Annotated in this window: 113 protein-coding genes and 2 tRNA genes (1 of these 115 cut by a window edge); 46 read left to right on the forward strand and 69 right to left on the reverse strand. The window is 62.6% G+C overall.

Features of this window, described 5'->3' with window-relative positions; genetic code table 11:
* The 6 genes from DDF70_RS01800 to DDF70_RS01825 all read left to right on the forward strand — a co-directional run.
* Positions 1 to 67 carry the final stretch of an ABC transporter ATP-binding protein gene (locus DDF70_RS01800; protein WP_114943134.1) on the forward strand. Its footprint begins 710 nt before the window's first position, so the window shows 67 of its 777 coding nt (coding positions 711–777); its start codon lies beyond the left edge, outside the window; the stop codon is at positions 65 to 67.
* Positions 64 to 780, forward strand: a complete 717-nt coding sequence (locus DDF70_RS01805) for an ABC transporter ATP-binding protein (protein WP_114943135.1) — start codon at positions 64 to 66, stop codon at positions 778 to 780. The genes DDF70_RS01800 and DDF70_RS01805 overlap by 4 nt, the downstream gene beginning before the upstream one ends.
* 106 nt (positions 781 to 886) lie before the next feature.
* Positions 887 to 1,201 carry a 2Fe-2S iron-sulfur cluster-binding protein gene (locus tag DDF70_RS01810; protein ID WP_114943136.1) on the forward strand — a complete coding sequence of 105 codons (315 nt, stop codon included), beginning with the start codon at positions 887 to 889 and terminating at the stop codon, positions 1,199 to 1,201.
* A 70-nt stretch (positions 1,202 to 1,271) separates the two neighbouring features.
* Positions 1,272 to 2,315, forward strand: coding sequence for an NAD(P)/FAD-dependent oxidoreductase (locus tag DDF70_RS01815; protein ID WP_114943137.1), 1,044 nt, complete (start codon positions 1,272 to 1,274; stop codon positions 2,313 to 2,315).
* A 179-nt stretch (positions 2,316 to 2,494) separates the two neighbouring features.
* Positions 2,495 to 3,733, forward strand: coding sequence for an allantoate amidohydrolase (locus DDF70_RS01820; protein WP_114943138.1), 1,239 nt, complete (start codon positions 2,495 to 2,497; stop codon positions 3,731 to 3,733).
* Positions 3,734 to 3,752: 19 nt separating this feature from the next.
* Positions 3,753 to 4,184, forward strand: coding sequence for a GNAT family N-acetyltransferase (locus DDF70_RS01825; RefSeq protein ID WP_114943139.1), 432 nt, complete (start codon positions 3,753 to 3,755; stop codon positions 4,182 to 4,184).
* A 6-nt stretch (positions 4,185 to 4,190) separates the two neighbouring features.
* Here DDF70_RS01825 and DDF70_RS01830 read toward each other — a convergent pair whose 3' ends face one another.
* Entirely contained in the window at positions 4,191 to 4,706 is a 516-nt protein-coding gene (locus DDF70_RS01830) for a GNAT family N-acetyltransferase (RefSeq protein WP_205772380.1), read from the reverse strand.
* 81 nt (positions 4,707 to 4,787) lie between these two features.
* Between DDF70_RS01830 and DDF70_RS01835 the strand changes: the two genes are divergently transcribed.
* Positions 4,788 to 5,093, forward strand: a complete 306-nt coding sequence (locus DDF70_RS01835; protein WP_114943140.1) for a hypothetical protein — start codon at positions 4,788 to 4,790, stop codon at positions 5,091 to 5,093.
* Between the two features lie 47 nt (positions 5,094 to 5,140).
* On the opposite strand, the gene DDF70_RS01840 is transcribed toward DDF70_RS01835, so the two are convergent.
* The 5 genes from DDF70_RS01840 to ugpB form a co-directional block, all read right to left on the reverse strand.
* Complete coding sequence (locus DDF70_RS01840) at positions 5,141 to 6,772, reverse strand: HAL/PAL/TAL family ammonia-lyase (RefSeq protein WP_114943141.1); 1,632 nt, start codon at positions 6,770 to 6,772, stop codon at positions 5,141 to 5,143.
* 257 nt (positions 6,773 to 7,029) lie between these two features.
* Positions 7,030 to 8,106 carry a sn-glycerol-3-phosphate import ATP-binding protein UgpC gene (locus tag DDF70_RS01845; protein ID WP_114943142.1) on the reverse strand — a complete coding sequence of 359 codons (1,077 nt, stop codon included), beginning with the start codon at positions 8,104 to 8,106 and terminating at the stop codon, positions 7,030 to 7,032.
* Between the two features lie 112 nt (positions 8,107 to 8,218).
* Complete coding sequence (gene ugpE, locus DDF70_RS01850) at positions 8,219 to 9,064, reverse strand: sn-glycerol-3-phosphate ABC transporter permease UgpE (protein WP_114943143.1); 846 nt, start codon at positions 9,062 to 9,064, stop codon at positions 8,219 to 8,221.
* Positions 9,064 to 9,945, reverse strand: coding sequence for a sn-glycerol-3-phosphate ABC transporter permease UgpA (gene ugpA, locus DDF70_RS01855; protein WP_114943144.1), 882 nt, complete (start codon positions 9,943 to 9,945; stop codon positions 9,064 to 9,066). Before ugpA ends, ugpE begins: the two co-directional genes overlap by 1 nt.
* A 124-nt stretch (positions 9,946 to 10,069) precedes the next feature.
* On the reverse strand, positions 10,070 to 11,377 hold the full coding sequence (gene ugpB, locus DDF70_RS01860) for a sn-glycerol-3-phosphate ABC transporter substrate-binding protein UgpB (protein WP_425374040.1): 1,308 nt from the start codon (positions 11,375 to 11,377) through the stop codon (positions 10,070 to 10,072).
* A 207-nt stretch (positions 11,378 to 11,584) separates the two neighbouring features.
* On the opposite strand from ugpB, the gene DDF70_RS01865 reads away from it, so the two are divergent.
* Positions 11,585 to 12,304: a hypothetical protein gene (locus DDF70_RS01865; RefSeq protein WP_114943145.1), complete on the forward strand. Its 720-nt coding sequence runs from the start codon at positions 11,585 to 11,587 to the stop codon at positions 12,302 to 12,304.
* 48 nt (positions 12,305 to 12,352) lie between these two features.
* Here the strand turns inward: DDF70_RS01865 and DDF70_RS01870 are convergent, their stop codons facing one another.
* Positions 12,353 to 13,561: an NAD(P)/FAD-dependent oxidoreductase gene (locus tag DDF70_RS01870; RefSeq protein ID WP_114943146.1), complete on the reverse strand. Its 1,209-nt coding sequence runs from the start codon at positions 13,559 to 13,561 to the stop codon at positions 12,353 to 12,355.
* Positions 13,558 to 13,986 (reverse strand): Lrp/AsnC family transcriptional regulator, encoded by a 429-nt coding sequence (locus DDF70_RS01875; protein ID WP_114943147.1) that lies wholly within the window; start codon positions 13,984 to 13,986, stop codon positions 13,558 to 13,560. The genes DDF70_RS01870 and DDF70_RS01875 overlap by 4 nt, the downstream gene beginning before the upstream one ends.
* Before the next feature lie 114 nt (positions 13,987 to 14,100).
* Here DDF70_RS01875 and DDF70_RS01880 point away from each other — a divergent pair, with 114 nt between their 5' ends.
* The 3 genes from DDF70_RS01880 (at position 14,101) to DDF70_RS01890 (ending at position 18,885) form a co-directional block, all read left to right on the forward strand.
* On the forward strand, positions 14,101 to 15,234 hold the full coding sequence (locus DDF70_RS01880; RefSeq protein WP_114943148.1) for a saccharopine dehydrogenase family protein: 1,134 nt from the start codon (positions 14,101 to 14,103) through the stop codon (positions 15,232 to 15,234).
* A 347-nt stretch (positions 15,235 to 15,581) separates the two neighbouring features.
* Positions 15,582 to 17,132: an L-piperidine-6-carboxylate dehydrogenase gene (gene amaB / locus DDF70_RS01885; RefSeq protein ID WP_114943149.1), complete on the forward strand. Its 1,551-nt coding sequence runs from the start codon at positions 15,582 to 15,584 to the stop codon at positions 17,130 to 17,132.
* 73 nt (positions 17,133 to 17,205) lie between these two features.
* Positions 17,206 to 18,885 (forward strand): thiamine pyrophosphate-binding protein, encoded by a 1,680-nt coding sequence (locus DDF70_RS01890; RefSeq protein ID WP_114943150.1) that lies wholly within the window; start codon positions 17,206 to 17,208, stop codon positions 18,883 to 18,885.
* A gap of 170 nt (positions 18,886 to 19,055) precedes the next feature.
* Here the strand turns inward: DDF70_RS01890 and tal are convergent, their stop codons facing one another.
* On the reverse strand, positions 19,056 to 20,027 hold the full coding sequence (gene tal, locus DDF70_RS01895) for a transaldolase (RefSeq protein WP_114943151.1): 972 nt from the start codon (positions 20,025 to 20,027) through the stop codon (positions 19,056 to 19,058).
* Between the two features lie 241 nt (positions 20,028 to 20,268).
* Entirely contained in the window at positions 20,269 to 21,159 is an 891-nt protein-coding gene (locus tag DDF70_RS01900) for a LysR family transcriptional regulator (protein ID WP_114943152.1), read from the reverse strand.
* Between the two features lie 122 nt (positions 21,160 to 21,281).
* Between DDF70_RS01900 and DDF70_RS01905 the strand changes: the two genes are divergently transcribed.
* The 6 genes from DDF70_RS01905 to DDF70_RS01930 all read left to right on the forward strand — a co-directional run bounded on the left by DDF70_RS01905 (position 21,282) and on the right by DDF70_RS01930 (position 28,173).
* Positions 21,282 to 22,778, forward strand: a complete 1,497-nt coding sequence (locus DDF70_RS01905; protein ID WP_114943153.1) for a CoA-acylating methylmalonate-semialdehyde dehydrogenase — start codon at positions 21,282 to 21,284, stop codon at positions 22,776 to 22,778.
* A 149-nt stretch (positions 22,779 to 22,927) separates the two neighbouring features.
* The gene (locus DDF70_RS01910; protein WP_114943154.1) at positions 22,928 to 24,079 is read left to right on the forward strand and encodes an isobutyryl-CoA dehydrogenase; all 1,152 of its coding nucleotides are present in this window, start codon (positions 22,928 to 22,930) and stop codon (positions 24,077 to 24,079) included.
* Positions 24,080 to 24,221: 142 nt separating this feature from the next.
* The gene (locus tag DDF70_RS01915) at positions 24,222 to 24,599 is read left to right on the forward strand and encodes a DUF5367 family protein (RefSeq protein WP_114943155.1); all 378 of its coding nucleotides are present in this window, start codon (positions 24,222 to 24,224) and stop codon (positions 24,597 to 24,599) included.
* A 46-nt stretch (positions 24,600 to 24,645) separates the two neighbouring features.
* Positions 24,646 to 25,536, forward strand: a complete 891-nt coding sequence (gene mmsB, locus DDF70_RS01920; RefSeq protein WP_114943156.1) for a 3-hydroxyisobutyrate dehydrogenase — start codon at positions 24,646 to 24,648, stop codon at positions 25,534 to 25,536.
* A 163-nt stretch (positions 25,537 to 25,699) separates the two neighbouring features.
* Complete coding sequence (locus tag DDF70_RS01925; protein ID WP_114943157.1) at positions 25,700 to 26,911, forward strand: peptide ABC transporter permease; 1,212 nt, start codon at positions 25,700 to 25,702, stop codon at positions 26,909 to 26,911.
* A 92-nt stretch (positions 26,912 to 27,003) separates the two neighbouring features.
* Positions 27,004 to 28,173 (forward strand): M20 aminoacylase family protein, encoded by a 1,170-nt coding sequence (locus DDF70_RS01930; protein WP_114943158.1) that lies wholly within the window; start codon positions 27,004 to 27,006, stop codon positions 28,171 to 28,173.
* 117 nt (positions 28,174 to 28,290) lie between these two features.
* Here the strand turns inward: DDF70_RS01930 and DDF70_RS01935 are convergent, their stop codons facing one another.
* Complete coding sequence (locus DDF70_RS01935) at positions 28,291 to 29,973, reverse strand: L-lactate permease (RefSeq protein ID WP_114943159.1); 1,683 nt, start codon at positions 29,971 to 29,973, stop codon at positions 28,291 to 28,293.
* Between the two features lie 146 nt (positions 29,974 to 30,119).
* Positions 30,120 to 31,232: a GTP cyclohydrolase II RibA gene (gene ribA / locus DDF70_RS01940; RefSeq protein ID WP_114943160.1), complete on the reverse strand. Its 1,113-nt coding sequence runs from the start codon at positions 31,230 to 31,232 to the stop codon at positions 30,120 to 30,122.
* 253 nt (positions 31,233 to 31,485) lie between these two features.
* Between ribA and DDF70_RS01945 the strand changes: the two genes are divergently transcribed.
* Positions 31,486 to 32,448, forward strand: a complete 963-nt coding sequence (locus tag DDF70_RS01945) for a hypothetical protein (protein WP_114943161.1) — start codon at positions 31,486 to 31,488, stop codon at positions 32,446 to 32,448.
* Here DDF70_RS01945 and DDF70_RS01950 read toward each other — a convergent pair.
* Positions 32,411 to 33,370: a DMT family transporter gene (locus DDF70_RS01950; RefSeq protein ID WP_114943294.1), complete on the reverse strand. Its 960-nt coding sequence runs from the start codon at positions 33,368 to 33,370 to the stop codon at positions 32,411 to 32,413. The genes DDF70_RS01945 and DDF70_RS01950 overlap by 38 nt on opposite strands.
* 399 nt (positions 33,371 to 33,769) lie before the next feature.
* Between DDF70_RS01950 and DDF70_RS01955 the strand changes: the two genes are divergently transcribed.
* Positions 33,770 to 34,021, forward strand: a complete 252-nt coding sequence (locus DDF70_RS01955) for a hypothetical protein (RefSeq protein WP_114943162.1) — start codon at positions 33,770 to 33,772, stop codon at positions 34,019 to 34,021.
* 6 nt (positions 34,022 to 34,027) lie between these two features.
* Here DDF70_RS01955 and DDF70_RS01960 read toward each other — a convergent pair whose 3' ends face one another.
* Together DDF70_RS01960 and DDF70_RS01965 are read right to left on the reverse strand one after the other, a co-directional pair.
* On the reverse strand, positions 34,028 to 35,806 hold the full coding sequence (locus DDF70_RS01960; protein ID WP_114943163.1) for an SLC13 family permease: 1,779 nt from the start codon (positions 35,804 to 35,806) through the stop codon (positions 34,028 to 34,030).
* Between the two features lie 142 nt (positions 35,807 to 35,948).
* A complete protein-coding gene (locus DDF70_RS01965) occupies positions 35,949 to 36,416 on the reverse strand; it encodes a CAP domain-containing protein (protein WP_114943295.1) in 468 nt (155 codons plus the stop codon).
* A gap of 152 nt (positions 36,417 to 36,568) precedes the next feature.
* On the opposite strand from DDF70_RS01965, the gene DDF70_RS01970 reads away from it, so the two are divergent.
* Both DDF70_RS01970 and recQ read left to right on the forward strand, forming a co-directional pair.
* A complete protein-coding gene (locus DDF70_RS01970; RefSeq protein WP_114943164.1) occupies positions 36,569 to 37,840 on the forward strand; it encodes a BaiN/RdsA family NAD(P)/FAD-dependent oxidoreductase in 1,272 nt (423 codons plus the stop codon).
* On the forward strand, positions 37,837 to 39,639 hold the full coding sequence (gene recQ, locus DDF70_RS01975) for a DNA helicase RecQ (protein ID WP_114943165.1): 1,803 nt from the start codon (positions 37,837 to 37,839) through the stop codon (positions 39,637 to 39,639). Before DDF70_RS01970 ends, recQ begins: the two co-directional genes overlap by 4 nt.
* Before the next feature lie 187 nt (positions 39,640 to 39,826).
* Here recQ and DDF70_RS01980 read toward each other — a convergent pair whose 3' ends face one another.
* From DDF70_RS01980 to DDF70_RS02000, 5 genes are all read right to left on the reverse strand, one after another.
* Entirely contained in the window at positions 39,827 to 40,267 is a 441-nt protein-coding gene (locus tag DDF70_RS01980; RefSeq protein WP_114943166.1) for an SRPBCC family protein, read from the reverse strand.
* 12 nt (positions 40,268 to 40,279) lie between these two features.
* Positions 40,280 to 41,419 carry a Gfo/Idh/MocA family protein gene (locus DDF70_RS01985; RefSeq protein ID WP_114943167.1) on the reverse strand — a complete coding sequence of 380 codons (1,140 nt, stop codon included), beginning with the start codon at positions 41,417 to 41,419 and terminating at the stop codon, positions 40,280 to 40,282.
* Between the two features lie 159 nt (positions 41,420 to 41,578).
* Positions 41,579 to 42,364 (reverse strand): ATP-binding cassette domain-containing protein, encoded by a 786-nt coding sequence (locus DDF70_RS01990; RefSeq protein WP_114943168.1) that lies wholly within the window; start codon positions 42,362 to 42,364, stop codon positions 41,579 to 41,581.
* The gene (locus DDF70_RS01995; RefSeq protein WP_245435325.1) at positions 42,364 to 43,506 is read right to left on the reverse strand and encodes an ABC transporter permease; all 1,143 of its coding nucleotides are present in this window, start codon (positions 43,504 to 43,506) and stop codon (positions 42,364 to 42,366) included. The genes DDF70_RS01990 and DDF70_RS01995 overlap by 1 nt, the downstream gene beginning before the upstream one ends.
* Positions 43,507 to 43,578: 72 nt before the next feature.
* Positions 43,579 to 44,520, reverse strand: a complete 942-nt coding sequence (locus tag DDF70_RS02000; protein WP_114943169.1) for a sugar ABC transporter substrate-binding protein — start codon at positions 44,518 to 44,520, stop codon at positions 43,579 to 43,581.
* Between the two features lie 269 nt (positions 44,521 to 44,789).
* Between DDF70_RS02000 and DDF70_RS02005 the strand changes: the two genes are divergently transcribed.
* A complete protein-coding gene (locus DDF70_RS02005) occupies positions 44,790 to 45,635 on the forward strand; it encodes a MurR/RpiR family transcriptional regulator (RefSeq protein WP_162820184.1) in 846 nt (281 codons plus the stop codon).
* A 741-nt stretch (positions 45,636 to 46,376) separates the two neighbouring features.
* Here the strand turns inward: DDF70_RS02005 and iolG are convergent.
* Positions 46,377 to 47,366 carry an inositol 2-dehydrogenase gene (iolG, locus tag DDF70_RS02010; RefSeq protein WP_114943171.1) on the reverse strand — a complete coding sequence of 330 codons (990 nt, stop codon included), beginning with the start codon at positions 47,364 to 47,366 and terminating at the stop codon, positions 46,377 to 46,379.
* 144 nt (positions 47,367 to 47,510) lie between these two features.
* Between iolG and DDF70_RS02015 the strand changes: the two genes are divergently transcribed.
* The 5 genes from DDF70_RS02015 (at position 47,511) to DDF70_RS02035 (ending at position 53,345) form a co-directional block, all read left to right on the forward strand.
* Complete coding sequence (locus DDF70_RS02015) at positions 47,511 to 49,424, forward strand: bifunctional 5-dehydro-2-deoxygluconokinase/5-dehydro-2-deoxyphosphogluconate aldolase (protein ID WP_114943172.1); 1,914 nt, start codon at positions 47,511 to 47,513, stop codon at positions 49,422 to 49,424.
* A 101-nt stretch (positions 49,425 to 49,525) separates the two neighbouring features.
* Complete coding sequence (gene iolD / locus DDF70_RS02020; RefSeq protein WP_114943173.1) at positions 49,526 to 51,373, forward strand: 3D-(3,5/4)-trihydroxycyclohexane-1,2-dione acylhydrolase (decyclizing); 1,848 nt, start codon at positions 49,526 to 49,528, stop codon at positions 51,371 to 51,373.
* A gap of 21 nt (positions 51,374 to 51,394) precedes the next feature.
* Positions 51,395 to 52,279 (forward strand): myo-inosose-2 dehydratase, encoded by an 885-nt coding sequence (iolE, locus tag DDF70_RS02025; RefSeq protein WP_114943174.1) that lies wholly within the window; start codon positions 51,395 to 51,397, stop codon positions 52,277 to 52,279.
* Between the two features lie 12 nt (positions 52,280 to 52,291).
* Positions 52,292 to 53,095 carry a 5-deoxy-glucuronate isomerase gene (iolB, locus tag DDF70_RS02030; protein ID WP_114943175.1) on the forward strand — a complete coding sequence of 268 codons (804 nt, stop codon included), beginning with the start codon at positions 52,292 to 52,294 and terminating at the stop codon, positions 53,093 to 53,095.
* 52 nt (positions 53,096 to 53,147) lie between these two features.
* Positions 53,148 to 53,345: a hypothetical protein gene (locus DDF70_RS02035; RefSeq protein WP_114943176.1), complete on the forward strand. Its 198-nt coding sequence runs from the start codon at positions 53,148 to 53,150 to the stop codon at positions 53,343 to 53,345.
* A 17-nt stretch (positions 53,346 to 53,362) separates the two neighbouring features.
* Here the strand turns inward: DDF70_RS02035 and DDF70_RS02040 are convergent, their stop codons facing one another.
* Positions 53,363 to 53,815 carry a host attachment protein gene (locus tag DDF70_RS02040; protein ID WP_245435326.1) on the reverse strand — a complete coding sequence of 151 codons (453 nt, stop codon included), beginning with the start codon at positions 53,813 to 53,815 and terminating at the stop codon, positions 53,363 to 53,365.
* A 191-nt stretch (positions 53,816 to 54,006) separates the two neighbouring features.
* Here DDF70_RS02040 and DDF70_RS02045 point away from each other — a divergent pair, with 191 nt between their 5' ends.
* A complete protein-coding gene (locus tag DDF70_RS02045; RefSeq protein WP_114943178.1) occupies positions 54,007 to 54,174 on the forward strand; it encodes a YqaE/Pmp3 family membrane protein in 168 nt (55 codons plus the stop codon).
* A gap of 40 nt (positions 54,175 to 54,214) precedes the next feature.
* On the opposite strand, the gene DDF70_RS36355 is transcribed toward DDF70_RS02045, so the two are convergent.
* The 7 genes from DDF70_RS36355 to DDF70_RS02075 all read right to left on the reverse strand — a co-directional run bounded on the left by DDF70_RS36355 (position 54,215) and on the right by DDF70_RS02075 (position 61,778).
* Positions 54,215 to 54,616 (reverse strand): hypothetical protein, encoded by a 402-nt coding sequence (locus DDF70_RS36355; RefSeq protein ID WP_162820185.1) that lies wholly within the window; start codon positions 54,614 to 54,616, stop codon positions 54,215 to 54,217.
* A gap of 808 nt (positions 54,617 to 55,424) precedes the next feature.
* Complete coding sequence (locus DDF70_RS02050) at positions 55,425 to 56,672, reverse strand: M24 family metallopeptidase (RefSeq protein WP_114943179.1); 1,248 nt, start codon at positions 56,670 to 56,672, stop codon at positions 55,425 to 55,427.
* 16 nt (positions 56,673 to 56,688) lie between these two features.
* Entirely contained in the window at positions 56,689 to 57,414 is a 726-nt protein-coding gene (locus DDF70_RS02055; RefSeq protein ID WP_114943180.1) for an ABC transporter ATP-binding protein, read from the reverse strand.
* On the reverse strand, positions 57,411 to 58,256 hold the full coding sequence (locus tag DDF70_RS02060) for an ABC transporter ATP-binding protein (protein WP_114943181.1): 846 nt from the start codon (positions 58,254 to 58,256) through the stop codon (positions 57,411 to 57,413). The genes DDF70_RS02055 and DDF70_RS02060 overlap by 4 nt, the downstream gene beginning before the upstream one ends.
* Complete coding sequence (locus DDF70_RS02065) at positions 58,249 to 59,103, reverse strand: ABC transporter permease (RefSeq protein ID WP_114943182.1); 855 nt, start codon at positions 59,101 to 59,103, stop codon at positions 58,249 to 58,251. The genes DDF70_RS02060 and DDF70_RS02065 overlap by 8 nt, the downstream gene beginning before the upstream one ends.
* Positions 59,100 to 60,104: an ABC transporter permease gene (locus tag DDF70_RS02070; RefSeq protein ID WP_245435327.1), complete on the reverse strand. Its 1,005-nt coding sequence runs from the start codon at positions 60,102 to 60,104 to the stop codon at positions 59,100 to 59,102. Before DDF70_RS02070 ends, DDF70_RS02065 begins: the two co-directional genes overlap by 4 nt.
* 75 nt (positions 60,105 to 60,179) lie before the next feature.
* Positions 60,180 to 61,778, reverse strand: coding sequence for an ABC transporter substrate-binding protein (locus tag DDF70_RS02075; protein WP_114943183.1), 1,599 nt, complete (start codon positions 61,776 to 61,778; stop codon positions 60,180 to 60,182).
* 514 nt (positions 61,779 to 62,292) lie between these two features.
* On the opposite strand from DDF70_RS02075, the gene DDF70_RS02080 reads away from it, so the two are divergent.
* A complete protein-coding gene (locus DDF70_RS02080) occupies positions 62,293 to 63,639 on the forward strand; it encodes an LLM class flavin-dependent oxidoreductase (protein WP_114943184.1) in 1,347 nt (448 codons plus the stop codon).
* Positions 63,640 to 63,754: 115 nt separating this feature from the next.
* Here DDF70_RS02080 and DDF70_RS02085 read toward each other — a convergent pair whose 3' ends face one another.
* The 19 genes from DDF70_RS02085 to DDF70_RS02175 form a co-directional block, all read right to left on the reverse strand.
* Positions 63,755 to 64,729 (reverse strand): quinone oxidoreductase family protein, encoded by a 975-nt coding sequence (locus DDF70_RS02085; protein WP_114943185.1) that lies wholly within the window; start codon positions 64,727 to 64,729, stop codon positions 63,755 to 63,757.
* A 272-nt stretch (positions 64,730 to 65,001) separates the two neighbouring features.
* Positions 65,002 to 65,226, reverse strand: a complete 225-nt coding sequence (locus tag DDF70_RS02090) for an alpha/beta fold hydrolase (protein ID WP_114943186.1) — start codon at positions 65,224 to 65,226, stop codon at positions 65,002 to 65,004.
* Between the two features lie 40 nt (positions 65,227 to 65,266).
* The gene (locus DDF70_RS02095) at positions 65,267 to 66,034 is read right to left on the reverse strand and encodes an amino acid ABC transporter permease (protein WP_245435328.1); all 768 of its coding nucleotides are present in this window, start codon (positions 66,032 to 66,034) and stop codon (positions 65,267 to 65,269) included.
* Positions 66,035 to 66,333: 299 nt separating this feature from the next.
* On the reverse strand, positions 66,334 to 67,521 hold the full coding sequence (locus DDF70_RS02100; protein ID WP_114943188.1) for an amino acid ABC transporter permease: 1,188 nt from the start codon (positions 67,519 to 67,521) through the stop codon (positions 66,334 to 66,336).
* A gap of 21 nt (positions 67,522 to 67,542) precedes the next feature.
* A complete protein-coding gene (locus DDF70_RS02105; protein ID WP_114943189.1) occupies positions 67,543 to 68,586 on the reverse strand; it encodes an amino acid ABC transporter substrate-binding protein in 1,044 nt (347 codons plus the stop codon).
* A gap of 647 nt (positions 68,587 to 69,233) precedes the next feature.
* On the reverse strand, positions 69,234 to 70,277 hold the full coding sequence (locus DDF70_RS02110) for an isopenicillin N synthase family dioxygenase (protein ID WP_114943298.1): 1,044 nt from the start codon (positions 70,275 to 70,277) through the stop codon (positions 69,234 to 69,236).
* Positions 70,278 to 70,379: 102 nt separating this feature from the next.
* Positions 70,380 to 71,573, reverse strand: a complete 1,194-nt coding sequence (locus DDF70_RS02115) for a cystathionine beta-lyase (protein WP_114943299.1) — start codon at positions 71,571 to 71,573, stop codon at positions 70,380 to 70,382.
* Positions 71,574 to 71,624: 51 nt separating this feature from the next.
* Positions 71,625 to 72,221, reverse strand: a complete 597-nt coding sequence (locus tag DDF70_RS02120; RefSeq protein WP_114943190.1) for a 2-hydroxychromene-2-carboxylate isomerase — start codon at positions 72,219 to 72,221, stop codon at positions 71,625 to 71,627.
* Between the two features lie 127 nt (positions 72,222 to 72,348).
* Positions 72,349 to 73,386 (reverse strand): LLM class flavin-dependent oxidoreductase, encoded by a 1,038-nt coding sequence (locus DDF70_RS02125; protein WP_114943191.1) that lies wholly within the window; start codon positions 73,384 to 73,386, stop codon positions 72,349 to 72,351.
* Between the two features lie 19 nt (positions 73,387 to 73,405).
* Positions 73,406 to 74,320: an ABC transporter substrate-binding protein gene (locus tag DDF70_RS02130; protein WP_245435329.1), complete on the reverse strand. Its 915-nt coding sequence runs from the start codon at positions 74,318 to 74,320 to the stop codon at positions 73,406 to 73,408.
* Positions 74,321 to 74,396: 76 nt separating this feature from the next.
* Positions 74,397 to 75,311, reverse strand: coding sequence for an ABC transporter substrate-binding protein (locus DDF70_RS02135; protein ID WP_114943193.1), 915 nt, complete (start codon positions 75,309 to 75,311; stop codon positions 74,397 to 74,399).
* Between the two features lie 20 nt (positions 75,312 to 75,331).
* Positions 75,332 to 77,128, reverse strand: a complete 1,797-nt coding sequence (locus DDF70_RS38655; RefSeq protein WP_162820196.1) for an amino acid ABC transporter permease/ATP-binding protein — start codon at positions 77,126 to 77,128, stop codon at positions 75,332 to 75,334.
* 35 nt (positions 77,129 to 77,163) lie between these two features.
* Entirely contained in the window at positions 77,164 to 77,709 is a 546-nt protein-coding gene (locus DDF70_RS02145) for a GNAT family N-acetyltransferase (protein WP_114943195.1), read from the reverse strand.
* A gap of 15 nt (positions 77,710 to 77,724) precedes the next feature.
* Positions 77,725 to 78,870, reverse strand: a complete 1,146-nt coding sequence (locus DDF70_RS02150) for a M20 aminoacylase family protein (RefSeq protein ID WP_245435346.1) — start codon at positions 78,868 to 78,870, stop codon at positions 77,725 to 77,727.
* A gap of 47 nt (positions 78,871 to 78,917) precedes the next feature.
* Positions 78,918 to 80,261 carry an LLM class flavin-dependent oxidoreductase gene (locus DDF70_RS02155; RefSeq protein WP_114943197.1) on the reverse strand — a complete coding sequence of 448 codons (1,344 nt, stop codon included), beginning with the start codon at positions 80,259 to 80,261 and terminating at the stop codon, positions 78,918 to 78,920.
* A gap of 18 nt (positions 80,262 to 80,279) precedes the next feature.
* Positions 80,280 to 81,275, reverse strand: a complete 996-nt coding sequence (locus DDF70_RS02160) for an MsnO8 family LLM class oxidoreductase (RefSeq protein ID WP_114943198.1) — start codon at positions 81,273 to 81,275, stop codon at positions 80,280 to 80,282.
* 49 nt (positions 81,276 to 81,324) lie between these two features.
* Complete coding sequence (locus DDF70_RS02165; protein WP_114943199.1) at positions 81,325 to 81,924, reverse strand: NAD(P)H-dependent oxidoreductase; 600 nt, start codon at positions 81,922 to 81,924, stop codon at positions 81,325 to 81,327.
* A 14-nt stretch (positions 81,925 to 81,938) separates the two neighbouring features.
* Positions 81,939 to 82,226, reverse strand: coding sequence for a hypothetical protein (locus DDF70_RS02170; RefSeq protein ID WP_114943200.1), 288 nt, complete (start codon positions 82,224 to 82,226; stop codon positions 81,939 to 81,941).
* A gap of 577 nt (positions 82,227 to 82,803) precedes the next feature.
* Positions 82,804 to 83,250 (reverse strand): DUF6766 family protein, encoded by a 447-nt coding sequence (locus DDF70_RS02175; RefSeq protein ID WP_114943201.1) that lies wholly within the window; start codon positions 83,248 to 83,250, stop codon positions 82,804 to 82,806.
* A gap of 195 nt (positions 83,251 to 83,445) precedes the next feature.
* Here DDF70_RS02175 and DDF70_RS02180 point away from each other — a divergent pair, with 195 nt between their 5' ends.
* From DDF70_RS02180 to DDF70_RS36360, 3 genes are all read left to right on the forward strand, one after another.
* Entirely contained in the window at positions 83,446 to 84,564 is a 1,119-nt protein-coding gene (locus tag DDF70_RS02180; protein WP_245435330.1) for a DUF3182 family protein, read from the forward strand.
* Positions 84,548 to 85,354 (forward strand): alpha/beta hydrolase family protein, encoded by an 807-nt coding sequence (locus tag DDF70_RS02185; protein ID WP_114943202.1) that lies wholly within the window; start codon positions 84,548 to 84,550, stop codon positions 85,352 to 85,354. Before DDF70_RS02180 ends, DDF70_RS02185 begins: the two co-directional genes overlap by 17 nt.
* Positions 85,355 to 85,648: 294 nt before the next feature.
* Positions 85,649 to 86,053: a hypothetical protein gene (locus DDF70_RS36360; RefSeq protein ID WP_162820186.1), complete on the forward strand. Its 405-nt coding sequence runs from the start codon at positions 85,649 to 85,651 to the stop codon at positions 86,051 to 86,053.
* 72 nt (positions 86,054 to 86,125) lie between these two features.
* Here DDF70_RS36360 and DDF70_RS02195 read toward each other — a convergent pair whose 3' ends face one another.
* Complete coding sequence (locus DDF70_RS02195; RefSeq protein WP_245435331.1) at positions 86,126 to 86,761, reverse strand: helix-turn-helix domain-containing protein; 636 nt, start codon at positions 86,759 to 86,761, stop codon at positions 86,126 to 86,128.
* Between the two features lie 614 nt (positions 86,762 to 87,375).
* Between DDF70_RS02195 and DDF70_RS02205 the strand changes: the two genes are divergently transcribed.
* Positions 87,376 to 87,870, forward strand: a complete 495-nt coding sequence (locus tag DDF70_RS02205; RefSeq protein ID WP_162820187.1) for a M41 family metallopeptidase — start codon at positions 87,376 to 87,378, stop codon at positions 87,868 to 87,870.
* 85 nt (positions 87,871 to 87,955) lie between these two features.
* On the opposite strand, the gene DDF70_RS36365 is transcribed toward DDF70_RS02205, so the two are convergent.
* The 4 genes from DDF70_RS36365 to DDF70_RS37405 all read right to left on the reverse strand — a co-directional run bounded on the left by DDF70_RS36365 (position 87,956) and on the right by DDF70_RS37405 (position 90,129).
* Positions 87,956 to 88,087: transfer RNA gene (locus DDF70_RS36365), tRNA-Arg, on the reverse strand.
* The gene (locus DDF70_RS02215; protein ID WP_114943206.1) at positions 88,082 to 89,272 is read right to left on the reverse strand and encodes a tyrosine-type recombinase/integrase; all 1,191 of its coding nucleotides are present in this window, start codon (positions 89,270 to 89,272) and stop codon (positions 88,082 to 88,084) included. Before DDF70_RS02215 ends, DDF70_RS36365 begins: the two co-directional genes overlap by 6 nt.
* Before the next feature lie 28 nt (positions 89,273 to 89,300).
* Positions 89,301 to 89,615, reverse strand: a complete 315-nt coding sequence (locus DDF70_RS02220) for a helix-turn-helix domain-containing protein (protein WP_114943207.1) — start codon at positions 89,613 to 89,615, stop codon at positions 89,301 to 89,303.
* A 19-nt stretch (positions 89,616 to 89,634) separates the two neighbouring features.
* A complete protein-coding gene (locus tag DDF70_RS37405; protein WP_205772381.1) occupies positions 89,635 to 90,129 on the reverse strand; it encodes a helix-turn-helix domain-containing protein in 495 nt (164 codons plus the stop codon).
* A 212-nt stretch (positions 90,130 to 90,341) separates the two neighbouring features.
* Between DDF70_RS37405 and DDF70_RS02230 the strand changes: the two genes are divergently transcribed.
* From DDF70_RS02230 to DDF70_RS39135, 5 genes are all read left to right on the forward strand, one after another.
* On the forward strand, positions 90,342 to 90,710 hold the full coding sequence (locus DDF70_RS02230) for a hypothetical protein (protein WP_114943208.1): 369 nt from the start codon (positions 90,342 to 90,344) through the stop codon (positions 90,708 to 90,710).
* 395 nt (positions 90,711 to 91,105) lie between these two features.
* Complete coding sequence (locus tag DDF70_RS02240) at positions 91,106 to 91,474, forward strand: hypothetical protein (protein WP_114943210.1); 369 nt, start codon at positions 91,106 to 91,108, stop codon at positions 91,472 to 91,474.
* Positions 91,475 to 91,533: 59 nt separating this feature from the next.
* The gene (locus tag DDF70_RS02245) at positions 91,534 to 91,971 is read left to right on the forward strand and encodes a hypothetical protein (RefSeq protein WP_114943211.1); all 438 of its coding nucleotides are present in this window, start codon (positions 91,534 to 91,536) and stop codon (positions 91,969 to 91,971) included.
* A 166-nt stretch (positions 91,972 to 92,137) separates the two neighbouring features.
* Positions 92,138 to 92,533, forward strand: coding sequence for a hypothetical protein (locus tag DDF70_RS02250; RefSeq protein WP_114943212.1), 396 nt, complete (start codon positions 92,138 to 92,140; stop codon positions 92,531 to 92,533).
* A gap of 16 nt (positions 92,534 to 92,549) precedes the next feature.
* Positions 92,550 to 92,732 (forward strand): YegP family protein, encoded by a 183-nt coding sequence (locus DDF70_RS39135; protein WP_425374044.1) that lies wholly within the window; start codon positions 92,550 to 92,552, stop codon positions 92,730 to 92,732.
* Between the two features lie 28 nt (positions 92,733 to 92,760).
* On the opposite strand, the gene DDF70_RS02260 is transcribed toward DDF70_RS39135, so the two are convergent.
* Both DDF70_RS02260 and DDF70_RS02265 read right to left on the reverse strand, forming a co-directional pair.
* The gene (locus DDF70_RS02260; protein ID WP_245435332.1) at positions 92,761 to 93,177 is read right to left on the reverse strand and encodes a response regulator; all 417 of its coding nucleotides are present in this window, start codon (positions 93,175 to 93,177) and stop codon (positions 92,761 to 92,763) included.
* 184 nt (positions 93,178 to 93,361) lie between these two features.
* Positions 93,362 to 93,913: a recombinase family protein gene (locus tag DDF70_RS02265; protein WP_114943214.1), complete on the reverse strand. Its 552-nt coding sequence runs from the start codon at positions 93,911 to 93,913 to the stop codon at positions 93,362 to 93,364.
* Between the two features lie 209 nt (positions 93,914 to 94,122).
* On the opposite strand from DDF70_RS02265, the gene DDF70_RS02270 reads away from it, so the two are divergent.
* A complete protein-coding gene (locus DDF70_RS02270) occupies positions 94,123 to 95,691 on the forward strand; it encodes an AbiV family abortive infection protein (RefSeq protein ID WP_114943215.1) in 1,569 nt (522 codons plus the stop codon).
* Between the two features lie 73 nt (positions 95,692 to 95,764).
* Here DDF70_RS02270 and DDF70_RS02275 read toward each other — a convergent pair whose 3' ends face one another.
* The 5 genes from DDF70_RS02275 to DDF70_RS02295 all read right to left on the reverse strand — a co-directional run bounded on the left by DDF70_RS02275 (position 95,765) and on the right by DDF70_RS02295 (position 98,384).
* Positions 95,765 to 96,121, reverse strand: a complete 357-nt coding sequence (locus tag DDF70_RS02275; protein ID WP_114943216.1) for a Rap1a/Tai family immunity protein — start codon at positions 96,119 to 96,121, stop codon at positions 95,765 to 95,767.
* A gap of 27 nt (positions 96,122 to 96,148) precedes the next feature.
* The gene (locus DDF70_RS02280; protein WP_114943217.1) at positions 96,149 to 96,385 is read right to left on the reverse strand and encodes a hypothetical protein; all 237 of its coding nucleotides are present in this window, start codon (positions 96,383 to 96,385) and stop codon (positions 96,149 to 96,151) included.
* A gap of 444 nt (positions 96,386 to 96,829) precedes the next feature.
* Positions 96,830 to 96,906, reverse strand: a tRNA-Arg gene (locus DDF70_RS02285).
* A gap of 261 nt (positions 96,907 to 97,167) precedes the next feature.
* Positions 97,168 to 97,848, reverse strand: a complete 681-nt coding sequence (locus tag DDF70_RS02290) for a TerC family protein (protein WP_114943218.1) — start codon at positions 97,846 to 97,848, stop codon at positions 97,168 to 97,170.
* A gap of 191 nt (positions 97,849 to 98,039) precedes the next feature.
* The gene (locus DDF70_RS02295) at positions 98,040 to 98,384 is read right to left on the reverse strand and encodes a hypothetical protein (RefSeq protein WP_162820188.1); all 345 of its coding nucleotides are present in this window, start codon (positions 98,382 to 98,384) and stop codon (positions 98,040 to 98,042) included.
* A gap of 212 nt (positions 98,385 to 98,596) precedes the next feature.
* Here DDF70_RS02295 and DDF70_RS02300 point away from each other — a divergent pair, with 212 nt between their 5' ends.
* Positions 98,597 to 99,016 carry a nuclear transport factor 2 family protein gene (locus DDF70_RS02300; RefSeq protein ID WP_114943220.1) on the forward strand — a complete coding sequence of 140 codons (420 nt, stop codon included), beginning with the start codon at positions 98,597 to 98,599 and terminating at the stop codon, positions 99,014 to 99,016.
* 30 nt (positions 99,017 to 99,046) lie between these two features.
* On the opposite strand, the gene DDF70_RS02305 is transcribed toward DDF70_RS02300, so the two are convergent.
* The 5 genes from DDF70_RS02305 to DDF70_RS02325 form a co-directional block, all read right to left on the reverse strand.
* Positions 99,047 to 99,796: a pseudouridine synthase gene (locus DDF70_RS02305; RefSeq protein WP_114943221.1), complete on the reverse strand. Its 750-nt coding sequence runs from the start codon at positions 99,794 to 99,796 to the stop codon at positions 99,047 to 99,049.
* Positions 99,793 to 100,722: a class I SAM-dependent methyltransferase gene (locus DDF70_RS02310; RefSeq protein ID WP_245435333.1), complete on the reverse strand. Its 930-nt coding sequence runs from the start codon at positions 100,720 to 100,722 to the stop codon at positions 99,793 to 99,795. The genes DDF70_RS02305 and DDF70_RS02310 overlap by 4 nt, the downstream gene beginning before the upstream one ends.
* Positions 100,723 to 100,768: 46 nt before the next feature.
* On the reverse strand, positions 100,769 to 100,987 hold the full coding sequence (locus DDF70_RS02315; RefSeq protein WP_245435334.1) for a hypothetical protein: 219 nt from the start codon (positions 100,985 to 100,987) through the stop codon (positions 100,769 to 100,771).
* 87 nt (positions 100,988 to 101,074) lie between these two features.
* On the reverse strand, positions 101,075 to 101,284 hold the full coding sequence (locus tag DDF70_RS02320) for a cold-shock protein (protein WP_009763033.1): 210 nt from the start codon (positions 101,282 to 101,284) through the stop codon (positions 101,075 to 101,077).
* Between the two features lie 274 nt (positions 101,285 to 101,558).
* The gene (locus DDF70_RS02325; protein WP_114943223.1) at positions 101,559 to 101,897 is read right to left on the reverse strand and encodes a hypothetical protein; all 339 of its coding nucleotides are present in this window, start codon (positions 101,895 to 101,897) and stop codon (positions 101,559 to 101,561) included.
* A 232-nt stretch (positions 101,898 to 102,129) separates the two neighbouring features.
* Between DDF70_RS02325 and DDF70_RS02330 the strand changes: the two genes are divergently transcribed.
* Positions 102,130 to 102,414: a hypothetical protein gene (locus DDF70_RS02330; RefSeq protein WP_114943224.1), complete on the forward strand. Its 285-nt coding sequence runs from the start codon at positions 102,130 to 102,132 to the stop codon at positions 102,412 to 102,414.
* Between the two features lie 6 nt (positions 102,415 to 102,420).
* On the opposite strand, the gene DDF70_RS02335 is transcribed toward DDF70_RS02330, so the two are convergent.
* Positions 102,421 to 103,338: a DMT family transporter gene (locus DDF70_RS02335; protein ID WP_245435335.1), complete on the reverse strand. Its 918-nt coding sequence runs from the start codon at positions 103,336 to 103,338 to the stop codon at positions 102,421 to 102,423.
* A gap of 257 nt (positions 103,339 to 103,595) precedes the next feature.
* On the opposite strand from DDF70_RS02335, the gene DDF70_RS02340 reads away from it, so the two are divergent.
* The 4 genes from DDF70_RS02340 (at position 103,596) to DDF70_RS02355 (ending at position 107,498) form a co-directional block, all read left to right on the forward strand.
* Positions 103,596 to 104,828 (forward strand): MFS transporter, encoded by a 1,233-nt coding sequence (locus tag DDF70_RS02340; RefSeq protein WP_114943226.1) that lies wholly within the window; start codon positions 103,596 to 103,598, stop codon positions 104,826 to 104,828.
* Between the two features lie 268 nt (positions 104,829 to 105,096).
* A complete protein-coding gene (locus tag DDF70_RS02345; RefSeq protein WP_245435347.1) occupies positions 105,097 to 105,429 on the forward strand; it encodes a septal ring lytic transglycosylase RlpA family protein in 333 nt (110 codons plus the stop codon).
* A gap of 160 nt (positions 105,430 to 105,589) precedes the next feature.
* The gene (locus DDF70_RS02350) at positions 105,590 to 106,393 is read left to right on the forward strand and encodes a hypothetical protein (protein WP_162820189.1); all 804 of its coding nucleotides are present in this window, start codon (positions 105,590 to 105,592) and stop codon (positions 106,391 to 106,393) included.
* Positions 106,386 to 107,498 (forward strand): hypothetical protein, encoded by a 1,113-nt coding sequence (locus DDF70_RS02355; protein WP_114943229.1) that lies wholly within the window; start codon positions 106,386 to 106,388, stop codon positions 107,496 to 107,498. Before DDF70_RS02350 ends, DDF70_RS02355 begins: the two co-directional genes overlap by 8 nt.
* Positions 107,499 to 107,599: 101 nt before the next feature.
* Here the strand turns inward: DDF70_RS02355 and minE are convergent, their stop codons facing one another.
* From minE to minC, 3 genes are read right to left on the reverse strand one after another with little or no spacing between them, the layout of a single operon-like run.
* A complete protein-coding gene (minE, locus tag DDF70_RS02360) occupies positions 107,600 to 107,863 on the reverse strand; it encodes a cell division topological specificity factor MinE (RefSeq protein ID WP_114943230.1) in 264 nt (87 codons plus the stop codon).
* A complete protein-coding gene (gene minD / locus DDF70_RS02365; protein ID WP_114943231.1) occupies positions 107,860 to 108,675 on the reverse strand; it encodes a septum site-determining protein MinD in 816 nt (271 codons plus the stop codon). The genes minE and minD overlap by 4 nt, the downstream gene beginning before the upstream one ends.
* A 16-nt stretch (positions 108,676 to 108,691) precedes the next feature.
* Positions 108,692 to 109,360, reverse strand: coding sequence for a septum site-determining protein MinC (gene minC / locus DDF70_RS02370; protein WP_245435336.1), 669 nt, complete (start codon positions 109,358 to 109,360; stop codon positions 108,692 to 108,694).
* Positions 109,361 to 109,801: 441 nt separating this feature from the next.
* On the opposite strand from minC, the gene DDF70_RS02375 reads away from it, so the two are divergent.
* Entirely contained in the window at positions 109,802 to 110,965 is a 1,164-nt protein-coding gene (locus tag DDF70_RS02375) for a TAXI family TRAP transporter solute-binding subunit (RefSeq protein WP_114943233.1), read from the forward strand.
* The last annotated feature ends 13 nt before the right edge of the window (positions 110,966 to 110,978 follow it).

The following is a 110,978-nucleotide window of genomic DNA, read 5'->3' on the forward strand; positions in this document are numbered from 1 at the left end:
GGTGAGACGCGCCTATCTCGGTGACGAGCACGCCTTGGAGCGGCCGAAAGGACTGAGCCCCGCATGAGACGAGAAGCGCTGCTCGACATCCGGAATCTCGACGCCTTCTACGGCCGGGCCCAGGTGCTGTTCGGCCTCTCGCTCCATCTCTATCCGGGCGAGGTGGTGGCGCTGGTCGGCCGCAACGGCGCCGGCAAGACCACGACCCTTAAGGCCATCATGGGCTTGGTTTCCGCCACAGCCACCCATGCGACCTTCAAGGGGCATTCCCTGGGGCGCCTTCCCACCTACAGGATCGCCCGCCTGGGGCTCGGCTACGTGCCGGAAGACCGGCGCATCTTCACCGATCTCACCGTCGAGGAGAACCTGGAGACGGGACGCCGTCCGGCCGGGGACGGGCGCCAGCCCTGGACGCCCGAACGGCTTTTCCGGCTCTTTCCCAACCTGGCCGAGATGCGCGGGCGGCGCGGCAACCAGATGTCGGGGGGCGAGCAGCAGATGCTCTCCATCGCCCGGACCCTCATGGGCAATCCGGACGCGATCCTGCTCGACGAACCGTCCGAGGGCATCGCCCCGGTCATCGTCCAGATGATGGCGGAGGCGATCCGGGCCATGAAGGCCGAAGGGGTGGCCGTGCTCCTCTCGGAGCAGAACTGGGCCTTCGCGGCCGGCATCAGCGACCGGGCCTACGTGATCGAACGGGGGGAGATCCGCTTCCAGGGCACCATGACCGAGCTGATGGCCGACGAGGCGCTGCGGTCGGAAACCCTCGGGATCTGATGCGCTAACCCGTTGACGGACCGGGCCGAAAGGACGATATCAGCCCATCCGGCGCAACCCCTCCGCGCCTCATCCCAGAACGCACGACATAAGGATTTCCCGCTTCATGGGCGTCATCCATGTGACCGACCGGGCCGGCCAGCGCCACACCCTCGAGGCCATCGAGGGCTGGCGGGTGATGGAGATCATCCGCGATTGGGGCCTGCCCATCGAGGGCCTGTGCGGCGGCGCCTGCGAATGCGCGACCTGTCACGTCTTCGTCGCCGAGGACTGGCTGGACAGGCTCTATCCTCCCACGGAGGAAGAGGAGGACCAGCTGGACACCGTGATGACGCGTCCCAATTCCCGCCTGTCCTGCCAGATCCTCTGGACCCCCGAACTCGACGGCCTGGAGGTCACCCTGGCGCCGACCGGGGCCTGATCGCCAGCCTGCCACATTGCCAAAGCTTAAGAGACCGTGTTTCCAAAGGGTCTCTCGAAGGAGCCTGTTCATGACCGACCATATCGAAACGGACGTCGTCATCATCGGTGCCGGGCCCGTGGGCCTGTTCGCCGTGTTCGAACTCGGCCTCCTCGACATCAAATGCCATCTCATCGACATCCTGCCGAAGGTGGGCGGCCAGTGCGCCGAGCTCTACCCGGAAAAGCCGATCTACGACATTCCCGGCTTCCCGATGGTGACCGGCCAGGGCCTCGTCGACAACCTGATGGCGCAGATCGAGCCGTTCCATCCGACCTTCCACCTCAACGAGATGGTGGAGAGCCTGGAATCCATCGGCACGCCGGAAGCGCCCCTGTTCCGGGTCAAGACCTCCGAGAACGACACCACCTTCACCTGCAAGGCCGTGATCATCGCGGCCGGTGGCGGTTCGTTCCAGCCCAAGAAGCCGCCGATCGACAACATCGAGGCCTATGAGGGCACCGGCGTGTTCTACGCCGTGCGCAAGATGGAGATGTTCCGCAACAAGAAGGTGCTCATCGTCGGCGGCGGCGATTCCGCCCTCGACTGGACGGTGAACCTCCAGCCCATCGCCAAGCGCCTGACCCTGCTCCACCGCCGCGACGCCTTCCGGGCCGCGCCCCACACGGTGGAGAAGATGCGCTCGCTGGTCGCCTCCGGCGACATGGACCTGCATCTCGGCCAGGTCAGCACACTCAAGGGCGAGAACCACGTGCTCCACGGTGCCGTGATCCGCAAGGACGACGGCTCGGAGTTCACGGTCGATTGCGACGTGATGCTGCCCTTCTTCGGCCTCACCATGAAGCTCGGCCCCATCGCCGATTGGGGCCTGAACCTGCACGAGAACGTGATCCCGGTCGATACGGAGAAGTTCGAGACCAACGTTCCCGGCATCTTCGCCATCGGCGACATCAACACCTATCCGGGCAAGCTGAAGCTCATCCTCTCCGGCTTCCACGAGGGCGCGCTGGCGGCCCAGAAGGTGCATCGCTACGTCTATCCCGAGAAGAGGCTCCTGTTCCAATACACGACCTCGTCCACGAGCCTGCAGAAGAAGCTCGGCGTGGCGGCTTGAGACGCCTATCACAAGCACCATCCTCATCCTGAGGAGGTCGCGGAAGCGACCGTCTCGAAGGATCCTCCAGCGCTCTCTGGATCCTCCTTCGAGACGCCACTTCGTGGCTCCTCAGGATGAGGTTCTTGGTATGTAATCAGGTCTTGCGAAGCAGGCCGGTTCCTGAAACTCTCCGGCCCATGACGAACGCGACAGATCTCACCCTCGGCCGCCGCGTGATGGCGATGATCGAGGAGCTGGCCCAGCACACGGACGAGCCCGGCCGCCTCACGCGCCTCTATCTCTCCGACGCCCATCGCCGAGCCTCGGATGCGACGCTGCATCTGATGCAGCAGGCAGGGCTCGACGCCCATATCGATGCTCTCGGCTCCGTCGTCGGACGCGTCGAGGGCGCCAATCCGCAAGCCCCCGCGCTCCTCATCGGCTCGCATATCGATTCCGTCGTCGATGCCGGCCGCTACGACGGCAATCTCGGCGTGGTGCTCGGCATCGTCGTGGTCGAGGCGCTGAAGGAACAAGGCATCGAGCCTCCCTGCCCCATCGAGATCGTGGCGTTCGGCGATGAGGAAAATGTGCGCTTCCCCACGAATCTCTCCACGTCCCAGGCCCTGGCCGGCCGCTTCGATCCGGCGTGGCTCGACGGCAGGGACCAGGATGGAGTCACTTTACGCGATGCGCTGATCCGCTTCGGCGGCGATCCGGATGCTGCAGCCACACTGGCCCGCGACCCGGCGCGGTATCGTGGCTATCTCGAGGTGCACATCGAACAGGGGCCGCTGCTCGAGGCCAAGAACCTGCCCGTCGGCATCGTGTCGGCCATCAACGGCATCACCCGCGCCCGCGCCCACGTGATCGGCGAAGCGGGCCATGCGGGCACCGTGCCGATGAATATGCGCCGCGATGCGCTCGCGGCCGTGGCGGAAATGATCGGCATCGTGGAGCGCGCAGGCTCCACGCGCACCGACACCGTAGCGACGGTGGGCGTCGCGCAGGTGCAGCCCGGCGCGATCAACGTCATTCCCGCACGGGTCGACTTCACTCTCGATGCCCGCTCGCCCGACGACGCGGTGCGTTTGGCCATGGTCGAGGACATCGTGACCGAATGCCAGGCTGTCGCTCAAAGGCGCGGTGTGGACTTCACCATCGAGCCGTTCATGGAATCCCCCGCCACACCCATGGACAAGACATTGATCGCACGGCTCGAAGAGTCTGTCAGAAGCCTCGGAATCAAACCGCTGCACCTGTCATCCGGCGCGGGTCACGATGCGGTCGCGATGGCCAATCTCTGCCCTTCCGCCATGCTCTTCGTGCGCTGCAAGGGCGGCATCAGTCACAACCCGGCGGAGTCGATCACCGTCGAGGATGCGGACGTCGCGGCGCGCGTTCTGATCGATGCCGTCAAGCGGATCTCCGTGTGAGTTTCGTCCGATGAGTCAAATGCCCAGGATCACGTTCATCGAGGATGCCGCGGCGCTTCAGCCGGTTCTTCGGAAAGGCTTGCGGGAGTTCAACAAAACTCTTTTCGTCGGCCATCCGCCGGGCCGGGACCTCGCCATCGCGCTTCGCGAACCCGGCAGCGACGAGCCGGTCGGAGGGCTCTGCGGCCGCATGAATGGCGGCTGGCTTGCCATCGAGCTCATCTTCGTGCCCGAGGCCTTTCGCGGCATGGGGCTTGCGACGCAACTGATTGCAATGGCCGAAGAAGAGGCCCGCGACGAGGGTTGCCATTCGGCCTGGATCGACACGCTCAATCCGAAGGCGCTCACGCTCTACCAAAAATTGGGCTACGAGCTCTTCGGCGAGCTGAAGGATTACCCGGTCGGCGGCAGCCGCTTCTTCCTGCAGAAGAAACTCGGGCCTATGACCTGAACTGCGTTAAGCACTCCACTCATCCGCGAGCACGGCCCAGCGCTCGTGGTCGCGCCATTCGCCGCCGATCTTGAGATAACGCGGCGAGTAGCCCTCCTGGCGAAAGCCGAGGCGCTGGACGAGGGCGCGGGAAGGCCCGTTGCCCGGCTGGATATTGGCCTCGATGCGGTGCAATCCGAGTTCGCCGAAGGCGTGCGAGACCACGCGGCTCACCGCTTCGCTCATCAGCCCACGCCCGTTCATGCCGGCCATGCCGTAATAGCCCATATAGGCGCTCTGGAAGAAGCCGCGCACGATCTCGCTCAGGTTGACGATTCCGACGATCCTGCCGCTCTCCCGCTCACGGGCGATGAAGCCGATGGAGCGGTCGCCATCACAGCGGGCGAGATAACCCTGGAAGCTCGCATGATCGCGGCAGGGCGAAACCCAGGGCTCGTGCAGATCGATGCTCGCGAGATTGGCCGCGATCAACTCGGCGGCGTCCGAGGCATGTACGAGACGAATGACAACGCGTGGCAACATGAAGTTCATCCCATCTTCAGGAACCATGGCATAGACATGTCGTTGTCGTCAGCCCCTCCTCAAAACAAAAAGGATTGGACCATGCGAGCCATCATTCTCCCCGCTTTCGCTCTCGCCCTCGGCGCAGGCTTCTTTGCTGCACCGCAAGAAGCTCAGGCCCGTTTCGGCGCCGAGCAGCTGCAGGCGCCCAGCCTTGTGGACGACGTGGCCTGTGTGACGCGGCGTGTGCGCACCGTGCGTCCCAACGGCCGTGTCGTCTATCGCACCGTGCGTGAATGTGGCGTCCCGGCCTGGCAGCGTCGGGCCGATCGCTGCCGCACCGTGCGCGAGCGCGTGGTGCAGCCCAGCGGCCGCGTCGTGTATCGCGAGATTCGCCGCTGCCGCTGATCAAGCTCAGCTGAAAGCAGCAGGGCCCGGGATCACCGGGCCCTTTTTCATTCCAGCTCCCCAATGGCGCTCTCGACCGCTTCGACCACCGCGCCCGAGCGCACGAGGTCGAGGGCCTGCCGCATCTCCGTCGCGTACCAGCGGTCACCGTCGAGCGCCGGCGGAATGACGGCGCGGATCGCGTCCATCGCGGCGCGCGAGCCCTTGCCCAGCGGGTAGTCCTTGGCGAGCGGTTCCACGAGGGTGAGCGCCTGCGCGGCCATCAGCAATTCGCCGGCTACGATCTGCTCCACGTTCTCGACGACGATGCGAGCCTTGCGCCCGCACCAGGTGGAGTTGGAGACGTGGTCCTCGGCATTGGATTTGCCCGGGATGGAATCGACCGAACCGGGCGTCGCCAGTCCCCGGTTTTCCATGACCAGCGCCGACATGGAGCACTGCACCGTGGCAAAGCCCGTGTTGAGGCCGCGCTTGCCGGCCAGCAGGTTGCGCGGCAAGCCGTAGGACATGGTGGGATCGATGAGGCGCGCGAGGCGACGCTCGGAAATCGCTCCGAGATCCGCCATGGCGATGGCGAGAAAATCCATGGCCTGCGCCATGTACTGTCCGTGGAAATGGCCGCCCGAGATCGACACGTAGCCGCCCTGCCCGTCGTCGAAGATCAGCGGGTTGTCGGTGGCGGAGTTCATCTCGGTGCCGATGATGCGCTCCACGTACTCGACAGCCTCGACGGCCGGCCCGTGAACCTGCGGCGTGCAGCGCAGCGAGTAGACATCCTGCACACGGGGAGGCGCGGGCGTTCCCGGCTGGCGCGGCTCGTCGGGGAAGACGATGTCGCGCGCGTCCTGCGAGCAGCGCTTCGTGCCCTCGAGGATGCGCAGCAGGTTGCGTGCCGTGCGCGCCTGGCCCGGATGCGGACGTGCCTTGTGCACGCGCGGGTCGAAGGCCGCGAGTTCGCCGCGCATGGCTTCCAGCGACAGGCACATGGCGATGTCGGCCTGCTTGAGCAGGCGGCGCGCGTCGTGCGTGGCGAGAGCCCCGAGGGCGAGCGACGTGGTCGAGCCGTTGATGAGCGCGGAGGCATCCTTCGCGCCGAGCTCGAAATCGGGATTGAAGCCAGCCTCCCTGATGGCTTCGCGCGCCGGCATCCGGCGGCCGCGATAGATCATCTCGGCCTCTTCGAAACCACAGACGGCGCCGGCCATGTGCGCGAGCGGCGCCAGGTCGCCCGAGGCGCCGACGGAGCCCTTCTGCGGAATGACCGGATGCAGGCCCGCATTGAGGAAGGCGATGAGGCGCTCCACCAGCTCGACGCGCGGCCCCGAATAGTTCGACGCGAAGGCATTGGCGCGCAGGAGCATCATGGCGCGCGTCACGTCCTCGGCGAAAGGCTCGCCGACACCGGTGGCATGGGCGTAAACGGTCTTCTGCTGATAGGCTGCCATATCGGCGATGAGGACACGTTGGTCCTTGAACAGGCCGACGCCGGTGTTGAAGGCGTACATGAGCGGCGCGTCGTCATGCATCCAGGTGCGGTCGATATAGTCGCGCGTGGCGGCGATGCGCTCGCGCGCTTCCGGCGCCAGGGCGGCCGTGGCGAATGTCCCTTCAGCATCGGCGCGCGCGACGCGCACTACATCCTGGATCCCGAGAGTGGCGCCGTCGAGCTTGACCGTCATCGCTGTTCCTCACGTTGAAGACAAAGGGATACCGAGGCTTCGCACGCGGCGCAACCTCGGCCCTATTCCTCACACCACGTCATCACCGGCCTCGTGCCGGTGATCCCGATGGCATGGAACGCCGAGCTTCACCTTAGCGGGATGGCCGGGACAGGCCCGGCCATGACGTGGAGGGTGTGTGAAACGGAGGTCCCAACGAAAAAGGCCCCGGCTGTGCCGAGGCCCTGTGATTTTTCCGTCAGCCGACCGTTCCGCCGTCACACGCGGCCGAGGCGCTTCGTAGTCTGGGGATCGAAGAGGTGGACATTGGCCGGATCGACCGCGAGGGCCAGCTTGCGGGTGTCCGCCGGGATCTGGCCGGTGGAGGCCTGGACGACGAATTCGGCACCGGCGACCTTGCCGTGGAAGAGCTGGGTCGCGCCGAGTTCCTCGACGAAATCCACATCCATGGAGAGGGAGCTTGAGCCCGCGCCGCCGGCCTGCACGTCCTCCGGACGCAGGCCCACTTCGATGGCGGAGCCGGGGGCGAGGCCGTCGCGCATGTCCGAGACGGCGATGACCTGTCCGCCAACCGACACGCGGCCAGGGCCCTCGACCTTGCCGGGCAGGATGTTCATGGGCGGAGAGCCGATGAAGGTGGCGACGAAGCGGGTCTCGGGACGGCGGTAGACCTCGGACGGGCTGCCGACCTGTTCGATCTGGCCGCCGGACATCACCACGAGCTTGTCGGAGAGCGTCATCGCCTCGACCTGGTCGTGCGTCACGTAGATGGAGGTGACGCCGAGGGCCTTCTGGAGGCGCTTGATCTCCACGCGCATCTGCACGCGCAGCTTGGCGTCGAGGTTGGAGAGCGGCTCGTCGAACAGGAAGACCTGCGGCTTGCGCACGATGGCGCGGCCCATGGCGACGCGCTGGCGCTGGCCGCCGGACAGGGCGCGCGGCTTGCGCTCGAGGAACGGCTCGATGGCCAGGATGCGGGCCGCTTCCTTCACGCGCTTCTCGATCTCGTCCTTCGGCGTCTTCCGGTTCTTCAAGCCGTAGGCCATGTTGTCGTAGACGCTCATGTGCGGGTAGAGCGCGTAGTTCTGGAACACCATCGCGATGTCGCGATCGGCGGGCTCCACCTGGTTCACCACGCGATCACCGATCTTCACCTCGCCGCCGGAGATCGTCTCGAGGCCTGCGATCATGCGAAGAAGCGTGGACTTGCCGCAGCCCGACGGGCCGACGAGCACGCAGAAAGAGCCGTCCTCGATGCCGAGCGACACGCCCTTCACGGCCTCCACATTGCCCGCATAGATCTTGCGAACGGTGTCGAGTGTTACCCCTGCCATTGTTTCGTTCCTTTAACCGCTGCCCGCGCCGCATGGGGCACCGGGCGAAAATTCCGTTAAGTGAGAAGGAGCCCTCCCACCATGAAGCCGAGAGGGCCGTGCGCAACCTGCGTCACTTCTCCGTTTCGACGAGACCCTTCACGAAGAGCCGCTGCATGAAGATGACGACCAGAACCGGCGGGATCATCGCGAGCACGGCCGTCGTCATGGCGATGTTCCACTCGGTCAGCGCATCCGTGGTCGTGATCATCTTCTTGATGCCGATCACGATGGTCTGCATCGAGCTTTTCGTGGTGATCAGCAGCGGCCAGAGATACTGGTTCCAGCCATAGATGAACTGAATCACGAAGAGCGCCGCGATCGTCGTCATCGACAGCGGGAGAAGCGTGTCCTTGAAGAAGCGGAACGCGCCTGCGCCGTCGATCTTCGAGGCTTCCAGCAGCTCCTCCGGAATGGTCATGAAGAACTGGCGGAAGAGAAGCGTACCGGTGGCCGACGCGATGAGCGGCAGGATGAGACCGGAATAAGTATCGAGAAGCCCCAGATCGGCGACGATCTTGTAGGTCGGATAGATACGCACTTCGACCGGAAGCATCAGGGTGATGAAGATGACCCAGAATGCCGTCCTGCGGAACGGGAACTTGAAATAGACCACCGCATAGGCCGACAGGATCGAGATCAGGATCTTACCGAAGGCGATGCCCAGCGCCATGATCATGGAATTGAGCATCATGCCCATCACGGGCTCGCGGGCCGTCTTGCCGCCGTAGAAAAGCGCGCGGGAGTAGTTTTCCAGCGCCTGGTTGCCCGGCACCAGCGGCATGTTGCCGTTGATGATGGTGGCGGTGTCGAAGGTCGACGCCATGATGGCGAGATAGACCGGGAAGGCCACCAGGACGACGCCGAGCACCAGCGTCAGGTAGGCCATGAAGTCTCTAAAGGGACGATTCTCGACCATCAGTACTGCACCTTGCGCTCGACGTATTTGAACTGGATGGCGGTCAGCCCGATCACGATGACCATGAGGACCACCGATTGAGCGGCCGAGAGGCCGAGATCGCCGCCGGAGCGGCCGTCCGCATAAACCTTGTAGACGAGAGTTGTCGTCGTTCCGGCAGGACCGCCGCCCGTCACGGCATCGATGATGCCGAAGGTCTCGAAGAACACGTACACGATGGTCACGACGAGAAGAAAGAAGGTCGTGGGCGAGAGCAGCGGGAAGATGATCGTCCAGAAGCGGCGCAGGGGACCGGCACCGTCGATGGCGCCTGCTTCGATCACGCTCTTCGGAATCGCCTGGAGGCCCGCGAGGAAGAACAGGAAGTTGTAGCTGACATGCTTCCACGTGGCGGAGAGCACGAGCAGGGTCATGGCATCCTTGCCGTCAAGCATGGGATTCCAGTTGAACCCCATGACGTTGAGCGGGCGGCCGAGCGTGCCGAGCGTCGGATGGAACATGAACATCCACAAAACGCCCGCGATGGCGGGGGCCACCGCATAAGGCCAGATCAGCAGGGTCTTGAAGCCATGGCCGCCGCGCAGGCTCTTGTCGGCCTGGGTGGCGAAAAGAAGGGCGACGGCGAGCGAGAAGAAGGCCACCAGCGTCGAGAAAATCACGGTCGTGATCATCGCCCGGTAATATTCAGGCTGCTCGAAGACCGCGCTGTAGTTCTCGAAGCCGACGAATTCGGAAGCAAGGCCGAAGGCATCCTCGCGCAGGAAGGACTGCCAGATTGCCTGCGAGGCCGGCAGGTAGAAGAAGATGACGGTGATCGCCATCTGCGGAAGGATCAGCAGCAGAGGCAGCGTCCAGCCTGAAAAATGAGCTCGTTTTTCCATCGCGCTTACGGTTGTCCGGTGACGGTGCAGATGACGGCATCCACCGGTCTGCGAGGTTGTCCTATAAGATCATCCCGGACGGCTTTCGGCCGCCCGGGATGAAAAACTGTCGAGTCGGGCGGAGTTAGCGAACGGTACGCTCGAACTGGCGCAGGATCTGGTTCGAGCGGGTCACCGCGGCGTCCAAGGCATCCTTGGCTGGCTTCTGGCCGGCGAGGGCCGCCTCGATCTCCTCGGAGATCACGTCGCGGATCTGGACCATGTTGCCGAAGCGCAGACCGCGGGAATTCTCGGTCGGCTCCTTGTTGGTCAGCTCCTTCAGGGGCGTCTCGAGGACCGGGTTCTTCTCATAGAAGCCGGAAGCCTTGGTCTTCTCGTAGGCGGCCTTCGTGATCGGGAGGTAGCCCGATTCCTGGTGCAGCTTGGCCTGACGGTCGGTGTCCGACAGGAAGGCGAAGAACTTGGCCACGCCCTTGTATTCCTCAGCCTTCTTGCCACCCATGACCCACAGGGAAGCGCCGCCGATGATCGAGTTCTGCGGAGCGCCCTGGACGTCCGGGTAATACGGCATCGGCACCGAGGTGAAGTCGAACTTCGCGTTGGCCTTCACGTTGCCGTAGAAGCCCGACGAGGTCAGGAAGATCGCGCATTCGCCGGAGGTGAAGCGGCCTTCGCTCTTCGAGTCGCGGCCCGAATAATCGTAGGTCTTGTCCTTCTGCAGGTCGACGAGGTTCTGCAGGTGACGGATGTGAGCCGGGGAGTTGAACTTCATCTCCGTGTCGAAACCGTCGAGGCCGTTGGCCTTCGTCGCCATGGGAATGTTGTGCCAGGCGGAGAACTGCTCGACATTGGCCCAGGAAGCCCAGGCGTTCGAGAAGCCGCAGGTGTCGTGGCCGGCGGCCTTGAGCTTCTTGCCGGCTTCGAAAACCTCAGGCCAGGTCTTCGGAATTTCGTTCACGCCGGCCTTCTTCAGCTCGTCCTTGTTGATCCACATGACCATCGAGGAGGAGTTGAACGGGAAGGAGAGCATCTCGCCCTTGGCCGTGGAATAGTAGCCGGTGATCGCCGGCAGGTAGGCCTTCGGGTCGAACTGTTCGCCGGCCTCGGCCATCATCTGGTAGACGGGCTTCACGGCACCGCGGGCGCCCATCATGGTCGCCGTGCCGACTTCGAACACCTGCAGGATGTGGGGAGCGTTGCCGGCGCGGAAGGCCGCGATGCCGGCGTTCAGCGTGTCGGCATACTGGCCCTTGTAGCTGACGACGACCTTGTAGTCTTTCTGCGAATTGTTGAACTCTTCCGCCAGCCGGTTCACGACCTCGTTGTTGGCGCCCGTCATGGCGTGCCACCACTGGATCTCGGTCTGGGCGAAGGCGGAGGTGCTCGTCGCCAGGCCGATGGCCAGGGCGCCGAGGAGGGACTTCTTCATCATAGTGATCTCTCCCATGTCATCCCGTCGGGGACGTTCTTGTCGTTCATCACCCCTGCATTAAGGCCGGATGACGTTTCTATGACGAAAACATGACAATCATAGCCGGCTTCAAAATGGAAGCCCTTTCCACCAAAAGACTTAACGGCCGGCCCTGGGAACAGGCCGGAACGCCTCTTCGTTGAGGGAGTAACTCAACGGAAGAAATCCATGCCCCAGATGATCGCAGCCCTGTTCAGGGATCCCGCCCAAGCCCGACAAGCCCTTCAATCCCTGCTGGAAATGGGCATCGCCGAGAACCGAATCGTGGCTGCCGGCAACGCCGAGGCGCGCGAGATCTCGTCGATCTCGGGCTTTCGTGCCCTCTCCGCGCGGGACGAGACCCTGGACGCTCTCCAAGATTTGAACCTTCCGGAGGCCGACAAGCGGCTCTTCGAGCAGGGAATCCACAGGCATTGCACCCTCATCGCCGCACAGGTCGACCGGGACAATCTCGAGGAGGCCTTGCGGGTGCTGGAGATGTTCGATCCGGTCGATCTGGACGGCAGCAGCCGCGAATGGCTGGGCGGCCACCCGTCCGACCGGGCCGGAGCCGATGCGGGCGCTCCACTGGGCGCCGGGATCACGGGCGGCTCGGACGGCGGCATGACCAACACGAGCGCCCTGCCCGGAATGGGCCTGATGGCGGAAGGCGCGGACGACCTCGGCACCACGGATCTGAGGACGGACGAGTTCGCTCAAGACAATCAGGGGTCGAGCACGACGACCGGCACCGGCTCGCGCCGGAGCGACGAGCGGGCCGACCGGGAAGGCGTCAACGAGCTTGCCGTCGACACCCGGCCGGATCCCGACCAGCCCGGCCTGATGCAGCGCCACATGAACCGCGGCGGCCGGGTCTGGGCCTACCGCACGTTCGAAGAGGGATTTTAAGGCATCGGGCGTGACGTCGAATTCACGCCCGCTTCTGCGTTCGATGCCCTAGATCACGTTCCGCTCCAGCAGCGGCCGGTTGGCGAGGACGCGCTCGTAACCCAGCTCGGACAGATCGAGCGTGCGGTAGCCGCCATGGACGATCAGTTCGGCCATGCCTCGGCCCACCGCTGGGGCCTGCTGCAGCCCGTGGCCCGAGAAGCCGTTGCAGAGGTAGAAGTTCTTGAACCCGCCGGCCAGGCCGATGATCGCATTGTGGTCGAGGAGGCTCATGTCGTAAGGCCCCGACCAGGCACGGCCCGGCCGGATCGCCTCGAAGGCCGGGACGCGGTGCGCCAGGTTCGGCCAGATGAACTCCTCGAAGAAGGAGTGATCGATCTCCTGGGATGCGGGATCCTCGTCGGACCAGTCGGGGTCGAGATCCGCTTCCGGCGAGGCGCCGCAGATGAAGTGCCCTTCCCCTTCAGGCCGCACATAGGCTCCCGACGTATCGATGAGCAGCGGGCAGTTCTCCACGGGCCCCTTGCATGAGAAGGTGAAGACGTAGCGGCGCTTGGCCTGGACCGGAATGTCGAGCCCGGCCATGGCGGCCAGTGCCCGTCCGCCGGAGCCGGCGCAGTTGATGAGCGTGCCGCAGGCGATCCGCGTGCCGTCCTTCAGATGCACGGCCACGATGGTGCCGCCGTCCCGCTCGACTTGCGAGACCTCGCCCTTCACGTATTCGGCGCCGAGCGATCGCGCCTTCTTGCGGAAGGCCTGGAGCAAGCCCCAGCCGTCGAACCAGCCTTCGCCCGAGCGTCCCCAGGTGCCGGCCGCCAGATCGTCCGTGTTGAGCCAGGGAAAGCGGGCCTTCAAGTCATCGGGCTTCAGGAACAGGATGTCCGCACCTTCTTCCGCCTGAAGCGCCTGGTTCTCCCGGAGGATCTGCTCGCCGGCCTCCGACGCGCAATAGAGATAGCCGCCCTCCTTCAGGCCGATCTCCGGCCGCTCGCCGTCGACGGCGAGACGGTCGCCGATGGAGCGCAGGAAATCGATCCCGTAGAGCGAGATGCGGATGTTCACCGCGCTCGAATATTGCTGGCGGATCGAGGCCGCGGACAGGGCCGAGGCGGAGAGCTGGTAGGTCGGATCCTTCTCGATGACGACGACGCGCCCCTTGAAGCCTGAATCGGCGAGCAGGTGATAGGCCGTGGAGGAACCCATGACGGCGCCGCCGACGATCACGACATCGGCTGAAGAGGAAGCTGCAGAGGTCATCGTTCGAATTTCGTTGAGAGGATGATGGAGGATTGCGTGCGCTCCACCCCTTCGACGGCGCCGATCTTGTCGATGGCCGCGTCGAGGGAGGGAACGTCCTCAGCCTCTACCACCGCCAGAAGATCGAAGACACCCGCGACCGAATGAAGCGCGCGCAATTCTGGCATGCGCTGAAGCGCGGAGACGACCCCGCCCGAGGCCTTGGGCGCCACCACGATGGTTACATGCGCCCGCACCATGCGGCTCGCGATCTCCTCGGCCAGGCGCAACGTATATCCAGCGATCACCCCCCGGCGCTCCAGGCTCTCGACCCGGGCCTGCACCGTCGTGCGGGAGAGCTTGAGCCGCCGGGCGGCTTCCGCATGGCCGATCCGGGCATTCTCCCGCAGCAGCGCAATCAAGGCACGATCCGTAGGGTCGAGCATCAGAATGACCAGTCCTTATGGCAATATGCCGAAAATTACCCGTCTTTCCGTCAACTTGTCCATGGCGTTCTGCGGGGCTTTGCCTTTTTCTGAACTGATCACAGGGAGGACTCCATGCATTCGATTCTCGTCATCGGCGCCGGCAAGATCGGCTCCACCATCGTCGACATGCTCCACGAGACCGGCGACTACGACGTCACCGTCGCGGATTCGTCCGCCGCCGCCCTCGAAGCCGTCGCCAAGGGTGGCATCAAGACGATCCAGCTTGACTTCAATGACGCGGTCGCCCTGCAGAACGCCCTCAAGGGCCGCTACGCGGTGCTCAGCGCGGCGCCCTATCACCTGACCGGCCACGTGGCCCAGGCGGCGCGCCTCGCCGACGTCAACTACTTCGACCTGACCGAGGACGTCGCCACCACCCGCATGGTGAAGGAGCTGGCGGAGGGCGCCACCACGGCCTTCATTCCGCAATGCGGCCTTGCCCCCGGGTTCATCTCCATCGTGGCCCATGACATCGCGAGCCGCTTCGACAAGCTCGACACCGTGCGCCTGCGCGTCGGCGCCCTGCCGCAATATCCCTCGAACGCCCTCTCCTATAACCTCACCTGGAGCACGGACGGCGTCATCAACGAATACATCGAGCGCTGCGAGGCGGTGGTCGACGGCAAGCTCCGCGAAGTGCCCGCCATGGAGGAGCTGGAGGAGTTCTCCCTCGACGGCACCCGTTATGAAGCCTTCAACACCTCGGGCGGCCTCGGCACTTTGTGCGAGACGCTCGAAGGCAAGGTGCGCAACCTGAATTACAAGACCATCCGCTATCCGGGCCATTGCGCCCTGATGCGGGTGCTGCTCAACGACCTTCAGCTGCGCAACCGCCGCGAGGTCCTGAAGGACATTCTGGAAAACGCCGTTCCGGCCACCATGCAGGACATGGTCATCGTCTTCGTCACCGTGACCGGCGAGCGCGGCGGCCGCTACGTGCAGGAAACCTATGCCCGCAGCGTCTACGGTCAGAAGGTCGCCGGCACCCAGCGCACTGCGATCCAGGTGACGACCGCCGCCGGGATCTGCGCCATGCTCGACCTGCTCGTTGCCGGCAAGCTGCCGAAACAGGGTTTCGTGCGCCAGGAGGAGATCGATCTCGGCATCTTCCTGGCCAACCGCTTCGGCCGCGTCTATGCGGGCGAGCGTCTGGACGAGGGCCACGAGCCAGCCGTGAAGAACATCCGCCTCGACGCGGTGGCCTAAGAGCGCCCTCGCTCATCGGTGTCGGAGCGGGGTGGGGCCAGGCGAGACGCCCTCTCCGGCCGCACCACTCTCTCCGTCATGGCCGGCCTTGTGCCGGCCGTCCCGATTGGAAAAGCGCCGCGCCCTTCCGGTCGAGATCACCGGCACAAGGCCGGTGATGACGAGGTGGGGCAGACGAAGCACTCGGGTTCTTGACTAATTGGCATGACCCTATTCGGGAAAAGCAGTTCCCAGGCTTCCCGGTCATGCATTAAGACGGTGGCATGAGAGCCGCCGTCGTTTCGTTTCAACGACAAGCGAGGGTGGTGGGCCTCCATGAGCCCAAGCCCGCATCCAGGGAGACCAACATGACCGCGAGCCTGAAACCCGTATCCTCTGCGCCCGCTTCCGTTGCGGATGAGGCCCGCGCCATTCTCGCGCGCCTCGGAGTGCCCGACAGCGCCTTCGCGTCCGGCGGTCGCCCGGCTCGGTCGCCGATCACCGGAGAGGTGATCGCCCATGTGCGCGAGACCACGACCGAGGAGGCCAAGGCCGCCATCGGCCGGGCCGACGCCGCCTTCAAGGCCTGGCGAAAGGTTCCGGCCCCCAAGCGCGGCGAGTTCATCCGCCTGCTCGGCGAGGAACTGCGCGCCGCCAAGGACGATCTCGGCCGTCTCGTGACGCTGGAGGCCGGCAAGATCGTCTCGGAAGGCCTCGGCGAGGTGCAGGAGATGATCGACATCTGCGATTTCGCCGTCGGTCTCTCCCGGCAGCTCTACGGCCTGACCATCGCGACCGAGCGCGCCGATCACCGCATGATGGAGACCTGGCATCCGCTCGGCGTCTGCGGCGTCATCTCGGCCTTCAACTTCCCCGTGGCCGTGTGGTCCTGGAACGCGGCGCTCGCGCTCGTCTGCGGCGACAGCGTGGTGTGGAAGCCCTCCGAGAAGACCCTGCTGACGGCGCTCGCCACCCACGCGATCGCCGAGCGCGCCGCGAAGCGCTTCGGCGGCGTGCCGGACGGCCTGCTCGGGCTTCTCCTCGGCGGTCGCGAGATCGGCGAGATCCTCGTCGAGGATCACCGCGTGCCGGTTCTCTCCGCCACGGGCTCCACCGCCATGGGCCGCCAGGTCGGCCCGAAGCTCGCCGAGCGTTTCGCCCGCGCGATCCTCGAGCTCGGCGGCAACAACGCCGCCATCGTGGCCCCGTCGGCCGATCTCGATCTGGCGCTGCGCGGCATTGCTTTCGCGGCCATGGGCACTGCAGGCCAGCGCTGCACCACCCTGCGTCGCCTCTTCGTTCATGAGAGCGTCTACGATCAGCTCGTGCCGCGCCTCGTGAAGGTCTATGGCAGCGTGAAGATCGGCGATCCGCGCGCCGAGGGCACGCTGGTCGGTCCGCTGATCGACAAGGCGGCTTTCGACGGCATGGAGCGCGCGCTTGACGAGGCCCGCGCAGCCGGCGGCAAGGTGCATGGCGGTGGACGCTACACGGATGTGGCGAATGAGGGCGTCTATGCGCGTCCGGCCCTCGTCGAGATGCCGAGCCAGACCGGCCCGGTGACGCGCGAGACCTTCGCGCCGATCCTCTACGTGATGCGCTATTCGGATTTCGACGAGGTGATCGAGCTGCACAACGCAGTCGGCGCCGGTCTCTCCTCATCGATCTTCACGCTCAACCTGCGCGAGGCCGAGGCCTTCGTGTCGGCGGCGGGTTCCGATTGCGGCATCGCGAACGTCAATATCGGTCCTTCGGGCGCCGAGATCGGCGGCGCCTTCGGTGGCGAAAAGGAAACCGGCGGCGGACGCGAGTCGGGCTCCGATGCCTGGAAGGCCTACATGCGCCGCGCCACCAACACGATCAATTACGGCTCGACGCTTCCGCTCGCCCAGGGCGTGAAGTTCGACGTCGACGCCTGATCATTGCACGTTAGCTAAACGGAGGGCACTGCCCTCCGTTTCTGTATCTGCCCTCTCACATCGCGAGCCTTCCATGACAGCGCCCTCCCGCACCGGCGGCCAGATTCTTGTCGATCAGCTTCTCATCCATGGAGTCGATCACATCTTCTGCGTACCGGGCGAGAGTTATCTCGCGGCGTTGGATGCTCTGCACGATGCGAACATCAACGTCACGGTCTGCCGCCAGGAAGGCGGCGCCGCCATGATGGCGGAAGCCTACGGCAAGCTCACCGGCCGCCCCGGCATCTGTTTCGTCACCCGCGGTCCGGGTGCGACCAATGCCTCGCCGGGCATTCACATCGCCAAGCAGGATTCGACGCCGATGATCCTGTTCGTCGGCCAGATCGAGCGCGGCATGCGTGAGCGCGAGGCGTTTCAGGAACTCGATTACCGCGCCGCCTTCGGCCCTCTCGCCAAATGGGCCACGGAAGTGGACGATCCGGCGCGCTTCCCCGAGATCGTCTCCCGCGCCTTCCATGTGGCGACATCGGGACGTCCCGGTCCGGTCGTGATCGCGCTGCCGGAGGACGTGCTCACCGAGTTGGCGCAGGTCGCCGACGCGCCGCGCTACCAGATCGTCGAGACGCATCCGGGCCTGACGCAGATGGCTGAGCTGCAGAAGCTCTTACACGGCGCGAAGAAGCCCATCGCGCTCCTCGGCGGCAGCCGCTGGTCCGACGTTGCGGTACAGCGCTTCGTGCGCTTCGCCGAGCGCTTCGAGCTGCCGGTCGCCTGCACGTTCCGCCGCCAGATGCTGTTTCCCGCCGATCACGCGTCCTATATCGGCGATCTCGGCCTTGGCGTGAACCCGAAGCTGCTCGCGCGCATCAAGGAAGCGGACCTCGTCCTGCTCGTCGGCGGACGCCTCTCGGAAATCCCGAGCCAGGCCTACACGCTCCTCGACATTCCGGCGACGCAGCAGATGCTGGTGCACGTCCATCCCGATCCGAGCGAGATCGGCCGGGTCTATTCCCCGCATCTCGCCATCAACGCCTCGCCGGTCGCGTTCACGGCGGCCCTGGAGGGCGTGCATCCTCCGGCCTCGCTGCCCTGGAGCGAGAGCACGAAGACGGCGCATGCCGATTATCTCGCCTGGAGCGATCCGAGCGCCATCCGCACCGCCGGCGGCCTGCAGATGGGCGAGGTGATGGCTCACCTGCGCAAGGTGATGCCGTCTGACACGATCTTCTGCAACGGCGCCGGCAACTTCGCCACCTGGATCCACCGCTTCTGGCCCTTCCGTGAGTACGGCACGCAATTGGCGCCGACTTCCGGCTCCATGGGCTACGGCGTCCCGGCCGCCGTCGGCGCGAAGCGCATTCGGACCGACAGCCCCGTGGTGGTGTTCGCCGGCGATGGCGACTTCCTCATGAACGGACAGGAATTCGCCACCGCCGTGCAGTACGATCTGCCGATCCTGGTGATCCTGCTCGACAACGGCATGTACGGCACGATCCGCATGCACCAGGAGCGCGAGTATCCGGGCCGCGTCTCGGCCACGATGCTGAAGAACCCGGACTTCGCCGCTTACGCGAAGGCGTTCGGTGGTTATGGCGAGCGCGTGGCCATGACGGAGGAATTCGCCCCCGCCCTGCAGCGGGCGCTGACCTCCGGCAAGCCGGCGATCCTCCACTGCATCATCGACCCGGAAGTGATCACGCCGACCATGTCGCTGACGCAGATCCGCGAGAAGGCGCTGGCGGGGAAGAAGTAAGCGCCACCGTCATTCCGGGGCGGCCATAGGCCGAACCCGGAAACCATAAACGCTGACTGAATGGGAAAAGGCGCTGCGGTTTATGCAGCGCCTTTTTCTTTGAATGCTGTGTTCATGGGTTCCGGGTTCGGCTCTGAAGAGCCGCCCCGGAATGACAGGCGGAGGCTGATTTACGCCGCCTTCGCCTCGTCGAGCCGCTGCGCCACGAGCGTGCGCAGGGAGCGCAGGTCCTTCACGAAGGAGCGGATGCCCTCGGCGAGCTTTTCCGTCGCCATGGCGTCCTCGTTCAGGGCGAAGCGGAAGCTCTTCTCGTCCATGCGCGGCAGGGGCTGAACCTTCTCCACATTGTCGGCCGAGAGCTTGCGCGGCAGATCGCCTTGCGCGTTCGCCAGTTCGTCGAGGAGCGCGGGCGAGATCGTGAGGCGGTCGCAGCCGGCGAGCGCTTCGATTTCGCCGATATTGCGGAAGGAGGCGCCCATCACCACGGTCTTGATCCCTTGCGCCTTGTACGAGGCATAGATCTTGCGCACCGACAGCACGCCCGGATCGGTCTCGCCCGTGTAGGGACCGCCCCCCGCCTTCACGTGCCAGTCGAGGATGCGGCCGACGAAGGGCGAGATCAGGAACACGCCTGCTTCCGCGCAGGCCTGGGCCTGGGCCTGCGAGAACAGGAGTGTGAGGTTGCAGTCGATGCCTTCCTTCTGGAGAACTTCCGCCGCGCGGATGCCCTCCCAGGTGGACGCGATCTTGATCAGGACCTTCTCGCGCCCGACGCCGCGCTCGGCATAATCCTTGATGATGCTTCGCGCCGTCTTCACCGTCGCGTCCGTGTCGAAGGAGAGATCGGCATCAACCTCCGTAGAGACGCGGCCCGGCACGATGCCGGCAAGCTCGGCCCCGAAGGCGACGGCGAGCCGGTCGCAGATCGCCGCCACCACGCTCTCACGGCTACCGCCCTGCTTGCGACCCCAGGCCAGAGCCTCTTCGAGGAGATGCTCGTAGGCGGGAATCTCCACCGCCTTCAGGAGGAGGGTCGGGTTGGTGGTGCAGTCCTGGGGCTTCAGGCGGCGCACCGCGTCGAGGTCGCCGGTATCGGCCACGACGACCGTCATGGCGCGCAATTGGTCGAGCTTGGAGGGCATGGAGGTCTCCGTGGGTTGTCCTTTGGCGTCTGACTTAGTCCCTTAAAATGGCGGCGTGAAGCCCTTGAGACCATGACGCGCATTTTCCCTCATCCCGGCGGTGAAACTCCTCACGTCATGGCCGTCCCCGGACTTGATCCGGGTATCAGTCCCGGCCATCCCGCTTAGGAAAGGCTCAGCACTTTTCGGGTCGGGATCACCGGCACAAGGCCGGTGATGACGTGGTGGAGGAAGCGGCCTCTCACACGAAAAGCCCCCGATTGGCCCGCACCCGGCTCAGGATGAAGGAATAAACCTCCTCCACCCGGCGCAGGGACCGCACGTCCGCATGGGTGACGAGCCAGTAGGTGCGAAGATACGACACCTCGGGCAGCACCACCCGCAGCTCGGGAAACTGCCGCACGGCGTAATCGTGCAGAATGCCGATGCCGACGCCCGCGCGGACCGCCTCGGCCTGGGCCACCACGCTGGCGCATTCGAAGCGGCGGGCGGTGTATTTCTCGAGACCCGAGAAGTAATCGAGCACGGGGCTGTAGAGCAGGTCGGCCACGTAGGTGACGAGGGTTTTCCCGGAAAGATCAGCCAGCTCCGTCACCGGCCCGTGGCGGTCGAGATAATCCTGCGAGGCGTAGAGCCTCAGGCGGTAATCGGTGAGCTTGCGCGAGACGAGGCGCCCTTCCGTCGGCTGCTCCAGGGTCACGGCGATGTCGGCCTCGCGCTTCGACAGAGAGAAGGTGCGCGGCAAAGCCACGAGCTGCAGGGTCAGGCCCGGGTGCCGCTCGGCCAGGGCCCCGAGTTCGGGGGCGAGAAAGTAGGTGCCGATCCCGTCCGGCGCGCCGATGCGCACCGTGCCGGAGAGCGCGAGATCCGCCCCGCCAAGTTCACTCGCGACCGCGAGAGCCTGGGTTTCCATGCTCTCCGCGTGCCGCAGGAGCCGCTCGCCCTGCTCGGTCAGGGTGTAACCTTGGGGACTGCGCTCGAACAGCTTGGCTTTGAGGGCCGCTTCCAGGGCCGAGATGCGTCGCGACACGGTGGTGTGGTCGGCCTCCAGCTGACGGGCGGCTGCGGTGAGGCGGCCGGCCCGGGCGACAGCGAGGAAAAAGCGGAGATCGTCCCAATCGAAAGCGCTCATGGCCTCACCTTGACCGTATTGGCATTTTCGCACAACGGTGCTTTGGTTTCACCCATAGTCGTGCGATTTCAACAATGATAGAAGGAGAACACGAAAAACACCCTTGAGGAGGAGACGACGCCATGCGCGAGGTCGGACATTTCATCGGCGGCAAGCAGGTTGCCGGCAAGTCGGGTCGCACCACCGAATTCTTCCAGCCCATGACCGGAGAGGTTCTCGGCCGGGTGGCCCTCGCCTCCAAGGACGAGCTGCGCCAGGCGGTCGAGAACGCGAAGGCCGCACAGCCCGCCTGGGCCGCCACCAACCCGCAGCGCCGCGCCCGCGTGATGATGAAGTTCCTCGAACTCATCGCCAAGGAGACCGACAGCCTCGCCGACATGCTCGCCCGCGAGCACGGCAAGACGATCGCCGACGCGAAGGGCGACATCCAGCGCGGCGTCGAGGTGGCCGAGTTCTGCACCGGCATCCCGCATCTCCTGAAGGGCGAGTTCACCGAAGGCGCCGGTCCGGGCATCGACATGTATTCGATCCGCCAGCCGCTCGGCGTCGTTGCTGGCATCACGCCGTTCAACTTCCCGGCCATGATCCCGCTGTGGAAGCTCTCGCCCGCCATCGCCTGCGGCAATGCCTTCATCCTGAAGCCCTCCGAGCGCGATCCGGGCGTGCCGATGCGGCTTGCCGAGATCATGATGGAGGCGGGCCTTCCGGCCGGCATCCTCAACGTGGTCAACGGCGACAAGGAAGTGGTGGACGCGATCCTCGACGATCCGGACATCAAGGCCGTGGGCTTCGTCGGCTCCTCGCCCATCGCGCAATACGTCTATTCCCGCGCCGCGGCGAACGGCAAGCGCGCGCAATGCTTCGGCGGCGCCAAGAACCACATGATCATCATGCCCGACGCCGATCTCGACCAGGCGGCGGACGCACTCATCGGTGCCGGTTACGGCTCGGCGGGCGAGCGCTGCATGGCCGTGTCGGTGGCGGTTCCCGTCGGCAAGGCGACGGCCGATGCGCTCATGGACAAGCTGATCCCCCGCGTCGAGAGCCTGAAGGTCGGCCCCTCCACAGATCCGTCCGCCGATTTCGGCCCGATGGTCACCCGAGCCCACATGGAGAAGGTGCGCTCCTACGTGGACATCGGCGTCCAGGAAGGCGCCAAGCTCGTGGTCGACGGCCGTGACTTCAAGATGCAGGGCTACGAGAACGGCTTCTACATGGGCGGCTGCCTCTTCGACGAGGTGACCACCGACATGCGCATCTACAAGGAAGAGATCTTCGGGCCCGTCCTGTCGGTCGTGCGCGCCAAGAACTACGACGAGGCCCTACGCCTGCCCTCCGACCACGAATACGGCAACGGCGTCGCGATCTACACCCGCGACGGCGACGCCGCCCGCGACTTCGCCTCCCGGGTGAACGTGGGCATGGTCGGCATCAACGTGCCGATCCCGGTGCCGCTCGCCTATTACACCTTCGGCGGCTGGAAGGCCTCGGGCTTCGGCGACCTCAACCAGCACGGCCCCGACGCGGTGCGCTTCTACACCAAGACCAAGACGGTCACCTCCCGCTGGCCGTCCGGCATCAAGGAAGGCGCGGAATTCTCCATTCCGACGATGAAGTAAGTCATCACAGACATGGCCGGGACCTGGCTCCCGGCCATTTGCTTTCAGGGCCGCATCTTTTTGACGGCACCCCGGACCACTTCGCCGCAGAATGCTCTAGATCCAAAGTCGGGGTGCACGAAGCGCCTCTGTCGTGACGATTTAGGACCATGACCCAGTTCTCTCTCACCGAAGATCAAATCGCCGTCCGCGACATGGCCCTTGCCTTCGCGGCGGACAATCTCGCTCCCCATGCCCTCGAATGGGACGAGAAGAAGCATTTTCCCGTGGACGTGATGCGGGAGGCCGCCTCCCTCGGCATGGCGGCGATCTACACCCGCGACGACGTGGGCGGATCGGGCATGACGCGGCTCGACGCGGCGCTGATTTTCGAGGCGCTCGCCACCGGCTGCCCAGCGGTCTCGGCGTATCTTTCGATCCACAACATGGCGACCTGGATGATCGACCGCTACGGGTCGGAAGAGCAGCGCCAACGCTATATCCCGCGCCTCGTCACCATGGAGCTGATCGCGAGCTATTGCCTGACCGAGCCGGGCTCGGGCTCGGACGCGGCAGCGCTCAAGACCAGGGCCGTGCGCGACGGCGATCATTACGTCGTCAACGGCGTGAAGCAGTTCATCTCGGGTGCCGGCACCTCGGACATCTACGTGACCATGGTGCGCACGGGCGAGGACGGCCCTTCGGGCATCTCGACCCTGGTGATCGAGAAGGACATGCCGGGCGTGTCCTTCGGCGCGCAGGAGAAGAAGATGGGCTGGAACGCGCAGCCCACCGCAGCCGTGATCTTCGAGGACGTGCGCGTGCCGGTCGCAAACCGGCTCTCGGACGAGGGCCAGGGCTTCAAGATCGCCATGTCGGGCCTCGACGGCGGGCGTCTCAATATCGGCGCCTGCTCGCTGGGCGGCGCGCAGGCTGCGCTCGACAAGGCGCTGGCCTACACGAACGACCGCAAGGCCTTCGGCCGGCGCATCGCGGAATTCCAGGCGCTCCAGTTCAAGCTCGCCGACATGGCGACCGAACTCGAAGCCGCACGCACCTTCCTGTGGCGTGCGGCCTCCGCTCTCGACGCCAAGGCGCTCGACGCGACGAAGCTCTGTGCCATGGCGAAGCGCATGGCCACCGACGTGGGCTTCCAGGTGGCGAACGACGCCCTGCAGCTTCATGGCGGCTACGGCTATCTCGCCGATTACGGCATCGAGAAGATCGTGCGCGATCTGCGCGTTCACCAGATTCTGGAGGGCACCAACGAGATCATGCGGCTCATCGTGGCGCGCGATCTGGTGGGACGCGGGAATCGGTGATCTTGAGCAATAGATTGCACCCTCAAGCCCTCATCCTGAGGAGGACCCTCAGGTCCGTCTCGAAGGACGAGGGCGTTTCCAGCGCACACTGGAATCTCCTTCGAGACGCAGACTGCGTCTGCTCCTCAGGATGAGGATTGAAATGAATATTGCTATTCGATCGCTTGGCCTCGGCTTCGGTCTCGCTGCCGTCATCTTCGCGCTGTTCCATGTCGCCGGCCCATGGTTCTTCCTCGAAGGACGCCGGCCGTTCCAGCTCAACTTCACGGTCGGAGGAGCGCTTGGTTTGGTCCTCGGCCTGTCCGCCCCGTCGATCCTGCGCGTCCCGGCGAAAGCAGCGATCCACGCCATGGCTTTGACCGCTGTCCCAGGCATGCTGATCATGGCGGCCGTCGGGTCGCATTTCGCCGTGTTCTTTCCGCAGCTCGATCCGGGACTCGACAAGGTGTTCGGATCGCTGATGCTGTGGTTCTACGGGTTCGCATTGGCGGGATCGCTCTGGAGAGCGCGCAACGCGTGACGGCAGCCCTCATCGCAACATCGCAAAACAAGACGGGAGGAGTCTCATGACCAACATCGCCTTCATCGGCCTCGGCAACATGGGCGGCCCCATGGCGGCCAATCTCGCCAAAGCCGGACATTCCGTCACCGGCTTCGACCTGTCGCCTGCCTCCTGCGATCAGGCGCGGAGCGACGGTGTGAGCGTCGCCGCATCGACCGTCGATGCGGTACGGGACGCCGAAATCATCGTTACCATGCTGCCGGCCGGCAAGCATGTGCTCTCGGTCTGGGCGGACATCCTCCCTTCGGTGAAGGAAGGCACGCTGTTGATCGATTGCTCGACCATCGATGTGGAGAGTGCCCGCAAGGCGCATGTGATGGCGCGCGAGCAGGACCGCAGCCTGTCGAGCCTCGACGCGCCGGTGTCGGGCGGTGTCGGCGGCGCGAAGGGAGCGACGCTCACCTTCATGGCGGGCGGCGCCAGGCAGGCGTTCGACAGGGCTGAGCCGATCCTGTCGAAGATGGGCAAGAAGGTCGTTCATTGCGGCGAGGCGGGCGCCGGTCAGGCGGCGAAGATCTGCAACAACATGATCCTCGGGATCTCGATGATCGGCGTGGCGGAAGCCTTCGTGCTTGGTGAAAAGCTCGGTCTCTCGCATCAGGCGCTCTTCGATGTCGCCTCCACGTCCTCGGGCCAGTGCTGGTCGCTCACCACCTACTGCCCTGTGCCGGGACCGGTGCCGGCTTCCCCGGCCAACAACGGCTACAAGCCGGGTTTCGCCGCGGCCCTGATGCTCAAGGACCTGAAGCTGGCCCAGGAGGCCGCTCTCGCGTCCGGAGCCCCGACGCCCCTGGGCGCGGAGGCGGCGCAGCTCTATGCCCTGTTCAACAATGCCGGGCACGAGGGCGACGATTTCTCGGGGATCATCAACTTCATCCGCGGGCAGAAGGGCTGAACGAACCGGGGATCCGGCATCGGCGGTCACGGCAAAGGAGGGCTATACCCCTCCTGGAGGCGAGACAAAGGAAGGCGTGTGTTGCATCGCACCTACAGCTTTTCACATTCTCGTCCATTAGGCTTTCCGCTCCTGAATGCTCAACCGTCGATTGCCTGACCGCATGATCCGCCCCGTTGCCCAAGCGGCCAATCCCTCAGCCGATGCCGCCGCCATGCTGCGGCGCCTCGGCTTCGCGCTCCTGTTCTTCGCCGTCCCCCTGGCGGCTCTGTTCACGCGGCGTGCCTTGGTCGTCATGGCGCCCCTGGCGGTCATTCTCCTCGTCCTCGCCTCGGTGCTCGAGGGAAGCGCCAGAAACGCCTGGGACAAGCTGATTACCCTTGCCACCTCCCCGGGCGGCATCGCGGGGCTCGTCCTGCTGCTCTGGGCCGGGCTGTCCCTGGTCTGGACACCGTTCCTGCCGCAGGCTTCCGAGCGGCTTTTCAACATCGTCGGCATGGCCCTCATGGGCCTTGGCGGATATCTCGCCATTCCCGAGCGGATGCGCTCGGCCAATCTCTATCTTCTCCCCGTCGGCGTCGGCCTCGCGGCCGTGATCGCCATCGGCCTGACGCTCACCGGCGGCAGCCGCTTCGACCCGGGCGGCCCGAGCCTGGAGCGCGGCATGCTCATGCTCGTCCTGCTGGTCTGGCCCGCCATCGCCTGGCTGCATTCCCGGGGACGCAATCTGGAGGCCCTCGGCCTCGCGCTTGCCGTGGCCGTCTGCTCCCTCCTCACCCGTGACGGCCTGCCCCTCTACGGCTTGGCCGCAGGCGCCATCGTCTTCGTCATCACGGCCTGGAACCCGGTCCTCGGCGCTCGCCTGACGGGGTTCGTCATGGCGGGCCTGCTGCTGTTCGCGCCGGTCCTTCCCTTCATCCTGAAGCCGGTGGCGGCAGGGCTGCTTGGCGCAGGTTCGCCGGCAACGCTCGGCCTTGAGGCTTGGCGCAACGTCATTCTCGACGATCCGCTGCGGCTCCTGACGGGACACGGCCTGGAGACGGCCCTGCGCGGACGCTTCTTCGGGTTGATGCCGCCGAGTGCTCCGTCGACGCTGCTGTTCGAGATCTGGTTCGAACTCGGACTCGTGGGTGCCGTGGCCGGCAGCGTCCTGCTGTACCAGATCGTGGTCGGCGCAGAGAGCCATCGCGCCACCGTGGCGCCGAGCATCATGGCGGCGTTCGCCTGCACCTATGCGCTGGGCTGCCTCGGCATCGGCACCACCCAGGTCTGGTGGTTCACGGCACTCCTGGTCCTGGTCCTGATCTTCGTCGCCATCGAGCGAGGACAGTTCCGCACGAAGCGCCCCAAGGCCGTTCTGCGCCGCACACCATAAAGGCCTCGTTCTTCCTCGTCGTGAAGGATTGACGGAAGGGCATCGCGTCTGCTTGGCTGGCGCCTTCCGGATTCTTGACCCCGAGGAACGACATGCCGATCATCAACCGCGTCGCCGATCTTGCCGATGAAATCACCGCCTGGCGCCGCGACTTCCATGAAAACCCGGAGCTGCTGTTCGACGTGCACCGCACGGCCGGCATCGTGGCCGAGAAGCTGAAGAGCTTCGGCTGCGACGAAGTCGTGACAGGCCTCGGGCGGACCGGGGTCGTCGGCGTGATCCGGGGCCGCTCGAACAATTCCGGTAAGGTGATCGGCCTTCGCGCCGACATGGACGCGCTTCCCATCGAGGAGGCGACGGACGTTCCCCACAAGTCCAAGGTGCCGGGCAAGATGCATGCCTGCGGCCATGACGGCCACACGGCGATGCTGCTCGGGGCGGCGAAGTACCTGGCCGAGACCCGCAACTTCGACGGCACGGCGGTGGTGATCTTCCAGCCGGCCGAGGAAGGCGGCGGCGGCGCCAACGAAATGCTCAAGGACGGCCTGCTGGAGCGCTTCGGCGTGCATGAGGTGTACGGCATGCACAACATGCCGGGCATTCCCGTGGGCCAGTTCGCCATCCGGCCGGGCGCGATGATGGCCGCGGCCGACCGGTTCACGATTCAGATCGAGGGCAAGGGCGGCCATGCGGCGCGTCCGCACGACTGCATCGATCCGGTGGTCATCTCGGCCCACATCATCACGGCCCTCCAGACGATCGCATCGCGCAGCGCCGATCCGCTGGATTCGGTAGTGGTCTCCGTCTGCACCGTGAAGGCGGGCGAAGCCTTCAACGTGATCCCGCAGACCGCGACCCTGCTCGGCACCGTGCGCACCCTCTCTCCGGACGTGCGCGATCTCGCCGAGACCCGCATCCGCGCCATCGTGGAGAACGTCTGCGCGGCCTTCGGCGCGAAGGCCGAGGTCGAGTACGACCGCGGCTATCCGGTGACCATGAACGACCCTGACAAGACGGAATTCATGGCGAACGTCGCGCGTTCCGTCGCGGGCGAGAACGCCGTCGACACCACGGTGCTCCCGCTCATGGGCGCGGAGGATTTCTCCTACATGCTGGAAGAGCGCCCGGGAGCCTACATCTTCCTCGGCAACGGCGACACGGCGGGCGTCCACCACCCGGCCTATGACTTCAACGACGAGGCGAGCGCCTACGGCGTCTCGCTCTGGGCGAAGATCGTCGAAACCGGCATGCCGGCGCGATAGAGCATCGAACGCAAAAGTGGGAACCGGTTTTGCGTGAAAAGATGCGAGAAGCTTAACTCCGCTCAACAAAAAACCGCCGCCGGATCGTCTCCGGCGGCGGTTTCATTTTATCTCGCGTCAGTGCAGGACCATGTTCGTGAACGGCGAGACATAAGCCTGCAGCATGACGAGTCCGCCGACCAGGCAGGCGAGCACGATGGAGTGCCAGAACACGAAGCGCAGGATGCTTCCCTCATGGCCGAACCAGTTCGTCGCCGTGGAGGCCACGACGATGGACTGCGCATCGATCATCTTGCCCATCACGCCGCCGGACGAGTTCGCCGCCGCCATGAGGATGGGCGACAATCCGAGCTGCTCGGACGTGATCTTCTGCAAGCCGCCGAACAGCACGTTGGACGCGGTATCGGACCCCGTGAGCGCCACGCCGAGCCAGCCGAGCAGCGTGCCGAAGAACGGGTAGAGAATGCCGGTCCCGGCAAAGGCGAGGCCGAGCGTCGCGTCGACGCCAGAGAAGCGCGTCAGCGTGCCGATGGCCAGCATGGCCGCGATGGTGATGAGCGAATAGCGCAGCACCCAGATGGTCTCGAACCAGGCCGTGACGAGCCGCAGGGGCGAGAAGCCCATGACGAACCCGGCGATGATCGCGGCGATCAGCACGCCCGTGCCCGTGTAGGACATGTAGGTGAAGGCGAAGACGGCGGGCTCCGCCGTGGGATTGGCCACGATGGGCGCAACCTTCTGCACCATGTTGTGCAGGCCCGGAACCGGGTAGCTCCAGGTGAAGATCGGGTTGACCAGCGCCTTGAACCAGCCCGTGCCCCAGATGGCGACGATCACCGACAGGATGATCCACGGCACCCAGGCCCGGAAGACCTCGTCGCGGCTCGGCTTGGGCGCCACGTTGGCCGTGCCGGCGCCCAACGGAGCCGGACGCGGCATGGTGGTTGCGGAGACGTCGTGCGTGCGAAGCGCCGGGGACGTCCAGATCTCTCTCGGGCGCCAGATGCGCATGAAGCCGACGAGGCAGGCCATCGAGATCAGGGATGCGCCGATATCGACGATCCAAGGGTTGATGTAGTTCGAGATCAGGAATTGCGGAATCGCGAAGGATATGCCGCAGACCAGGATCGCCGGCCACACCTGCATCATGCCGCGGAAGCCTGCGAACACCCAGATCAGCCAGAACGGCACGATCAGCGAGAAGAAAGGCAGCTGCCGACCGACCATTGCACCGAGCACGTAAGGATCGAAACCTGTGACGGAGGCAAGACCTTGGATCGGCGCGCCAAGAGCACCGTAAGCCACGGGAGCCGTGTTGGCGATCAGCGAAAGGCCCGATGCGGCGAGCGGGGAGAACCCGAGCCCGATGAGGATCGCGCCCGTCACGGCGACCGGAGTGCCGAATCCGCCGGCACCTTCGAAGAAGGCACCGAAAGCGAAGGCGACGAGAAGCAGTTGCAGGCGGCGATCGGTCGTGAGGTCGCCGACGGATTGCTGAAGCGTCGCGAACCATCCCCTTTCCACCGTGAGCCGGTAGAGAAAGATGACGTTCAGGATGATCCATCCGATCGGGAACATGCCGGTCGCAACGCCGAACAGGGCGGCGCGCGTGGCAAGCCCCGCCGGCATGGTGAACAGGAAGACCGAAACCGCAATGGCCGCGAGAAGGGCGATGACGGCGGCGATGTGCGCCTTCACCTTGCCCGAGGCGATCATCACCAGAAGCAGAACGACGGGAATCGCCGCTGCTATGGTCGACAATGTTGCATTGCCGAATGGATTATAGACTTGGCTCCACATGAGCTTTCCCCCTAAACCCGCCAGCGCAAGCTGGCATGCATGGCGTAGCGGTCAGGCCAGAGCGGTCTTTCCGCCTCCGGGGAAAAGCTAGAACGTTGTCCTACTGCGACAATATGAACTTGAGTGGTATATGGCGGTTCCGACCGCTAATCCTTGCTCGAGCAGGCGAGCATGCCCTCGAGATCGATGTAATGGCCAGCCCGGTCGCGCTTGGCTGCCAGATAGCTGACGTTCTCCGCCGTCGGACGACCCAGCACCCGGTGATCGGAGATGACTTCGAGACCTGCCTTCGCCAGCGCCCCGATCTTCTCGGGGTTGTTGGTCATGAGGCGGACCTTGCCGACGCCCAGCTCCTTGAGCATCACGGCGGCGAAATCGAAGCGGCGCTGATCGGCCTCGAAACCCAGAACCTCATCGGCGTCGTAGGTGTCGTAGCCTTGCGACTGAAGCTTGTAGGCCCTGATCTTGTTGGCAATGCCGTTACCGCGCCCCTCCTGGTCGAGATAGAGCAGGATCCCGCCCTCGCCCGAGGCCATGAAGCGTACGGTCTCGCGCAGCTGGTCGCCGCAATCGCACTTGAGGCTGCCGAAGAGATCGCCCGTCAGGCAGGCCGAATGCAGCCGCACGGCCACGGGCTTCGAGACATCCGGCTTGCCGACGATGATCGCCACCTGATCGCGCAGGCCTTCGCCGCCGCGGAACACCACGAATTCGCTGGCAGGCGCTCCCTCCAGCGGCACCGGGGCCCGGCTGACGATCTTGAGCTCGGCCGCCCGGACCCGGCGATAGCCCCGGATGGCCTCGCCCGACACGCGCACGAGGGACGGATCGATCTCGATTCCCTTGGCCAGCGGCACGACGATCACGGCGGGCAGGACAAGGGACAGGCGGGCCAGTTCCAGGGCCTCCCCGTCCAGCTCATCGGCGGGACGGACCGGCGCATCGATACGGCTGTCGACCCTGAGCGCCAAGGCTTCCACGCGGCCTCGGTCCACCACCGGCAGGGCGACGCGGCCGGGGACCTCGCGCTCAAGGCCGAGGCGGCGAAGCCTTGCCGCCGGCAGGACGAGATGGGCGCGGCCGTCGGCAATGGCCTCGATCTCGGCGCCCATGGCCTCATCCAGGTCCTCGACGCCAACGGCGAGCACACTTGCGTCGGCCCCGTCGATCACCACGGGCCGGGCGCTGCGAAACTCCATGATGGCCCGTTCGACCGAGGTCGTGGCGGGGTTGTCGGACAGACTCAGGGTCAGGCGCATTCTCGAATACTCGGGCAATCAGTCTCAAATCTGGCAGGAGACGAGGGTCATCAGGGCCGAAAAGCCCCTGAAGCCACGCTTCAGGACGATTTTCACCCTATCACAGGCCTCCCTCGATCCCTAATCCCATACATGCGATGGCAGCCATGCCTAATCAACAGGCTCGCCTGCAAGGGCCTCTTGGCTCGACGGCATAATCGGAGCGCGCTATCTCTGGCCCTTCCCTGCGCTTCAGCTTCCGTAAAGACAATTGATGATGCCCTCTTTCCTGTCCCGGCTTTTCGCCCTTGGATTCCTCGGCCTCGCCTCGACGGCCAACGCCGCCACACTGGATGGCCTGGCCGTGGACGTCACGAACACGAGCGAGCCGGTGCTCTGCGCCGAGAAGGACAATGTGGCGATCAACTTCGCCTCGCCGGAGGTGAAGCATTTCCAGATCGAGGCCGTGCATCCGGCCTATCTGGGTTCCCTGCGCCAGGATCGCTGGGAACCTGACTGGACCGCCTGCGAGGACATCTCGGAGGAAACCTCGGCCAAGCCGCACCCGACCATGTCGACCCTCTATGAGGATGCGGATCTCCGCATCATGGGCCTGTCCTTCACCGAGTTCTGGCGTCCGAGCGACGTCACGGTGACCATCGGCGACAAGGTCATGCACAAGATCCACCTTCTGCAGCTTCTCAAGAAGCGCGGCGACAAGGCGGTGGAAGTGCTCGTGATCTATCCAGGCGATGGCTACTGGCGCATCAAGCCGCTCCCGCCCGAGCATCTGGACTGGACCTCCTACGGCTCCTCCTTCCTCGTCGGCCCGGTGGAGTTCGACCAGCGGCCCGTGGTGAACCTGAAGGACGTCGCCTTCGACCCCAAGACCATGACCTTCACGCTGACCCTGGCGAAGGGCGGCAAGGCGAGCGTCGCCGTGAAGGCTCTCAACGAGGAGCGCATGACCCTCGATGTGGCTTTCGAGCAGGGCATCTCCGGCCTGCCCTTCGCAGGGCTTCGCTCCATGTACGTGACCGAGTTCAACGCCGATGTGGCGCGCATCGCCGTGCGCGAGGAGAAGGCACGCTCCTGGCGCGAGGAGCCGATCATGAACTTTCAAGGATCCAAGGTGACCGATGCGTGGATGGGACGGCTCGTCCCGTCCCGCCACAATACCAGCGCGCCCGACATGATGTTCAACCGTTTCCGCTCGGAGCCGGGCGCCTCGCGCTGAACCACACGCTCAACGCCGAGACGAGGCGGCCGTCGATCAGGATGAGCCCTGCCCCGATCAGGGCCATCCCGGCCATATGCCGGATTGCCAGGGTCTCGCCGAGGACGAGCACGCCGAGCAGGATCGCGCTGACCGGGATGAGGAAGGTCACGAGACCTACATTGGTGGCGCCCGCCCGCGCGAGCAGGCGGAAGAAGATCAGGTAGGCGAAGGCCGTCGAGACGAGGCCGAGAGCCACGAGGGACAGGATCGCCCCCGTGCTCGGGATCGCCAATGTCCAGGGCCGGTCGACGATCAGCGCGGCGGGCAGAAGAAGCACACTCGAGACCGTGACCTGACCGGTCGCCGTGGCGAGCGGCGGGATTCCCATGGTTTTGAAGCGCCGCCCGAAAACTCCGGAAAAACCATAGGACAGGGCCGCGCCGAGAACCGCGAGCTGGGCGAGAATGCTCGTATCCAGGGACGCGAAGGCCGCGGCCCCGATCATCACGGCGACACCGACGAACCCGACGATCACGCCTGCGAGCCGCTGGCCCGTCAGGCGCTCATCGTCCGTGAGGTAATGCGCCACGATGACGGTGAAGAGCGGCGTCGTGGCATTGAGAATGGACGCCAGGCCGCTGGAAATATGGCCCTGCCCCCAGACGATGAGGGTGAACGGGATGACGTTGTTGAGGATCGACATGCCGAGGAAGGCGATCCAGACCTGACGGCCGCGCGGCAGATCCACCCCCATGAATCTCAGAACGAGGAGCAGCGCCGAGGCGGCCGTGACGACCCGCAGGGCCACAATGGTCAGGGGCGGCAGCTCTCGGACGGCTAATCCGATGAAGAGGAATGAGCCGCCCCAAACAACGGAGAGGATCCCCAGCAGCGCCCAATCGGACGCATTCATGGTCTTCTGAATGGATGCTTGTGCCATCATGTCGGTTCCGGAATTCGCGCACCGGGATGACACAAAGCGGATCGCCGGACGACCCGTTTTCTGTGGTCGCGAGACGTCATACCACGTCCCATTGCTTCGGCACGCCAGCATCTCGCCCGGTCCGGCGGCAGTCAGCAGGAAAGAACCGTGTTGCAGGAACGTTTTCCCGGTTCGCAAGCACGAATCCAACCTCCCCGCGGGCACGTGACAATGTGACGATAGGGCATGAGGATTGCAGCGGGAACTCGACCCGCCTCCCGACAATCCACAGCGAAAATCCCGAAACAGGAAAGGTTTGGTTTACGATGGCGGAAAGTGCCTCCTCGCCTTTACCACTCCTTCACGGCTTCGGAGCGAACCTCGCGCTCGCAATCCAGCCCGTGTAGCGCTTAAGCCATGACCCAGCAGCTCTCCCGCGAACCGACCTACAGCGCCCGCCATCAGGCGGTGCGGTCGAGCTTCTGCGTGCTGCCCCATGATCCCCGGCCGGCCCGGAACGCCAGCTTCATCTTCGGCCGCTCCGATTCGCGCTACCGCCCCCTGCTCAACCAGGAGGAGCGGGACCGGCTGCATCTCTGGGCCATGATCGTCGCCCTGTCGTCGTCGGTGGCGGGCACGACCCTGCTGCTGACCGCCATCCTGCGCTGATCGCTTTCACCGCAACGGCCAGACCAGCATGATGAGCGGCACGCCGACCACCACCACCAGGATCGACAGCGGCAGACCCAGCCGCCAGTAATCGCCGAATCGATAGCCGCCCGGCCCCATCACCAGCGTATTGCACTGGTGCCCGATGGGCGTGAGGAAATCGCACGCCGCCCCGATGGCCACCGCCATGAGGAAGGCATCGGGCCTGTAGCCGAGCTGGGTGGCGAAGCTCGCCGCGATGGGCGCCATCACCAGCACGGTCGCGGCATTGTTGAGGAACGGCGTCACGGCCATGGCGGCCACCATGATGAGCACGAGCGCTCCGGTCGGAGGCAGCATGCTTGCGGTCGAGGAGAGCCAGCCGGCGATCAGGTCCGTCCCGCCTGTCGTGCGGATCGATTCGCTGACCGGGATCAGCGCCCCGAGCATGACGATGATGGGCCATTCGACGGTCTCGTAGGCCTCACGCAGGGTCAATGATCCAAACAGCATGAGCAGCACGCCCGCGCCGAAGAACGCGATGGCGACCGGCAGGATGTTGAACGCGACCAGGAGCATGGCGCCGGCGAGAATCGCCGCCGGCAGGAGACTTCTACGAGCGCTTCCCAGACGGATCTCCCGTTCCGCCAGCGGCAGGCAGCCGAGATCGCGCAGGGTGTCGGGGAGCCGCTTGAGGTTGCCCTGCAGCACGATGACGTCGCCGGAGCGCAGCGTGATGGTGCGCAGCCGCTCCTTGAACCGTTCGCCACTGCGGCTGACCGCGATCAAATTGACACCGAAGCGTTCGTAGAGGCCGATCCGTTCGGCTGAAAGGCCACTCAGAGCGGAACTCGGACCGACGATAGCCTCGATGACGCCGATCTCGTCCGTGGCTTCTTCGATCTGCGGCAGCCGGTGTTCGCGGCTGAGCCTCAAGCCGGCCCGCGCGACGGTGCTCTCGAGCGCGTCCGGCTCTCCCTCGAGCATCAGCACATCGTTTGCCTGGATCAGGGCGTCTGGGAGAGGCGAGGAACTGCGGGTCTCATGGCGGATGATGGCCGCGACCTTCACCTCTCCATTGGCAAGCTTGCGAAGATCCGCCACCGTCTGCCCGGCCACTTCGGACTCGGGGATGACGCGTGCCTCGGTCACGTAATCCTTGATATCGAGCGCCGCATCGAGGGATGCGGCTCCCTTGCGGCCCTGCGGCAGCAGGCGGTAGCCGAAGGCCAGGAACACGATGCCGGCCAGCGCAATGCCGATCCCGACGGGCGTGAAGTCGAACATGCCGAAGGGCTGGCCCAGAAGCTCCTGTCGCATGCGCGAGACGATGATGTTGGGCGAAGTGCCGATCAGGGTAACGATGCCGCCGAGAAGCGACCCGAAGGCCATCGGCATGAGAAAGCTCGAAGGCGGCGTATTCGTGCGCCGGGCGATCTGGAACGCGACGGGAATCATCATCGCCAGAGCGCCGATATTCTTCACGAAGGCCGAGAGGACCGTCACCACGCTCACCAGAACGATCACCTGGATCTGCGTGGTGCGCAGATACGGCCCGACCCGGTTGAGCCCGGCCTCGAGGATGCCGGACTTCGCAACCGCAGCGCTCACCAGAAGTGCGCTTGCCACGATGACGACGATATCGTCGCTGAAGCCTTCGAACGCTTTATCGGGCGGAACGATGCCGACGAGCACGGCCACCAGCAGCGACAGAACGGCGACGAGATCGTAGCGGAAACGGCCCCAAACGAAGAGCGCCATCATCCCGGCGACGATGGCGAAGGAGAGCATCTGTTGGTGGGTCATGCGCAACGCGAAGGAGAGGAATGTCTATCCTAACGCGTCACGCCTCCGTTGGTGCCCGACGGCGAACCCGCTCTCGGGAAAACAAGAAGCCGCATTTTCTCCCCTGAACCCGGCGCTCACTTTTCAGGGAAAATGCTCTGGCTTACTGCCCGAGAACGAGTGCCCAGTAGCGGCCATAGCGGTTGTTCGCATCGGCGCGGGCCAGTCCGATCTTGCGGGCCTGGGGCATCAGGAGGTTGCTGTTGTGGCCGGGCGAGGCCTTCCAGCGGCCGATGGCGCCATCGACCGAATCCGAACCGGCCGAGAGGTTCTCTGCGGAATATCCGATGATGCCGTATTCATTCATGCGGCTGGCGAAGCTGCCATGGCTGAGTTGGCCTGCCGCCGCCACAGCCCGGGCCTGATGCTCCGCGGCCTTGTTCAGGGTCGAGTCCACCGTCACCGGGCTCAGCCCCTTCGACACGCGGTAGGCCGAGATCAGCCGGGCGGCCTCGGCGGCATCGCTCGTGGAACTCGCCAGGACGGTATCCTTGGGGGTGAGAGCCAGATCGCCCGCGCAGCCGGCCAACCCCAGGGCGGCGACCAGGCCCGAGATCAAAAGAGCACGCATCGAAAATCCCCTTCGGGCGGCGTTCAGGCGCCGCTCCCCTTGCAAAAACAGCCTGTGGCGTTCATGTGCAGAAGCCATGAACCCGATGACGCTGAATGCCATGTTGAAGCGTGAGGGTCCAGATTCCACACCCTCCCGCGTCAGCTGACCGCATGTCCTCAAGCTCCTCCCCTCCCGAAGTCGCCATTATCGGCGGCGGCCCCGCCGGCCTGATCGCCGCGGAGGCGCTGGCGCAGGCGGGCCTCACGGTCACCGTCTACGACCGGATGCCGTCGGTCGGGCGAAAGCTCCTCATGGCTGGCCGGGGCGGCCTGAACCTGACCCACTCGGAAGAGTTCGAGCGCTTCGTTGCCCGTTACGCCGAGGCCCAGCCCCGCTTGCGCCCTCTCATCGAGGCCTTCCGCCCCGAGGATCTGCGCGCCTGGTGCGAGGGTCTTGGGCAGGAGACCTTCGTGGGCTCCAGCGGACGCGTCTTCCCCAAGGCCTTCAAGGCCTCTCCCCTCCTCCGGGCCTGGCTGGCCCGGCTCGAAAGTCTCGGCGTCCGCTTTGCGCTCCGTCATCGCTGGCAGGGCTGGGACGAGGACGGCCATCTGATCTTCACCGGCCCGGCCGGCCAGACGGTTCGGACCAAGCCTGCTGCCACCATCCTGGCGCTCGGCGGTGCGAGCTGGCCGCGGCTCGGCTCCGACGGAACCTGGGTGGAGCATCTCACTCAACGCGGCATCGCGGTCTCGCCCCTGCGTCCCGCCAATATGGGCTTCACCCTTGCCTGGTCGGAGATCATGCGCAGCCGCTTCGAGGGCGAACCCCTGAAGCGAATCGCCCTGACCTTCGCGGGCCGAACCGTGAAGGGTGAGGCCATCGTGACGGCGGACGGGATCGAGGGCGGGGCAATCTATGCCCTCTCGGCCACTCTTCGCGACGCCATCGAGCGGGCGGGCGGCGCCACGCTGCACCTGGACCTGCGGCCCGACCTGTCCGAGGAGGCCTTGGCCAAGCGCTTGAGCGCACCGCGAAAGGGCCAGTCAGCCTCCACGTTCCTGCGCAAGAATGCTGGTCTCGGTCCCGTCGGGATCGCCCTGATGCGGGAGGCCTCGCCGTCCCTTCCCTCCGAACCCACTGCCCTCGCCCGCCTGATCAAGGCCGTCCCCTTGACGCTGACGGGCACGAAATCCCTGGACCGGGCCATCTCCAGCGCCGGTGGTGTGCCTTTCACCGAGCTGGACGACCACCTGATGCTCAAACGGATGCCGGGCGTCTTCCTGGCCGGCGAGATGCTGGACTGGGAAGCGCCCACCGGAGGCTATCTTCTCCAGGCGGCCTTCGCCACCGGGATCGCCGCCGCAAGAGGGGTGCTGGCTCGCTGGCAGATTCCCGATGACGCATTGACCTTGAATCCGTCATCGGCCACACGGCATTCGTGATCGACCCCGCTAAGATTCTCCACGACGTTTTCGGCTTCCCCTCCTTCCGCGAAGGACAGGAGGAGATCGTGCGCGCGGTGCTGGCCGGCGAGAACGTTCTGGCCGTCATGCCGACCGGCGCCGGCAAGTCCCTCTGCTACCAGCTGCCGACGCTAGCCCGCGAGGGCCTGACCCTCGTGGTCTCGCCGCTCATCGCCCTCATGCGCGATCAGGTGGCGGCCCTGCGCCATTTCGGGGTCGAAGCGGGCAGCCTCAACTCCGCCAACGACCCGGACGAGAACCGCCGCGTGGTGGACGCCGTGCGGGACGGGCGCATGCGCCTCCTCTATGCCTCGCCGGAGCGGCTGGCGAATACCGGCACGACCGAGTGGCTGGGGCGAGCCGGCGTGAACATGCTCGCCATCGACGAGGCCCATTGCGTCTCGCAATGGGGCCACGATTTCCGGCCCGAATACGCCATGCTCGGCGAGGTGCGCCAGCGGCTGGGCAACGTGCAGACCATCGCGCTCACCGCGACCGCCGACGTGGCGACGCGCGGCGACATCATGCATCGCCTCTTCGAGGAAGAGCCACGCCTCTTCATCCACGGCTTCGACCGGCCGAACCTGCGCCTGGCCATGCAGGCCAAGGAGCATTCGAAGCGCCAGCTCTTCTCCTTCCTCGACAAGCACCGGCATGAGAGCGGCATCGTCTATTGCTCGTCCCGCGATGCCACCGAGAGGCTTGCCGATTCCCTGAGCCAGGCCGGCTATCGCGCCCTGCCCTATCACGCGGGCATGCCTCAAGGAGACCGCGCCAAGAACCAGGACATCTTCCTGCAGGAGGACGGAGTGGTGATGGTCGCGACCGTGGCCTTCGGCATGGGCATCGACAAACCTGACGTGCGCTTCGTCGCCCATGCGGCCCTGCCGAAATCCATCGAGGCCTATTACCAGGAGATCGGCCGCGCCGGCCGCGACGGCGCGCCCGCCGACACGCTCACGCTCTACGGCCTCGACGACATGCGCCTGCGCCGCCTGCAGATCGAGGAGAGCGACGCGGCGGACGAGCAGAAGCGTGTGGAGCGCCAGCGGCTCAATGCGCTCGTCGCCCTGTGCGAAGCGCCGCGCTGCCGTCGCCAGACCCTGCTCGCCTATTTCGGCGAGAGCACAGAACCGTGCGGGAACTGCGACCTGTGCATCGACGGCGTCATGTCCTTCGACGGCACCATCGAGGCGCAGAAGATCCTCTCCGCCATCGTGCGCACCGGCGAACGCTTCGGCACGGAGCATCTCATCAGCATCCTCGTGGGCGAGGAGACGGATTCCATCCGCCGCTTCGGCCACGACAAGCTGAAGACCTTCGGAGTCGGCGGCGACCGCTCGAAACCCGAATGGCGCTCACTCCTGCGGCAGATCTATGCGGCCGGCCTCGTCGGCCTGGAGCTGGCGGAATACGGCCGCTGGACGCTCACCGACAAAGGCGTCGCCGTTCTCAAGGGCCAGGAGCGCATCGAGCTGCGCTCCGACGTTCTCATGAAGCCCTCTGAGCGCCGCCGCAGGCGCAGCCGCATGGAAGCGGAATCAGTGGTCCCATCCGACGATCCGCTGCTCCTCGCTCTGAAAGGACTGCGCACGCGCCTCGCCAAGGAAGAGGGCGTGCCGGCCTACGTGATCTTCTCCGACCGCAGCCTCATCGACATGGCGTCCAAGCGCCCGACCACCGTGCGCGCCTTCGGCGAAGTCCATGGCGTGGGGCAGGCCAAGCTGGACCGCTACGCGGATGCCTTTCTCGAGGTGCTGAAGGCGCATGCGGCCTGATCCGCGAGGTCTCAAACCTCTGTCATCACCGGCCTTGCGCCGGTGATCTCGATCTAAGTAATGCAACCGTGTCATTCCCGGCCGGAGCGTCAGCGGAGGGGAAGGGAAACCACGATCAAGCGCAACGCCATGGATCCCCTTCCCGCACTTCGTGCGCCGGGGATGACAGCGTTGATTGCTGACCTTTCTACCGTCCCAGATAAGCCTCGAGATCCCGCAGGTGATGGTGCCAGCCCGCCGCATGCTGCTCGATCAGCCGCTGCCGCCTATCCGCAGGCAATACCGACCAGCCGCGATGCTCCAGGCGAAGGAGCGTTTTCGTCTCGGCAACGGGGTCGAGAACCATGGACACCTGAGTGGATTGAGGCCAATCCTCGTCGGCCCAGGACAGTTCGAGAAATTCCGGCGGCTCGCACCGACTCACGGTTCCGGTGGTGACCACCCGCCGTCCCATCTCGTCGGTCCATTCTTCGCGGAAGGAGCCTCCGGCCTTCGCATCCAGGCTGACGTGTCCGCCCCACCAGGCGGTGATCGCGTCCGGCGCGGTCAACGCGGCCCATATCCGCTGCGGCGCTTGCCTGATATCGTACTCGATGATGATCCGATCCGCTGTTGTCCCGACTTTCATGGTCGAACCTCCTTAAGCGGTCTGCCTGCCCTCATCTGCTGCAACGTCCATCCACGCACCGGAATGCGCACTTCTGGCAATCGCATCGACCGTCCGCTCGATGCGGATGCCGTCCTCGAACTCTATCAGATGCGCGGCTTCACCATTGATGCGGCGGATCAGCTCGCGACACTCGACGATCTTCAGGTCATTGAACCCGAGCCCATGGCCCGGCGCGGGGATGAATTTATCATAAGGCGGGTGCTGCGGGGAGGTAAGAATGGTGCGAAATCCTTGCGTGTCTCCCGCTCCGTCGGCCGTGTAGAGCTGCACCTCGTTCATACGCTCCTGGTCGTAAACGATCGTGCCCTTCGAACCGAAGAGCTGAACGAAGATGCGCCCCTTGCGGCCCCACGCCGAGCGATTGAGCGCGATCACGCCGGAGGCGCCGTTGTCGAGCTCGATGAGCGTGGTGGCGATGTCATAGGTCTCGACGGCCCTGCGGCCGCCATCCTTCACCGGACGATCCGCGTAAGGCTTGGCCATATGCCCGCAGATGCGGCGCACGCCGCCGAAGAGGGTCCAGATCAGGCTCAAGGCATGGACGCCGAAATCGTCGAGCGCCCCATGGCCGGAACTCGCCTCGCTCTTCCAATAGAAGAACGCGTCCGGGTCCGCCATGAAGTCTTCGTCCATCTCGATGCGCACATGGTTGACCGTGCCGATGCGGTCTTCGTCGATCAGGCGGCGGATCAGGCGGACGATGGGGTTCTGGATGTAGTTGTAGCCCAGCGCCGCGACCTTGCCCGAGGCGCGAGCGGCGGCGAGCATGCGCTCCGCATCGGGCAGGCGCGTCGCCATCGGCTTCTCGCACCAGACATGCTTGCCCGCCTCCAGCGCCGCAATCGCCATCTCGGGATGGAATGCATTGGGCGTGGTAATCGACACCACATCGACGTCAGGATCCGCGACGAGGGAGCGCCAGTCGCCGGTGGCGCGCGCAAAGCCGAGTTCCTGCGCTTTTCGTTCCGCGAGTTCCTGGGACGCTTCGGCGAGAACGGCCAGGCGCGGACGAGGAATGTCGCCGAAGACGGCGGCAACGGCATTCCAGGCCAGCGCGTGACACTTGCCCATGTAGCCGGTGCCGATGAGGCCGATGCCGAGTGAGATCATCAATAATGCTCCTGAACCAATGAGCACCCTCCGCCCTCATCCTGAGGAGCAGCCGCGAGGCTGCGTCTCGAAGGAGGATTCAGAGTGTACTGGAGGGATCCTTCGAGACGGTCACTGGCGTGACCTCCTCAGGATGAGGACAGTGTCATTCGAAATCTCTCACACCATCCCACCAAGCTCTTCCGACACCGCCTGCAGTTCCTTGCCGCCGGCCATGAGGTTCTGCAGCTCGTCGATCTGGATCTCGGATTTCCTGTAGGTGCCCAGCGTCTTGCCACGATTGAGAATCGTGAAGCGGTCGCCTACCGCATAGGCATGGCGCACATTGTGCGTGATGAAGATCACGCCGAGGCCCTTCTGGCGGACCTGATGGATGTATTTCAGCACCATGGAGGTCTGCGCCACGCCGAGGGCCGATGTCGGCTCGTCGAGGATCAGCACCTTGGCGCCGAAATAGACCGCGCGGGCGATCGCCACGCATTGCCGTTCGCCGCCGGAGAGCGTGCCGACGGCCTGATGCGGATCGCGTACGTCGATGCCGATCTTGTGCATCTCCTCGCGGGTGACCTCGTCGCAATGGTCGAAATCCACGTTCCGGAACGGCCAGATGCCCTTCACCGGTTCGCGCCCCATGAAGAAGTTGCGCGTGACCGACATGAGCGGGATCATCGCGAGATCCTGGTAGACCGTCGCGATGCCTGCATCGAGTGCATCGCGGGGACTGGTGAAAGCCACCGGCTGGCCTTCGACGAAGAACTCGCCGGAGGTCGGCCTGTGCACGCCGGCCAGCGTCTTGATCAGCGTCGACTTGCCCGCACCGTTGTCACCGAGCAGGCACATGACCTCGCCGCGATGGACGGTGAGCGACACGCCCGAAAGCGCGATCACAGAGCCAAAATGCTTGACGAGATTGCGGATATCGATGAGGGGCGTTTCGGTGTCCATCAGCGTTCTCCCGTCACTTTGCGCCGGATGAAGTTGTTGAACAGCACCGCGAGGAGCAGCATGGCGCCGAGGAAGACCTGGAACCAGTCGGAATCGAACCGCGTATAGGTGAGGCCGATGGACACCATGCCGAAGATGATGGCGCCAAAGAACGCCCCGATGGCCGAGCCGTAGCCGCCGGTGAGCAGGCAGCCGCCGATCACCGCCGCGATGATGGCCTCGAACTCCTTCTGGAAGCCGCGCCGCGCATCGGTCGAACCCGCATCGAGCACGGTCAGGATGGCGACAAGCGCCGCCGCGCAGGCTGTCAGCATGAAGAGCGCTGTCTTCACCCGGTCTACCGGCACGCCGGAATTGCGGGCCGCATTGGCGTCGCCGCCCGCCGCGAAGATCCAGTTGCCGGCGCGCGTGCGCAGAAGAAGCCAAGTGGCCAGCAGGGCGAAAAGAATGAACCAGACGATGGAGATCGGCACGCCGGTCACGGTGGGCGTGCCATTCGGGAACTTGGCGATGATGTCGTGTGCCGCGAGCCACGAGAACACGCCCTCGAAGGCAACGCCCGAAAAGAGCTCGCGGATGATGCCTTCGCCCGCCTGATCGCCGATGCCGCGCATCTGGGTCGAGCCTCCCGTGGCCCATTTCAGCCCGACGAGCGAGAGACCGCGCAGGATGAACAGGAAGGCGAGCGTGACGATGAAGGAGGGAAGCCTCGTGCGGATCACCATCTGGCCGTTCAGGCCGCCGAGCACGGCCGCCACGACGAAGGTCGCCGCGATGGCAAGCAGCAGCGGCCAGCCGCTGAGCGTGATGAAGGCACCGAAGACGAGGCCCGTGAAGGCCACCATGGAGCCGATGGAGAGATCGAACTCGCCGCCGATCATCAGCAGGGCCGCCGCGATGGCGAGAATCCCGAGCTGGGCCGCGGGCGAAAGGATGTTCATGATGCCCGCCAGCGTGAACATGGACGCATCGGCGGTGGAGAGAAAAAAGATCGTCACGAGGACGAGGCCCGCGAGAGCCCCGAGTTCGGGCCGCCGCATGATCTTCGTGAGGAGGGAGACCTCCCGCAGGCGCTCGTCCTGGATCTTTTCGACGACGGGAGCCGGAGACAGGTCTGCGGTCGGCTGGGTGGTGTTCACCATGGGAGCCTCCCCGAATGAATGCATCGAACATGAAGCCCGCGACCGGCATGATCGCGGGCTTCGATGATGATCTTAGCGAATGCCCTTGGCGGACAGATCGATCACCTGGTTGGCCTTTTCCTTGGTGATCAGGTTCGGGCCAGAGGCCACGTCGCCGCCGGGCATCAGGCCGTACTTGGCGTAGTTGGCCAGGAACACCACCGGCAGATAACCCTGCAGGTATTGCTGCTGATCGATGGCGAAGACCGCCTCGCCGTTCGCCACCGACTTGAGGAAGCCGGCCGACATGTCGAACGTGGCGACACGGATGGCACCCGTCTTGCCGGCTTCCTTCACGGCGGCAACCGAAGGCTCGCCTGCCGTCCCGGCGCCGAGGGCCAGGATCGTGTCGATGGAGCTATCCGCTGAAACCGCCGCCTTCACCTTGGCGCGGACATCCGCCGGATCGTTCGTGACCGGCAGCACCGTCACCTTGCCGCCGAAACCTTCCGTGAAGCCCTTGCAGCGCAGGTCGAGCGACACGTTGCCGACCTCCTGGTTCACGCACAGGCCGACCTTGCCGCCCATCTCCTTGAGCTTGGCGCCGGCGATGCGCCCGGCCTCGACCTCGTCCTGGCCCACATGGAGCAGCGCGCCGAGCTTCTTGGACACGTCGGAGCCGGAGTTCATGGAGATCACCGGAATGCCGGCGGCCACCGCCTTTTGAATCGACGGACCGAGCGCCGAGGCGTCGGGGATCGAGACGATCAGGCCGGCCGGCTTCTGGTTCACGGCCGCGTCGATGAGCTGGCTCATGGCGACCATGTCGAAGGTCTCGGGCGCCCGGTAATCGACCTGGACCTTCATGTCCTGGCCGCCGGCCGCCACGCCGTTCTTGACCACCGACCAGAACGGATCGTTGGCCTGCCCGTGGCTGACGACGATGATGCGGGAATTCTGCTGCGCCGCGACCGGGGCGGCGGTGGCGAGGGTCAGGGCCGCTGCTGCGGCCAGACCGGTAACAAACGCTTTCATGCTCTTCCTCCCATTGATTCTCACTCAAGCGTCGCAGCGCCCGTGCGCTGCGGCCTTGCCGCTTGCCTCAAAGGGCAGAGAGAAAACAAATGAGCCGAAGGGCGAATCAACGCCCGTACAGCGTTCCCTCTGCCGATCCGATCGTCCGCCTGACTAAACGGAACGTCAGAACCTTTTTTGTTTCTATATTGGAATTTTTATTCCATTTTTGTAGGATCGGGTCAAGGCCGATCTGATGTCTGAGGCCTGCGGTGGAGACAGAGGACAGCATGGGCAGCGCGGAAGCGGTCGTGACGGACATTCCCGAGGATTTCGACGGCCTCCGCATGCTCCTGCTCAGCCGCCGCGAGGCGATGCCGAAGCGACTGAAGCAGATCGCCGCCTTCGCGCTCGAGCGTCCCGAGGACATGGCTTTTGGTACGGTGGCCGGGATCGCCGAGCATGCCGGGGTGCAGCCGTCCACCCTGGTGCGATTCGCCAAGAGCCTCGGCTATGACGGCTTCTCCCATCTGCAGCAGATTTTTCGTGATCGCCTGCGGGAGCGTTTCCCGGATTACCGCGAGCGCCTGCGCGGCCTGCGCGATGCCGAGGGGCATCACGTTCACGCAGCGTCCCTGCTCGAAGGCTTCACCAATGCGGCGACCATTTCCCTGGAGCGGATGCAGGCTTCGGTGCGCCCGGAGGAACTGTCACGCGCCATCGAGACCCTGGCCAAGGCCGACACCGTCTATCTCCTCGGCGCCCGGCGAGTGTTCCCGGTCATCGCCTATTGCGCCTATGCCTTCGGAAAGCTTGGCATCAGGGCCATTCTGATCGACCATGTCGGCCAGCTCGGTCCCGAACAGCTCGCCATTGCGTCCGAGCGCGACGCGGTGCTCGCGATCAGCTTCACGCCCTATGCGCCCGTCACAGCCGATCTCGCCGCGGCAGCCGCACAGCGCGACGTGCCGGTGGTGGCCATCACGGATTCGGCCTTCAGCCCGCTCGTGACGAATGCCGATGTCTGGCTCGAAGTCGCGGAGGCGGATTTCGGCGCCTTCCGGTCGCTCTCCGCTTCGTTTGCGCTGGCGATGGCGCTGGCGGTTGGCACGGCGGAGAAGCGGGCCGAGGGTTAGCCGGGACACTCACCGGCTGGCGGCCCGGAAGAACGCCCCGTCTCCTCTCGCCCGCTCGGGAGAGGGCAATCACACCCACAACCTCTCCCACGTCATGGCCGTCCTCTCGCGTCATGGCCGGGCTTGACCCGGCCATCCCGATTGTTTGACGCGCGGCGCTCTTCGGGTCGGGATCACCGGCACAGGTCCCCGGATCAAGTCCGGGGAGGTGATGACGCTGCGGGTGTGGTGAGGGCAACGTTATGTTCTCACTTTGTTCTTGACAGGCGCTGCAACCTTGGCTATATCATTGCACAGCCTGATCCGACGAGGGGCGCGCTCGCGAGGCGTCGCAAGTTGTGGGAACGGGCACGGTCCTGCCCGCCGGTCACGCAGCCGGCGGCAGGAGGCCCTTGGCAGCCTTGCGCTGGTCCAAGTCTCAACGCCTAAAAGAACCGTGCGTGACGAGCAGTTCGGCTCTCACATTCATCACTAGACAGCGAGCCGGGCTGCCCGACGCGCCACCCTCGATCTCACCTTCAGGCTCGCAGCTCACGCTGCGGGCCCCAAGGTGCTGGCTCTTTGACAGAGACATATCCCCCGTCATCCCGGACGAAGCGTCAGCGCAGATCCGGGACCCAGAACCACGGTCGCGGCAGAACCTGACGCCACGCCGCTCGCTCGGTCGGCAACCCGCCGCGGTTCTGGGTTCCCGCCTGCACGGGAATGACACGAGAGCAGGCCCGGCAATGACGTGGAGGATTAAAGCCGCACCGGCTTTCCGCTCTTTGCCGACTCCGTCGCTGCATCGGCCAGGCGTTGGGCCATGAGGCCGTCGCGGCCCGTCGGGTTGCACGGCTTGCCGTCGCGGACGGCGTTCAGGAACGTGGTCAGCTCATCGCGATAGGCATCCGCATAGCGCTCCAGGAAGAAATCCTGCACCGGATCGGCCGTGATGCCCGCAGAATTCGCCACCTCGACCGTGGTGCGATGGATGTTGCCGGCGCGGATCATTCCCTTGGAGCCGTGCACTTCGACGCGTTGGTCGTAGCCATAGGTGGCGCGCCGGGAATTAGAGATCTGCACGATCCTGCCCTTGGAAGTCTTCAGCATCACGGCGGCCGTATCGACGTCGCCGGCCTGCCCGATGGCCGGATCGACCAGGGACGAGCCGACCGCATGCACCTCCACGGGCTCGTCGCCCAGAAGCAGGAAGCGGGCCATGTCGAGATCGTGGATCATCATGTCCCGGAACAGGCCCCCGGAGGTGGCGATGTAGCTCACCGGAGGCGGGCCGGGATCGCGGGAGAGGATGGTAACGAGTTCGACCTCGCCGACCTCGCCGGCAGCGAGACGGCGGCGCAAGGCCGCGAAATTCGGATCGAAGCGGCGGTTGAACCCGATCATCAGCGGCGTGCCGGCCTTCTCGACCGTGGCGAGACAGGTCTCGATGCGCTGGCTCGACAGATCCACCGGCTTCTCGCAGAAGACCGCCTTGCCGGCGCGGGCGCCGCGCTCGATGAGGTCCGCATGGGTCGTGGTCGGCGTGCAGATGAGGATGGCGTCCACATCCGAGCGCTCGACGATCTCGTCCAGCGCCGCGACCTCCGCACCCGTCGCGGCCGCCAGCTCCTGCGCGGCGGGCGCATGCGGATCGGCCACCGCCACGAGGCGGGCGTCGGGATGGTTGGCGGCGTTGCGGCCATGGATGCGACCGATGCGGCCGGCGCCCAGAACAGCGATTCTGATCATGTTTCCCCCTGGTCCTTTGCCGGCTCACGGCAAATTTGGAATTGATATTCCAGCATGAGATGCTAATAGAATAAACGTTCTATAACAGCAAGAGCCGACCGCGGCTCGCATACGGTTTACAAGGCCGGGAGCCGGAGGAACAGCATGAAGCCAGCCCTGGATGTGATCACCATTGGCCGCGCCTCGGTCGATCTCTACGGCCAGCAGGTGGGCGGGCGGCTCGAGGACATGGCGTCCTTTTCCAAGGCTGTCGGCGGTTGCCCGGCCAACATCGCCATCGGCACGGCGCGGCTCGGCCTGAAATCGGGCCTCGTGACCCGCGTGGGCGACGAGGCCATGGGCCGTTTCATCCGCGAGCAGATGGAGCGCGAGGGCGTCGCCACTGAAGGGATCGTCACCGACAGGGAGCGCCTGACCGCCCTGGTGATCCTGGGCGTCAGGGACGAGGACTCCTTCCCGCTGATCTTCTATCGCGACAACTGCGCCGACATGGCACTCAACGAGAACGACATCGACGAAGGCTTCATCGCCTCCGCCGCCGCCATCGTGGTGACGGGCACGCACTTTTCACGTGAAACAACCGCCGCCGCCCAGAAGAAGGCCATCCGTATCGCCAAGGCGAATGGCCGCAAGGTGGTGTTCGACGTGGATTACCGCCCCAATCTCTGGGGCCTTCTCGGCCACGGCGCGGGCGAGTCGCGCTATGTGCGCTCGGATGCCGTGACAGAGCATTTGAAGCCCATCCTGGCCGATTGCGATCTCGTCGTCGGCACGGAGGAGGAACTGCACATCGCCGGCGGATCGGAGGACACGCTTACGGCCATCCGCAATATTCGTGCCATCTCGAAAGCGACCATCGTGTGCAAGCGCGGCCCCATGGGTTGCGTGGTGTTTCCCGGCGCCATTCCGGACTCGCTGGACGACGGCGTGAAGGGACCGGGGTTTCCGGTCGAGGTCTTCAACGTGCTGGGAGCGGGCGATGCGTTCCTGTCCGGATTCCTGCGCGGATGGCTGAGAGACGAAAAGCTCGAAACCTGCTGCGCCTATGCCAATGCAAGCGGCGCTTTCGCAGTCTCGCGCCTTCTCTGCTCGCCGGAGATCCCGACCTTCCCCGAGCTGCAGCATTTCCTGAAGACCGGCAGCCGCCACAAGGCCCTGCGCTTCGACGAGGACATCAACCACATCCACTGGGCGACGACGCGCAGGCCGCAACCCGACACGCTCATGGCGCTCGCCATCGATCACCGCATGCAGCTGGAAGCGATGGCGAAGGAGATCGGCGCTTCCGTCGAGCGCATTCCCGATTTCAAGGTGCTCGCCGTGCAGGCGGCGGCGCGCGTGGCGGATGGCCGCCCCGGCTTCGGCATGCTGCTCGACGGCACCTATGGCCGCGAGGCATTGTTCCGTGCAGCCGATCATCCGTTCTGGATCGGCCGCCCCGTGGAACTGCCGGGTTCGCGCCCACTCGATTTCGAAGGTGGCGGCTCGCTCGGTGCGAAGCTGGTGGAATGGCCCGTCGGGCATACCATCAAGTGCCTGTGCTTCTACCATCCGGACGATCCGCCGGAGCTGAAGGAGCGTCAGGAACGCGATCTGCTGCGACTGCACGACGCCGCGCGCCGCATCGGCCGGGAACTGCTGGTGGAGATCATCGCGGGCAAGCATGGAAAGCTTGGGGTCGACACGGTCGCGGGTATCCTGCAACGCCTCTACGATCTCGGCATCAGGCCCGATTGGTGGAAGCTCGAACCGCAGCAGGACGAAGCGGCCTGGCATGCCATCGGGGCGGTGATCACGAAGAACGATCCTTATTGCCGCGGCATCGTGCTGCTTGGCCTCGAAGCGCCCGAAGACGAACTGGAAGCCGCCTTCGCGGCCGCGGCGAGCGAACCGCAGGTGAAGGGCTTCGCGGTGGGCCGCACCATCTTCAACGACGCCGGACGACGCTGGCTGAAAGGCGAAATTTCGGACGAGGCCGCGATTGCCGACATGGCAGGCCGATTCCAGCGCCTCGTCGACGCCTGGCAGCGCGTGTCCGGCCGGGCCAAAGCCGCCTAAGACGAAGGGCGGAGCCGATCCACGGCTTTGCCCACTTTTCACGATCGACAAAACCTGAGAACGCTGCCGAGGTCATTCGGCGCATTTTGAGAGAAACGCCCATGAGCACGATCCGCCTCACCATGGCGCAAGCCATCGCCCGGTTCCTCATCGCGCAGAAGACGGAGATCGACGGTCAGGTGCTGCCGCTCTTCGGCGGCGTGTGGGCCATCTTCGGACATGGCAACGTGGCCGGCATGGGTGAAGCTCTGCACGGCGTGCGCGATCAGCTCCCGACTTACCGCGCCCATAACGAGCAGGGCATGGCCCATGCGGCCATCGCCTTCGCCAAGGCTTCGCGCCGCCGCCGCATGATGGCCTGCACCACCTCCATCGGCCCAGGCGCCACCAACATGGTGACGGCCGCCGCCGTGGCCCATGTGAACCGTCTGCCCGTTCTGCTTCTCCCCGGCGACGTGTTCGCCAACCGCAGGCCAGATCCGGTGCTGCAGCAGATCGAAAGCTTCTCCGATGGTACGGTCTCGGCGAATGACTGCTTCAGGCCGGTTTCCCGCTATTTCGACCGCATCACGCGGCCGGAGCAGATCATCCCGGCGCTCCAGCGCGCCATGACCGTGCTGACCGATCCCGCCGAATGCGGCCCGGTCACGCTTGCCCTCTGTCAGGACACCCAGGCCGAAGCCTACGATTACCCCGAAAGCTTCTTCGCGGAAAAGATCTGGACCTCTCGCCGCATTCGTCCGGACGAGACGGAACTCGGGCAGGCCGCCGAACTCATCCGCAAGGCGAAGAAACCCTTCATCGTCGCAGGCGGTGGCGTGCTCTATTCGAACGCCGAGAAGGCGCTGGCCGATTTCGCCGAGAAGCACGGCCTCTCCGTCGGTGAAACGCAGGCCGGTAAATCGAGCCTGCCCCACGACCACGCGGCCTGCCTCGGGGCCGTGGGCGTCACCGGAACGGGTGCCGCCAATGCGTTCGCCGAGGAGGCCGATGTGGTGATCGCCGTGGGAACGCGCCTGCAGGATTTCACCACCGGCTCATGGGCATTGTTCAAGAATCCGGACCGGCGCATCGTCGGGCTCAACGTGCAGACCTTCGATGCAGCCAAGCACAATGCGGTTCCGCTTGTGGCCGATGCCCGTGTCGGCCTCGAAGAGTTGAGCCGTGCGCTCGGCACCTGGAAAGCCCCGGAGGCTTGGACGGCAAAGGCACGGGACGAGAAGGCGCGCTGGTTCGAAACCGCCGCTCGCTACACGGATTCGACAAATGCGGAGCTGCCCTCCGACGCGCAGGTGATTGGCGCGGTGCAGCGCACCTCCTCGCCCACCGACGTGGTGGTCTGCGCGGCCGGCGGCCTTCCCGGCGAGTTGCACAAGCATTGGAAGGCAAGCACGGCGCTGGGCTATCACATGGAGTACGGCTATTCCTGCATGGGCTACGAGATCGCAGGCGGGCTCGGCGTGAAAATGGCCGATCCATCCCGCGAGGTTATCGTGATGGTGGGCGACGGCTCCTATCTCATGATGAATTCGGAACTCGCCAGCTCCGTGATGCTCGGCAAGAAGATCACCGTCGTGCTTCTCGACAACCGCGGCTATGGCTGCATCAACCGCCTCCAGCGCGCCACCGGAGGCGAGAGCTTCAACAACCTGCTGCAGCACACCAATCACGTGGCATTGCCAGACATCGACTTCGCCGCCCATGCGGCGAGCCTCGGCGCGCAATCCATGAAGGTGAAGAGCATCGCTGAACTCGAGGATGCGCTGAGAAAGGCGCGGAGCGCGGAACGCAGCACCGTCATCGTCATCGACACCGATCCGCTCGCCTCGACCGATGCGGGCGGACATTGGTGGGATGTGGCGGTGCCGGAAGTCTCATCCCGCGAGCAGGTGAAGGCGGCTCGCAAGGATTATGAAACGGCCCTCGCCGCGCAGCGCTTGGGCGATTGATCAGGACAGGGGAACAACAACATGACGATCCGCATCGGGGCCAATCCTATCGGCTGGTCCAACGACGACATGCTCGAACTCGGCGGCGAGACCCCTCTGGAGGTCTGCCTGGCCGAGGCCAAGGAAGCGGGCTTCGAGGGCATGGAGCTCGGCAACAAGTTCCCGCGCGAGCCGGAAGCGCTGAAGAAGGCGCTGGCGCCGTTCGGCCTCGCCTGCGTGTCGGGGTGGTATTCCGCCGAGCTTCTGAAGCGCGATGCTGATGCGGAGATGAAGGCCCTGCGGCCTCATCTCGACCTCCTGAAGGCCATGGGCTCGAACGTCCTCGTCTTCGCCGAGACGTCGAACGCCATTCACGGCGACCGTTCCAAGCCGCTGTCGCAGCGTCCCGTCATGCAGGCGGGCGACTGGTCCGAGTTTGGTCGCCGCATCACCCAGGTTGCCGAGCGCACGCTCCAGGAAGGCGTGCGCGTGGTGTACCATCACCACATGGGCACCATCGTGGAATCGGAGGCCGACATCGACGCCTTCATGCGCTCCACGGGCGAGGCCGTGCATCTCCTGCTCGATACCGGCCACGCCACCTGGGGCGGCGCCGACCCGGCGGCGCTCGCCCGCCGCTATCGCAGCCGCATCAGCCACGTGCATACCAAGGACGTGCGCAAAGCCGTGATGGAAAGGTCACGTGCCGAAAACTGGAGCTTCCTCGATTCCGTTCTCGAGGGCGTCTATACGGTGCCGGGGGACGGCATGGTGGATTTCGTGTCGGTGTTCAAGGAGCTGCCGGGCTACAGCGGCTGGGTGGTGATCGAGGCGGAGCAGGATCCGAAGAAGGCTCATCCGCTCACCTATGCCAAGATGGGCTATGCCAATCTCACCCGGTACCTCAAGGAAGCCGGCCTGCGTTAAGGAGCCTGTGCGATGTCGAAGCTTCTCGTGAAACCGTCTAAGGCCGATCCGACTGGACGAATCCACGCCATTACGCCCGAGTCGGCAGGTTGGACCTATGTGGGCTTCGAGGTTTACCAGCTCAAACGGGGTCAGACCTTGCAGCGGCAGACGGAGAACCGCGAGGCCTGCATCGTGCTGCTCTCGGGCAAGGCGCGCGTGGCGGCCTCAGGCCAGGATTTCGGCGTGATCGGCGGCCGCAATTCACCCTTCGAGCCGGACCCGTGGTCGCTCTATGCGCCGGCACGGTCAGAATGGTCCCTGGAGGCGCAGACGGATTGCGAGATCGCCGTCTGCACCGCACCGGCCGAGGGCAGGCTTCCGGCACGCGTGATCCGACCCGATCAGGTCGGCCAGGAAACCCGTGGCCAGGGCACCAACACGCGCCATGTGCGCAACATCCTGCCGGAAACGGAGCCGGCGGAAAGCCTGCTCGTGGTCGAGGTCATCACGCCGTCCGGCCATTGGTCGAGCTATCCGCCGCACAAGCACGACCGGGACATGCTGCCGAACGAGTCGCTCCTCGAGGAGACGTACTACCACCGGCTCAATCCACCATCGGGCTTCGCGCTGCAGCGGGTGTACACGGACGACCGCTCCCTCGACGAGACGCTGGCTGCGAGCGATGGCGACGTGGTGCTGGTGCCGAAGGGCTACCATCCCGTCGGCGCGCCGCATGGCTACGAGCTTTACTACCTGAACGTGATGGCCGGCCCGAAGCGGATCTGGAAGTTCCACAACGATCCGGATCACGAATGGATGCTCGCGAAAGCTTGATCCATTCGGCTCCCTCAGGCATGAGCCGAATGGAACCTTCCTCAGAGGCCCTATGACGTGGTCCGACCTCGCCGCGCGCGTCCTCAAGACCGCGATCGCGCTCGTCAGCGCGGTCGTGATGGACTACGCGTTCCTGAACGGGCGCATGACGCGCCAAGCCGTGACGGGGATCGAGCGCATGGCAGCCGACGCCCCGGTCCTCCTCGACCGCCTCGTCACGAGCGTGCTCAACATCAAGTGGGACCGCTGAACGCGTCCTGAAAGGGGTCAGCCGCTCGCCACCAGATGCTGCTCGATCTCGTAGACCGGGTGCTTCGTCAGATCCTTGTTCACCTCGGCCAGGATCCTCTGCTTCACGGCATCGGAGAACCGGCTGCGCAGTTCGGCGAGGGTGCGCGGAGGCGCAGCCACGATGATGTGCTTCAACCTGCCGCCGGAGCAGGCCGCATTGACTGCCTCGGCTACTTCTCCGGCGAATTTCCGCTCGGCGAGATCATGCCAATCGACCTGCTCGACCGCACTGCGCTGGCCCATCATCCAGGTCCGGCCTTGCTTGTCCGTGCCTTGCAGATGGGTCGGGAGATTATCCGGAGCCTCCAGAACGCGCTCCACCTGGAGATTCGGATAGAGATCGTCGCCCTGGTTCTTCAGGAAAAGGGCTTTCCTGCCGTCGCTGACGAGAACCAATCCGTCATGCGGAAGCTTGAGAGCTTTGTTCACGATCATGCTCCTTGTTACGGGAGACATTCTTCGTCCGCGGGGGGAGCGGCGCCTTGATTCAAATCATATTACGGTCTTGAGAATCCCGCTCCGGGTCCGGCCGCATGGAGGGTGTCCGACGATACTTGCCTTTTGGAACGGAACGGCCACGGTCTCGTTCCTCCCATGGTCTCACTCGCTCCTGTCGGTCCATGGCAAACCTTCTTCGCATCCTGCTAGCCATCCTGCTCCCACCAGTCGGCGTCTTCTTCACCGTCGGCCTGGGTGGGCAATTCTGGCTCAATATCCTCCTGACGATCCTCGGCTATATCCCAGGCATCGTTCATGCGGTCTGGATCATCGCGCGACGGGCCCATTGAGAAGGGCGGGATACGCTGAGGATCAGGAGGCGCAATCCTCCTACCGGGCCCCTTGTTCGATGGCACGGTCCACACGGCCAGGCCGTGGCCGCTCCACCGGCCAGCCATACCCATATCCGCGGGGCTGATAGTACCGGTTTCCGTAATAGCGGTTCCCATAGTACCGGTTCCCATAGTACCGGTTCGGCGCGTAGCGATAAGAACGATAGGATCGACCGTAGCGATGGCGTGGAGGAGCATAGGCTCTGCGGCGGACGGTCCGGGCATTCTCATACATGACGCCCCCCGGTCCGTACCAGCCGGCGCCATAAGGCCCGTTCACCATGCCATTACGCCAAGTTCCCGTGCTCTCCCCAGCCTGTGCGGGAAGCGATGCAAGCGTGGCGGCGCCGGAAAGAGACAGGGCCAGAACGCAGGTCTTCATGATACGCGAAGAAAACATTGAACTCTCCGGCAGTTTACGACCTTGGACAACGTTCCCATGCTGAGGTGCGTTCCAAACGAAGCCTCACGAGATATGCGATGGAAAAAGGGAGGTGTGGTGAAGATCGCCCTTCGGTGCCCCTCGGCATTTCCCTTGGTGCTGCAGCGCACGTGGCATGATGGAATGCATGAACGGAGAGGCGCTTGGAACGTTCATGTCTTGCGTACGGCATTGCAGGACGCAAGACCAAAAGGCCACGCCGATGACCGTTCTCGATCCCATATCCGGCAAGCAGGTCGCGATTCACGCACCGGAGAGGCCGCGCCCTTCGCATGGGGCTGCTCTTCCTGACAAGGGAGCCGCACTGCCCCGCCAGGAAACGCCAATCGCCTGCAAACCCGAACCGGACGGCGGAAGTCGGTTGCCGGAGGAGCCTGACAATTCGTGATCTGGAGTGAATTGGCGCACCCGACGGGATTTAGATAGGTACTGGGATCATTGGGAAATCCCGATTCCAGCCCTGTCAGGACGGGAAGTATCCGCAGCCGCAGCCCGGACAATGACTGAGATCAACATGACAGACCCCCCGGGCATGTTGTTCGATGCCTGCAGGCTCAAGCCCGCCGCTTCCCGGCTGCGGCAGCTTGCCCGGAGGACGTTCGCCTGTTGCGCGACTTACGCGCAGGGACGTGCGGCTTCGTGACAGCCTCAAGAGGCTTTGCATGCTCCTCCGGAACAATTCAGCGGTAGCCTCCCGCAGGCGTCCCGCTCCATCACTCTCGCAGGATCGTCCAAGATTGCAGTGAGACGACAGGAAGGCCTGCACTCAGGAGCGCTTCAGGTCCACCATTCTACGAGGCAGGGAGTTCATGACTTCTACGCCTGTTTCCGTGACGAGAAGCTGATCCTCGATCATGAGTGCGCCAACACCTTTCGCATAGAAGGGAGCTTCTAAGGCCAGTACCATGCCGGGTTCGACGAGTTCCTCATTGCCGGCAGAAACGAACGGCCAGTCTTCCATGCCTACACCGGCCCCAACAGCATGCCCAAAGTGACCGCGATGATATTCGACATAGCCCGCCGCGCGCATCTCCTGGAGTACAGCGGCATAGACGGCGCCGAACGTCACGCCCGGTCGAATGGCGGCAAGGCCCGCTTCGAAGGCGCAGGCGAGGGCGCTGAAGATGTCTTGGGCAATGGCCGACGGATTGCCGAAGGAGAAGGTCCGTGCGCCATCCGACGAGTATCCGTCAATCAGGCAGCCGACATCCGCCTTGATAATAGCGCCTTCTTCCACAATCCCCGCTCTCCCCCATGGATCCGGTCCGACGGCAATAAAGTCCCATTGCCCGGTTAGATTGCGAACTCCTGCGACATGGGCGGCCTGCCGCACCCCGCTACGCCACGCCTCAGACAATTGTCCGATGGAAGCGCCGTGTGCTACGTCTGCCATCAGGGCTCTCAAACCGGCCTCGGCAAGTATCGAGGCCTGTCGCAAGCGAGCAATCTCTCGTTGTGATTTCACGGCGCGAAGCCTGCGAATGATTGCGGACCCGTCAGCCCAATCGACACGAGGCAGTGCTGCTTGCAGAGCCCTGAAATCGGCTACCGGCATGAACTCGAAATCTACCCCGATCCGGGCGGAGCCAAGACCCTTCTCATGCAAGGCATCGCGCAACAGCTCCAGAGCGCGAGGCAGATCGAACGTCTCCGGTCTCGGGTGAATGCGTCCCTGCTCCCGATAGGCGCGTGTCACCCGCTCCGCTGTGGAAGAGCCTTCCGGCAAAATCGAGAGATCCACTGTGTCGATCCAGATGCGGTGCTCCCTGACGTCAATGCTCGGCGCAGCCTGCCGCAATCCTTCCGCAGCCATGTCGGACACGATGGCGACCACATGCTCTGCCGAATTGAACGGGACCAAGGCAATCGCGCCCCCTGCCCTGCGCCACATCGTGGCAACTCCACCGGAGGCGCCGGTGGCGTAGGCGAAGTTCTCCGGTTGAAACAGTACGAGGGCATCGATTCCCTGCGCCTGCATCAACAGCCGGGCACGCTCGCGATTGAAGTCCGACATCTGCATCTCCGGGAAATTACGTGAATTGGGCACCGGCCGGAAGCCGGGACCGGTCGAATACTTCCCGGATGGTGCCGCCCTCCATCCGCGCCCCCCGTGAACACATATGGGCGATCACATCCCGATCATGGCTGACGAGGATGAAGGTCATGCCGTGAGCATCCTTGAGATCGTTGAGCAGGTTCAAAATCTCCGCCTGAACAGACACGTCGAGAGCAGAGGTAGGCTCGTCTAAAAGCAAGACCTTCGGCCTGAGGAGGAGTGCACGCGCAATCGCGACGCGTTGCCTTTGCCCTCCGGACAATTCGTGCGGATAGCGCCGGGCCATGGTCGGGTCGAGGCCGACCTGGCTTAGAACCTCGGCAATTCGGCGATCGACATTCTCGATGCCATGGACACGCAGAGGCTCGCCCAGGATCCTGCCGACTCGATGGCGCGGATGAAGGGATCCGTATGGGTCCTGGAAGACCATTTGGATGTCACGGCGCAACCGGCCCGTGATCCGCGCGCCAGATGTCAAGTTCTCACCATAAACCGTGATCCGCCCCGCCCAATCGCGCTGCAGGCCTGCAATGGCGCGAAGGACTGTGGACTTGCCACATCCGGATGGACCGACAAGGCCGAAACTTTCTCCCGGCTGAACGGAGAAGGAGGCACCACGCACTGCCGCGACGGGCGTTCCTTCACGATTGAAGGAGATCCTGAGGTCCTCGACCACTAATGCTGCACCGGAGCTTGTCATGACATCGCCTCGAAAGCCTTCCGGCTCAGCACCGGCAGATGCGTTCCGTATGTCGCCGCGGAGGGGCGTGCCGCCCAGAGGGTCCGCGTATAAGGATGATCTGACGAGCTCAATTCTTCACCGCGGCGCTCGTCCACGATCCTGCCCCGATAGAGCACGAGGACCCGGTCGGCATGGCGCGTGACCAACTGAAGGTCATGACTGATGAGAAGAAGGCCTGCTCCCTGCTCGGCGGCGAGCCGGCTCATCAGATCAAGAATCTGATCGCGCAACTCGCTGTCCAGAGCCGAGGTTGGCTCGTCGGCGATCAGGACACGCGGCTTGTTGATCATCATGGCGGCGATCATGACGCGCTGGCCCATGCCGCCCGACAGTTCGCCAGGATAGCTTCTGTAGATCCGGACAGGATCGAGAAGTCCCACCGCGGCCAGCATGTCAAGGGCGCGCTCGCGCCGCTCGGCTTTTGAGAGGCGCGTATGGAGCCTGAGCGTCTCCTCGACCTGCCAGCCGATCCTGCGAGATGGATTGAGGGAGAACCGAGGATCCTGCAGTACGAATCCCATTCCGTTGCCGCGAATTTCGCTCCAGCCACCTTGGTCGAGCGAGAGAAGATCGGTTCCACCGAAGCGTAGGATTGAAGCGGAGACGTGTGCAGACGATGGCAGAAGTCCCATAACGGCTCGGGCCGCTGTGGACTTTCCACTACCCGACTCTCCGACCAGTGCAACCCGTTCCGCTCCCACCGAGAACGAAATGCTATCGAGGACAGGCGCTGGCGCGCTCCCGTCCTCCGAACGAAAACGCACGCTCAAATTACGGGCTTCGAGAAACGGCTCAGCCATGGCGTGGATCCAGCCAGTCGCGCAGCCCATCGGCCAGCAGATTGAAGCCGAGCGCAGTCAGCAAAACGGCGCCCCCTGGAATTGCCGCGACCCACCACTGATCGAAGATGACCTGCGTTCCTTCAGCAACCATCGAGCCCCACTCTGCCGTTGGAGGCTTCACACCCAAACCGAGGAATCCAAGCCCAGCCGCGGCAAGGATCATCCCGCCGAGGTCAAGCGCAAGGCGAACAATGGCGGACGGCATGATCATCGGCATCACATGCCCGAACAGGAGACGCAGACCTCGAATGCCCCCCATCTCTGCGGCCGCGAGATAATCGCTGTGGCGAATGGCGCGCGTTTCGGCCCTTGCCTGGCGTGCATAGGCCGGCCAACTTGTGAATGCGAGAGCAAGAGCACCGTTGATCAGGCCCGGGCCAAGCACGGCCACGAATGCGAATGCGAGGACGAGGCGGGGAAAAGAGAGAACGATATCCGTGATAGCCATCAACACACGTTCGACGAAACCACCGAAATAACCTGCCGTCATACCAATCGTAACCCCGAGGGGCGCCATCAGAAGCGCGACGAGCCCGACCAGGAGAAGCGTCGTCCGCGTGCCGTAGATGATCCGCGAGAGAATATCGCGACCGAAACCGTCCGTTCCAAGCCAGTGGGAGGCGGATGGTGCGGCCAGCCTGATATTCATTTGCTGTGCATTGGGGTCATAGGGCGCGATCAGCGGAGCAAGCAGTGCTGCCAGAAGGACGAGCCCCACAATGACGAAGCCGGCCTGCATCAAGGATGATTGGCGTAGCGTGGATTTGCGCGCGCCCGAGCCGATCGTCGAAATGGACAGGCTCATGGGCGCACCCTCGGGTCAAGGCGAGCGACGAGAAGATCAGTGAGCGAATTGATGATGATGAAGCATAGCCCGATCACCATGGTTCCTCCCATGATCGCCGGAACGTCGCCGGAAAACATTGCGGTCGTCAGATAACGGCCGAGCCCCGGCCATGCGAAAACCGTCTCCGTCAGCACAGCGCCTTCGAGAAGGCTGACATAGGCAAGGGCGATCACCGTCAGAATCGTGCCTGCCGCATTGGGCAGGACGTGCTCAAAGACAACCCGCGTTCTTCCAGCACCCTTGGCGCGAGCGGCGATCGTGTATTCCTGATTGAGCTCGTTGAGAATTGCGGTCCGGGTCAACCGGCTGATACCGGCAAGAGCATGGAAGGATAGTAGTGCCACGGGCAGAACAAGGTGATGAAGCGCGTCGGCGAATGCCCCATCCTGTCCCGACAGGAACGTGTCGATGAGCACGAATCCCGTCACGGCAGGCACAGTGTACTGAAAGGCGATATCGAGGCGCCCCGGTCCTGGCGCCCAGTGCAGGAACGCATAGAACAGCAGAAGCATGAGAAGCCCGAGCCAGAAGATGGGCACGGAATACCCGAACAGCGAAATGAAACGGGCAACGCTGTCGATCCATCCGCCGGGCTTGATGCCCGACAGGATGCCTAGGCCGATACCGAGAGCGGAGCCTGTGAAAATAGCAAGCGTCGCAAGCTCGACAGTTGCAGGAACCGTTCTGGCAAGATCCGACAAGACCGGTTGCCCGGTCGAGGAGGAGCGCCCTAGATCGCCTTGTGCTACTCGGGCGACATAGGCCAGGAACTGTTCAGGGACGGAACGATCGAGCCCCAGCTCGCGCTTCGCCTGTTCATAGCTCGATACGCTGGCATGTTCACCCACCATCGCGAAAACCGGATCGACAGGCGACATGCGTGTCAGGGTGAATGTGACGAACAGGAGAGCAAAGATGCTCAGCACCAGAAAGCCGAACCAGCGTAGGAAACGAGCCACAACGTGAAATCCCCGCCACGATGGGTGGCGGGGAACAGATGCGTCGGAACGATCACGAAAAATCGTGGAGGACAATTACTTCTGGACCTCGTCGTAATAGACCAGATCGGCGTTGAGCCCTTGAGCATAGCCCTTCACATTGTCCCTCAGCACGACCGGATCGCGTCCCTGGAACGTGAAGATGAAAGGTGAGTTGTCCCGCACCTCACGCTGCAGTTCCTGATAGATCGCGATGCGCTTGGCCGGATCCTGCTCACGCACTGCGGCCTGCGTTTTGTCGCTCAGCTGCGGAACCACCCACCCGGCCTGCCAAGCGGCGTTCTTCGGCCCTTCGCCGCCGCGATTGAGCGTGAAGGCGCTCGCGTTGGAATTGGGGTCGAAGTAATCCGGGATCCAGTAGCGCCACGTCACTTCGTCCTGGCGTGCCCTGCCCTTCGCATAAACCTCGCTCGCAACGCCCGGCTGGATGTCGAGCGTGATGCCCGCCTTGCCGAAGGTCTCCTGCAGGGATTGAGCGATCTGCGTGAAGGGAGCGGTGTTGAACACCGTGAACTTGATGGTAACGCCCTTGTCCAAGCCCGCCCCTGCAAGAATGGCCTTGGCCTTCTCGATATCGAGCTTGTACGGATTGTCGGGCAAGGCTCCCGGGAAACCTTCAGGCAGGAAGGATTGGTGAACCTGCACCGACCCTTTCAGCAGGTCCTTGGCAATCCCGTCGTAATCGATTAGCCAGCGTGCCGCTTCCCAAAGCGCAGGATTGGCGAGAGCGGGATTGGTCGTGCTTGCTGCGTTGAACCGCAGATAGTCCGTCCTTGCGGAAGCGATCTCCTCCACCTTGAGACCGTTCTTCCCTTTGAGCGCACTCACCTGATCCGCGCTGAGGCCGCGGGCGACGTCCGCGTCACCCTGCTCGATCAGGAGACGGCGTGCCGCTTGGTCGGGGATATTGCGGAAGACGATCTGGCTGATCTTCGGGCCGCCCAGCGGAGCTTTGGGATTGGCTGCAAAGACCAGTGCCTCATGCGGCTGGTAGGTTGTGATCGTGAAAGGGCCCGATCCTGCCGAGTGGGTCTTGAGCCACTCGTTGCCGAAGTCGCCGCTCTTGGCGTTGGCCGACACGGCCTTCTCATCCACGATCGAAGCGATTGGCGCCGTGAGGATCGCCAGGGCGAAGTTAGGTCCGATGTCGGCGGACCATGCCAGCTTGACGTGAGTATCGTCGACCTTCGTCAATTGACCGTCGACGCTGTCGGCGGTCCAGCCGAGCTCATTGAGGATGAAGGCCGGCGACTTGTTGAGCTTGACCGCGCGCGACAGCGAGAAGATCACGTCCTCGGGGCGGACCTGATTGCCGGACGCGAAAGCTGCACCATCCCGGATCTTGAATGTGATGCTCTTCCCGTCCGGAGCAGCGACCCAGGACTCCGCCAAGGTTGGTTCGATCTTGGTCGGATCGATCTTTGAGGGCCGAACCAATCGCTGATAGAGGCTGTTGAAGGACTGGACAGTCGTCAGTTCAAAGCCTTCTGCGGGATCGAAGCTCACGGCATCGTCAATCGACGTAGCAACCACCAGAGTGTTCGGAGGCGTCGATGCCTGAACCTGAGTGGTTATGGCAAGGGCTGTTAAGAGCGTCGCTCCCAATGCCGCACTCCGCAGACGATGACTGGACATATGAAATCTCTCCGTAGAACGCTCTGCTGACCCTTCGGTCGGTGCCGAGGCCCCTAGGGCCAATAGGATCATGTAGAAACGCTACAATACGCGTGTTAGTTTGGAAATATCTCGTATTCACATTTATATATGTTTATTGGCAGAGCTGGATGAGCAAGCACCTAAGAAGCGGATCTTTGGGGTGTCATTCGGCTCCAAGCTGGAATCCCGCCATTGATGAGGCGCAACCTCATGAACGTATAAGATTTCTGGTCGGAATAGGAGCGTCACATAGGTGCCGGTCGGAGCCCCTTCACCTCGGTGATTTGTCCCGCGTGTTCAGGAATTTGCACAATTTCTGGAAGAGATAAGGAGTTTGATGCCGATCTACAGACGGGCTCCCAGCGATCGGATCTATGGTGGCAGCAGAGTTGCTCTATGAGCGTCCTGACACGGCACTCGCTACGTTCTGGCCAGAACCTCTCGTACTGTCAGAGGTCGCACAAGTGTAGAGCTTTGGAATAAGGACACCAACATGGGTAATCAGAAGCAGTTACATCTCGGCGCCTTTATGCGTCCGGCGAGTATCCATACCGGAGCCTGGCGCTTTCCAGGAGCTTACCCCGACGCCAACTTCAACTTCCCCCATCTGAAACGGTTTGCTCAGACGCTGGAGCGCGGCAAGTTCGATGCCTTCTTCATGGCGGATCACCTTGCTGTCCTGAATATGCCCGCCGAGGCCCTGAAGCGCAGTCACACCGTCACCTCGTTCGAGCCGCTCACCCTACTCTCCGCGCTTGCCGGCGCCACGGACCGCATTGGCCTCATCGCTACTGCCTCGACCACGTTCGAGGAGCCCTACCATGTCGCCCGCCGCTTCGCCTCGCTCGACCACCTCAGCGGAGGGCGGGCCGGCTGGAACATTGTCACGACCTCGAATCCGGACGCAGCGCTGAATTTCGGGCTTGAGGAGCACATGGAGCATGACGAACGCTATGTCCGCGCTCGGGAGTTCTATGATGTGGTGACCGGATTGTGGGACAGCTTTGCCGACGACGCCTTCACCCGCGACGCAAAGACTGGCCTGTACTTCGAACCTGAGCGAATGCATGTGCTCAACCACAAGGGCCGGTACTTCTCAGTGCGGGGTCCGCTCAACATTGCCCGCCCGGTGCAGGGATGGCCGGTGATCGTGCAGGCTGGCGCCTCGGAAGCGGGTCGGCAACTCGCGGCTGAAACTGCTGAAGTCATCTTCGCGGCCACGCCCACTCTCGCCGCTGGGCGCGCCTTCTATGCGGATGTGAAGGGGAGGCTCGATCGGCTTGGCCGCCCGCGGGACCATCTGAAGATCCTGCCCGGTGCCTTCGTCGTGGTCGGGGACACGGTCGAGGAGGCCCGCGCAAAACGGGCAAAGCTCGACAGCCTTGTGCACTATGACAGCGCGATTGCCTCACTCTCTATCGCACTTGGGCACGATGCGTCAGGGTTTGATCCCGATGGGCCGCTGCCGGACATCCCCGAGACCAATGACAGCCGCAGTGCACGAGAGCGGGTCATCGAGCTTGCGCACCGTGAGAAGCTGACGGTCCGTCAACTGGCTCAGCGCCTCGGGGGCTACTCTGGACTTGCTTTCGTCGGCACCCCTGCGGCGATCGCAGACGAGATGGAGGAATGGCTGACCAGCGAGGGCAGTGACGGCTTCAACGTGATGTTCCCGTTCCTGCCGGCCGGGCTCGACGACTTTGTCGACAAGGTGGTGCCAGAACTGCAGCGGCGGGGCATCTTCCGACACGATTATGAGGGGGCAACGCTGCGTGAGCATCTTGGCTTGCCGCGGCCGGAGAACCGTTTCTTCTCCGGCCCTGCAGCAAGACCATCGTAGAGCTTCAAACCGAACCACACCCAAAGCCTGACGTCCGCTCCGAGCACCTCGCTGAGTTGGGATGGTTAAGCTCCCCTCATTAGGGAAACACCAGAGCAGGATGAGACGCTGGTTGCTAAACGGTCAGGATTGTTGATCCGGTGGTCTTACGAGACTGTAGATCCTCATGAGCCTTGGCAGCATCCTTCAATGGATAGGTTTGGTTGACCTCGATCTTGACCTTGCCAGAGAGCACGACATCGAACAGGTCCTGGGCCATGGCCAGGAGATCAGCCCGCTTTGCGGCATAAGTCCCTAAGGTGGGCCGCGTCACATAGAGCGAGCCCTTTTGGGCCAAGATTCCGAGATTGACGGGTTCGACCGCACCAGAGGATTGCCCAAAGAGCACCATGAGCCCGCGTGGGGCAAGACAGTCCAACGAGGCAGAGAAGGTGTCCTTGCCGACCGAGTCGTACACGACCGGCACCATGCTGCCATTGGTGATCTCCCTCACCCGCTCGACGAAGTTCTCGCGCGTGTAGAGGATGGTATGTTCGCAGCCATGAGCCTTGGCGAGTTCGGCCTTCTCGGCGCTGCCGACAGTGCCGATGACGGTAGCGCCCAGGGCCTTTGCCCATTGGCACGCGATGAGGCCGACGCCGCCGGCGGCCGCATGGAACAGGATGGTGTCACGTTCCTTGACCTTGTAAGTCTGACGGATGAGGTACTGGGCGGTCATGCCCTTAAGCATCATCGCGGCAGCCTGCTGATCGGAGATGCCGTCCGGCAGCACGACCAGGCGATCGGCCGGTATGACGCGCTCTTCGGAATAGGCGCCCTGGGGGCCGCCGGAGTAGGCAACCCTGTCACCGACCTTCACGTCGGTCACGCCCGGACCGACCGCCTCGACCACGCCAGCCGCCTCTGTGCCGAGACCGCTTGGCAGTGAAGCCGGGTACGCGCCAGAGCGCACGTAGGTGTCGACGTAGTTCAGGCCGATGGCCGTGTGGCGGACACGGGCTTCACCTGGCCCAGGCTGGCCGACCTCAACCTCTTCCCAGACGAGAATCTCAGGACCTCCAGTCTGGTGGAAGCGAATAGCGTGGGTCATGATGTCGTTCCCTTCCGAGCCAGATTACGGCTCCACATTAGGCGAAGATCAAATGTCTGCATGGCATCAAAGTACGACTTTGATCGGGCCCGTACACGCCGGCGCCATGCTGCCTTGCCCCGAGTTGGGGAATAAGGTTCAGCAGACCCAAAGCACACCCCACAGAAGCCGCCGCAACAGAAACCAAGGCGTTGCGGCAGGGTCGTTGGGAGCAACAAGTCAATGCCGTCAGCTCACGGTAACTCAGCTCTGCTAACTCTCTCGCAGGATAGTCATGGTGTATCCGTAAAATCCCGGATCGCTTTGGTGTAGCCCGCCGGGTCCTGCAGCATATCGAAACGACTCACCTGCGGCATGATGAGCAGCTTGGCATCTGGAATCGTGTTCGCCAAGTACTCGGTATGAGCGCGGGTGATCCCCTCGTCGTGATCTCCTAGAACAATAGCAGTCGGCACCCGGATGGCAGCCCGTTGCTCAAAGACTGAAGCTTGGTCCATAGCTTCTTACGGCAACGTATCGTCATGATATCGAATCCCGTCAGCGACCATACGACAGCGCCCTCTCAAGCCATAGGCTATAGCGGGATGCGCTAAAGCAGAGAGCAAAATAAATGAGCGCGACGAAGACGAAAGCTTCGTCATAAAACCCGAGCCAGTTAGGATCGGTCGCAGAGGCTTTGGCAGCATTGAGCAGGTCGAAGATGCCGACGACTGCCACAAGCGATGTCGCCTGAAAGATACCGATCGCGAGAGTTACGAGAGCCGGAACGACCGAGCGGAGCGCTTGCGGCAGGATGACGAGGCGAACGGAAGCCCAGTAGCTCAATCCGAGCGAGCGCGCCGCCTCATATTGTCCTGCCGGCAGAGCCTGAAGACCTGCCCGGATGATCTCAGCAAGGTAGGCAGAGAAGAACAGGAGCATGGCGATCTGAACCCTCAGGAGCTTGTCGAGCGCTAGACCGTCCGGAAGCATCATTGGAACGAGGAGTGTCGCTGCATAGAGGACAGCGATCATTGGCACCCCGCGCATCACTTCGATAAAGCCGATGCATAAGGACCTGACACCTCCCATGGACGAGCGCCGCCCCAAGGCAAGCAAGACCGCAATCGGAAAGGCGCCCGCGAAACTTACTGCCGACAGAAGAAGCGACAGGGGGAGCCCTCCCCATTGCGTTGCCGAAATCTGCTCTTCCGATCCAGCACCGCTCATCAGCAGAACAACAAGGCCGAGAACGATAGCCCAGAGCCATACCATGCGCCGGTGCCAGAAGCGCGGCGTCGCCGTGAGCACGAAGAGGAGCAGCATGAGAGTAAGCGCGAGGAACGGTCGCCAATGCTCGGACCTGGGGTAAAAGGCAAAGAAGATAAACTGGATTTTCGCACCAATGAAAGCCCAGCATGCGCCACGGGCTTGGGCACATGTATCCTGAGTTCCAGACCAGGCAGCTTCCAGAATGGCCCAGCGTAGAAGTGGCGGCAGCGCCCACGCCAGAAAGGCCATGAACAAAAAGGTCAGAAGCGTGTTGCTCCAGGTTCCGAAGAGACCCACGCGCCATCGCCGGGACAGTGTTTTCAATGACGTGGGGCGAGACATGATGAGACCTGTCATTTCCCGAGCATTCCCCGAGCAGCGAGCCGCGCGTTGTGTTTATTCATAACGAACGAGACCGTCAGATTAAGTACGAGGTAGACGCCTACCAGAATGGTGATCGTCTCAAGTGCCTGCCCAGTCTGGTTTGCACTCGTGTTGACAATGCTGACGAGATCTGGAAAGCCGATGGCGACCGCGAGACTGGAGTTCTTAGTCAAGTCGAGATAGCTCGACGTGATGAGCGGCGTAATCACCCTCATCGCCTGCGGCAAGACGATGAGGCGCAGGATTCGGCTACGGGATAGGCCGAGCGCCTTACCGGCTTCCCATTGCCCTACGGAGACAGATTCGATTCCGCTACGGACAATTTCCGCAACGCCTGCCGACGTGTGAACGGTAAGGCCCAGGAGCAGCGCGGCGAACTCGGGCGAGAGTGACACACCACCGACGATATTGAACCCCTTCAGCTGCGGCGCTTCAACGGCGATAGCACCCTCAGAGAGCACGAAGGCTAAGAGCAGGAAAAGGATCGAGAGAACGACGACCGGCTTAGCCAGGCGCAAAGATGAACCCCACGGTATCCTCGGACGGACAAGCAGATACAGTCCCGCAACTCCAACCCACGCGAGGGCGATAAGCCACAAAGCTGATGGTGCCTCAAGGTGAAGCGTCGGCAGGAATACCCCGCGATTGCTCAGGAAAACTGTGTCAAGAGGTTGTAAGGCTTGGCGTGGCGGGGGCAACGCATGCGTTATGGCACTCCATAGAAAGAGCTGCAACAACAGCGGCACGTTTCTCACGGCCTCTATATAGCCCTGGACGAAACCAGAAAGGAGCAGGTTTCCGGACAGTCGGGCAACTCCCAGCAGAAGACCAAGAATGGTGGCGAGAAAGCAGCCGAGGACGGAAACGGCAATGGTATTCAAGAGCCCCACCAGAAGGGCGCGGGCATAGACATCGCTTGCAGAGAACGGAATCAGCGCTTCCCCAATCTCGAAGTTCGCAGCGCGCCCCAGGAAATCGAATCCTGGCGAGAGCCCCAGATGGCGCATGGTCGCAAGCATGTTGAGGCCGAGCAGTATCAACAGAGCGATGAGCCCACCGAACAGCCCCATCTGCAGCAGAGGATTTGGCCCCCACCAACGCCTGAGTGCTTGGAAAAAGCCGGGTCTCGGGAGACCCGGCAATGCTTGGGGCTTCATAAAGGAAGCATCCTTCACCGATTAACGGAACGGTGGCGCGTAGAGCAGGCCGCCCTGTGTCCAAGGCTGGTTATAGCCGCGCTCAAAGCCGACCTTCGTGTCCTTGCCCACGTTGCGTTCGAAGATCTCGCCGTAATTGCCGAGAGTTTTGACGATCGTGTAGGCGAACTTTGGATCGAGTTTGGTTGCCTGTGCGAGGCTCGGATCGATGCCGAGGAAACGCTTGATCGCCGGGTCTTCACTCTTGAGGAACGTATCAACATTGCTGCTGGTAATGCCGAGCTCTTCGGCCTGGATCAGGGCATAGACGGTCCAGTTCACGATCTCGAGCCAGCGGTCGTCACCCCAGCGAATGGCGGGAGCGAGCGGCTCCTTTGAGATTCGCTCCGGGAGAAGAACGTAATCATCAGGGTTCTTCAGCTGCGTGCGCTTGATGCCCAGATCTGAAGCGTCCTGCGTGAGCACATCGCAACGGCCGGCTTCGAAGGCTTTAAGGAACTCATTCGTATCCTCAATGGTGACAGGCTTGAAGCTGATTTTGCTCTTGCGGAAGAAGTCTGCGATGTTGAGCTCACCCGTCGTTCCGGTCTGAACGCAGACAGTGGCGCCATCCAGCTCGCTGCCCTTGGTCACATTCAGCTTCTTCGGCACAAGAAGGCCCTGCCCGTCATAGAAGACGACCGGCCCGAAATGAAAGCCGAGTTGGGTCGAGCGGGTGATCGTTTGCGTCACGCCTGATAGAAGTATGTCGAACTCGCCCGACTGAAGCGCCGGGAGGCGTTGCTGGGGTGACGAAGAGGTGAACTCGACTTTTTCGGGGTCATTGAACACAGCGATCGCGAGAGCGCGGCCGATATCGACGAAGAAACCTTGCCAGCGGCCGTTGCTGTCAGGTGCAAAGAATCCGGGCTGCGATCCCACGCCGACCTTGATCTTGCCGCGTTGCTGTATCTTGTCGAGAGTTTCGCCGGCATAGGCTATTCCCGAAAGAAGAGTTGCTGAGGACAGCGCGAGTGCGGCTGCCACGATTGTCTTGCGAAGACTGTGTCTTCCGTTCTTGATCATGATGACCCCCGAGTTCGTTACGTTCCAGGCCTTACTTCCACTCTCGCTTAGGGTTCTCGCTTTGCTGATCGAAGCCGCGGCTTTGCCGGGTGACTTGGATCCAGGCCTGGACACTTCAGTTGAAGTTCGCTCTGAAAGAATCCATGCAGCAGCGAAGCTCGACACCTAAGTCCGCGAGATACCAGGCCGCGTATTCACCGTGGCCTTTGGTTCAGAAGAAGCATCAGCAGACCTTCAGAAGGTGTCCGATTGCACACTCAAGGTCAACGAGAATGTTCTTTTTAAAGAACGGCAACTAGGAGAATTCTCTTCTTCCGGCAGTCTTCTAAAGAGAAAGAAGTGCAATTATGGATCAAAACTGTCCTCAGATGCTGGCAGCGCCCATGACTAATCGACCGGTCGAAGCGAATATCGGCCCATATCGTTCTAAATGACGAACAAAGATGTGGCCCGTGACCAAATCGGATCCCCGCCGATGCGCGGGATATTAGCCAGGCGGGAGCTTGGCCAACCATGATGAATGGTGGAACTCTGCCGGCGTCGCGGTGCTCACGCCGAAGGAAGCGCTATGCGTCTCCAAAGCGTTTCCAACGTCTTGGACATTGCAGAGGGCCGCACTCAAGTAACGACCCTCCGTGGGTGTCCGGTCAGGCAATCGCGCTTTGCGCTTCCGGAGGCAGGAGGTCGGCATGATGGCGACGCGCGACATCAGGGTGAGACCGTAAGCGGCTCTTGAGGTGATTTAGGCCCACCTCCCGGAAGATCGGGTTCAATGGGTCGACCGTGACGCCTCGTTCGGCCCGCTTCAACTCCTCCGGCAGGTCGATGACCGGGATCGTCGCGTCGTAACGAGCTCCCAGGAAGAAAGCGACTGAATAGCGCTCGGTTCCGCGCGGCGGTGTCACCACATCGTGCACGTCGGCCCGAACAAAACCATTGGTCGCAAGCTCCAGGAGCTCACCTGTATTGATCACAAACGTGCCAGGAACCGGAGGTGCGTCAATCCATGCGCCCTCCTCGGTGCGCACTCTGAGGCCAGCTGCTGTGTCCTGGAGAAGGACTGTCACGAAGCCACCGTCCTTGTGAGCCCCAACCCCTTGGTCACTGTCGGTAGAGTCACGCCCTGGGTAGCGGATGATCTTCAGGAGCTGCGTGGGCTGGGGCTCATAAATCGGTGCAAAAACGTTCTCCGGCTGATCCAGCGCGACGGCAATCGCCTTCAGTACATCGATGCCGACGCGGGTGACCTCCGCCTGATAGGTGAGGAGAACCGGCTTCAGTTCTGGTAAGGCCTCAGGCCACTGGTTGGGACCGTAAAGGCGCTTCCAGGGAGGCGTATCCGACTTGATGGGCTGGGCCTCACCTTCCGTATTGATGTCGAGCTGCTCGCGCCAATCCTGTTCGCCGCGCGTCCGCTCGTATCCGGCACGGTTATAGCCGCGGAAATGCGGTGACTTCACCATCTCGATTGAGAGTTTGTCCTCTTCCGGCAACGCGAAGAAGCGCTTCGAATATGCCAGCACTTCCTCGATCAGCGTTTGCGGCACGCCATGCCCGGTCAGATAAAAAAATCCATGGTCATGGAGAATGGCTCTCAGGTCTTTGATAAAGCTGGCACGCTCAGCTGCGCCAGCGTAAAACCGGGATAGGTCGATTGTGGGCAGGTGCGCTGACGTTGTTTGGCTCGTCATCATTAAGTCTCGCTACAGGTGGTCAACAGGTTGAAATGCTCTCTTCGGGCTGTCAGTGGGGCCAATGTCCCACGGAGATACGAGGTTTGATGTCGCCTGCGTTCAAAACCAACCGCGCGCGGCATCGAATGCCCTCGCGAGGTCTGACTTTAGGTCGGCGACGTCCTCAAGCCCGATCTGGAGCCGGATGACCGGCCCGTCGCCCGGCGCACGCAGGATCCGGCGTTCGCCCAAATCGACTTGGAGCGCCAAGCTCTGAAAACCGCCCCATGAATACCCGAGCCCGAACAGCGACAGGCCGTTCAGGAAGGCCTGCGCCTTAGCTCTGAAGCTCTGCTCTCGCGAAACAGCCAAGACAAAGGAGAAGACACCGCTTGCACCTTTGAAGTCGCGTTTCCAGATGTGGTGGCCCGGAAAGCTCGGCAGAGCCGGATGGAGAACGCGAGCGACGTCGTTACGTGACTCCAACCATTCTGCAATGGCAAGAGCACTCGCCTGATGGCGCTCAAGGCGCACTCCCATTGTCCGCAGACCACGGAGAACCTGATAAGCATCGTCCGCAGCGCCGCAAATACCAAGCTCTCCATGTGCCTGCTGCAATTGATCCCAGTGCTTGGCATTGGCTGAAGCGGTTCCCATCAAGATGTCGGCGTGACCTGCAGGATATTTGGTTGACGCTTGAATGGATACATCCACGCCAAAATCGAGCGGTCGGAAGTTGATCGGGGTGGCCCAGGTGTTGTCCATCGTCACGACGGCACCGCGCCTGTGAGCGACAGCCGCGATTGCAGGGATATCTTGCATCTCGAACGTATTCGATCCCGGTGCTTCAGTATGCACCAGTTTGGTATTCGGCTTGAACAGCGTCTCAATCGCAGCGCCGAGGGATGGATCGTAGTACTCGACCTCGACACCGAACCGGGTCAGCATCGTATCGCAAAAGTGCCGGACGTTGCCATAAACCGAATCGACGATCAAAGCGTGATCGCCGGCCGAGAGGTAGGCCAGAAAGGTCACAGTGACAGCCGCAAGGCCGGAAGGAAGGATGATCGTGCCCGCCGCTCCTTCGAGCTCATTCATGGCCTCGCAGAGAGCATCGGTTGTTGGTGTGCCGCGTGTTCCATACGTGTATTTCTGTCCGTGAGTTTCCATCGTGTGGGCATCGGGGAACAGGACCGTTGAGGCGCGCACTGTCGGCGGGTTAATGAAGCCGTGATAATCAAAGGGACTGTACCCGGCCCGAATGAGCTGCGTGTTCGGACCGACCCCTATCGAATGGTCGTCTTTCACGTTCATCTGTTTTGCCATGCCGTGTTTCTCTGGAAGAATGAACGAGCCGAAGCACCACTACAGCGGGTTCCCGGAAAGGTGGCGCTCCAGGAAGGGAAGGTTGTCCTGCCCCCAATAGATCTCACCATCATAGCCGTAGGTTGGAAAACCGAAAACGCCGGCTTGAATGGCGTGAGCGCGGTCGGAGGCCCATTTTGCCCTCACATCCTCGTCCTGCTCGCGCCTCAGTAGCTCAGCGCCGTCGAGGCCGAGAGTATCGGCTATCCTGCGGCGAACCTCCGGCAGACCAATGTCTTCTCCGCGCGTCCAGAAGGCTTCTTGCAACCCACGCGTCAGGGTGACCCAGTCGCCCCCGGCCAGAAGAGTTGCGACTACCGAAAGCGAGGCAGGTGTCGGATCCGAAAGCGCAGGTCTGTTATCCAGGAGAAGCGCCTTCTCACGTACCTTGGCCCAGCGTGCCAAATCGCGTACTCCGTACGCTCGGCGCACTTCAGGACGGTTGCGCGAAAAGATGCCACCGTTTTCTTCGACAACAGTGGTTAAATGGGGATTGATTTCCAACTCATACCTGTGTGCCAGGTCGAGAAAGGCGTCAAAGCCGATGTAGGACCACGGGGAGCCGATTGAGAAGAAATATTCTACGACTTTCGTCACTGGTAGACCTTCTGTTTAGGAATGGGCGCCCAAATCCAGCTGTGGTTCGTCGCCGATATGATTGTTGATGCGGCCACATGTTCCTGCCGTGGGGGTTGCAGACGATGGTCAAATGTCCTTGCCCGCTTCACACGACCGTTTCGATGGCAGGGAGCGCGCGCCATCCGAGTTCCGGTGCGATCCGAGCCACGAAGTCAGACAGGACCTGCCGGTACTCGTCCTCACCAAACTCGTAAGGGAGCTCGAGGCGAAACTCACTGACATGCGGCAGGATGGGATCCTTGAAAAGTTGCTCAAGGATCTCATCAGACGTCCCGACCAGATCGCGCGCGAATAGAGTTCGCCGTTCTCCTTGTGGCGAGAGAGTGCGTTCATAGCGGCTGGCCGCGTATTCCGCATAGCGTTTCCGGGAAATTCGACCCGCACTGTCAGTGGGGACGATGACACGACCAAGCGCGATGCGCCGCGCCCCACCCGATGCCCGCCGGAAGGTTTCGATCAGACGCGACTGCGCAATGAAGAAGTCATCGGTCCCCTCACCGCTGATCACATTGCCGGTCAGGAGATTGAGACCGTTGCGTCCAGCCCATTCCGCAGAGTACTGGGAGCCGCCGCCGTACCAAATTCGGTCAATCAGCCCCCTTGCGTGTGGCTGCAACCGCGGGCGCTGCAGCCCAAACGGTGTCTTGATGCGTGTTCCTTCATCGCCGAGGCGCTCACCCCGGAGATTGTCGAGGAAGCGCACGACCCTGCCATGGGAAAAGTCATAGGCTTCCCATTCACCATCAAAGACGAGGGGTGCCATCAGATCGGCATGCGGCGGCCGCCCGGCACTGATGCCTACGTTCAAGCGTCCACGAGACAGGACATCGACGGTGGATAGGTCTTCGGCCAGCCTGAAGGGGCTTTCATAGCCGATCGGAATGACTGCGCTCCCGAGCTGGATGCGGGATGTGCGCTGTGTCGCGGCCGCGAGGAACGCGCTCGCGGACGAGATCCCAGGCTCCAGATGCCGTTGGCGAACCCAAGCGCTGTCGAAGCCCAAACGCTCGCCATATTCAAGAAGCTGGAGCGTCTGCTCCAGCCCGTGTAGAGGATCATCGTCCGGGTAGTTGCCCGGGGTAAGAAAACCGATATGGCTGATCGAGGCGGAACGGATGCTCATGCTGCTCTTCGTCCGACGATCAGAACTTTGGCAGACCCGGTGGATTGGTCTCCGATCGCGGCAGCGCCTCCTCCTCGAGGCTCCAGCGCGCTAGGGCCTTCCCATACTTGCCGTTAGCGATCAGATTGTTGGTCGCAAGCGTCAACGCATCCACGAGACCGCTGCCCTTGCGGGTGGCGATGGCCACATCGGATCTTTGGGGCCAGCCGGCGCTCAGGGTTCCAACACGGCGGATGTTCCGGTCGCGGGCTGCGATGAAGACGAGCTGTGCATGAGGCTGCACGATGACGTCGGCGCGTCCTGAGGCCAGGGCGACGAGTTGCGTCGGCTGATCATCATAGTATTGAAGGTCAAGCGGCTTCAGGCCAGCCGCGATGTTCTGCTTGCTCCATTCCAGCAGGATCCGCTCCTGGTTGGTCCCGGCTCCGACGATGATCCGCAATCCGGCAGCATCCTTCGGCTCCTTGATCGCACCGATCGGGCTGTCGCTCTTGACGAAGAAGCCGTGCAGGCCTTGGCGGTAGGTGGCGAAGTCGAACTTCTCCTTGCGCTGCTCCGTCACGCCGACATTGGAGATGACCGCATCATATTTACCGGACGCGAGGCCGAGTGGCCAGTCCGCCCAGGCCACCGGAACAAGATTGAGCTCACGCCCGAGGCTGTCCGCAATCAGCTGGGCGAAATCAGCGTCGGCTCCGACAACCGTCTTGGCGTCGGTGGCATAAGTGGCCAGCGGCGGTCCGCTCGGGCTGATCGCAACGGTGAATTTATCCGGCTCAACGAATTTGTAGGCTTGCGGGATTGCCTTGACAGCGCTCTCATCCCGCTCCGCTCGAATCCGGCCGGTCTGTTCCGGTCCGAGGTCGAATGTGACTTGGGCGAATGCAGGCGCGAAGGTCAGAGCCGATAGAGCTCCCGCGGCGAACAGAGACATGACGACGCTGCGTCTCGAAATCATGGCAAACCCTGTTTCTGTTATGGCTTCAGGACAGTTCTTTGTTTGGTCGAGCTCAGCTCTTCGGCAGCCCGGGCGGGTTGGTCTGCGACCGCTCGACGGCTTCCGGGGTCAAGCTCCAGCGTGCCAGCACTTTGGCATAGTTGCCATTCTTGATTTGCGTGTTGATCGCCTGCGTGATCGCGTCCGCGAGTCCGGCTCCCTTACGGGTCGTTACGGCGATTTCGGCGACAAGCGGCCATCCACCGCTGAAGGTACCCACGAGCTTCGTCTTTCCATCCTTGGCAGCCTCAAAGGCGGCAAGGGCATTGGGGCCCAGATAAGCGTCGGCGCGACCTGACTGGATCGCTAGTCCGCGCACTACGTCGTCGTCGTAATATTGGACTTCGACCGGCTTGAGACCCTGTGCGACATTCTGCTGGTTCCAGCGCAGCAGAATCTGCTCCTGGTTGGTGCTCGCTCCGACGATCACCCGCAGGCCGGCAACATCCTTCGGATCCTTGATGCTGAGGGTGCTGTCCGCCTTTGCATAGAAGCCAAGCTCATCCTTGCGGTAGGTCGAGAAGTCGAATTTTTCTTTCCGTTGCTCCGTGACCGTGACGTTGGAGATGACGGCATCGTACTTCCCGGATGCGAGCCCCAGCGGCCAGTCAGCCCAGGCGACAGGAACAAGCTCCAGCTTCAGCCCCAAGCTGTCGGCCACGAGGTATGCGATATCGGGGTCCGAGCCGATCACGGTTTTGGTGTCTGTTGCATAGGCACTGAAGGGCAATCGGCCTGCTGCTACGGCAACGGTGAACACGCCTTCCTTGGCAAGTCTGGCATTCGGCGAAATCAGTCGGATCGCCGCCTCATCCCGTTCCGCGTGCGGTCGACCTTGCTGCTCGGGGCTGAGATCGATGGACTGGGCGAAAGCTATCGTCCCAGAGAGACCGAGGATGAGGGTTGCGAGAAGAGTTCTGAACATCATGGCATTTTCCTTGGGCTAAATCAGAGAACCTTGGCGAGGAACTCGCGGGTGCGGTGATGCTGTGAGGCGTTGAAGACCTGCTCGGGCGTACCGACCTCAAGAATCCGCCCCTGCTCCATGAAGACGACCTGATCGGCGACTTCACGCGCAAACCCGATTTCGTGTGTCACGATGACGAGCGTCGTGCCGGAGCGGGCAAGTTCCTTGATGACGGCGAGCACCTCGCCGACGAGTTCGGGATCAAGCGCTGAGGTCGGCTCGTCGAAGAGCAGCACCTTCGGCTTCATTGCCAGAGCGCGGGCGATGGCAACACGCTGCTGTTGTCCACCGGACAGCTGTCGGGGGTAGGTCCCGGCCTTGTCGCGCAGTCCAACCCGGACGAGGAGTTCGCGCGCTTCGGCGACTGCCTCGTCGCGAGCACGGCCCCGGACGCTGATTGGTGCCTCGATGATGTTCTCGAGAGCAGTGAGATGCGGGAACAGGTTAAAGTTCTGAAACACCATGCCGACATCGACGCGGCGCTGCAGAATTTCGCGTTCCTTGAGCTCGTACAGCGTGTCACCATCGCGCCGATAGCCGATCAGATCGCCATCGATGGCGATGAAGCCGTCATCCACCCGCTCCAAGTGGTTGATCGCCCGCAGCAATGTGGACTTGCCGGAGCCGGACTGGCCCAGGATCACCGTGACGCTGCCGGCTGGAACATGAAGACTGACGTCATCGAGAACCTTGAGCGCGCCGAAGCTCTTGCTCACACCCTCGATGCTCACATCGCCTCCTGACGCAGCGAGGGCAGCAAGGCTGGCGGATGGAGCCTGCGAAGGCTGGACGTCAGAAACCGGACGGGCCGCTGCAGCCTGTGCGCCGGCTTCCGCAATCACAGGATACCCAATTCGCTTCAAAACAGCCGTGATGAGCGCAGGCGGGGGATTGCGCAGCGCTCCCTTGGAGTAGTGCCTCTCGATATGATACTGAATGAAGGAAAGGACGCTCAGGATCACCAAGTACCAGACCGTTGCCACCATCAGCAGCGGAATGACCTCAAGATTACGACGATAGATGATCTGGATGGTGTAGAAGAGTTCCGGCAGGGCCAGGATGTAGACCATCGATGTGCCCTTGGCCAAGCCGATGATCTCGTTGAAGCCGGTCGGCAAGATCGCCCGCATGGCTTGCGGCAGAATGATCCGGGTCGCCTGCCGAGACTTCGGCAACCCGAGCGCAGCGGCAGCCTCAAGCTGTCCCTGGTCAACCGACAGGATGCCACCGCGGATGATCTCTGAACAGAAGGCTGCCTGGTTGAGGGCAAGGCCGATCACGGCAGCCGCGAACGGCGTGAGCAGCTGCGTCGTCTGATACGAAAAGAACGAGATGTCGGTGAACGGGACTCCGAGGGTGATCGTTTCGTAGAGGTAGCCGAGATTGTTAAGGATCAGCAGCAGGACGATCAGAGGAATCGATCGGAAGAGCCAGACGTAGCCCCACGAGAGCGAAGCCAGGAGAGGCGAACCGGAGACCCTTGCGAGGGCCAAACCCGTGCCCAAGAGGAAGCCGAGTGTGGCACCCAGTGCCGTCAGCAGGAGCGTTCGCCCAAGCCCTGCGAGGACAGGTTCGGCAAAGAACCATTCCGCGAAGACATCCCAGCCCCAACGCGAGTTGGAGAAGACGGAATTCAAGATCGCGAAGATCACGATCAGCGAGAGTACGGTGCCGATCGTGCGTGCTGGATATCTCGCAGGGACAATCCGGAAATGTGCCTTGCTTCCGAGAGAAGTCTGTTCAGAAGGGATGTCGAGTTGTCTTAGGGCTGATACCATGGTCATGAAGTACACCTCCGTGCGCGACCTGACATCTAAGGGGTAGTCACAGGCTCAGCGGTAAGTAACTGTTCACGTCTGCTCGCGAGAGTGACCACCTTTGGTACCAGCTCCTTCTCGAAGGGCAGGATCTTGTAGATCTCCGGATCCAGGGTGACATCGAAGCGCGGCGTATAGCCCATGCTGAGATACAGGCCCTTCGCCTCAGGTTGGCGGAAACCCGTTGTCAGATAGATACGGCTGTAGCCCTGACGCCGAGCCTGTGCTTCTAGCTCCAGCACGACACGACGCGCCAGCCCCTGACGGCGATGGTTCTCGTGCGTCCAGATCCGCTTCAGTTCAGCGGTGTGCTCATCGTAGCGCTTGAACGCCCCACCAGCGATGGCTGCCCCATTGCGTAGAAGCAGGACGAAATTTCCTTCCGGCGGAGCGAACAACGCCGCTGGGTAGCGCCGCATTTCTGCGCCCGGCTCATCGCCGAAGTAGGTGCCGTACCGTGTTGCGTATTCGTGAGTGAGAGCCTCGACGAGCGGGCGAGAACGCTCGTCGTCCGGCGAGGTGTAGAGGAAGGTGTCCGTCATGGGATCGCTCCGGATTTACTGAAGGAAAGCGCCTGTAAGGCGTGTCCAGAAGGCAGAAGCCGGCGCCAGAATGGCATCGTTGAAGTCGTAGCGAGGGCTGTGGAGGGCAGCACTGTCGCCGTTGCCCACGAATACGAAGGCGCCGGGCCTGGCTTCGAGGAAGAACGCGAAATCCTCGCTCGCGGTCCGCGGGCGGAAGGATTCAGCGATGCCCTCCGGGCCGAACTGCGTCAGGGCGATCCTGCGAGCAAACTGCGTCTCTGCTGGATGGTTGATCACAGGAGGGAAGCCACGCCGGTAGTCGACGTGGGCTCGCGCTCCGAAACTCTCGGCCTGCGCCTGCGCAAGCGCCGGTACACGGGCTTCCAGAAGGTTGCGGACCGCTGCCGTGAAGCTGCGCAGCGTCAGCTTCATCTCCACGCTATCCGGAATGACGTTGGATGCCGTACCGCCATGGATGGACCCGACCGTCACGACCGCCGCCTCCAGCGGGTCGACCGCGCGCGAGACGACACTCTGAAGCGCCGTAATCAAGGACGCGGCAGCGACGACAGGGTCGATCGTCTCGTGCGGAGCAGCCCCATGGCCGCCCTGTCCGATTACGGTGATGTGAGCCTGATCGACGGCAGCCATTGCAGGGCCTTCGACAAATCCGAATTGTCCCGCGCCAAGCCCTGGCCAGTTGTGGAGCCCGAACACCGCATCACAGGGGAAGCGCTCGAACAGTCCGTCGGCGATCATGCGCCGTGCGCCAGCACCAATCTCCTCGGCAGGCTGGAAGATCAGATGGAGCTCGCCCGAGAAATCGACGTCGTCCGCCACTGCCTTGGCGGCAGCGAGCAGGATTGCCGTATGGCCATCATGGCCGCATGCATGCATGACTCCTTCGTGCATGCTCGTATAGGACAATCCAGTTGTTTCGTTGATCGGCAGGGCATCCATGTCGGCCCGGATCCCAAGCCGCTTCTCGCCTGATCCTCGTCTAAGAGTCCCGACGAGCCCGGTGCCGGCAAAACCTCGGGCCACCTCGTATCCCCAGGAGGCGAGATGGTCGGCGACCAGCTCGCTCGTCCGACGCTCCTTGAAGGCGAGTTCCGGGTGGCGGTGAAGATCGCGCCGGATCGCGATGAAGGGGTCAATCTCGGCGCCCTCTTCCGACATGGCCGCAACACGGGATACAGGATGCAGGTCTGGTTCGATCAGCAGCGTCATGATGCTACCGCTTCGTGCCGAGCAGCGCCGTCCTTCGCATACTGGCTTTCCCGGAACGGCAACCCAAGATGATCGCGCAAGGTTTGCCCTGCGAGCGTGCGCTTGTAGACACCACGCTCCTCAAGAATTGGAAGGACATATCGGACGAAGTCGTCGAGTCCCTCCGCGATAACCGGGAACCCTAAGATGAAGCCGTCGGCTGCCTTTTCGTCTACCCTGCGGATGATCTCGTCCGCAATCTTATGAGGCGTGCCGATGAAATCAGTCCGAGGCGTTGCGGCATCCAGGGCAACCTCCCGCAAGGTGAGCCCTTTCGCATGAGCCTCCGCCTTGATGCGATCAGTGGTCGAGCGGAAGCTGTTACGGCCGATATCGCCGAGATCGGGGAACGGCCCATCGAGCGGGTAAGCGCTAAAGTCATGATGGTCGAAATAGCGGCCGAGATAGAGAAGCGCTTCTTCAATCGTGACCAGATCCCGGATCGCGCGGTACTTGGCTTCGGCCTCCGCCTGAGTCGCTCCCACGATCGGTCCGATCCCGGGGAAGATCTGCACATCGTCAGCCTGGCGGCCATGCGCTACGGCGCTCGCTCGAACTTGCCGACGAAACAATTTCGCGTCTTCCAGGTTCGTATTGTTCGTGAAGACGGCATCGGCATGGCGCCCAGCAAGACCAATACCCGCATCTGACGATCCCGCCTGAAAGATCACAGGCTGCCCTTGTGGCGAGCGTGCGATATTGAGCGGCCCTTCAACCGAGAAGAAGCGGCCCTTGTGACCAAGTGTGTGAAGCTTCGTCCTATCGAAGAACACACCTGTGGCGCGATCCCGCACGAAGGCATCATCGTCCCAGGAATCCCACAGTCCCTTGGTGACATCGAGATACTCGTTGGCGATCTCGTAGCGCAGCGCGTGCTCAGGGTGGGGCCGACCATAATTGAGGCCGGAGCCCTCCAGCGGCGATGTCACGGCGTTCCAACCGGCGCGCCCTCCACTGAGGAGATCCAGCGAAGCAAACTGCCGAGCGATGGTGAAAGGGTCGCTGTAGGACGTGGACACGGTGCCGACGAGACCGATCCGCGAGGTTACGGCAGCCAGAGCCGAGAGAACTGAGATCGGCTCGAATCGATTGAGGAAGTGCGGGATCGACTTCTCGTTGATATAGAGACCGTCCGCAACGAACGCAAAGGCGATGCCGTTTTCCTCCGCCTTGAGTGCCGTCGTGCGGTAGAAGTCGAAATTGACGCTCGCGTCGGCAGGTCCACTCGGATGACGCCATGAATTCATGTGTCCGCCAGGACCCTGCAGCATGATACCGAGTCTGATTTGCTTGCGGGACATGGAGATCTCCTTGTGAGGTCAGGCCGCTGCCGCTGGGGATTCTGCGGCGAGAAGTTCGATGGAGGTGAAGCGCTCAGCCGCGCTGGCGACCGGTGTGTCGAGGATGAACTCGCGGATCCCGAACTCGCGGGAGAGTTGGTCAAGCTCCCGGCGCACTTGTGCTGGAGTGCCTGCGACGATACGTGGGCGCCGCTCCTCAATGCGATAGGATGCCGCTCCTGCCTGGCGAGCGAACTCCGCTGCCTGTTCCTCGGTCCCGAGATTGACGCTCTGGCCGGTGTCCAGTTCGACACGCACGATCTTCAGGTCCGCAACATGGCGCTCAGCTTCCGATGAGGTTCGTGCAGCAAAGGCCGCAAGTGCAAGGATAGGGGCTTGGCCGTCACTCGCTTGCCGATAGGTCGTCAGGATTTCGGCCATAGCTTTACGGTCGCCGTTCAAATGACCGGCATAGACAAAGGCCCAACCGAGCTTTGCTGCGAGAAGCGCGCTCTCCGAGCTTGCACCAAGCAGGAACCGTTCAGGTACAAAGGTTGGGGTGGGCTTCGCCACGGCTCCATGAAGGGGATGTCCCTCCGGCGGTCCGCCGTTCAAGAACACATCGAGGAGCGCAAGCTCGTCTGCGAAATCGGTCGGGGACCGTCCCGTTCCGAGCGCCTTCGTCGAAAGAGGGAAGCCGCCGGGGGCCTTTCCAACACCAAGGTCGACGCGTCCAGGAGCGAGGGCTGCGAGCAGATTAAAACTCTCGGCTACCTTGTAGGGGCTGTAATGCTGAAGGAGCACACCGCCTGAGCCGACCCGGATCCGTGTGGTCCGAGCGATGACAAAGGCAGCAAGAAGCTCGGGAGCAGAGCTGGCGAGGCCCGGGAAGCCGTGATGCTCTGCGACCCAGAACCGGTGATAGCCAAGCGCCTCCGCGTGGCGCGCGAAATCGATTGTTCTTGCAAGCGCATTCTCGGCAATGTCGCCGGAGGCTAGAGGGCTCTTATCGAGCAGACCTAGGCGGTAGTTCATTGAGCAGATCTCACAGAGCTCGAATGCCGATCAACTGAAGTTCGGCTGGTCATTTCGCGGCGCGGGCAGCACGGAGCACGGGCTCAGTCACGGCCGCGGGCTTCGAGAGAAGACCGGCGAGTTCGTTCGCCGCACTGGACAGTCGCGTACGGATACCTGAGTCGACTACTACGTACCCTGTGCCATCATCTGTTGCTGCGAAGTCGGTATCCGACCCGTAGATAGCCGTGGGAATGGTGAAAGAGGCAAAGAAGCCGAAGAGAGGCCGCAGTGCGTGCTCGACGACGAGTGCATGACGTGCTCCCCCGCCCGTGGCAGTCAGGGCCACAGGCTTGCCGGTCAGGTGTTCCGGACCAATGAAGTCGATCAGGTGCTTGAAGAGTCCCGTATAAGCGCCTTTGTAGACCGGCGTGCCGACAATCAACGCATCTGCGCTTTCGATCTCATCGAGAATGCGGGCCGCCGGCAGTGGGAGATCGTTGCGCACCAGCGCGGAACCAAAGCCAGGGCCGGCATCAAGAATATCGTATATCTTCAGGTCGATAGACACACGGCGGCCCACCTCGGCGCCGAGCGCTTCCGCCAGAGCACGGCTGCGCGAGGGACGGCGAGTATTACCGGAAAAGATGACGACGCGCGGTCGGCTCATAGGAAATCCCCTTGTCAGACGGGCAGCAGGAAAGGGCCTGGAATAGCGAGCAGCAGATCAGTGGATGGATCCGCCAGCTTGGTGGGAGATGAATTGGGAGAAGGTGGCGCAGTGTTGCGCCGACAGCGCTCGTGAGCCACAGAAGTGATTTGCTTCAAGCTGCGGAAGCGGCGCCCATCGAGAGCATCGAAGGGAGGCTGTGAGGAGAAGAAGCGATAGCCGCCCTCCTCCGGAACAGCGATACCAGCGGTCATGTTGCCGATCTCGATGACGCGCGCTGTGCTGATGGTGGTGCTACTCATGGCAAAGATCTCCTGTCGCCGGCAGCAAGGACCAGCGGGTTTGCGATCAGCGAAGAAAAGAAGCGTCAGCCCGGCTTCAACAGCCGCAACAGGCGGTCATGTGCCAACGACAGGAGAGAAGGTGGTTTCGGGAGGACGGAGCATGCACGACCGGATATCCTTTGCATTTAGCTTAGGACCACGGGGCAGCACAGGCTCCGTGGCGCTTTAGCGTTTGATCACGCGGCGCAAGCTGCTCACCGTCAAATCACCGCGGCTGTTCAAGCAGCGAACCCACCTGATCAGCACGGTTATGTTGATTTCCCTATTCCGGTCTGTCAACGAGAATGTTCTTTTTAAAGAACGACATGAAAGAGCGCTTTTGTCTTAAAAATGCGAGCCTCTCGGAATAGTTCTTCGTCCATAGAAGATCGTTATCGTTCGAGCGCGACTAAGAGAAAGAATTGCTCTTCTCCGAGAATGTCGGTCGAATTCCATTTCGATAGAGGCGTTACTCGGATTCCGTGAGACCGTGGCCCGGATCATGACGTGCGAAAATGGGAGCTTGTTTTCACAGATAGGCGTCGGCCCGCGCTCGTCAGTGTCCGGTCATGGCATGCGGGGCGGCCACCGGCTTCGACTCGGGCGAGCCGCGTTCGCGAAGATAGATGCCGAGCACTAGCAGCAGGCCGCCGCGGTGGACCGGGCCCGGCGCGTCCGGCTCGCCGCGCCGTTTGTGCGGCGGCTCGTCCTCGGGATTGTCCTCGTCCGGCTTCCTGGACTCGGGCGAGCCCTTCTGGAACAGGAACACCATCAGCAGCACGTACGTCGCCATCTGGAGGAATTCGCTTTCCCAGTTCTCGAAGGTGGCCGAGATGAAATGGCCGCTGGTCAGGTAGGCGAGGAAGCCGATCTCGGGCAGCTCATGCAGGCGGAGCTCCTCGGCATGGGCCGTCCAGCCGGTGAGCGCCTGACCGATGAAGGAGACCAGGAACAGGGCGAACAGGGTGAGCGACAACCCATTGTCCCGCAGGAACCGACGCATACACTGACCTCACGCTCGTGAACCGCTACGGTTCGTCAACGCGGGACAGGAATGTTGTTTTCCAGCCGGAATCCGACCCAGGCGACCTCGGCTTCGTAGTCTGGGTCTTGCGGAGCTAGGAACTCTTGGCCGCTCCGGTGTTTGGTTTCCGCAACGGCATTGCCGTTCACTCTGATGGGTTACGAACGGTTTCGCATGGGACTTCACTTGGCGCATGGCGTAGTGGTCGAATACTCGCCTCACGGGAGCGAGTTCGCAGATCCTCATGAGCGGATCACGCGGGCAGGCGTCGCTCAGCGATTGGCTACCCTGACGGGGTTTGACTATGCGGGCGAATACGACCCCTCTGCCCGTTATCCCGGTCGGGTCTATTTCGTCCCTGGCAACACATTGGTTGGACTTGAGGCAGCCCGGGTTGGAATCACAGGGGAGCACGATCTGTTCGGCGGTGTCGTGCCGTATCCCTTCGTCGCGACGAAGGCCATCACCCATCCCCTCGTCGAGCCGGGCGCCTATGCCCCGCAGGGCTGGTCCGACCAATTCGCTTGCCAAGTACAAAGCGCCGTCTTGGAGGGGTACTCGGTCTTTACGGCAGAGCAAGCCTATGCTGCCGGTGAACGACTTCTGGAGCACGGGCCAATTCGCCTCAAGCCGGTCCACGCGACAGCTGGACGGGGTCAGAGAGTGATCCGCAGCCTGACTGAGCTTGCGGAGGCTCTTGCCGGCGTCGATGCGGCTGAACGCGCCGATGCTGGGCTGGTCTTGGAGGAGAACCTCGCGGCCGTGACCACCTACAGCGTCGGTCAGGTGCGGGTGGCGGATCTCACAGCCACGTATTACGGCAGCCAGCGGCTGACGACCGACCGCACCGGGGCAGAGGTCTATGGCGGGTCCGACCTCGTGGTGGCGCGCGGCGACTTCGACGCGCTTGTCCGATTGCCTCTTTCCGAGAGCATCTGCACTGCCGTGGAGCAGGCCCGAACCTACGATGCCGCGACAAGCGTCTTCCCGGGGCTGTTTGCCTCGCGGCGCAACTATGACGTGGCTCAGGGGACGAACGCTCGCGGGCAGTGGCGCTCGGGGGTTCTGGAACAGTCCTGGCGCATTGGAGGAGCAACGGGCGCCGAGATCGCAGCCCTTGAGGCCTTCCGGGCCGATCCTGGCTTGCAGGTGGTCCACACTTCGACCTTCGAGGTCTACGGTGAGAGCCAGGCACCGCCACCCCACGCGACCGTGTACTTTCGTGGTGTGGACGAGCATGTCGGATGGTTGACCAAGTACACATTGGTGAGGGCGCATGACGACACGCGATGACCGGATCGACATTTCCGTCGACGATCAGCGGATTTCAGGGACCCTGGTCACACCGGCCACGGTCGTTCCCGGGGTGCTGTTTTTGCATGGCTGGGGCGGCAGCCAGGAGCAGTACCTGGCCCGGGCCCGTGAGATCGCCGCCTTGGGCTGTGTTTGCCTCACTGTTGATCTGCGAGGGCACGCCGAAACCGAAGAGCAGAAGGAGACCGTGACCCGCGAGGACAACTTGGGGGATGCGCTGGCGGCCTACGACACCCTGGTCAGCCATCAAGCTGTCGACAAAGACGCCATCGCGGTCGTGGGCAGCAGCTATGGCGGCTACCTGGCTGCGATCTTGAGCTCCTTGCGGCCAGTGCGCTGGCTCGGCTTGCGCGTGCCGGCGCTCTACCGGGATGAGGATTGGCCGCTGCCGAAGCAGCAGCTGAAGAAGTATGGCTTGGCTGACTACCGCCGGGGCCGGGTCACGCCCGACCAGAACCGGGCCCTAGCCGCCTGCGCAGCGTTCAGGGGTGACGTGCTGGTGGTGGAGTCCGAGCACGATGACATCATCCCGCACCCGGTGATCGAGAACTATCTGGCCGCGCTCAAGGGGGCGCACTCGCTGACCTACCGGGTGATCGAAGGAGCCGATCACGCCCTCTCTGATGAGGCGTGGCAGCAGGCCTACACCTCCCTGCTGCTCAACTGGGCCACCGAGATGGTGCTGGGAGCCCGGGAGGAAGGTGAAGCACCCGGGGTGCGCACCCATCTCCAGCCCGCACCACGCCGGGAGCCTCCAACGGCCGCATGATCCTGAGCCCCGCGTGCATTTCGGCAAAATCAGGACGTACCTGGGTTTGGCAGGCTGGTTCAGTGTCCCGCACGGGTGTCCACTAAAGCTGAGGCACGTCCAATAAAACGGCCGTTTGTTCGAACAATTGGCCTGACCTCCAATAAATTGGAGGAAAGAAGCGGCCTCGTCGTTGGGATGCGTTGCTGTGAGACCCTGCCAGGCTCATCCTTTTCTTCGACGCAGCGGAAACGCTGGCGAGTTTCTGACAAGCAGATGAGAGATGGACAGATGACCAGTTCAGCCGCAATGCCCATGATGGGCAACATGATGCCGGGTATGATGCCGATGATGGGCGGCATGATGCCGAATATGATGCCTCAGATGCAGATGCCCATGATGGGTGGAATGATGCCCCAGATGCCGATGGGCGGGATGATGCCAATGATGGGGGGCATGATGTCCCCCATGCAGATGAGCGGGATGATGCCCGGCATGATGTGCCGCATGTCCTGTGACATGGCCGCCGACGGTTCCATGACCTGCACCATGATGCCGATGGAAGGCATGTCCGCAGACATGTTCAAGATGTGCTGCGAGAACATGATGCGGATGATGGAGATGGGCATGCCCTGCATGATGATGTGCGGCGGCATGATGCTCGTCGGGATGAGCTCGGCCATGGGTTCGCAGACCAAGCCGATGAAGAAGAGCGCCTGAGCAAGGTCGCCCTTCGAAAGGCGGTGCCGCCCGCAGGATGCGGCACTGCCGGCGCGGGACGGGCGGGTCGAACTACCCGACCGTCTCCACGTAAGACATCACCAGGTACATGATCGCCATCACGTGCCCGGGATTGCGATAGATGTGCGGTACGTCGGCCTGAAAGATGATCGAGTCGTCCGCGTGGAGACTGTAAACGGAGCCATTGATCTCGATTTCTACATCCCCGATGACGACGGCGAGGTTCTCGATGGTGCCCGCCGCATGGGCAACGGCGTTTTCCTGCGACTGCGCGGCAAGGGTGAGCTTGTAAAATTCGACGCGCCGTTCCGCTTCAAAAGGAAACAACGCCCTTGAGGTGAAACTCCCGTCCGCTGACGTGAGGATCTTGGCAGCCTTCGAGCGCATGACAACCGTGCCGTTGCCCGTACTCGGGCTTGTCAGCGCCGAAAATGGGACGTTGAGCGCCCGCGCCACCTTCCACAACAATGAAATCGTCGGGACGCTTCGCCCCAGCTCGATCTGGCTCAGCATGGCCCGGCTGACGCCAGCCAGGTTCGCAAGGCGCTCCAGGGAGTGACCACGCGAGCGCCGCAGTCGTTTGAGATTGCTGCTGACAATCTCAGCAAGCTCCTGGGCCTCATTTTCCAGATCGCCCTCGGTTTCATAAGCAACACCGGTGAGATGATCCTTGGGCACATCTCTCACGGCGACACCTCGTCTTACCGCTGCATGGGCCAAGCATTCCCAACCCAGACGGGTAAGAAGAACCATACTGCAACCCAGGTCCCAGGCACAACGGCGGGCACCGGGGACATTGGCTGCGTTGCCTTCTGACGCTGGCGCCGAACTTCATTAAGATCGATGATTTCTGCCGTCGCAGCCATGACCCGCACTCTAGAGTTCACTAAATCAAACATATATGCCGTTATAAAGAACTCTTTGTCAATATAACGGAGACTTAGCAGTGAGCGCGGTCCCAGCCCGCTGTATTTTCTTCCGTTTCAGCTCAACGTGACACTTTCAGCGCTTGTTCTGAATACCGAACGTTCCAGGCGACGCGACGATGTCACAGAGAGGAGCTGACTTTTGGCAGCCGGCGGTGACACATCTGCTCCTCAGACTCGATAAGTCGCGGGTCCCAAAGGCTGGCGTTGTGCTGCTCGCTGCCACCAATCATTTGAAGAGAGTTGACGCTGCGCTTCTCGGGCCGATTGACCGCACCTTCGAGATCGTGCCTCCGGACGAGCAGAGCCTGATGGGCATCCTGCGCAGGCGCTGTAGCGGTGAGGTGGATCCGCGCTGCGCGACAGCAGGCGCGCTTGGCTGGGCGTGGGATGACCCTTGAGGATCTTCTTGTCCAAGCCGCCCCCAATGATCCACGCAGCCCCGAGCTGCTCTGTGCCATCGCCGTCCATGAGGCCGGTCACGCCCTGATCGCCTGCCGCTTAGGTATCGCGGTTGTTGGCACAACGATCAAGGCATCGGGAACCGCCCCCAGCTCGACCCGGCTCGGCTTCGCCGGCTATGCCGCCGATACCGTCCTCGGCCGGGGCGCCAACGCTGGAGCTGTCAACGACCCGAAAGAGGCCACGCGGCTCGTGGCGGCGCTGCATGCCTCATATGGGCTTGGGGCGATGCTGTCATACCGTATGTTGCACCAGGACCCCACGGGCATGCTCATGATGGACGCGAACTTGGCTCGCACTGTCGAGACCGACCTGCAACGGCTCATGGGCCAAACCGAGGCTCTGATCCCGGCGAACCGGGATGCCATCCTCGGCGTGGCCGACGCCCTGCTGTCGCGCCGATTGTGATCCGCGGCCCCAAGGCTCCTATTATCGATGTTGTCGCGAAGGAGAAGGAAGCCGCTAGGCCGGTGGTGCCAGTTTTGTACGGAAATGGCGCACCCGACACGATTCGAACGTGTGACCTTTGCCTTCGGAGGGCAACGCTCCTTCCCTTATCCTCCTGATTTACGACGCATTTTCCCGACAGTGGTGCTCCCCTGCCACCTTTCTGCCAACTCTATGCAACGCCGCCTGCATCGAACAACTTGGTTAGGGCCTCTTTCGCGTCCTTGGTTCCGTCGTTCCTTTTGTTCAGAATCGCGAGCATTTCATCCGTTTGGATATGGGCATAGTGCTTAGCTGTAATCGTGATGTCGCTGTGACCAAGATGCCCACTTGCAGCTTTCAGATTGCCAGTGGAACGAACGATCCGCGAGCCAGTCGTGCGGCGGATGTCGTGAATGGTTACGTCAAACCCCAGCCTCCCGACGAGTTTACGATACCATGATGTGAAACCCGAATAGGTGATAGGTCGGCGTTCGCCCTTGACCTCCTCCACCCCGGTCTTCGGATTTTTGCGGGTCCGCTGACAAATGTAGGTGAAGACGTAAACAGGATGCTTACCTCGCTCAGCAACGAGGATAGCCAGCATCTCATCGTCAATCTTGATTGTATGGCTCTTCCGGCCTTTCCGGCCCTTCATGTTGAAGTGGATCTCCCGGTGTCCGAAGTCGATCTGCGACCATTGCAAATTGGTGAAGTTCTCCTTTCGCATCCCTGCAAGCAGATTGAACTTAAAGGCACTGCCATATCCCTCACGGAAGTTCTTATCCGCGATGATCTGATGCTCCTCTTCAAACTTAATCTCCCGCTTTCGGGCTGAGTTCTCTGCAAGGAAAATTCGGTCGGAAGACCACTTGATCGGCTTTACTGGCACGCCCCACTCATCACGAGCCGCAAGGTAGACGCGCTTGAGAAGCCGCCACGTATAACGGTTGACATATGAATTGCTTAGAGGCTGCGGCTTACCGTCCGCGTCAAGCAAGACCTTGCCCTGGGAGTTGGTCCGACCCCTCTTACCCTTCTCGGCTACCATCCTTGCAACCATTTCAGTATCAAGGTCGCTCATCAGCACGTCAGGCCCGATGGTCGCCACAATCCACTTGAATGCCTCCACCTCAACGTTGAACGTGGCTTGATTGATATGGCTCTTCTGGGCTTGGATATGGAGGTACTTGCCCACCGCGCTCTTGAGAGCCATTCCTTGCCCGGACGGCTGCTTCCCATGCAGAATTTGCTCGCGCTTGGCAGCCTCCTTGGCTGCCCGCTCGATCCTCAGAGCCTCACGTTCCGAAGTTACCCCCGTAGATGCGCGGTAACGCCGACTACCGACTTGGAACCGATACTCATAGATCTCGGTTCCAGGCATTCGCCTCACTCCCACCGTCCTACCCCTTTCAATTATCGTACCATGAATCGTAGTCTTCGGCCCCGCTTGACCCTTTACAGGCTCTCGCGGGCTTAACCGTGGGAGTCGGCGCAGTTAAGGTTCCCTGCCCTTTCCTACGCTCCGCAAAGGCATCCAGTGCCTCTTCCGAGAATCGGAGTTCCCGGTGCTTTGCTCCACTACGGGCAATGTCGATGCCCTCAAGGTCGCCATCTTCGTAGAGCGCGACAACATGGCCTTCAGAGCACTTCATTCGCTCTGAAACTTCCTTAATCGTGTACTGCTGCCCGAAATCGGCACAAAAAATTGATGGATGAAAAATCATTCTAAAGCTCGGCAGGTTTTCAGTTTGATCCTTGCCACCTCAATTTGAAGTGGACAGCCTCCGCCAAGTTGCTGAATGAGACGACAGCAACTTCACGCTCACCGGCAGATGTTTCAATTCGAACAAGTGAGAACTTCGCGGACGGAGCATGATCCTCCATCCAGTGACGCGCTTCGTCACTGAGACAGAGGGCCAGTAAGTCTTCCGGCAAGCTGAACAGTTCCGCATACGTGCGGCCTCTGCCGATCTCAATAGGCAAGATGATGGCCGTCTCGCCAATTCCAAGCTCGGGATGCTGCTGCTTTACAAGCCCCTCAACATCGACCGTATGCGCTTGAGTGCCGCTTCCTTTGAAGTGCGAGAGAGCAGCACAGGCAAGTGCAACGTGCTTCGGGATAATCCCGTCACCCTCGTACGTTGCCACGGTGCGTTTGCCCAAGCCCAGAGCGTTGGCTGCTTCGCCTTGGGTTAGGCCATGTGATTTTCGCCAAGAGCGAAATTGTTCAGGTGTCATCGGCGGTTCTCTCCGTTCGGCGCTTCTGTACAGCCACCTCGGATCAAGAGCAAATGAAAAATGCCGACACGGCACTTTTTCGCGCTTGCATGGCATTTCGTAATTGACACTGTTCATTGCTGCGGGTTAAGCATAATGCACAGACGGCGTCAGAAGATGCCGTGTCGGCATTCCTATCCCGTATTCAACTCGCTTTATCGAAGGAGATTGCGTTGAAGCAGCAACTGACAACAAACCAAGCACGACAGAAGAGCATCCAGGGCGGGGCCGCATCTCAGGAACGAGAACTCGTTGCCCTCATGCCAAATGCGCTCAGCGCCTCCGATTGGGAGAGATCAGGCAAGACGTTTGATCCGGATCTGCATGTGACCTCTGCCCGAGGGCAGGCAGGAGACCCAGAGGGCTGGAAGGCGACCGTTGAAACCTTGCAGAAACATGGCTTGGAGGCTGTGGCTTACCACTACGCTCCCGACTTCTTTCTGGGTGGTTTCTCGCTTGAGGTCGAGTTCTCCACCTCTCAGACGGGTTCACGGGCAGTCGCCATGTGGAACTCCTTCTTCGATGAAGATGAGGAGGAGTAACCCTGGCTTTGCGCCGGATCGTCTCACGTCCGTCGCGAGAGCAGATCAGCCACAGCAACGCTTCGGTCGATAGCATCAATGATGCCTTCGATTTCGGTGCGGATACTCGCTGGCACCCGATCCGCTACCACGCGCAGCCGGGCTCGCAGTCTCGTGACCGTCTTCATCGGCACCCGCACTGCATCCCGACCGGCGCGAAACTCAAAGTCACGCAGGTAGGTGCGACCCCGACCAAGCCAGCGCCTACTGTAATCCTGCTTTGACTTTACAAGACCCATATTACGCATCGCGTAGTATGTAACTGCAAGTGTATGTCCAACCATCTGAGCCTACATGATAAATAATGTAGGCGGAGTTCATGCACGAACCCATTGCCATATACATTGGAATTTGAAATGACTACAAACTTTTCAGCAATTGAGGCTGCCAATAACCTCATTATCCAGAAGCTCGCGCATGAATATTTAGCGCCAGACAACGATCAACGCGACTGGAACGTCGAGGGAGCTTACATATCCGCTCGCCACGTCGGAAATCGCTACGGCGTGCCTAGTGCGGCAACCACGTATCGCTATGTGATCGAACACGCGGCTCAAGGCTGGTCCTTGGCTTTTCGTGCGGTCTGGCTCAACGGCAATCTGATGCAGCCGTGGGCGACCCACGTTGTCATCGAAACCTATTACGCCGACGATACTAACCTAGTCGCAGATACCGCGCAGGCTATGACGGCTGCGAGTGACTGGTTGCAGGCGGTGCCGCTATGACTGCGAATGGCTGCGCTGCCACTGTCCAACCTCCATTCCGCGAGAGTTGGAAGCAAGCGATGGTAGAGCATTACAGGGATCTCGGCTTCACCCATGCCCTGACATTGAGTTGGAACCGAAACGCCGTCCTGTCTGTCGCTAAGAAGCACCTGAGGCTGATCCACCGCAAGGTGGACCGGAAACTGCTCGGGTGCCGTTACAACGAGAAACCACGGGATGAGCGCACGCTGGCCGTCTTTGTTTTCGAAGGGCTTAAAACAGGTCACATCCACGTTCATAGCCTGTGGCGCGTTACAGACCGGCAACACCTGATCCCGTTCGCTCGCCTGTTTCCGGGGGAGCGTGGTGGAATCTGGAACGGCATCGTTCGAAGCGGATCTTACAAGCTTGCTTTGGTCGATGATCCACACGTCTTCGCTGGCTACGCGCTCAAGGGCCAGCATCCATCGTCGGACGCCCAAGAGATGATCTGGTCGCTCGACTTCCTGCGCGACTAACGACCGACCGTCCTCCCGCGCCGATGAGGCGCATCATCAGCCTTTTACCATCGCGCGGGAGTGGTTCGTCAGACATTACGAGAGATCGCGACCGGGACGCAACGGCGACCCGCAAAGCGAAGCTATGCCTACAAACCTAGTTCAAACCTTCAACAGTGAGTTTCCAATGCGTATGAAAGAAATTGCCCCTTACCTCTGCCCCGAACGCATCACGCGGGACATTTCCAAAGAGTTGTTTCGAGACATTTGCCGAAGCCTTGAACGCTCCCCGCCGGTTGAAGACCGAGAGCATTTTCTCGGCATCATGTACGGCATTAAGGACGAAGACCTCGATCTGTTTGACGGGGACTTCAACCTCCTTGGGGCTGGTTTGGACTGGAACACTTTGTCAAACCCGCCAGAGAAGGAGGCGAAGGATTTGGAAAACAAACTCACCCGTGCCCGTATTGCGTCCGAATACGCCCGTGCCGCAAAACTGCGTACTGAGACCTCCAAACTTGGGGGCGAGGCCGACGAGGCGATGGCGAAGGCGAAATTGGCTGTTTCATATGTGTCGCGGTGAGCCCATGTACTTCGTCATGTATCTCGACGCACGCGGGCAATGGCGGTGGACGCTTTATGCTCCGAACCACAAGAAGCTGGCAAATTCAGGTGAAGGCTACGCAGTCAAGGATGATTGCCGTCACGCCATTCGCCTTGTGGCGAGTTCAAGCACCGCAAAGGTTTTTCAGCGCCGAGCCGATCAAACGCCGGGCAACTAGATCTGGATCTCAAATCACGAGAGACCAACTACTTTGCAGTGGGCTTCATCGCTCGATCTGCGGCCTCCTGAACATGCTGGGTAAGACTTGCTGCCGTCCAAGGCTTCCGCAGGAACACGGCGCAATCAGGCATATCACCCGCGACAGGAAGTGCCCGTCCCGAAGAAATGATGATCTGGATATATGGCCACCGCTCACAAACCTGCTGGGCCAGTTCGTAACCATTCGGCCCCGGTGGCATCTCGACATCCGTGAAGAGCACTTGAATGTCGGGCCGCGCCTCCAAAACGCGCAGGGCTTCCGCGACGTTCTTTGCCTCGATGACTTTGAAGCCACCATCTTGAAGGAGATCCGAAATCAGCATTCTGACCAGAACTTCATCTTCGCAAATCAGCACGAGCGGCTTTTCAGGCTGGGAGCCGGGCATGGGATCAGGCTCAGTCATGAAGTCACTCACCGCCATTGGATTTCGACCAATTCAACATCGCACGATGGCTTGAGTTTCCTGATCGCTTGCATTGCGAGCGGTTCAGACTGCTGGATCACATTTCCGGCCCACCGACTGCTGGTCCATGCTCCATTTGAGCCAGCTTTCCGATACCGGAATCGGACGGTTGCATGGCACCACTTCATGCCTGCGCTCCTTGCAGGGCGCGGTGGACACTCATCCGGCTAATGCCAAGTGCCTTTGCAATTGCGCTGGGGCCGTGTCCAGCGGCCCGCATCTCCCGAACCTGCTCGGTGGGCACGGAAGGCTTTCTGCCCTTGTATACGCCCCGTTTACGAGCCTCCTCAATTCCGATTTTCTGCCGATCCAGCAGGAATCGGCGCTCCATCTCGGCCACCATTCCAAGAACTGTGGCAAGGAGCGATCCTGCCGCGTCCTTCGTACTGAAAGCCGGTTCCAACACCGTGAGTGCCGCCCCCTTGGCCTCAAGCTCATGGACGAGATTGAGAACATCGCGAGTGCTGCGCCCGAGCCTGTCGAGACGGAGACAAACCAATTCGTCGCCAGGACGGATAAACTCCAAGATCGACGCCAATTCGTCTCGACCTTCGCGGGTTTTCCCGCTCACCTTCTCGGCACGGACGATTGAACAGCCTGCCTCCCGCAGCCGCGCCTCTTGGGACGCATAGTCCTGAGACGTGTGAGATACGCGACAATATCCGATCCGGGCCATTGTGGGCTGTTCCTGTCACAATAGGATTGACCCTCATACCCTGCTGTAACAAAACCTTTCTGTCAACCCTATTGTTACGCTTCAGATAGGCTTTGGATGTAACATCCGAAACGTAACCGGAAGCATACTCAACTGTTATGCTTCGGAGGCTTTCCAGATTCGTTCTCGCGTTAGAATGTTGTCCTTAGTCCCTTCATTAGGTTGCCCATATGCCATCAAATGACTGCGCTGATATGCCATCAAATGACTGCGCTGAAGTCCGGATGATTGAGATGTGCCTCGATCATGCTGATGATCTCCTGCGGGCAGCGAGGCGGCTGCTGGATGGAGATGACTTACCGAATCTGGCGTATCACTTCGCGACCTTAGCCTTAGAGGAGATTGGAAAGGCTGGGCTTCTCGGCGCTCGAATGGCTGGACGTAATAAGTACGACAGTTCGTGGATAGATAAGCGTCTGGACGCCCATGAGGCGAAGCTCTTTTGGGCCATATGGGCGACCGGAATAAATCAGCAGTTTACATCTAAAGAGCACTTCGAAACTGCTCGTTCTTTGGCCAAGTCAATTCATGGGAATCGACTTGCAGGGCTGTACGTTCCTACTGACACAGAGGAACTGGTCCCGCCTAAGCAAGCTATCACTCACAAGCAGGCTCAGGATCTAATTGAATTGGCCACGGCACGCCTTGGCATGGAACGTTGCCGTGATTGGAGTAAAGCCGCTCAGCCTGATGATGATGCCATATGGTTTGTTGATGCTGCCATAGACCCTGAGAAGTCTCGCCTCATTTTCAGTTCGCAATCGCTCGACCGCCTTTCTGATTTGAAAGGGCATATGAAAGAGTGGATCAAGTGGCTTAGATCGGAGTTCGACAGAGCCAATGACGAGGCTCAGGAGATCCTTAGACGGGAACTAGCCCGGGCTGCGCCATCCAACGATGAGGCCGAGTTGCCGAAGTGGAGGGTGCGGGTCAGGCTTCATTCCCCATCTCACACAATTCGCCCGAAGGCGCTGAACACATGGAACGCAGCTTCCAATATGATTAAGCTGATACCAGCCGGTAAGAACAAGGGCGAACTTCTCGTTGATATCACTCTTGGGAGACTCGTCTCGATGGGCAATGTGGCTGACGCGGCTTCAGGAATTGCCAAATCTGTAGCATTGTCTCTGGGCATCGGATCATTGGGTTACTTTTGGTGGTACGCTCCGAATGAACCTGATCGGTTTTATGAAAGCATCGTGGACCTCGAGCAAAATGAGGGTCTGAGAATAGAGGTCAAGCGTTCGCCATCATTATCAGTTGCCTGGGGATCTACCCCTCTCTCAGAGCGTCATATTGCGAATGGAGCAGCATCCCTCGCGCTGATGATGGGAATGAGTGGCGAGGACAGAAATCGCGTCTTCGGGCCGTATGCTGGTGGCATAATCTTCATCAGCAAGACAGATATGCACCTTCCGTTCGTGGTTGACGCAGGCGCGTCGTTCGCTTCATGCCTAGTAGCGGGTCTGAGCTACTTCGAAAGATGGGAGGGTGAACGAGCAGATCTATCCGAGCAGTTAAACCGGACTTTCTCAGAAATTATTCACGACGAAAATCGCGCTGAACTATTTGACCTGCCGAGCCGGTTTCTGGATGCGCGCGTGAATGGCGATGCAGCGGGCTTAACAATGGAGCATGTCGCCATGCTCAAAGTGCTCTGCGATCTACTGATTATCAAGGCGGCTCGAAGAATGGCAGAGCAAAGTGAGGCGGCATCGGTGGAAACAACGACTGAGTGAAATGTACGCTACGGCCAACGGGCCAGATTGGTCAGCGACAATTGCTTTCCGATGGTTTCGCATCCAGTGCCGTCTACTGCTTACAAGCCCAGACTTGGCGAAGTGCGTCAATCGCGAGGAGTCGAACTTCCTCATGATGGCGCTCAGGATGATCGTTCAAGAATTTGAGAAGAACCCTCGCCACCTGAGCCGGTGTTGTCTCGCGCGGCACACAGACGCCGAAGGCTGATTGAAAATACATCATATCGCGCACAAACGTCCCACATGCCCCAAACGCCATGTAGTTTTCGCTCGTCCATTGTTTCGACGTGTCATCCAGACGTGCGACCAGAGGGCAACCCTCTAGTGCCGCCGTGGTATTCATTGCCTGGACGCTTGTTGCCACTGTGACTACCGCTACAACGGTCCCTAACATCATACCCAGCTTCATTGCCGGTCTCCCGAAGCCGCTGACACGCTACATCTCCCTGCACGTTCCCGAATAAACTTCGGTCACGTCCTGATAGAGGAATGGCATATCCTCCTTCCATGTTTGGATATGGAGCGTTTGAACGACAAAGCTTGCAAGCCCTTGATATAGTCTTACAGCGACAAACGAGTTATTTGGACTGGCCCGCTGTACGATCTGGAACTCATGAGCGGTCTTGCCCCAGATCAATCGAGAATGAACTGGATCAAAGACGATCTCGCCCATGTTCTGTCGAAGGCCCTTCGTCCAGTTCGTATCCTGAAGATAGCCGTCCGATACCTGAGCACTTTGCAGAATCGTGCAGCGATACAGGTTTGGTTGGGCCAGAACTGCGGTGGGCAATAGCGCACCGAGGGCAATGCAAAGACAACGCTGTAGTGACACTATTACTGGACCCAAAATAACCGATGCCGATCAAGCTTAGCTGAGACGGTCAGGCACGAGAAGGGGCGAGCTTTGGCATTTGTATCGACGCCAGCGCCTGGACAAGCTGAGGTGATTTTTCGAACAACCCAAGAACGCGAGGCCGATTACTGCCAGCTTTTCTGCCAAGTCCGTGCAGCCATTGCCCGGATTTTAGGGGCATACAGCCGATTTCGTACCCTGCACGTTCTAGGTGCCAGCCAACGAAAAACCCCGCCAAGTTACTGACGGGGCTTAAGAATTTGATGGCGCACCCGACACGATTCGAACGTGTGACCTTTGCCTTCGGAGGGCAACGCTCTATCCAGCTGAGCTACGGGTGCTTGAGGCGCTGGGCCTGTTTCTTCCCTACCCGATTACGGACGTCAGGGCAACCTCTGCCGATGAGGGAGATCGGGGCCATCCTCAGTCGGGACGGTCGCGGCTCATTCGCCCCAATCCCCAAGCGTCGTGCGGATCCGAACGATGCTCCAGCCAGGAGAAAAAACATCGGACCCAAAAGCGAGTCCGCTTTTGGGTCCGATGCTGTGACCCCGAGGTCGGGGTAGGCGCTTAACGTTCAGAAGGAACGGGCCTTATGGCTTCTAAGCTCCATCCGTCGCTGCCCGCTGCCGCGAGATGTAGCCGATGGCGAGCACCAGGGCGGCTCCGACGATGGCGATGGGGATTTCCGCCTTATGGCTGAGTTCCTGGCCGAGCTTCCCGACCAGCCATGGATCGGAGATCAGCATCTCCCCGGCAACCCAGCCCAGGAGGGCCGCTCCCGCCCAGACGAGCAGGGGAAACCGGTCCAGGAGCTTCATGATGAGAGCGGCGCCCGCCACGATGAGCGGAATGGAAATGGCAAGGCCGACGGCCAGCAGAACGGTGGAATCCTGGGCCACCGCCGCAATGGCCAGGACATTGTCGAGGCTCATGACGGCATCGGCGACCACGACCGTCCAGACCGCATGCCAGAGACGGTCGGTTTCCTTCACGCCGCCCTCGTCGTCATCGCCGTGCAGAAGCTTCACGGCAATCCAGAGCAGGAGAAGGCCACCGACGATTTTCAGGAAGGGCGTCGTCAGGAGCGCCGCAACGACGATCGTGAAGATGATGCGCAGACCGACTGCCACACCGGCGCCGAGAATCATGCCGATCCGGCGCTTGTCTTCCGGCAGGCCGCGGCAGGCCAGCGCAATGACGACGGCATTATCACCGGACAGGATGATGTTGATCCAGATGATGCCGAGGAGTTTGAGGATTTGTGGGAAAAGGGCTTCCATAATGGGGAACTTGATTGGCGTTCGAGACGAACAGCGACCGGAGCTTGCTTGAAAATCCGGCAATGGCCGGACAACGCCAGGCACAGCGGCTCAAAATCGTTCGCGAGAAACAGGAGCGGCGCCGTTTTCGGCGCGCGACATGACCGGCCCGCAGCAGTCGAAACTTCATTTCGGACCGGGTTGATCTGAGCTCAGAGGTGCGGGGGTCCCGTCGCGCGCAGGGATCCCGGAAGAGCAGCGTTGCCGGATTGCGGAGACGTGAGGCGGATGCCCTGTCCCGTCATGCTTCCCGCATGGGAGGCGGTGCCCCAGGGGACGAGAGCGTCAGAGCCGCCCGCGCCATCCTTCCACGTACCCGGATCGACCTCCCCATCCCCCTCGCCGCCATCGGACAGGCCGGAGAAAGAAAGGGTTTTTTCGAGCTGGAGGAGGAAGGGGGCCTCGGATTTCGCATGGTCGATAGCCGGGAGGCACGCAAGCAGGATCAGCCCGAGCAGTGCCTGCACGAAGGGAAGTAGAATGCGGGGTCGGGCCAATGCTCTGTCCATTCGAGCGAAAGGGGCTCCAAGGCGGCGTACCTTCCCCTCCCTAACCCGGCCGATGGCCTCAGGGCAACCTGAGCGGGAGCATCGGACGCCGCTTTGACGTAAGACCCGACGCTCTAAATAGACATTGTGCAGGCGGCGGATCGTGCTTCACCATTCCTTTCGGGCAAATCGCTCAAGGTCGCTTTCCATAGGAGAGCTCAATGGCAGCCCGTGACGACAACGTTACCATTCTCCGCGAAACCTATGCCCGGTGGGTCGACACCAAAGGCAACGATTGCGAATGCTGGATGGACATCATTGCCGACGATGTCTCTCTAGGCTCGCTGGCAGAGGGCTCGCCGGAAGTACCCTTCACCATGCGCCGGAGCAGCAAGTCCGGCGTGCGCGCCTATCTGGAAGACCTCATGCGCGACTGGGAGATGATCTCCCACAGCATGAACGAGTTCATCGCCCAGGACGACCGGGTGGCCGTGATCGGGCGGGCCGTCTGGCGCCACAAGGGGACGGGCAAGGTGGCGGACACCCGGAAAGTCGACATCTGGCGCTTCCGGGACGGCAAGGCGGTCGATTTCGAGGAATATTACGACACCGCCGGGCTCATCGCTGCCGCGACGCCGTAGGTAGCACACCAACAGTCCTCATCCGAAGCATCACGCTCCTGCTGTAGGTGGCAGGAGGAGGGCAAGATCGGCCTCGCCGAGCAGGCGGTATTGTCCCGGCCCGAGATCCTCCGGCAGGGCCAGGCCGCCGATCCGGTCGCGATGCAGGGCCGCGACATGGTTGCCGACAGCCGCGAACATGCGCCTGACCTGATGATAGCGGCCTTCCGTCAGGGTCAGGTAGGCGCTGGTCTCGGAGATTGCCTCCATCCGGGCTGGCAGAAGCGGCTTGTCCTCGCTCTCGAGCATCAGCGTCCCGGACGCAAAGATCTCCGCCTCATCGCCCCGCATTGGACGGTCGAGATCGACCCGGTAGCGCTTGGAGATGTTGGCGCGGGGAGAGATGATCCGGTGCAGCAGGTTGCCGTCGTCGGTCATGAGCAGCAGGCCCGACGTATCCTTGTCGAGCCGCCCGATGGTCGAGATCGCCGGATCGCGCCGGCGCCACCGGTCCGGAAGCAGACCATAGACCAGGGGACCTGCTTCCTTGTGCGAGCAGGTGACACCCAGCGGCTTATGCAGCATCAGGGCCAAGCCTGGAGGCGGATCGAGCGGCTTGCCCTGGATGCGCATCCTCTCCGAGAGGTCGCGGGTCACCGCAATGCGCCGGTCGGCATCCTCGACCTCGGCCCCATCGAGTGTGACGAGGCCTGCATTGACCAAGGACTGCACTTCGCGGCGCGAGCCGTAGCCCATATTGGCGAGGAGCCGATCGAGGCGGAGCGTCGGGACCTTGCTCATTTCACGGCCTCGTAGATCTTGTATCCGTTGGCTTCGACCTTCGGCGTCACGCGCTTGAACAGCCCCTTCAGCACGGCCTCGTAGGGCAAGTGACGGTTGGCGACGAGCCAGAGGACGCCGCCTGAGCGAAGGGCCTCCGCGGCCCGGCGGATGAACGCCTGTCCCAAGCTCTGGTCCTCGGCGCCGCCATCGTGGAAAGGCGGATTCATCACCACGAAATCGAGCCCTTTCAATCCTGTGCCGCTGCGGATGTCGGCCCAGCGCGGCTCCGCCCGCGGGTCGCCGATGTTGCGCGCTGCCATGCCCACGGCGCGGCGGTCGATGTCGATCATGGCGAGATGCTCGACCTTGGGCGAGGCCAAAATCGCACGGGCGAGAATGCCGATCCCGCAGCCGAAATCCGCCCCGCGACCGCTCAAGGCGGGCAGGTCCTGCTCCAGCAGGGCGCTCCCGGGATCGACGCGGTTCCAGCTGAACACGCCGGGCCAGGTCCAGAGGCCCAGGGCTTCGTCCAGACGAGGGCCGCCCTCGATCAGGGCTTCATCCAGGCCGGTGAGAAGGGCTGGCCGCACACAGGTGCAGATGCGGTGATGGCGGCGGGAGGATTCGGCGGCCTCGCAGCCGAACGCCTTGAGCTCCTTGGCAATCCGCGAGCCGCCCTTGTCCTTGGGTGCGAGGACCGTCAGGGACCCGCCGGGCGCGAGCGCCCGCAAGGCCAGGGCGATGGTGTAGCGCCGCTCCACCGTGCCAGGTGGGGCCAGCACGACCATGGTGCCGAGAGCCCCCTCCCCCAGCCCTTCCAGGGGTTCGGAGCCGGGGATCAAGGGCGAGAACTGAATGGCCCCTGCCGGGGTCTCGGCCAGCTCGGCCGCTGGCGTCCCGTAGACGCCGCTTGGTTTCGTATCCTGCAATGTGACTGAGCCCACGTTGAACGCAGGCGTTCTTATTATGCCGCGGTCTGGAAGGTAAGTCTCAATGGCCTTGCGTTTCCTGCTTTGTCCCGGCCGCGCGGATTTCCGATTCTCCGACCGCGCGCTGGGCACCGCTCAGGGTATCGCGTATCCGGTAGCCCAGCTCGCCGCTGCTGTTCTCCGGCATCAGGCGTACGATCTCATAGGTGCCGCTCGTACGATCGGCGAAATGGGCGGCCGCAGCATGAACCAGCTGGCCCATGGAATATTTGTGACTCACGAAAAACTCCTTGGATCGAAAGCAAAAAGCCGCCCTTGAGGGGCGGCTTCGGGAGGCGGCACGCAGACCGAGCCTGTTCAACCGACGTTACGCCGTTTGAATATTGTTGACGGCGACCTTGCCGGAGCGGCGGTCTTCGGCGGTGTCGAAGGAGACCTTCTGGCCTTCGCGCAGACCGCGGATGCCGGCGCGCTCGAGCGCGGTGGCGTGGACGAACACGTCCTTGCTGCCATCGTCCGGCTGGATGAAGCCGAAGCCTTTTTGATCGTTGTAGAATTTCACGGTGCCCGAAATCATGGGAATGTCCTTGGATAGGCTTGTTATGCACGTGAGCCAGGGGCGTGCAGCCGCACGCCCGCACACTCGGGTTCGTCGATGTTTGGGAAGAGGGTCTGAACGTGCGCCTGGAAGGCCAAGGCGGAACGGCCCGATTGTCCGGCCAAATGTCGATACAGCTTTATCTAGTCACTACTTGCGGCGAATACAAGGCGGCGAGCCGGAAAAGCGACAGGTCTTCTCCAGGGGCTCCCAGGAGAAGGTATCGGATCGCCGCCTTTCCGGACGGCTCGCTTCAGTACTTCAGCCGCAGCGCCTGGACGCTCGCGCCGCCATCGGCACAGAAGATCCGAGCCCTGGGGCAGTAGGAGACATAGGCAGGCGTCGGACAATAGGTCTGCATGAAGCTCTCGTCGATGGCACAGGTCACGTGGACGCGGTAGAAACCCTGCGGGCCGCTTGGCGCATCGTGCAGGACCGAATAGCCCAGCCCCTGATCGGCGAGCCGGGCAATGGCGCGGCCGGGCTGGATCCGGGCCGTTTCGAACCGGGACACGGTCCCTATATCGGCCGCCTGGGCTGCCGACCCCACCAGACCGGCCGCCAGTGCGATCCCTATTAAAACCTGCTTCATGCTGCGCCTCGCTGCCATCTCCCGAAAGACCGGTTCGCTCCGGTTGGGACCAGCGGGAGGAACCTGTCGAGGATAATGCAAAGCTGCCGTCCGGGATCCATCCCGAGCGCCTCTACGAAGGATTAACCACGCTCCCCGGCCGCGCCCGGCCCTGGCCGGACTTTAAGCAACCGGTAGGATCTTGTGCCCGATAAACGCGGCCTGTTGTTGAGCGTAAACCGACCAGGGTCCCATGCACCACATCCATCTCGCTGAGGGTATGCGGCTTCGTTTTCCGGCGCGGAGCGCCGACTTCGATCAGGGCGTCGAGATCGGCATCGTGGCCGCGCTGATGAGCCAGGATCTAACCGAATTCTCTCGAAAGATCTCGAACGAGAACCTTGGTCAGGTGCGGGCCCTGGTGGAACAGTTCGGCTACCGCCTTGTCGAAGGTCAGGCGGACGGGGAGTTCGTGGAACTCAATTTCTACAGCCGCACGGCGCGGCCGCGCCTGCGGGTCGTTCATTCGGGAACCTGATCGGGATCAGGCGGAAAACCTCTTCTGCATGGCGTGGACGCGCTCGCGATAGGCCGTGTAGAAGCCACTCGAGACGATGAGGCATGCGCCCGCGATCGTCCATGAATCCGGCAGCGATCCGAACACCAGGTAGCCGAGCGTGCCCGCCCAGATCAGCTGGACATAAGAAAACGGCGCGATCAGCGACGCATTGCCATGGCGATAGGCCATGACCACGAACCAATGGCCGATGGCGAACAGGATGCCCATGCACAGGCCCAGCATGATCTCGGGCCCGTTCGGCATCACCCAGTTGAAGGGCATGAGCGCGCTCAACACGAGGCTGCCCACCGATGCTGAGTAGGCGAGCGTCGTGAGAGCATGGTCGCCCGTGATCTTGCGGGTGACCACAGCGCCGACGGCCCAGCTCGACGCGCTGATGATCGGCAGGAAGGCAGCCGGCTCGAAAGCGCCCGTGCCGGGTCGCACGACGATCATGACCCCGATCAGGCCGATTGCGGCGGCCGTCCAGCGCCGCCAGCCCACGGTCTCGCCTAAGAAGAGCACCGACAGGGCCATGATCAGGATCGGCGAGACGAAGAACACCGCCGTCGCGTCGGCCACGGGCAGATGAGGCAGGCTCTGGATGAACATGATCGAGGAGCCCACCATGCCGAAGCCCCGGACCACCTGAAGACCGGGCCGCCGGGAGCGGAACAGGCCAGGCCCGCCCTTGATCAGCACCACGGGAAGAATGACGAACGCAAAGGTGACGTAGCGCATCCAGGCCACTTCCGGCGGCGGCAGGGTGGAGGCGAGCTGTTTGGTGATGACGTCCGCCACGGAAAACACGACCGTGGAGGCGATCAGGAACAGGATGCCCCGCAGCGGAGAGGCAGGCGCGCTGGGCGCCGCATTTTCCCGGGCAGCGGGGGCGGAGGTCATGGACAGCTCAAAAATGAGGCTCGCGCGACGATGCGGCGAGCCTGAAGGTCTCGAGAGAGGAGGTAATGGGACATTCATAAAGTACCGTTCCCTCCTCAGGAGAAGTGCAAACTCAACACATGGTCTATGCCTTCAGTGAATGGATAGCTTCGTCGACTGGCCTACACTTGCGCCTTAAGCATAATAGCCCGAAGCCGGCCCTGATCTTGGGGTCGGCCGATCAGGACCTGCTTCATCGGCGGGGATGGAAAGACTTCATGCAGGAGCAATTGCCGGAAACATCGAGCCGCCTGGTGAGCGGCACGCCTGCCTTTCGCCGATTGAATCTGGCTTTGTTCGCCGCCGGCTTCTCGACCTTTGCCATTCTCTACTGCGTCCAGCCCCTCCTGCCGGAATTCTCGCAGGAATTCCATGTCAGCGCAGCGATCAGCAGCCTGTCCCTGTCGCTCTCGACCGGCCTTCTCGCGGTGGCGATGCTGGTGGCGGGTTCCTTGTCGGAGGTCTGGGGGCGCAAGCCCGTCATGGTGGCCTCGCTGTTCGCCTCGGCTCTCCTGACCCTGTTGTCCGCCGCAGCCCCGAATTGGACCAGCCTGCTCCTCGCCCGCATGGCGATCGGCATCACCCTGAGCGGCCTTCCCGCCGTCGCCATGGCCTATGTGAGCGAGGAAGTGGACCCGAAATCCATCGGCCTCGCCATGGGGCTCTTCATCGGCGGCAATGCGGTCGGAGGCATGGCCGGTCGGATCATCAGCGGCGTTCTGACGGATCTCGGTTCCTGGCGTGTCGCCATCGGGCTGATCGGGGCCGTGGGTTTGATCTCGGCCCTGGCGGCTTGGCGGAGCCTGCCGGCCTCGGCCCATTTTCAGCCGCGCGCCGCCCGCCCGGGGCAGTTGCTGCGCTCCTTCGGGGAACACCTGCGTGACCCGGGTCTGCGGGCCCTGTTCGCCGAGGCTTTCCTCCTCATGGGCGGGTTCGTGACGATCTACAATTATCTCGGCTACCGCCTGACGGAAGCCCCCTATTCCCTGAGTCAATCGGCCATCGGGGCGATTTTCTCCGCCTATCTGATCGGCACCTTGAGTTCGGCCTGGATCGGGGAGCTGGCTGGACGCCTGGGCCGCAGGCGGGTCCTGTGGGCCATGATCGCGATCATGCTTGCCGGCGTGGCGCTCACGCTTTTCCATCACCTTGCGCTCATTCTGGCCGGGATCGTGGCTGTGACCTTCGGCTTCTTCGGCGCCCATTCCATCGCCAGCAGCTGGGTCGGCAACCGGGCCCTCGGCGCGAAGGCACAGGCCTCGGCCCTGTACCTGTTCTGCTACTATCTCGGCTCCAGCGCCGTCGGCACCCTGGGCGGCGTGTTCTGGACGCATGGGGGTTGGCCCGGCGTGTCGGCCCTCGTGGCCCTCCTGCTGCTCGCAGCGCTCGCCCTCGCTCTTCGGCTGATGGCTCTTCCGCAGCGCGAGGCCGCACAGGCGCCGCGGCAATAAAAATCCTGCGCGAACCAAGCAATCGCGCGTCAGTTTATTTACGTCCAGCCGATCGACAACATGACAATCTCAGCGCTTTATATAGCTTAACTGCATAGATTATCTCGATACTCAGGCTATACCCGGCGCTACCCAGGCAAATATATCGTCTTAATGTTGCCCCATTAGCCTCCATTTTGCATCCCATCGATAACAATCAAGGGAATGCATTGTGGATCAACGTAAGGTATCGCTCGCACTTGCAAGTCTGTTCATCTCCGGATCGACGATCTTCTTACCTCAAGCTGCCTCCGCCGATCCGGTAGAGCCTGCCGGGAAAGTCATTCAGAGCGGCCGCGCTTCCTGGTATGGCCCGGGGTTCCACGGCCGGCGGACCGCAAGCGGCGAAACCTTCAACACCAACGACCTGACCGCCGCCCATCGCACCCTGCCCTTCGGCACGAAGGTCCGGGTCGTGAACAAGAAGACTGGCAAGTCGGTGGTCGTTCGTATCAATGACCGTGGTCCATATGCCCACGGTCGTGTCATCGATCTGTCAAAAGCCTCCGCGCAGGCTATCGGCCTCTCCGGCGTCACCTCCGTGGACGTCGCCCAACTTTAAAGACCGGCTTTCGAGTCCGCCGCTTATTTCATGACCTGTTCATTTTTCGACTGATCCATTGCCACCCGCCCCGGCAGGACTCCCTTGCCGGGGCGGATCATGGAACCGACAAGCCTTTTTCCCGCTTTTCCCCGGTCCCTTTCGTTCAAGAAGAGGCCTTTTGGAACGTATGCAGATCGGCCGGTCCCTCACATCGATCACCGCCCTCCTGACGCTCGCGGCGGCTGTCTCCCCCATGGCCGCCGCGCAGACGGGGCGGACCTGGGTCGATCCCCCGGCTCAGACCGGCCCGGCCCCTTCGCCGGCGCCCGCTCCTCAGGCCCCGCCGCCCGAAAGCCCTCCGCCGCAGGCCGCGACACCGACGCCCGCACCGGCAACCCCGCCCGCGCAAACGGCCCAGCCGCAGGCACCGGTCGCAAAGCCCGACGCGCCGACTTCAGCGCAAACAGAGCCGCCGCCCGCGGCCAGACCTTCTTCGCCCAGTGTGGCCGCGAAGCCGCAGGAAGGTCCTGGCGGCGACAATCGCTCCGCCCGGGCGACAGTCGCACGGGACTTCGCCGTCGATTATCTCGCATCCTGGTCCGCCTCGAACGAGGTCGCCCTCGAGGCGACGGCCGCTTTCTATGCGCCGCGCATTCTCTTCCACGGGCGCGAGATGACCATGAAGCGCCTCTTCAACGAGAAGCGCCGTTTCGCCCAGCGCTGGCCGGAGCGCGATTATCGCCCGCGCCAGGACGCCATCGGAGCCGCGTGCAACCCGGCGGGCGAGGTCTGCACGGTGCATGCGGTGTTCGACTTCACGGCCTCGAATCCGAGGCGACGACGCGTCTCGCAGGGGACCGGCGCACTGCAGCTCATCATAAACTTCATCGGCGACAAGCCGGTCATTGTCGCGGAACACAGCACGCTGCTCGGTCAGCAGCACAGGAGAAACCTTGCCCAGGAGGGTGTCTCGCATGATTGACGATTCCATCACCCCGGATTCCAAGGCTGATCCGCGCCAGAACTGGGCCCGGACGCGCGAGAGGATGCGCGAGGTCATCCACGCGGAACTCGACAGGATCCATCCTACGGACGACGCGCGTCGCGCCCTCGAACTCATCATCGAATCCTCCGTGCGCCCGTCCGAGGAGAACGGCGCGCTGAAGCTCAGCATCATCGATCACGACGGCAAGACGCGGACGATCGAGAAGAACGGGCAGACGGCGGAGTTCACGCTGCAGGACCTCCTGGAGGAGTTGCGCGGCAAGTATCCGGTGCTGTTCCGGCCGGCGAAGCCCGATGCGGCTGCGCTCGCGCGGGAGAACGAGACGCCTCAGCCGCGTGAGGCACCGAAGCGTGATTGGTTGAACGTCGATGCCCCCCCGTCACGACCGGTCGAGGACGCCGTCGCAATCCATCAGGAGGCGCGAGAGGAACCGACGCTTCCGGAACGGGCGCGCAGCACGTTCGAGACGCTGAAAGCCTCCGTCATGCCCGAGCACGGCAATCGGGCCGAGGATCATCCGATTCCGGTTGTCGAAGAGCATGAGCGGAACGTCTTCGACGACGTGCGCGCGCGCTCCTGGGCGCGACCGGCCGTCGCCCTCGCGGCGGTGTCCGTCCTCGCGCTCCTCGGCGTCGGGGCCTTCCTGTTCCGAGGACACGAGGCGCCGCCACCGAAGGCCACCGCTGCGGCGGCGGCCCCGTCCGGTCCGATCAAGGAACCGGAGCCGGTCACGACGGGCTCGACGGGGGCCGCAGGAACGCTGCGCGGCGTGCCGGACGTGATCGATACGGCAACCTTGTCGCTGAACGGTGAAGTCGTGCGCCTGTTCGGCGTTGAATGGGCTCCCGGCGCAGGCAAGCCCGAAGACCTGACTCAGTATCTCAACGGGCGCGAAGTGGCTTGCGACCCGGTAGGCGGAAACGACGTGTACCGGTGTCAGGTCGGCAGCCAGGACCTGTCCCGCGTGGTGCTGTTCAACGGCGGCGGGCGTCCCACGGACGATGCAACGCCCGAACTCAAGGCAGCGGCCGAGAAGGCCCGCGAGGCGAAGATCGGCGTCTGGAGCAAGCAGCAGCCATAAGAAAGCGGCCCCTGCTTGGCAGGAGCCGCTCATTCTTCAAGGCATTGCATGCTGGAGCATCGTTCGGAGCGGAAAACCGGATCCACTTTTCGCACGATGCTTCAGGCGCGCGCTTCGGCCGGGCCGGGAATCTCCACCTCGATCTCGAGGGTCGAGATGTCGGAATCGCGGTTCATCTTCACCTGAACGTTGTCCTGCTCCACCATGACGTGACGGCGGACGACGGCCAGGATCTCCTCCCGCAGCTGTGCCACGAGGTCGGGCTTGCCCCCGACGATGCCGCGCTCGTGCGCCAGCAGGATCTGCAGGCGCTCCCTCGCGACGGGCGCGGAGGTGCGCCGGTTGAAGAAACTCAAAAGGCTCATGCAGCCCTCCGTCCGAACAGTTTGCCGAACAATCCCTTCTTGTCGGACGGGATGGTCAGTTCGACGGTTTCGCCCTTGAGCCGACGGACCGCATCGAAATAGGCGCGGCCCGGGGCGCTGGCAGGATTGTTCAGGGTCACCGGCGAGCCGACGTTCGAGGCGCGCAGCACCTCTTCGCTCTCGGGAATGATGCCGATCAGCGGGATCGAAAGGATCTCCAGCACGTCCTCGACCTTCAGCATCTCGCCGCGCTCGGCGCGGGCCGGGTCGTAGCGGGTGAGCAGCAGGTGCTTCTCGATGCGTTCGCCCTTCTCGGCCCGTTCCGTCTTGGAGTCGAGGAGACCGATGATGCGGTCTGAATCGCGGACGGACGAGACTTCCGGGTTCGTCACGACGACGGCCACATCCGCGTGGCGCATGGCCATCGTGGCGCCGCGTTCGATGCCGGCCGGGCTGTCGCAGATGATCCAATCGAACTTCTGGCGCAGCTCATCGAGCACCCGGGCCACGCCCTCTTCGGTGAGCGCATCCTTGTCGCGGGTCTGCGAGGCGGGCAGCAGGGAGAGGTTCTCGAGCCGCTTGTCGCGGATGAGCGCCTGGTTCAGCTTGGCGTCGCCCTGCACCACGTTGATGAGATCGAACACCACGCGGCGCTCGGCGCCCATCACGAGATCCAGGTTGCGCAGGCCGACGTCGAAGTCGATCACGACGACCTTGTCGCCGCCATGCGCCAGCGCCGCCCCCAGAGCCGCCGAAGACGTTGTCTTGCCAACGCCACCCTTGCCGGAAGTTACGACCAAGACTTTGGCCATTGTCGCCCTCTTTCTCTCAATCCAATGTTTTCAGGATGATCGAGTCACCATCCAGGTTCACTTGCACAGGCTGACCGAGGAACTTGCCCCCCAGATCGTCAGCGGTCTTGTAGAGCCCATCGATCGCAATCAATTCGGCTTCGAATTTTCGGCAGAAGATGCGCGCACGGCCATTGCCCGTGCAGCCCGCGATGGCGCGGCCGCGCAGGGAGCCATAGACGTGGATCGAGCCGCCGGCAACGATCTCGGAACCCGACGCGACGGAACCGAGGACCGTCACGTCGCCTTCGGGATGGAGGATCGACTGACCCGAGCGCACGGAACCTTCGATGAGAAGCGACTTCTCCGGCACGGGCGCGTCGGCGAAGGGCGAGGCGGTCGCGGCGACGGCCGCGTTGGCGGCGTCCGGCACGTCGATCTCGCCGGTCGGCTTGCCGCCGGTGATCTGCGGCGGCATGTCGGCGTCGACGTTCTCGGGAGCGGCGCCCTCAAGGCCGATGATGCGGATGTTGCGCATCTTGAAGGCCGCCAGCAGGAACTTCAGCTCGGACTTTGAAGGCTTTAACGATGAGACGTCGGCAATGATGGGCCGCCCGGTGAAAAACCCGGGCGAACGCTCGGACACGGCATCGAGATCTTCGAGCCAGTCCCTCAGCGGCACTTCGGGCGCGAGGACCAGGGCCATGAAGGACCTGCCACGGAAGCGAAGAGATGGACGGGTGCGAACGGCAATGGTCACGGGAGTTCAGATTCCTTTAATACCCCATGATTTCGACCGCTTATGGTTAACGGACGGTTAAAGGGGCAGACGGACGCTAACAATTTTCAGGGGGCAGAAACGGCGGAAATCTGGGCATCCGTCCGGGTAAACCCTGAGGGCTGGATGAGAAATTCAGCTCTTTCAAGGAATATAAAGATAAAACCTATCTCTTATTGAGTATTCTCTAGCACTTCTTGAGTAGTAATCCGTCCTCAAAACTCAATTGACCGCACTGGACAGGGGCCTACGATGAGCTTTCTTTCGTTTTGTTTCATCGTTTCTTAGAGCGATTTTCAACCGATAAGTACGAGCACAAAGCGATCGGATCGACAATTGCCACCAGGCTCATCCAGGGGAGGATGAAGAATGTCGGGTCGAGTGAACGCCGCTTCTCCGTTATCGAGATTTTTCCGTCATTTGTCGCTTCAGGTCGTCTTTGTCGCAGCCGCTCTCGTTTCGGGCTCGGTTGCCGTTTCGGCCCAGAATGCGCAGGCCTTCAACCTGTCCCGCGCCAATGCGGGCACGCTCGGCGTGATCTCCGGCGGCGCGGACGGCACTTATATCCGCATTGCCGCGGATCTCGCCAACGTGCTCGACGGCGAGGACCTGCGCGTCCTGCCGATGATCGGTCGCGGCTCGCTGCAGAACCTGCGCGACATCATGTTCCTGCGCGGTGTCGATATCGGCATCGTGCAGATGGACGCGCGCGAGCAGCTGAAGGCGGAGAACCTCCAGAACGACGCGGTGCGGCGCCTGCGCTTCATCACCCGCCTCTACAACGAGGAGGTCCATATCATCGCCGACCGGGAGATCACCGACATCCGGCAGCTCGACGGCAAGAAGGTCAATATCGACAAGGCCGGCAGCGGCACCAACCTGACCTCGCGTCTGATCTTCGACAAGCTCGGGATCAAGCCGGACATGACCACTTTCGATCAGGCCTCGTCCTATGCGAAGCTGAAATCCGGAGAAATCCAGGCGGCCGTCTATGTGGCCGGACGTCCTGTTCGCGCCATCGCCGAGTTCCAGACGGACGGGCGTTTCCATCTCCTGTCGATCCCATTCGAGGGAGAGATCGCGGAAAGCTATTTCCCCGCCCGCCTGGCGAACGCCGATTATCCGCAGCTCGTCGACAAGGACAAGCCGGTCGAGACCCTGGCCGTCGGCAGCCTGCTTGCCGTGTTCAACTGGCCCGAGAACTCCGACCGCTACAATCGCGTCAAGCGCTTCGTGGATGCGTTCTTCTCGCGGTTCGACGAGTTCCTGCAGCCCGGGCGGCATCCGAAATGGAAGGAAGTCAACCTCGCGGCCGACGTGCCCGGCTGGGAGCGCGTGAAGCCGGCGCAGGACTGGCTCGACCGTGCCGCTGCGGCGAGCAAGCCGTCGCCGGAAGGCAAGAGCTTCGAGAGCTTCATGAAGAGCAGAGGCATCGACGTCTCGGCCGAGCAGCGCGAGGTGCTGTTCCGGGAATTCCTCGCTTGGCAGAACGACCGGCAACGATCCGCCCGGCGCGTCACGCGGCAGGACTGACGATCCAAACAGG

It is taken from the genome of Microvirga calopogonii (assembly GCF_003347665.1).
Lineage (GTDB): Bacteria > Pseudomonadota > Alphaproteobacteria > Rhizobiales > Beijerinckiaceae > Microvirga > Microvirga calopogonii.

Coding starts and splice junctions, on each gene's coding strand:
- DDF70_RS02260 (WP_245435332.1), bottom strand. CDS start 93,177: ATGACTGAGCCTGATCCCATGCCCGGCTCCCAGCCTGAAAAGCCGCTC.
- DDF70_RS02160 (WP_114943198.1), bottom strand. CDS start 81,275: ATGAACTACCGCCTAGGTCTGCTCGATAAGAGCCCTCTAGCCTCCGGC.
- DDF70_RS37405 (WP_205772381.1), bottom strand. CDS start 90,129: ATGACACCTGAACAATTTCGCTCTTGGCGAAAATCACATGGCCTAACC.
- DDF70_RS02335 (WP_245435335.1), bottom strand. CDS start 103,338: ATGACCTCCGCCCCCGCTGCCCGGGAAAATGCGGCGCCCAGCGCGCCT.
- DDF70_RS01980 (WP_114943166.1), bottom strand. CDS start 40,267: ATGAAAGTCGGGACAACAGCGGATCGGATCATCATCGAGTACGATATC.
- minE (WP_114943230.1), bottom strand. CDS start 107,863: ATGAGCCTTTTGAGTTTCTTCAACCGGCGCACCTCCGCGCCCGTCGCG.
- DDF70_RS01915 (WP_114943155.1), top strand. CDS start 24,222: ATGAATATTGCTATTCGATCGCTTGGCCTCGGCTTCGGTCTCGCTGCC.
- DDF70_RS02150 (WP_245435346.1), bottom strand. CDS start 78,870: ATGTCGGAAGAGGGCGCCGAGATTGACCCCTTCATCGCGATCCGGCGC.
- DDF70_RS01970 (WP_114943164.1), top strand. CDS start 36,569: ATGTCCTCAAGCTCCTCCCCTCCCGAAGTCGCCATTATCGGCGGCGGC.
- DDF70_RS02170 (WP_114943200.1), bottom strand. CDS start 82,226: ATGAGTAGCACCACCATCAGCACAGCGCGCGTCATCGAGATCGGCAAC.
- DDF70_RS02045 (WP_114943178.1), top strand. CDS start 54,007: ATGGCAAACCTTCTTCGCATCCTGCTAGCCATCCTGCTCCCACCAGTC.
- DDF70_RS02035 (WP_114943176.1), top strand. CDS start 53,148: ATGACGTGGTCCGACCTCGCCGCGCGCGTCCTCAAGACCGCGATCGCG.
- DDF70_RS39135 (WP_425374044.1), top strand. CDS start 92,550: ATGTATCTCGACGCACGCGGGCAATGGCGGTGGACGCTTTATGCTCCG.
- DDF70_RS36360 (WP_162820186.1), top strand. CDS start 85,649: ATGATGGGCAACATGATGCCGGGTATGATGCCGATGATGGGCGGCATG.
- DDF70_RS02175 (WP_114943201.1), bottom strand. CDS start 83,250: ATGCGTCGGTTCCTGCGGGACAATGGGTTGTCGCTCACCCTGTTCGCC.
- DDF70_RS02110 (WP_114943298.1), bottom strand. CDS start 70,277: ATGACGAGCCAAACAACGTCAGCGCACCTGCCCACAATCGACCTATCC.
- DDF70_RS01945 (WP_114943161.1), top strand. CDS start 31,486: ATGATGCCCTCTTTCCTGTCCCGGCTTTTCGCCCTTGGATTCCTCGGC.
- DDF70_RS02000 (WP_114943169.1), bottom strand. CDS start 44,520: ATGAAAGCGTTTGTTACCGGTCTGGCCGCAGCAGCGGCCCTGACCCTC.
- DDF70_RS02100 (WP_114943188.1), bottom strand. CDS start 67,521: ATGAAGCCCCAAGCATTGCCGGGTCTCCCGAGACCCGGCTTTTTCCAA.
- DDF70_RS36355 (WP_162820185.1), bottom strand. CDS start 54,616: ATGTTTTCTTCGCGTATCATGAAGACCTGCGTTCTGGCCCTGTCTCTT.
- ugpE (WP_114943143.1), bottom strand. CDS start 9,064: ATGGTCGAGAATCGTCCCTTTAGAGACTTCATGGCCTACCTGACGCTG.
- DDF70_RS02340 (WP_114943226.1), top strand. CDS start 103,596: ATGCAGGAGCAATTGCCGGAAACATCGAGCCGCCTGGTGAGCGGCACG.
- DDF70_RS01985 (WP_114943167.1), bottom strand. CDS start 41,419: ATGATCTCACTCGGCATCGGCCTCATCGGCACCGGCTACATGGGCAAG.
- iolB (WP_114943175.1), top strand. CDS start 52,292: ATGTCGAAGCTTCTCGTGAAACCGTCTAAGGCCGATCCGACTGGACGA.
- DDF70_RS02105 (WP_114943189.1), bottom strand. CDS start 68,586: ATGATCAAGAACGGAAGACACAGTCTTCGCAAGACAATCGTGGCAGCC.
- iolG (WP_114943171.1), bottom strand. CDS start 47,366: ATGATCAGAATCGCTGTTCTGGGCGCCGGCCGCATCGGTCGCATCCAT.
- DDF70_RS01950 (WP_114943294.1), bottom strand. CDS start 33,370: ATGGCACAAGCATCCATTCAGAAGACCATGAATGCGTCCGATTGGGCG.
- DDF70_RS02165 (WP_114943199.1), bottom strand. CDS start 81,924: ATGAGCCGACCGCGCGTCGTCATCTTTTCCGGTAATACTCGCCGTCCC.
- DDF70_RS02185 (WP_114943202.1), top strand. CDS start 84,548: ATGACGACACGCGATGACCGGATCGACATTTCCGTCGACGATCAGCGG.
- DDF70_RS01965 (WP_114943295.1), bottom strand. CDS start 36,416: ATGCGTGCTCTTTTGATCTCGGGCCTGGTCGCCGCCCTGGGGTTGGCC.
- DDF70_RS01810 (WP_114943136.1), top strand. CDS start 887: ATGGGCGTCATCCATGTGACCGACCGGGCCGGCCAGCGCCACACCCTC.
- DDF70_RS01805 (WP_114943135.1), top strand. CDS start 64: ATGAGACGAGAAGCGCTGCTCGACATCCGGAATCTCGACGCCTTCTAC.
- DDF70_RS02270 (WP_114943215.1), top strand. CDS start 94,123: ATGCCATCAAATGACTGCGCTGATATGCCATCAAATGACTGCGCTGAA.
- DDF70_RS01935 (WP_114943159.1), bottom strand. CDS start 29,973: ATGTGGAGCCAAGTCTATAATCCATTCGGCAATGCAACATTGTCGACC.
- DDF70_RS02330 (WP_114943224.1), top strand. CDS start 102,130: ATGCACCACATCCATCTCGCTGAGGGTATGCGGCTTCGTTTTCCGGCG.
- DDF70_RS02290 (WP_114943218.1), bottom strand. CDS start 97,848: ATGGAAGCCCTTTTCCCACAAATCCTCAAACTCCTCGGCATCATCTGG.
- DDF70_RS02125 (WP_114943191.1), bottom strand. CDS start 73,386: ATGAGCATCCGTTCCGCCTCGATCAGCCATATCGGTTTTCTTACCCCG.
- DDF70_RS02135 (WP_114943193.1), bottom strand. CDS start 75,311: ATGATGTTCAGAACTCTTCTCGCAACCCTCATCCTCGGTCTCTCTGGG.
- DDF70_RS02320 (WP_009763033.1), bottom strand. CDS start 101,284: ATGATTTCGGGCACCGTGAAATTCTACAACGATCAAAAAGGCTTCGGC.
- DDF70_RS02325 (WP_114943223.1), bottom strand. CDS start 101,897: ATGAAGCAGGTTTTAATAGGGATCGCACTGGCGGCCGGTCTGGTGGGG.
- DDF70_RS01875 (WP_114943147.1), bottom strand. CDS start 13,986: ATGCTCGACCCTACGGATCGTGCCTTGATTGCGCTGCTGCGGGAGAAT.
- DDF70_RS01990 (WP_114943168.1), bottom strand. CDS start 42,364: ATGGACACCGAAACGCCCCTCATCGATATCCGCAATCTCGTCAAGCAT.
- minC (WP_245435336.1), bottom strand. CDS start 109,360: ATGGCCCTGGTCCTCGCGCCCGAAGTGCCGCTGAGGGACTGGCTCGAA.
- DDF70_RS02240 (WP_114943210.1), top strand. CDS start 91,106: ATGACTACAAACTTTTCAGCAATTGAGGCTGCCAATAACCTCATTATC.
- DDF70_RS01865 (WP_114943145.1), top strand. CDS start 11,585: ATGCCCCAGATGATCGCAGCCCTGTTCAGGGATCCCGCCCAAGCCCGA.
- DDF70_RS01825 (WP_114943139.1), top strand. CDS start 3,753: ATGCCCAGGATCACGTTCATCGAGGATGCCGCGGCGCTTCAGCCGGTT.
- DDF70_RS02005 (WP_162820184.1), top strand. CDS start 44,790: ATGGGCAGCGCGGAAGCGGTCGTGACGGACATTCCCGAGGATTTCGAC.
- DDF70_RS02055 (WP_114943180.1), bottom strand. CDS start 57,414: ATGACAAGCTCCGGTGCAGCATTAGTGGTCGAGGACCTCAGGATCTCC.
- DDF70_RS02280 (WP_114943217.1), bottom strand. CDS start 96,385: ATGGGCGAGATCGTCTTTGATCCAGTTCATTCTCGATTGATCTGGGGC.
- DDF70_RS02145 (WP_114943195.1), bottom strand. CDS start 77,709: ATGACGGACACCTTCCTCTACACCTCGCCGGACGACGAGCGTTCTCGC.
- DDF70_RS01955 (WP_114943162.1), top strand. CDS start 33,770: ATGACCCAGCAGCTCTCCCGCGAACCGACCTACAGCGCCCGCCATCAG.
- DDF70_RS02265 (WP_114943214.1), bottom strand. CDS start 93,913: ATGGCCCGGATCGGATATTGTCGCGTATCTCACACGTCTCAGGACTAT.
- DDF70_RS01830 (WP_205772380.1), bottom strand. CDS start 4,706: ATGTTGCCACGCGTTGTCATTCGTCTCGTACATGCCTCGGACGCCGCC.
- DDF70_RS02245 (WP_114943211.1), top strand. CDS start 91,534: ATGGTAGAGCATTACAGGGATCTCGGCTTCACCCATGCCCTGACATTG.
- DDF70_RS01890 (WP_114943150.1), top strand. CDS start 17,206: ATGACAGCGCCCTCCCGCACCGGCGGCCAGATTCTTGTCGATCAGCTT.
- DDF70_RS01870 (WP_114943146.1), bottom strand. CDS start 13,561: ATGACCTCTGCAGCTTCCTCTTCAGCCGATGTCGTGATCGTCGGCGGC.
- DDF70_RS02115 (WP_114943299.1), bottom strand. CDS start 71,573: ATGAACGTGAAAGACGACCATTCGATAGGGGTCGGTCCGAACACGCAG.
- DDF70_RS02250 (WP_114943212.1), top strand. CDS start 92,138: ATGCGTATGAAAGAAATTGCCCCTTACCTCTGCCCCGAACGCATCACG.
- DDF70_RS02050 (WP_114943179.1), bottom strand. CDS start 56,672: ATGTCGGACTTCAATCGCGAGCGTGCCCGGCTGTTGATGCAGGCGCAG.
- minD (WP_114943231.1), bottom strand. CDS start 108,675: ATGGCCAAAGTCTTGGTCGTAACTTCCGGCAAGGGTGGCGTTGGCAAG.
- DDF70_RS01910 (WP_114943154.1), top strand. CDS start 22,928: ATGACCCAGTTCTCTCTCACCGAAGATCAAATCGCCGTCCGCGACATG.
- DDF70_RS02355 (WP_114943229.1), top strand. CDS start 106,386: ATGATTGACGATTCCATCACCCCGGATTCCAAGGCTGATCCGCGCCAG.
- DDF70_RS02090 (WP_114943186.1), bottom strand. CDS start 65,226: ATGGACCAAGCTTCAGTCTTTGAGCAACGGGCTGCCATCCGGGTGCCG.
- DDF70_RS01815 (WP_114943137.1), top strand. CDS start 1,272: ATGACCGACCATATCGAAACGGACGTCGTCATCATCGGTGCCGGGCCC.
- DDF70_RS02015 (WP_114943172.1), top strand. CDS start 47,511: ATGAAGCCAGCCCTGGATGTGATCACCATTGGCCGCGCCTCGGTCGAT.
- amaB (WP_114943149.1), top strand. CDS start 15,582: ATGACCGCGAGCCTGAAACCCGTATCCTCTGCGCCCGCTTCCGTTGCG.
- DDF70_RS01930 (WP_114943158.1), top strand. CDS start 27,004: ATGCCGATCATCAACCGCGTCGCCGATCTTGCCGATGAAATCACCGCC.
- iolE (WP_114943174.1), top strand. CDS start 51,395: ATGACGATCCGCATCGGGGCCAATCCTATCGGCTGGTCCAACGACGAC.
- DDF70_RS02080 (WP_114943184.1), top strand. CDS start 62,293: ATGGGTAATCAGAAGCAGTTACATCTCGGCGCCTTTATGCGTCCGGCG.
- DDF70_RS01905 (WP_114943153.1), top strand. CDS start 21,282: ATGCGCGAGGTCGGACATTTCATCGGCGGCAAGCAGGTTGCCGGCAAG.
- ugpB (WP_425374040.1), bottom strand. CDS start 11,377: ATGATGAAGAAGTCCCTCCTCGGCGCCCTGGCCATCGGCCTGGCGACG.
- DDF70_RS02375 (WP_114943233.1), top strand. CDS start 109,802: ATGTCGGGTCGAGTGAACGCCGCTTCTCCGTTATCGAGATTTTTCCGT.
- DDF70_RS02085 (WP_114943185.1), bottom strand. CDS start 64,729: ATGACCCACGCTATTCGCTTCCACCAGACTGGAGGTCCTGAGATTCTC.
- DDF70_RS01880 (WP_114943148.1), top strand. CDS start 14,101: ATGCATTCGATTCTCGTCATCGGCGCCGGCAAGATCGGCTCCACCATC.
- DDF70_RS01845 (WP_114943142.1), bottom strand. CDS start 8,106: ATGGCAGGGGTAACACTCGACACCGTTCGCAAGATCTATGCGGGCAAT.
- DDF70_RS02215 (WP_114943206.1), bottom strand. CDS start 89,272: ATGCCTGGAACCGAGATCTATGAGTATCGGTTCCAAGTCGGTAGTCGG.
- DDF70_RS01960 (WP_114943163.1), bottom strand. CDS start 35,806: ATGACCCACCAACAGATGCTCTCCTTCGCCATCGTCGCCGGGATGATG.
- DDF70_RS02305 (WP_114943221.1), bottom strand. CDS start 99,796: ATGAGCAAGGTCCCGACGCTCCGCCTCGATCGGCTCCTCGCCAATATG.
- mmsB (WP_114943156.1), top strand. CDS start 24,646: ATGACCAACATCGCCTTCATCGGCCTCGGCAACATGGGCGGCCCCATG.
- DDF70_RS01900 (WP_114943152.1), bottom strand. CDS start 21,159: ATGAGCGCTTTCGATTGGGACGATCTCCGCTTTTTCCTCGCTGTCGCC.
- DDF70_RS02065 (WP_114943182.1), bottom strand. CDS start 59,103: ATGAGCCTGTCCATTTCGACGATCGGCTCGGGCGCGCGCAAATCCACG.
- DDF70_RS02130 (WP_245435329.1), bottom strand. CDS start 74,320: ATGTCTCTGTTCGCCGCGGGAGCTCTATCGGCTCTGACCTTCGCGCCT.
- DDF70_RS01995 (WP_245435325.1), bottom strand. CDS start 43,506: ATGGTGAACACCACCCAGCCGACCGCAGACCTGTCTCCGGCTCCCGTC.
- DDF70_RS02300 (WP_114943220.1), top strand. CDS start 98,597: ATGGCAGCCCGTGACGACAACGTTACCATTCTCCGCGAAACCTATGCC.
- DDF70_RS02060 (WP_114943181.1), bottom strand. CDS start 58,256: ATGGCTGAGCCGTTTCTCGAAGCCCGTAATTTGAGCGTGCGTTTTCGT.
- DDF70_RS01840 (WP_114943141.1), bottom strand. CDS start 6,772: ATGACGGTCAAGCTCGACGGCGCCACTCTCGGGATCCAGGATGTAGTG.
- DDF70_RS38655 (WP_162820196.1), bottom strand. CDS start 77,128: ATGGTATCAGCCCTAAGACAACTCGACATCCCTTCTGAACAGACTTCT.
- DDF70_RS02275 (WP_114943216.1), bottom strand. CDS start 96,121: ATGAAGCTGGGTATGATGTTAGGGACCGTTGTAGCGGTAGTCACAGTG.
- tal (WP_114943151.1), bottom strand. CDS start 20,027: ATGCCCTCCAAGCTCGACCAATTGCGCGCCATGACGGTCGTCGTGGCC.
- DDF70_RS02180 (WP_245435330.1), top strand. CDS start 83,446: ATGGGACTTCACTTGGCGCATGGCGTAGTGGTCGAATACTCGCCTCAC.
- ugpA (WP_114943144.1), bottom strand. CDS start 9,945: ATGGAAAAACGAGCTCATTTTTCAGGCTGGACGCTGCCTCTGCTGCTG.
- DDF70_RS02075 (WP_114943183.1), bottom strand. CDS start 61,778: ATGTCCAGTCATCGTCTGCGGAGTGCGGCATTGGGAGCGACGCTCTTA.
- DDF70_RS01820 (WP_114943138.1), top strand. CDS start 2,495: ATGACGAACGCGACAGATCTCACCCTCGGCCGCCGCGTGATGGCGATG.
- DDF70_RS02095 (WP_245435328.1), bottom strand. CDS start 66,034: ATGCTGCTCCTCTTCGTGCTCACGGCGACGCCGCGCTTCTGGCACCGG.
- ribA (WP_114943160.1), bottom strand. CDS start 31,232: ATGCGCCTGACCCTGAGTCTGTCCGACAACCCCGCCACGACCTCGGTC.
- iolD (WP_114943173.1), top strand. CDS start 49,526: ATGAGCACGATCCGCCTCACCATGGCGCAAGCCATCGCCCGGTTCCTC.
- DDF70_RS01925 (WP_114943157.1), top strand. CDS start 25,700: ATGATCCGCCCCGTTGCCCAAGCGGCCAATCCCTCAGCCGATGCCGCC.
- DDF70_RS02220 (WP_114943207.1), bottom strand. CDS start 89,615: ATGATTTTTCATCCATCAATTTTTTGTGCCGATTTCGGGCAGCAGTAC.
- DDF70_RS01835 (WP_114943140.1), top strand. CDS start 4,788: ATGCGAGCCATCATTCTCCCCGCTTTCGCTCTCGCCCTCGGCGCAGGC.
- DDF70_RS02155 (WP_114943197.1), bottom strand. CDS start 80,261: ATGTCCCGCAAGCAAATCAGACTCGGTATCATGCTGCAGGGTCCTGGC.